96 protein-coding genes and 12 pseudogenes (1 of these 108 running past the window's edge) are annotated in these 115,343 nt (G+C 56.1%); 49 read left to right on the top strand and 59 right to left on the bottom strand.

Going from position 1 to position 115,343, the window contains the following annotated elements; translation table 11 throughout:
• From V6582_RS27200 to trbI, 8 genes and pseudogenes are all read left to right on the top strand, one after another.
• Positions 1-2,466: pseudogene (locus tag V6582_RS27200) on the top strand (conjugal transfer protein TrbE) (it extends 2 nt beyond the left edge of the window).
• Positions 2,467-2,482: 16 nt separating this feature from the next.
• Positions 2,483-3,247 (top strand): P-type conjugative transfer protein TrbJ, encoded by a 765-nt coding sequence (trbJ, locus tag V6582_RS27195; RefSeq protein ID WP_233741847.1) that lies wholly within the window; start codon positions 2,483-2,485, stop codon positions 3,245-3,247.
• Positions 3,244-3,462, top strand: coding sequence for an entry exclusion protein TrbK (trbK, locus tag V6582_RS27190; RefSeq protein ID WP_070149682.1), 219 nt, complete (start codon positions 3,244-3,246; stop codon positions 3,460-3,462). The genes trbJ and trbK overlap by 4 nt, the downstream gene beginning before the upstream one ends.
• Positions 3,456-4,649, top strand: a complete 1,194-nt coding sequence (trbL, locus tag V6582_RS27185) for a P-type conjugative transfer protein TrbL (protein ID WP_156634826.1) — start codon at positions 3,456-3,458, stop codon at positions 4,647-4,649. The genes trbK and trbL overlap by 7 nt, the downstream gene beginning before the upstream one ends.
• A 14-nt stretch (positions 4,650-4,663) precedes the next feature.
• On the top strand, positions 4,664-5,326 hold the full coding sequence (locus tag V6582_RS27180) for a conjugal transfer protein TrbF (protein ID WP_070149684.1): 663 nt from the start codon (positions 4,664-4,666) through the stop codon (positions 5,324-5,326).
• A gap of 17 nt (positions 5,327-5,343) precedes the next feature.
• The gene (trbG, locus tag V6582_RS27175) at positions 5,344-6,198 is read left to right on the top strand and encodes a P-type conjugative transfer protein TrbG (protein ID WP_070149691.1); all 855 of its coding nucleotides are present in this window, start codon (positions 5,344-5,346) and stop codon (positions 6,196-6,198) included.
• Positions 6,198-6,674, top strand: a complete 477-nt coding sequence (gene trbH / locus V6582_RS27170; RefSeq protein ID WP_070149685.1) for a conjugal transfer protein TrbH — start codon at positions 6,198-6,200, stop codon at positions 6,672-6,674. Before trbG ends, trbH begins: the two co-directional genes overlap by 1 nt.
• 12 nt (positions 6,675-6,686) lie before the next feature.
• The gene (gene trbI, locus V6582_RS27165; RefSeq protein ID WP_070149686.1) at positions 6,687-7,994 is read left to right on the top strand and encodes an IncP-type conjugal transfer protein TrbI; all 1,308 of its coding nucleotides are present in this window, start codon (positions 6,687-6,689) and stop codon (positions 7,992-7,994) included.
• 125 nt (positions 7,995-8,119) lie between these two features.
• On the opposite strand, the gene V6582_RS27160 is transcribed toward trbI, so the two are convergent.
• The 11 genes from V6582_RS27160 to V6582_RS27110 all read right to left on the bottom strand — a co-directional run bounded on the left by V6582_RS27160 (position 8,120) and on the right by V6582_RS27110 (position 23,184).
• Complete coding sequence (locus V6582_RS27160) at positions 8,120-9,979, bottom strand: LysR family transcriptional regulator (protein ID WP_070149687.1); 1,860 nt, start codon at positions 9,977-9,979, stop codon at positions 8,120-8,122.
• Between the two features lie 172 nt (positions 9,980-10,151).
• Complete coding sequence (locus V6582_RS27155) at positions 10,152-11,489, bottom strand: MmgE/PrpD family protein (protein WP_156543684.1); 1,338 nt, start codon at positions 11,487-11,489, stop codon at positions 10,152-10,154.
• Positions 11,490-11,627: 138 nt separating this feature from the next.
• Positions 11,628-12,413, bottom strand: coding sequence for an amino acid ABC transporter ATP-binding protein (locus V6582_RS27150; RefSeq protein WP_070149698.1), 786 nt, complete (start codon positions 12,411-12,413; stop codon positions 11,628-11,630).
• A gap of 1 nt (position 12,414) precedes the next feature.
• Positions 12,415-13,182: an amino acid ABC transporter permease gene (locus V6582_RS27145; RefSeq protein WP_070149699.1), complete on the bottom strand. Its 768-nt coding sequence runs from the start codon at positions 13,180-13,182 to the stop codon at positions 12,415-12,417.
• Positions 13,183-13,249: 67 nt separating this feature from the next.
• Positions 13,250-13,972: an amino acid ABC transporter permease gene (locus V6582_RS27140; RefSeq protein WP_070149700.1), complete on the bottom strand. Its 723-nt coding sequence runs from the start codon at positions 13,970-13,972 to the stop codon at positions 13,250-13,252.
• A 138-nt stretch (positions 13,973-14,110) separates the two neighbouring features.
• Entirely contained in the window at positions 14,111-15,010 is a 900-nt protein-coding gene (locus V6582_RS27135) for an ABC transporter substrate-binding protein (protein ID WP_070149701.1), read from the bottom strand.
• A 171-nt stretch (positions 15,011-15,181) separates the two neighbouring features.
• A complete protein-coding gene (locus V6582_RS27130) occupies positions 15,182-17,143 on the bottom strand; it encodes a hydantoinase B/oxoprolinase family protein (protein WP_070149702.1) in 1,962 nt (653 codons plus the stop codon).
• A gap of 3 nt (positions 17,144-17,146) precedes the next feature.
• Positions 17,147-19,204 carry a hydantoinase/oxoprolinase family protein gene (locus V6582_RS27125; protein ID WP_070149703.1) on the bottom strand — a complete coding sequence of 686 codons (2,058 nt, stop codon included), beginning with the start codon at positions 19,202-19,204 and terminating at the stop codon, positions 17,147-17,149.
• Between the two features lie 341 nt (positions 19,205-19,545).
• Positions 19,546-20,295 carry a histidine utilization repressor gene (gene hutC, locus V6582_RS27120; protein WP_070149704.1) on the bottom strand — a complete coding sequence of 250 codons (750 nt, stop codon included), beginning with the start codon at positions 20,293-20,295 and terminating at the stop codon, positions 19,546-19,548.
• A 228-nt stretch (positions 20,296-20,523) separates the two neighbouring features.
• Complete coding sequence (gene hutH, locus V6582_RS27115) at positions 20,524-22,053, bottom strand: histidine ammonia-lyase (protein WP_070149705.1); 1,530 nt, start codon at positions 22,051-22,053, stop codon at positions 20,524-20,526.
• Positions 22,054-22,221: 168 nt separating this feature from the next.
• Positions 22,222-23,184: a DUF3830 family protein gene (locus tag V6582_RS27110; protein WP_070149706.1), complete on the bottom strand. Its 963-nt coding sequence runs from the start codon at positions 23,182-23,184 to the stop codon at positions 22,222-22,224.
• Between the two features lie 404 nt (positions 23,185-23,588).
• On the opposite strand from V6582_RS27110, the gene V6582_RS27105 reads away from it, so the two are divergent.
• The 6 genes from V6582_RS27105 to V6582_RS27080 all read left to right on the top strand — a co-directional run bounded on the left by V6582_RS27105 (position 23,589) and on the right by V6582_RS27080 (position 28,855).
• Positions 23,589-24,536, top strand: a complete 948-nt coding sequence (locus V6582_RS27105; protein ID WP_349509010.1) for a hypothetical protein — start codon at positions 23,589-23,591, stop codon at positions 24,534-24,536.
• Between the two features lie 141 nt (positions 24,537-24,677).
• The gene (locus V6582_RS27100) at positions 24,678-24,863 is read left to right on the top strand and encodes a hypothetical protein (RefSeq protein ID WP_070149707.1); all 186 of its coding nucleotides are present in this window, start codon (positions 24,678-24,680) and stop codon (positions 24,861-24,863) included.
• Positions 24,864-25,046: 183 nt separating this feature from the next.
• The gene (locus V6582_RS27095) at positions 25,047-26,069 is read left to right on the top strand and encodes an ABC transporter substrate-binding protein (protein ID WP_070149708.1); all 1,023 of its coding nucleotides are present in this window, start codon (positions 25,047-25,049) and stop codon (positions 26,067-26,069) included.
• Positions 26,069-27,151 carry an ABC transporter ATP-binding protein gene (locus tag V6582_RS27090; RefSeq protein ID WP_070149709.1) on the top strand — a complete coding sequence of 361 codons (1,083 nt, stop codon included), beginning with the start codon at positions 26,069-26,071 and terminating at the stop codon, positions 27,149-27,151. The genes V6582_RS27095 and V6582_RS27090 overlap by 1 nt, the downstream gene beginning before the upstream one ends.
• Positions 27,129-28,031: an ABC transporter permease gene (locus tag V6582_RS27085; protein WP_070149710.1), complete on the top strand. Its 903-nt coding sequence runs from the start codon at positions 27,129-27,131 to the stop codon at positions 28,029-28,031. The genes V6582_RS27090 and V6582_RS27085 overlap by 23 nt, the downstream gene beginning before the upstream one ends.
• Positions 28,028-28,855, top strand: a complete 828-nt coding sequence (locus tag V6582_RS27080) for an ABC transporter permease (RefSeq protein ID WP_070149711.1) — start codon at positions 28,028-28,030, stop codon at positions 28,853-28,855. Before V6582_RS27085 ends, V6582_RS27080 begins: the two co-directional genes overlap by 4 nt.
• A gap of 143 nt (positions 28,856-28,998) precedes the next feature.
• Here the strand turns inward: V6582_RS27080 and V6582_RS27075 are convergent, their stop codons facing one another.
• On the bottom strand, positions 28,999-30,360 hold the full coding sequence (locus tag V6582_RS27075; RefSeq protein WP_156634867.1) for a formimidoylglutamate deiminase: 1,362 nt from the start codon (positions 30,358-30,360) through the stop codon (positions 28,999-29,001).
• A 121-nt stretch (positions 30,361-30,481) separates the two neighbouring features.
• Between V6582_RS27075 and hutI the strand changes: the two genes are divergently transcribed.
• From hutI to V6582_RS27055, 4 genes and pseudogenes are all read left to right on the top strand, one after another.
• Complete coding sequence (hutI, locus tag V6582_RS27070) at positions 30,482-31,729, top strand: imidazolonepropionase (RefSeq protein ID WP_060718521.1); 1,248 nt, start codon at positions 30,482-30,484, stop codon at positions 31,727-31,729.
• A 73-nt stretch (positions 31,730-31,802) separates the two neighbouring features.
• Positions 31,803-32,615, top strand: coding sequence for an N-formylglutamate deformylase (hutG, locus tag V6582_RS27065; RefSeq protein WP_060718520.1), 813 nt, complete (start codon positions 31,803-31,805; stop codon positions 32,613-32,615).
• 7 nt (positions 32,616-32,622) lie between these two features.
• Positions 32,623-34,309 (top strand): annotated as a pseudogene (hutU, locus tag V6582_RS27060) (urocanate hydratase).
• A gap of 57 nt (positions 34,310-34,366) precedes the next feature.
• On the top strand, positions 34,367-35,110 hold the full coding sequence (locus tag V6582_RS27055) for a HutD/Ves family protein (RefSeq protein ID WP_060718519.1): 744 nt from the start codon (positions 34,367-34,369) through the stop codon (positions 35,108-35,110).
• 106 nt (positions 35,111-35,216) lie between these two features.
• Here the strand turns inward: V6582_RS27055 and V6582_RS27050 are convergent, their stop codons facing one another.
• Positions 35,217-35,666, bottom strand: coding sequence for a hypothetical protein (locus tag V6582_RS27050; RefSeq protein ID WP_060718518.1), 450 nt, complete (start codon positions 35,664-35,666; stop codon positions 35,217-35,219).
• A 145-nt stretch (positions 35,667-35,811) separates the two neighbouring features.
• Between V6582_RS27050 and V6582_RS27045 the strand changes: the two genes are divergently transcribed.
• Positions 35,812-36,846, top strand: coding sequence for a hypothetical protein (locus V6582_RS27045; protein WP_233741845.1), 1,035 nt, complete (start codon positions 35,812-35,814; stop codon positions 36,844-36,846).
• A 572-nt stretch (positions 36,847-37,418) separates the two neighbouring features.
• Here V6582_RS27045 and V6582_RS27040 read toward each other — a convergent pair.
• On the bottom strand, positions 37,419-37,913 hold the full coding sequence (locus V6582_RS27040) for a RolB family protein (RefSeq protein WP_234614366.1): 495 nt from the start codon (positions 37,911-37,913) through the stop codon (positions 37,419-37,421).
• Positions 37,914-38,134: 221 nt separating this feature from the next.
• Here V6582_RS27040 and tnpA point away from each other — a divergent pair, with 221 nt between their 5' ends.
• The 5 genes from tnpA (at position 38,135) to V6582_RS27015 (ending at position 44,007) form a co-directional block, all read left to right on the top strand.
• A complete protein-coding gene (gene tnpA / locus V6582_RS27035) occupies positions 38,135-38,587 on the top strand; it encodes an IS66-like element accessory protein TnpA (RefSeq protein WP_060718545.1) in 453 nt (150 codons plus the stop codon).
• Positions 38,584-38,937, top strand: coding sequence for an IS66 family insertion sequence element accessory protein TnpB (tnpB, locus tag V6582_RS27030; RefSeq protein WP_010975401.1), 354 nt, complete (start codon positions 38,584-38,586; stop codon positions 38,935-38,937). Before tnpA ends, tnpB begins: the two co-directional genes overlap by 4 nt.
• 62 nt (positions 38,938-38,999) lie before the next feature.
• Entirely contained in the window at positions 39,000-40,688 is a 1,689-nt protein-coding gene (gene tnpC / locus V6582_RS27025; RefSeq protein WP_060718544.1) for an IS66 family transposase, read from the top strand.
• A gap of 687 nt (positions 40,689-41,375) precedes the next feature.
• A complete protein-coding gene (gene ocs / locus V6582_RS27020; RefSeq protein ID WP_060718528.1) occupies positions 41,376-42,452 on the top strand; it encodes a lysopine/octopine dehydrogenase in 1,077 nt (358 codons plus the stop codon).
• A 931-nt stretch (positions 42,453-43,383) separates the two neighbouring features.
• A complete protein-coding gene (locus tag V6582_RS27015) occupies positions 43,384-44,007 on the top strand; it encodes a RolB family protein (RefSeq protein WP_032488313.1) in 624 nt (207 codons plus the stop codon).
• 677 nt (positions 44,008-44,684) lie between these two features.
• Here the strand turns inward: V6582_RS27015 and ipt are convergent.
• Positions 44,685-44,897, bottom strand: a pseudogene (ipt, locus tag V6582_RS27010) (adenylate dimethylallyltransferase Ipt); the annotation flags it as partial.
• 752 nt (positions 44,898-45,649) lie between these two features.
• Between ipt and V6582_RS27005 the strand changes: the two are divergent.
• The 3 genes from V6582_RS27005 (at position 45,650) to V6582_RS26995 (ending at position 48,569) form a co-directional block, all read left to right on the top strand.
• Entirely contained in the window at positions 45,650-46,741 is a 1,092-nt protein-coding gene (locus tag V6582_RS27005) for an IS5 family transposase (RefSeq protein WP_349508847.1), read from the top strand.
• Positions 46,742-46,934: 193 nt separating this feature from the next.
• Positions 46,935-47,960, top strand: coding sequence for an IS110 family transposase (locus V6582_RS27000; protein WP_070149668.1), 1,026 nt, complete (start codon positions 46,935-46,937; stop codon positions 47,958-47,960).
• A gap of 375 nt (positions 47,961-48,335) precedes the next feature.
• Complete coding sequence (locus V6582_RS26995) at positions 48,336-48,569, top strand: transposase (RefSeq protein ID WP_071202246.1); 234 nt, start codon at positions 48,336-48,338, stop codon at positions 48,567-48,569.
• 532 nt (positions 48,570-49,101) lie between these two features.
• Here V6582_RS26995 and V6582_RS26990 read toward each other — a convergent pair.
• Positions 49,102-50,224 (bottom strand): annotated as a pseudogene (locus V6582_RS26990) (IS110 family transposase).
• A gap of 55 nt (positions 50,225-50,279) precedes the next feature.
• Here V6582_RS26990 and V6582_RS26985 point away from each other — a divergent pair.
• Together V6582_RS26985 and V6582_RS26980 are read left to right on the top strand one after the other, a co-directional pair.
• Positions 50,280-50,516: pseudogene (locus V6582_RS26985) on the top strand (transposase domain-containing protein); the annotation flags it as partial.
• Positions 50,516-50,821 carry a hypothetical protein gene (locus V6582_RS26980; protein ID WP_070147012.1) on the top strand — a complete coding sequence of 102 codons (306 nt, stop codon included), beginning with the start codon at positions 50,516-50,518 and terminating at the stop codon, positions 50,819-50,821. The pseudogene V6582_RS26985 and the gene V6582_RS26980, both read left to right, overlap by 1 nt.
• A 314-nt stretch (positions 50,822-51,135) precedes the next feature.
• Here V6582_RS26980 and V6582_RS26975 read toward each other — a convergent pair whose 3' ends face one another.
• Complete coding sequence (locus V6582_RS26975) at positions 51,136-52,161, bottom strand: IS110 family transposase (protein ID WP_070149668.1); 1,026 nt, start codon at positions 52,159-52,161, stop codon at positions 51,136-51,138.
• A 200-nt stretch (positions 52,162-52,361) separates the two neighbouring features.
• On the opposite strand from V6582_RS26975, the pseudogene V6582_RS26970 reads away from it, so the two are divergent.
• Together V6582_RS26970 and V6582_RS26965 are read left to right on the top strand one after the other, a co-directional pair.
• Positions 52,362-52,538, top strand: a pseudogene (locus V6582_RS26970) (IS110 family transposase); the annotation flags it as partial.
• A 365-nt stretch (positions 52,539-52,903) separates the two neighbouring features.
• On the top strand, positions 52,904-53,185 hold the full coding sequence (locus V6582_RS26965) for a hypothetical protein (protein WP_060716591.1): 282 nt from the start codon (positions 52,904-52,906) through the stop codon (positions 53,183-53,185).
• Here the strand turns inward: V6582_RS26965 and V6582_RS26960 are convergent.
• From V6582_RS26960 to virD1, 8 genes are all read right to left on the bottom strand, one after another.
• Complete coding sequence (locus V6582_RS26960; protein ID WP_060716590.1) at positions 53,182-54,999, bottom strand: hypothetical protein; 1,818 nt, start codon at positions 54,997-54,999, stop codon at positions 53,182-53,184. The genes V6582_RS26965 and V6582_RS26960 overlap by 4 nt on opposite strands.
• 67 nt (positions 55,000-55,066) lie before the next feature.
• On the bottom strand, positions 55,067-56,668 hold the full coding sequence (locus tag V6582_RS26955) for a VirE2 family protein (RefSeq protein WP_060716589.1): 1,602 nt from the start codon (positions 56,666-56,668) through the stop codon (positions 55,067-55,069).
• 13 nt (positions 56,669-56,681) lie between these two features.
• The gene (locus tag V6582_RS26950; RefSeq protein WP_060716588.1) at positions 56,682-56,870 is read right to left on the bottom strand and encodes a hypothetical protein; all 189 of its coding nucleotides are present in this window, start codon (positions 56,868-56,870) and stop codon (positions 56,682-56,684) included.
• 422 nt (positions 56,871-57,292) lie between these two features.
• Positions 57,293-59,806 (bottom strand): virA/G regulated protein, encoded by a 2,514-nt coding sequence (locus V6582_RS26945; RefSeq protein WP_070149665.1) that lies wholly within the window; start codon positions 59,804-59,806, stop codon positions 57,293-57,295.
• A 102-nt stretch (positions 59,807-59,908) separates the two neighbouring features.
• Positions 59,909-61,909, bottom strand: coding sequence for a type IV secretion system ATPase VirD4 (gene virD4 / locus V6582_RS26940; RefSeq protein ID WP_060716586.1), 2,001 nt, complete (start codon positions 61,907-61,909; stop codon positions 59,909-59,911).
• 60 nt (positions 61,910-61,969) lie between these two features.
• Positions 61,970-64,348 (bottom strand): hypothetical protein, encoded by a 2,379-nt coding sequence (locus tag V6582_RS26935; protein WP_060716585.1) that lies wholly within the window; start codon positions 64,346-64,348, stop codon positions 61,970-61,972.
• Between the two features lie 325 nt (positions 64,349-64,673).
• Complete coding sequence (locus tag V6582_RS26930; RefSeq protein ID WP_081341754.1) at positions 64,674-65,936, bottom strand: relaxase/mobilization nuclease domain-containing protein; 1,263 nt, start codon at positions 65,934-65,936, stop codon at positions 64,674-64,676.
• Between the two features lie 27 nt (positions 65,937-65,963).
• A complete protein-coding gene (gene virD1, locus V6582_RS26925; protein WP_060716583.1) occupies positions 65,964-66,413 on the bottom strand; it encodes a T-DNA border endonuclease subunit VirD1 in 450 nt (149 codons plus the stop codon).
• A gap of 261 nt (positions 66,414-66,674) precedes the next feature.
• Here virD1 and V6582_RS26920 point away from each other — a divergent pair.
• Both V6582_RS26920 and V6582_RS26915 read left to right on the top strand, forming a co-directional pair.
• Positions 66,675-67,371: pseudogene (locus V6582_RS26920) on the top strand (conjugal transfer ATPase VirC1).
• 2 nt (positions 67,372-67,373) lie between these two features.
• Positions 67,374-67,976, top strand: a complete 603-nt coding sequence (locus V6582_RS26915) for a conjugal transfer protein VirC2 (protein WP_070149663.1) — start codon at positions 67,374-67,376, stop codon at positions 67,974-67,976.
• A gap of 132 nt (positions 67,977-68,108) precedes the next feature.
• Here V6582_RS26915 and V6582_RS26910 read toward each other — a convergent pair whose 3' ends face one another.
• The 15 genes and pseudogenes from V6582_RS26910 to V6582_RS26840 all read right to left on the bottom strand — a co-directional run bounded on the left by V6582_RS26910 (position 68,109) and on the right by V6582_RS26840 (position 83,877).
• Entirely contained in the window at positions 68,109-68,849 is a 741-nt protein-coding gene (locus tag V6582_RS26910) for a response regulator (RefSeq protein WP_409049998.1), read from the bottom strand.
• A gap of 208 nt (positions 68,850-69,057) precedes the next feature.
• The gene (virB11, locus tag V6582_RS26905; protein ID WP_060716580.1) at positions 69,058-70,092 is read right to left on the bottom strand and encodes a P-type DNA transfer ATPase VirB11; all 1,035 of its coding nucleotides are present in this window, start codon (positions 70,090-70,092) and stop codon (positions 69,058-69,060) included.
• 33 nt (positions 70,093-70,125) lie between these two features.
• Positions 70,126-71,249: pseudogene (virB10, locus tag V6582_RS26900) on the bottom strand (type IV secretion system protein VirB10).
• Positions 71,246-72,127 (bottom strand): P-type conjugative transfer protein VirB9, encoded by an 882-nt coding sequence (gene virB9 / locus V6582_RS26895; protein WP_070149662.1) that lies wholly within the window; start codon positions 72,125-72,127, stop codon positions 71,246-71,248. Before virB9 ends, virB10 begins: the two are co-directional and overlap by 4 nt.
• Positions 72,124-72,837, bottom strand: a complete 714-nt coding sequence (locus V6582_RS26890) for a type IV secretion system protein VirB8 (protein ID WP_060716577.1) — start codon at positions 72,835-72,837, stop codon at positions 72,124-72,126. Before V6582_RS26890 ends, virB9 begins: the two co-directional genes overlap by 4 nt.
• The gene (locus V6582_RS26885; RefSeq protein WP_081088913.1) at positions 72,824-72,991 is read right to left on the bottom strand and encodes a type IV secretion system lipoprotein VirB7; all 168 of its coding nucleotides are present in this window, start codon (positions 72,989-72,991) and stop codon (positions 72,824-72,826) included. Before V6582_RS26885 ends, V6582_RS26890 begins: the two co-directional genes overlap by 14 nt.
• A 27-nt stretch (positions 72,992-73,018) precedes the next feature.
• Positions 73,019-73,906 (bottom strand): type IV secretion system protein, encoded by an 888-nt coding sequence (locus tag V6582_RS26880; protein ID WP_060716576.1) that lies wholly within the window; start codon positions 73,904-73,906, stop codon positions 73,019-73,021.
• A gap of 74 nt (positions 73,907-73,980) precedes the next feature.
• Entirely contained in the window at positions 73,981-74,649 is a 669-nt protein-coding gene (virB5, locus tag V6582_RS26875; protein WP_060716607.1) for a pilin minor subunit VirB5, read from the bottom strand.
• Positions 74,650-74,665: 16 nt separating this feature from the next.
• A complete protein-coding gene (locus V6582_RS26870; protein WP_060716575.1) occupies positions 74,666-77,035 on the bottom strand; it encodes a VirB4 family type IV secretion/conjugal transfer ATPase in 2,370 nt (789 codons plus the stop codon).
• Positions 77,035-77,361, bottom strand: a complete 327-nt coding sequence (locus V6582_RS26865; RefSeq protein WP_060716574.1) for a type IV secretion system protein VirB3 — start codon at positions 77,359-77,361, stop codon at positions 77,035-77,037. The genes V6582_RS26870 and V6582_RS26865 overlap by 1 nt, the downstream gene beginning before the upstream one ends.
• Positions 77,358-77,723, bottom strand: coding sequence for a pilin major subunit VirB2 (gene virB2, locus V6582_RS26860; RefSeq protein WP_060716573.1), 366 nt, complete (start codon positions 77,721-77,723; stop codon positions 77,358-77,360). Before virB2 ends, V6582_RS26865 begins: the two co-directional genes overlap by 4 nt.
• A 24-nt stretch (positions 77,724-77,747) precedes the next feature.
• Complete coding sequence (locus V6582_RS26855) at positions 77,748-78,455, bottom strand: type IV secretion system lytic transglycosylase VirB1 (protein WP_060716572.1); 708 nt, start codon at positions 78,453-78,455, stop codon at positions 77,748-77,750.
• 603 nt (positions 78,456-79,058) lie between these two features.
• Entirely contained in the window at positions 79,059-81,569 is a 2,511-nt protein-coding gene (locus tag V6582_RS26850) for a two-component system VirA-like sensor kinase (RefSeq protein WP_060716571.1), read from the bottom strand.
• A 239-nt stretch (positions 81,570-81,808) separates the two neighbouring features.
• On the bottom strand, positions 81,809-83,065 hold the full coding sequence (locus V6582_RS26845) for a cytochrome P450 (RefSeq protein ID WP_060716570.1): 1,257 nt from the start codon (positions 83,063-83,065) through the stop codon (positions 81,809-81,811).
• On the bottom strand, positions 83,062-83,877 hold the full coding sequence (locus tag V6582_RS26840) for an aminotransferase class I/II-fold pyridoxal phosphate-dependent enzyme (RefSeq protein WP_197433943.1): 816 nt from the start codon (positions 83,875-83,877) through the stop codon (positions 83,062-83,064). Before V6582_RS26840 ends, V6582_RS26845 begins: the two co-directional genes overlap by 4 nt.
• A 495-nt stretch (positions 83,878-84,372) precedes the next feature.
• Between V6582_RS26840 and V6582_RS26835 the strand changes: the two genes are divergently transcribed.
• The 3 genes and pseudogenes from V6582_RS26835 to V6582_RS26825 all read left to right on the top strand — a co-directional run.
• On the top strand, positions 84,373-86,271 hold the full coding sequence (locus V6582_RS26835) for a potassium transporter Kup (RefSeq protein WP_060716569.1): 1,899 nt from the start codon (positions 84,373-84,375) through the stop codon (positions 86,269-86,271).
• Between the two features lie 550 nt (positions 86,272-86,821).
• Positions 86,822-87,412, top strand: coding sequence for an AcvB/VirJ family lysyl-phosphatidylglycerol hydrolase (locus tag V6582_RS26830; protein ID WP_197434487.1), 591 nt, complete (start codon positions 86,822-86,824; stop codon positions 87,410-87,412).
• 449 nt (positions 87,413-87,861) lie between these two features.
• Positions 87,862-88,182, top strand: a pseudogene (locus V6582_RS26825) (transcriptional regulator TraR); the annotation flags it as partial.
• 135 nt (positions 88,183-88,317) lie between these two features.
• Here V6582_RS26825 and V6582_RS26820 read toward each other — a convergent pair.
• The 5 genes and pseudogenes from V6582_RS26820 to V6582_RS26800 all read right to left on the bottom strand — a co-directional run.
• Positions 88,318-88,467 (bottom strand): annotated as a pseudogene (locus V6582_RS26820) (hypothetical protein); the annotation flags it as partial.
• 433 nt (positions 88,468-88,900) lie between these two features.
• Complete coding sequence (gene tsaA, locus V6582_RS26815) at positions 88,901-89,392, bottom strand: tRNA (N6-threonylcarbamoyladenosine(37)-N6)-methyltransferase TrmO (RefSeq protein WP_081088910.1); 492 nt, start codon at positions 89,390-89,392, stop codon at positions 88,901-88,903.
• Between the two features lie 399 nt (positions 89,393-89,791).
• Positions 89,792-90,424: an HAD family hydrolase gene (locus V6582_RS26810; protein WP_060716566.1), complete on the bottom strand. Its 633-nt coding sequence runs from the start codon at positions 90,422-90,424 to the stop codon at positions 89,792-89,794.
• Positions 90,425-92,240: 1,816 nt separating this feature from the next.
• Entirely contained in the window at positions 92,241-92,849 is a 609-nt protein-coding gene (locus tag V6582_RS26805; protein ID WP_032489116.1) for a hypothetical protein, read from the bottom strand.
• A gap of 843 nt (positions 92,850-93,692) precedes the next feature.
• Positions 93,693-94,001 carry a transcriptional repressor TraM gene (locus V6582_RS26800; RefSeq protein WP_060716563.1) on the bottom strand — a complete coding sequence of 103 codons (309 nt, stop codon included), beginning with the start codon at positions 93,999-94,001 and terminating at the stop codon, positions 93,693-93,695.
• A 558-nt stretch (positions 94,002-94,559) separates the two neighbouring features.
• Here V6582_RS26800 and V6582_RS26795 point away from each other — a divergent pair.
• Positions 94,560-94,814: an antitoxin gene (locus tag V6582_RS26795; RefSeq protein WP_060716562.1), complete on the top strand. Its 255-nt coding sequence runs from the start codon at positions 94,560-94,562 to the stop codon at positions 94,812-94,814.
• Positions 94,811-95,134: a type II toxin-antitoxin system RelE/ParE family toxin gene (locus V6582_RS26790; RefSeq protein WP_070150045.1), complete on the top strand. Its 324-nt coding sequence runs from the start codon at positions 94,811-94,813 to the stop codon at positions 95,132-95,134. Before V6582_RS26795 ends, V6582_RS26790 begins: the two co-directional genes overlap by 4 nt.
• A gap of 15 nt (positions 95,135-95,149) precedes the next feature.
• Here the strand turns inward: V6582_RS26790 and V6582_RS26785 are convergent, their stop codons facing one another.
• Genes V6582_RS26785 through traA form a run of 4 tightly spaced genes read right to left on the bottom strand, consistent with a single transcriptional unit; the run spans position 95,150 to position 100,811 of the window.
• Entirely contained in the window at positions 95,150-95,782 is a 633-nt protein-coding gene (locus V6582_RS26785) for a TraH family protein (protein WP_070150044.1), read from the bottom strand.
• Between the two features lie 13 nt (positions 95,783-95,795).
• Entirely contained in the window at positions 95,796-96,965 is a 1,170-nt protein-coding gene (locus tag V6582_RS26780; RefSeq protein WP_070150048.1) for a conjugal transfer protein TraB, read from the bottom strand.
• Between the two features lie 16 nt (positions 96,966-96,981).
• On the bottom strand, positions 96,982-97,512 hold the full coding sequence (gene traF / locus V6582_RS26775) for a conjugative transfer signal peptidase TraF (protein ID WP_070150043.1): 531 nt from the start codon (positions 97,510-97,512) through the stop codon (positions 96,982-96,984).
• Positions 97,509-100,811 carry a Ti-type conjugative transfer relaxase TraA gene (traA, locus tag V6582_RS26770; RefSeq protein ID WP_337737928.1) on the bottom strand — a complete coding sequence of 1,101 codons (3,303 nt, stop codon included), beginning with the start codon at positions 100,809-100,811 and terminating at the stop codon, positions 97,509-97,511. Before traA ends, traF begins: the two co-directional genes overlap by 4 nt.
• 256 nt (positions 100,812-101,067) lie before the next feature.
• On the opposite strand from traA, the gene traC reads away from it, so the two are divergent.
• The 6 genes from traC (at position 101,068) to V6582_RS26740 (ending at position 104,715) form a co-directional block, all read left to right on the top strand.
• The gene (gene traC, locus V6582_RS26765) at positions 101,068-101,364 is read left to right on the top strand and encodes a conjugal transfer protein TraC (RefSeq protein WP_060716558.1); all 297 of its coding nucleotides are present in this window, start codon (positions 101,068-101,070) and stop codon (positions 101,362-101,364) included.
• Complete coding sequence (gene traD, locus V6582_RS26760) at positions 101,339-101,584, top strand: type IV conjugative transfer system coupling protein TraD (protein WP_114386963.1); 246 nt, start codon at positions 101,339-101,341, stop codon at positions 101,582-101,584. The genes traC and traD overlap by 26 nt, the downstream gene beginning before the upstream one ends.
• Positions 101,571-103,541, top strand: coding sequence for a Ti-type conjugative transfer system protein TraG (traG, locus tag V6582_RS26755; RefSeq protein WP_070150042.1), 1,971 nt, complete (start codon positions 101,571-101,573; stop codon positions 103,539-103,541). Before traD ends, traG begins: the two co-directional genes overlap by 14 nt.
• Positions 103,538-103,990: a thermonuclease family protein gene (locus V6582_RS26750; protein ID WP_070150041.1), complete on the top strand. Its 453-nt coding sequence runs from the start codon at positions 103,538-103,540 to the stop codon at positions 103,988-103,990. Before traG ends, V6582_RS26750 begins: the two co-directional genes overlap by 4 nt.
• A 96-nt stretch (positions 103,991-104,086) precedes the next feature.
• Entirely contained in the window at positions 104,087-104,353 is a 267-nt protein-coding gene (locus tag V6582_RS26745) for a WGR domain-containing protein (protein ID WP_070150040.1), read from the top strand.
• 83 nt (positions 104,354-104,436) lie between these two features.
• On the top strand, positions 104,437-104,715 hold the full coding sequence (locus tag V6582_RS26740) for an HU family DNA-binding protein (protein ID WP_070150039.1): 279 nt from the start codon (positions 104,437-104,439) through the stop codon (positions 104,713-104,715).
• A gap of 45 nt (positions 104,716-104,760) precedes the next feature.
• Here V6582_RS26740 and V6582_RS26735 read toward each other — a convergent pair whose 3' ends face one another.
• Entirely contained in the window at positions 104,761-105,069 is a 309-nt protein-coding gene (locus tag V6582_RS26735) for a DUF736 domain-containing protein (protein WP_156543429.1), read from the bottom strand.
• Between V6582_RS26735 and V6582_RS26730 the strand changes: the two genes are divergently transcribed.
• Complete coding sequence (locus V6582_RS26730; protein WP_156543428.1) at positions 105,059-105,478, top strand: hypothetical protein; 420 nt, start codon at positions 105,059-105,061, stop codon at positions 105,476-105,478. The genes V6582_RS26735 and V6582_RS26730 overlap by 11 nt on opposite strands.
• Positions 105,479-105,712: 234 nt before the next feature.
• On the opposite strand, the gene V6582_RS26725 is transcribed toward V6582_RS26730, so the two are convergent.
• Positions 105,713-106,273: a pyridoxamine 5'-phosphate oxidase family protein gene (locus V6582_RS26725; RefSeq protein ID WP_070150046.1), complete on the bottom strand. Its 561-nt coding sequence runs from the start codon at positions 106,271-106,273 to the stop codon at positions 105,713-105,715.
• 416 nt (positions 106,274-106,689) lie between these two features.
• Entirely contained in the window at positions 106,690-107,274 is a 585-nt protein-coding gene (locus V6582_RS26720; RefSeq protein ID WP_349508972.1) for a hypothetical protein, read from the bottom strand.
• Positions 107,275-107,294: 20 nt separating this feature from the next.
• Between V6582_RS26720 and V6582_RS26715 the strand changes: the two genes are divergently transcribed.
• Positions 107,295-107,597 (top strand): hypothetical protein, encoded by a 303-nt coding sequence (locus V6582_RS26715; protein ID WP_143051701.1) that lies wholly within the window; start codon positions 107,295-107,297, stop codon positions 107,595-107,597.
• Between the two features lie 309 nt (positions 107,598-107,906).
• On the opposite strand, the gene V6582_RS26710 is transcribed toward V6582_RS26715, so the two are convergent.
• Positions 107,907-108,557, bottom strand: a complete 651-nt coding sequence (locus V6582_RS26710) for a DUF7007 domain-containing protein (protein WP_070150034.1) — start codon at positions 108,555-108,557, stop codon at positions 107,907-107,909.
• 82 nt (positions 108,558-108,639) lie between these two features.
• Positions 108,640-110,355: a ParB/RepB/Spo0J family partition protein gene (locus V6582_RS26705; protein WP_156634935.1), complete on the bottom strand. Its 1,716-nt coding sequence runs from the start codon at positions 110,353-110,355 to the stop codon at positions 108,640-108,642.
• A 388-nt stretch (positions 110,356-110,743) separates the two neighbouring features.
• Here V6582_RS26705 and V6582_RS26700 point away from each other — a divergent pair, with 388 nt between their 5' ends.
• On the top strand, positions 110,744-111,115 hold the full coding sequence (locus V6582_RS26700; protein WP_070150050.1) for a type II toxin-antitoxin system RelE/ParE family toxin: 372 nt from the start codon (positions 110,744-110,746) through the stop codon (positions 111,113-111,115).
• A 4-nt stretch (positions 111,116-111,119) separates the two neighbouring features.
• The gene (locus tag V6582_RS26695) at positions 111,120-111,497 is read left to right on the top strand and encodes an XRE family transcriptional regulator (protein ID WP_197434538.1); all 378 of its coding nucleotides are present in this window, start codon (positions 111,120-111,122) and stop codon (positions 111,495-111,497) included.
• 203 nt (positions 111,498-111,700) lie between these two features.
• Here the strand turns inward: V6582_RS26695 and V6582_RS26690 are convergent, their stop codons facing one another.
• The 4 genes and pseudogenes from V6582_RS26690 to V6582_RS26675 all read right to left on the bottom strand — a co-directional run bounded on the left by V6582_RS26690 (position 111,701) and on the right by V6582_RS26675 (position 114,775).
• Entirely contained in the window at positions 111,701-111,952 is a 252-nt protein-coding gene (locus tag V6582_RS26690) for a hypothetical protein (RefSeq protein ID WP_156634942.1), read from the bottom strand.
• Positions 111,951-113,042 (bottom strand): annotated as a pseudogene (locus tag V6582_RS26685) (N-6 DNA methylase); the annotation flags it as partial. The gene V6582_RS26690 and the pseudogene V6582_RS26685, both read right to left, overlap by 2 nt.
• Before the next feature lie 98 nt (positions 113,043-113,140).
• The gene (locus tag V6582_RS26680; protein WP_156543424.1) at positions 113,141-113,746 is read right to left on the bottom strand and encodes a DUF1419 domain-containing protein; all 606 of its coding nucleotides are present in this window, start codon (positions 113,744-113,746) and stop codon (positions 113,141-113,143) included.
• 130 nt (positions 113,747-113,876) lie between these two features.
• Positions 113,877-114,775: pseudogene (locus tag V6582_RS26675) on the bottom strand (DUF3991 and toprim domain-containing protein).
• On the opposite strand from V6582_RS26675, the gene V6582_RS26670 reads away from it, so the two are divergent.
• On the top strand, positions 114,665-115,027 hold the full coding sequence (locus tag V6582_RS26670) for a hypothetical protein (protein ID WP_349508982.1): 363 nt from the start codon (positions 114,665-114,667) through the stop codon (positions 115,025-115,027). The pseudogene V6582_RS26675 and the gene V6582_RS26670 overlap by 111 nt on opposite strands.
• On the opposite strand, the gene V6582_RS26665 is transcribed toward V6582_RS26670, so the two are convergent.
• Positions 114,987-115,166, bottom strand: a complete 180-nt coding sequence (locus V6582_RS26665) for a hypothetical protein (RefSeq protein WP_156587883.1) — start codon at positions 115,164-115,166, stop codon at positions 114,987-114,989. The genes V6582_RS26670 and V6582_RS26665 overlap by 41 nt on opposite strands.
• Between the last annotated feature and the right edge of the window lie 177 nt (positions 115,167-115,343).

Below are 115,343 nucleotides of genomic sequence, written 5' to 3'. Positions count from 1 at the left end.
GGTCGCACTGAAGCCCTTCCGACATTCCGGCCCATCATTCGCCGATCTGGTTCCCTATGCAGGTCTCGTAGACAACGGCGTAATCCTGCTGAAGGACGGCTCGCTGATGGCCGGCTGGTATTTTGCCGGCCCGGACAGCGAAAGCTCGACAGACGTCGAGCGAAACGAGGTCAGCCGGCAGATCAATATGATCCTGTCGCGGCTGGGGTCCGGCTGGATGATACAGGTCGAGGCCCTGCGGGTTCCGACGATCGACTATCCGGAAGAGGACGCTTGCCATTTCCGTGACCCGGTCACGCGCGCGATCGATACCGAGCGCAGGTCTCATTTCGCGCGGGAGAGCGGGCATTTCGAGAGCCGGCACGCGCTAATCCTAACCTGGCGGGCGCCAGAGCCCCGGCGCTCCGGCATGGCGCGCTACGTCTATTCTGACACCGCCAGCCGTTCGGCTACCTATGCCGACACGGCGCTTGAGAGCTTCCGGACCTCGATCCGCGAGGTCGAACAGTACCTCGCCAATGTCGTCTCCATCCGCCGCATGACAACGCGGGAAACCGAAGAACGCGGGGGCTTCAGGGTCGCCCGCTATGACGAGTTGTTCCAGTTCATCCGCTTCTGCATTACCGGCGAGAACCACCCCGTCCGGCTCCCGGATATCCCGATGTACCTCGACTGGCTTGTCACGGCTGAACTTCAGCATGGCCTGACGCCGACGGTCGAGAACCGCTTTCTCGGTGTCGTCGCCATTGACGGCCTAGCCGCGGAGAGCTGGCCGGGGATCCTGAACAGTCTCGACCTGATGCCGCTCACCTATCGGTGGTCCTCGCGCTTCGTCTTTCTCGACGAGCAGGAGGCACGACAGAAACTCGAGCGCACCCGCAAGAAATGGCAGCAGAAGGTCAGGCCGTTTTTCGATCAGCTTTTCCAGACCCAGAGCCGCTCGGTCGACCAGGACGCGATGATGATGGTGGCCGAGACCGAGGACGCAATCGCTCAAGCCGCGTCGCAACTCGTCGCCTATGGCTATTACACGCCGGTTATCGTTCTGTTTGACGACCAGCAACCGCGCCTCCAGGAAAAGTGCGAGGCGATCCGTCGTCTCATCCAGGCAGAAGGGTTCGGCGCCCGGATCGAGACCCTGAACGCGACCGATGCGTATCTGGGCAGCCTGCCGGGCGTCTCCTACGCCAACATCCGCGAGCCGCTCGTCAACACCCGCAATCTCGCCGACCTCATTCCGCTGAACTCGGTCTGGTCCGGAAGCCCCGTCGCACCGTGCCCGTTCTATCCGCCGGGATCGCCGCCGCTCATGCAGGTCGCCAGCGGCTCGACGCCGTTCCGCCTGAACCTGCATGTCGATGATGTCGGGCATGTGCTGGTCTTCGGCCCGACCGGTTCGGGCAAATCAACGCTGCTGGCGCTGATTGCCGCGCAGTTTCGGCGCTATGCGGATGCGCAGATCTTTTCCTTCGACAAGGGGCGGTCGATGTTGCCGCTGACACTCGCCATCGGCGGCGATCACTACGAAATCGGCGGGGACGGAGCCGGAGAAGGGGACGGGGCCTCGCCCCGGCTGGCATTCTGCCCGCTCGCCGAACTCTCGACGGACAGGGATCGCGCCTGGGCTACCGAATGGATCGAGACGCTCGTCGCCCTGCAAGGCGTCACGGTTACACCCGACTATCGCAACGCCATCTCCAGGCAGTTGGCCCTGATGGCGGAATCGCGCGGCCGATCGCTCTCGGACTTCGTCTCGGGCGTGCAGATGCGCGAGATCAAGGATGCGCTGCACCACTACACCGTCGACGGCCCGATGGGTCAGCTGCTTGACGCCGAAGAGGACGGACTGGCGCTCGGCGCCTTCCAGTGCTTCGAGGTCGAGGAGCTGATGAACCTGGGCGAGCGAAATCTCGTGCCCGTCCTGCTCTATATGTTCCGGCGTGTCGAGAAGCGGCTGACGGGGCGCCGAGCCTCATCATTCTCGACGAGGCCTGGCTGATGCTCGGTCACCCGACCTTCCGCGACAAGATCAGGGAATGGCTGAAAGTGCTGCGCAAGGCCAACTGCGCCGTGGTGCTTGCGACCCAGTCGATCTCCGATGCTGAGCGCTCCGGCATCATCGACGTGCTCAAGGAAAGTTGCCCAACCAAGATATGCCTGCCCAACGGTGCGGCCCGCGAGCCGGGGACGCGCGAGTTCTACGAGCGCATCGGCTTCAACGAGCGGCAGATCGAGATCGTCGCGACGGCCTTGCCGAAGCGCGAATATTACGTTGCCTCGCCGGAAGGCCGCAGGCTCTTCGACATGTCGCTCGGTCCTGTGGCGCTCTCCTTCGTCGGCGCGTCCGGCAAGGAGGATCTGAAGCGCATCCGTGCCCTTCATTCCGAATACGGGGCAGATTGGCCCGAACACTGGCTCCAGCAAAGGGGGATCGCCCATGCCGAAACACTTTTCCCGGCCGCTTGAAACGGCGCGCGCCGCTATGATCACGGCCATCATGATCCCGTTCGCTCTTCCGCTTCCGGCATATGCGGGCGGTGTCACCGGGCAGGCCACAGAGTGGACGCAGCTCGCCAACAATGCGGAACTCATCAGTCTCGTCGGCAAGTCGGCCGAGCAGGTGAACAATCAGATCACCCAGATCAGCCAGCTTGCCGAGCAGATCCAGAACCAGATCAACATCTACAAAAACCTGCTGCAGAATACCGCCCAGCTTCCGGATCATATCTGGGGCCAGATCGAGAACGACCTCAACAAGCTCCAGAACATCGTCGCGCAAGGGCAGGGTGTCGCGTTTTCGATGGGCAACATCGACGACGTCCTGAAGCAGCGCTTCCGGAGTTTTGCCGACATGAAGAGCAACCTGCCGGACGGCGCGAGCTTTTCGTCGACCTATCAGAACTGGTCCGACACCAATCGCGACACGATCGCCGGCACACTGAAGGCGGCTAACCTCACGGCCGAGCAGTTTTCCAGCGAGGAATCCACCATGTCCTCGCTGCGCTCGATGTCGGAGAGCGCCGACGGCCAGATGAAGGCCCTGCAGGTGGGGCACCAGATCGCCACCCAGCAGGTGGCGCAGATGCAGAAGCTGCGTGGGTTGGTGTCGCAGCAGACCACGATGATGGGAACATGGTTTCAGTCGGAACAGGCGAGACAAGACCTCGCCCAGGCCCGACGCGAAAAATTCTTCAACGCGCCGACCAATGACATTCGCGGCGGCCAGGCGATGGAGCCGCGCTGGTGAGCCCGCGCATCCTCATCGTCCTCGCCGTCGCGGGTGTGGTCGCCTTTGGAGGCGGCGTGATTGTCTGGGTGGTGGTTCAACCGGATGCTGCGACTGAAACACCGGCCGGGACGTCCGGTTCTGGCGCAGCGCAACGCGAGCACCGGGAGCGCTTCTTCGGCGGCGACCCGGATCGCGACGTGCGTGGCGGGCAGGAAATGAAGCCGCGATGGTAGTCGTCTGCCCGTCCCGCAAGCTCGAAACCGCTCTCATCGTCATCGCGATCCTGACTCTTGCGACAGCGCCGGCGCTTGCCCAACAGGGTTCCGTCCTCACCACGCTGGAGAACCAGGTCGTCACCGCCGCCAAGGGATGGGAGACGACAATCATGAACGCGGCACGGTCCCTGTTCTGGATCCTCGCGGGGATCGAGATCGGTATTGCTGCCGTGTGGCTGGCTATCAATGCGGCAAGCCTCGACGCGTGGTTCGCCGAGCTCGTGCGTCGGATCATGTTCATCGGTCTCTTCGCCTTCATCCTTGATCGCGGCCCGGCGCTCGCGAAGGCGGTGGTGGACAGCCTGTTCCAGATCGGCGCCGGCGGGGGCTCCGCTTCGCCGGCCAACATTTTCGATGCCGGTATCCGCGTAGCCTCCAAAATGTCGGAACAGGCGAAGTTCGGGCTTTGGGAGGATAACGCACTGGCGATCGCCGCCGTCTTTGCAATGATCGTGGTCGTCGTCGCCTTTTCGCTCGTCGCAGCGATCTTCGTCGCCGTCATGGTCGAAATGTATGTAGGACTGCTGGCCGGCATGATCATGCTCGGTTTGGGTGGCAGCTCCTATACCAAGGATTTCGCGGTCCGTTACCTCGTCTACGCCTTCTCCGTCGGCATGAAGCTGATGGCACTGGTCATGATCGCCAAGATCGGTTCCGACATCCTGATCGGGCTGGCCGAAGCGCCGACGGCGACCTCCGACCAGTTCATCACCACAATCGGCATCGCCGGCTCCGTCGTCGTGTTCATCATCGCCATGTATGTCCCGCCGATCATCCAGGGCGTCGTCCAGGGAGCATCGGTCTCGGGCGGCATGGAGGCGATCCGGCATGGCGGGCAGGCGGCTTCGTTCGCGGCTGGCGCCGCCTTCCTCACGGCAGGCGCTGCCAGCAAAGGTTTTCAGGCGGCGAGCGCCGCAAGGGCAGGGGGAGCGTCACTTGGCTCTGCCGCCATGCGCGGCATGGAAGCTGGCATCGGCGGCGCGAGCAGCGCAGTCGGTTCGGCAGCAAGGGAAAAAGCAATCGGATCGCCCGGCGCCTATGCCGGCTCACTGCTCGGTCTTGCAAACGCCAAGCTCGACCAGACCCCGCAAACCGGCAGGCCTTCGACGCCTCCTCCGCCTCCACCCGTCAACGAAAACAAGTAAGAGGCTGACCGCACATGGCCGGACGCACCCCGCCCGACAATCCCTATATCGCTGCGAGAACGGAATGGAACGAGCGCTACGGCTCCTATGTCAAGGCGGCCGCGGCCTGGCGTCTGGTCGGCGTCACCGGGATGACCATGGCGGTGGTCGGCTTCAGCTACGCTCTTTACCAGAGCACGCAGGTCAAGCTGGTGCCCTATATCGTGGAGGTCGACAAGCTCGGCACGGCGTCAAGCGCCGGTTTCCCGCAGCAGATCGAATATGCCGATCCGCGCGTGGTGCGCGCCACGCTTGGCAGTTTCGTTTCGAACTTCCGGTCGGTGTCGCCGGATGCGGTCGTGCAGAAACAATATATCGACCGCACCTATGCACTGCTTCGGACCTCGGATCCTGCGACAGAAAAGGTCAACGCCTGGTTTCGCTCCTCCTCTCCATTCGAGAAAGCAAAGAACGCAACGGTTGCCGTCGAGGTCAACAACATCGTCGCGCTGTCGAACCAGAGCTACCAGATCGACTGGACCGAATCCGAGCGAGACCGCCGCGGCAAGGAGACAGCCACGCGCCGGTTCCGCGGGATTGCTACCGTCACACTGACGCCACCGCAGGACGAGGGCGTCATCCGGCTTAACCCAATCGGACTCTATCTCCGGGATCTCGACTGGACCGCGCAGCTTTGAAAGGCATGGCCCCGAACATGAACATTCGACTGAGACGTTTTTCGGCCAGGCTGACTGCCGCCGCGATCGTTGCGGCAATCGTGCCGTTTTCGGCTTCCGTTTCCTCCCGCGCGCTCGCAGCCGATGGCGTCACCGCCAATGAAGCGAAGGGGATGGGGATTTCCACCCAGTGGCGCGGATCACGCGGACTTGTCACGAAAGGACCGGACGGAAAGGTGATCTTTCTCTACGGCGAGGTGCAGCCCTCCGTGGTTTGCTCGCCCTTGCAGGTCTGCGATATCGAGCTCCAGGGCGGCGAGGTGGTTCGCGACGTGCTGGTCGGAGACACCGTGAGATGGAAAGTGGAGCCGGCGACGTCAGGTGCTGCGGGCGGGCAGGCGATCCACCTGATCGTCAAGCCATCGGAGTCGAACCTCGTCACCTCGATGGTCGTGACGACCTCGCGCCGCACCTATCATATCCAGCTCAAGTCGCATGCAAACCAATACATGGCCCGCGTCGGCTTCGAATATCCGGAAGACGTTTCCACCAAGCTCGCCGACATCAACGCGCGAATGGAGGCGAGCACCATTCCGGGCGCCGGCGTTCCGGCCGAGCAGTTGAATTTCTCCTATTCCGTCTCCGGCAATGCCGGCTGGCGACCGACGCGCGTCTATAGCGATGGGGAAAAGACTTACGTCCAGTTCCCGCGCTCGATCTCCGGCCGGGATGCGCCGGTGCTGTTTGTCGTCTCCGGTGGGCAGAACCGCATCGTCAACTACCGGATGAAGGGCGACATGATGGTGGTCGACTATCACGTCGATCGCGCGGTTCTTGTTTCCGGCGTCGGCTGGAAACAGGAAAAGGTGACGATCCGGCGGGGAGGGCGGTGATGCGAAGCTTGCCCTCCCGCCCACGCCCTTTGCGCCCCCTCCGCAGCCTAGCGGCAACCTGCGCCCTAGCCCTCCTCCTTTCCGGATGCCAGTCGCTCGGAACGGATGCATTGACCTCCAGCAACGCGCCGACTGAGATCTCCAACCCGGCCGCGAGCGCCATCGCCGGCGACATGGTGAGCAGGCTCGCCGAGCAGATCGGCCCCCGAACCGCGACTGTCTCGCTGAAGCAGGACAGCTCGCCCTTCGGGCAAGCACTGGAAGCGGCTCTGAGAGGTTGGGGTTATGCGGTAGTGACCGACCAGAAGACGGATGGTGCCGCGCGCACCGTGCCGCTTGCCTATGTCGTCATTCCCTTTGAGGGCCAGGTGCTCGCGCGGCTGTCGACCAATAGTGTCGAGCTCGGCCGCGCCTTTACCGTCACAACAACGGGGGCGCAGCCGGCGAGCGCGCTCTCGGTCATGAAGCGCGGTTAGGGGAGGGCGGTCATGGTTCAATCGCTCAAGCTCGGCGGCGCCAAGAACGAGGAGACGGGCTCCGGTATGCGCCGGATCAACCGTCTGCCGATCATCGTCGTGGTCGTGCTGGTCGTCGCCTTCCTCGCCGTCATCTTCTTCGGTCTGACGTCGCGCGGGCTTTATTTCCGCGACGCCGGACCGGACACAAGCTCCGGCAATCCGGCGTCAACCTTCGCCGATCAGATCAAGCGCGGCGTTTCGGACGGCATCATCGGCGAGCCGCAGCAGGTGACGACGCTGCAGCCGACGCCGGTCGAGACGCAGGAAGAGAAGCGCTCCGTCAATCCGTTCACCCCGCAGCACGGTCAAAGGGAAGAGGCACGGCCGGAACAGCAACTGGAATCTGAACAAGCCTGGCGCGCCCGTTTGCAGCGCGAGCAGGAAGAGCAATATCTTCGTGAGCGGCAGCGCCAGAGAATGGCCCGGCTGCAGGCCAATGATGCCGCCTATGACTCACCGATCGCTGTCGACCGCGGCAAGTTCGACAGGCAGGGAGCAAATACAAATGACACCGCCGCGACGACGAACGGGGTTTCCACGGCAACGACACCTGGCGCATCCGACCTCTACGCCGCAGCTCTTCGCGCGGGTCTCGGTGGACAGAACGGTGATCCGAACGGCCAGAAATCCAAGGAGGATTTCTTCAATGCAGACCTCAAGGAACTCGGCTACCTTCCCAACCGTGTTGTCCCCCAACAGTCGCTCTACGAACTCAAGCGTGGCTCTGTTATCCCCGCGACATTGATCACAGGGATCAATTCCGACCTTCCCGGCCGGATCACCGCCCAGGTCAGCCAGCACGTCTTTGACTCAGCAACAGGACATCGGCTTTTAATGCCGCAGGGGACGAAGCTGTTTGGCCGCTATGACAGCAAGGTCTCGTTCGGTCAAAGCCGTGTGCTCGTCGTCTGGACCGATATTATCTTTCCGAACGGCTCGACCCTCCAGATCGGTGGCATGGCTGGGACGGACGCTGAAGGTTATGGCGGCTTCAAGGACAAGGTGAACAACCACTACCTCAAGACCTTCGGTTCAGCCGCGCTGATAGCGTTGATCGGCACGGGGATCGATATGGCGGTGCCGCAGAGTTCGACGCTGGCGACCCAGGGCACCGCCTCGGATGCGGCGCGGCGCAACTTCGCAGAAACCTTCGGCCGCGTCGCAGATCGAACCATCCAGAGAAACATGGACGTGCAGCCGACACTCGAGATCCGGCCCGGCTACAAGTTCAACGTCCTGGTCGATCAGGACATTGTTTTCCCGGGGACGTATCGATGAGACACGCACTGTTCTCGAGAACTCTCCTGTGTCCGTGACTAAAGCTCGACGTGCCGGCCTGTCAGCATATTATGTTTCCGCGGCGGATGGATCTGCGCCAGTCTAGCCTTCTTGGCGCGCTGCATTCAGAGTGTACTGGCAAATGCATCTTTAATATGCGCAACCAGCCGACGTTCGGTTTCGCTGAGTGGATTGTCAGTGGAAAAAATCGCCCAAAGACGTCTTCTAGGGACGATATGATCGAGCGGAAAGGCTACAACCAAGTCTTCCTCGAGTTCCTTACGCACGACAGAGGCGGGTAATATAGTCCCAAATGGCGAGCGCCGTATGACCGAAACAATCAACGGGATCGAGCCAAGTCGCATAACCGGTTCGAGTTGCACCGTCGCCTTGGCAAGTGCCGTGATCAAAGTTTGATGCATCGTCACTTGTGCCGGCGCTAGGATGAGCGGAATTCCTCGCAGCTCGTCGGCAGACACGCGTTTGGCCTGGGGACAAAACCCCACTTTCTTGTTCACGATCAACGAAATGTCTTCGCTGGCACCGATGGGGAGACTCCCGACTTGAAGATCAACTCTCCCTACAACAGCTATATTGAGTTGCCCGTTTCGTACTCCTCCATGTAGAGCGTCACGCGGACCTTCAACGACTTCAATCCGGCAATCTGGAAACTCACGGTGAAACACGCTCAAAGCCTCGGCCATGCATTCAGACGTGCGCGAGTCGCTACTCCAGCTCGGTGGTAGGCCAATGCGGATAGACTGTCGGAACTCCGCGGCGACCTTGCTGCTCTTAGCTAGAGCGTCATTGAAGCTTTGCTCAATCCCAAGGCAGATAGGATGAAGCTTCAGGCCGGAACCCGTTGCGGCAGACCCCCCGCGACCTTTGACAATCAACGGAGTTTCCAGGGCCGTTTCAAGGAGCGCGATCTGCGTTGGGACCATCGGAGCTGTCAGGCCAACAGCGCGAGCAGCGGCAGCCATACTGCCAGTTTTCACGACGAGGTTGAACGTTGATATCTGTTTCAGTGTCGCCGCTGGACTGAAGGGTTGGGAGCCGCCGCTGGACAAATCGGCTGTTGAAAGAGCCCGCTGCAACTCTGCCAGGAATGTTTGCATAACGGGGTCCATTCCCGACTCTCGCGCATGGATGGCGCATGGTGGGCCATCAGGCACGGTGTACATTCGTGGTGCAATAGCTGCAACGCGAGCAGGTATAAGCGGACGCGGTAATAGAAGGTCGTGACTGGATAAGAGGAGCGCCATGCCGAAGTAGTCTTGAAGGCTAACAGCAGCTGTCGTCACTTTATGTGACAACCGGGGCCAATTAGGGTGTCGCGCAATGTCGTCGCTCAATGTTCCCGGAAGTTCGAGAACAATCATGTCTCTGAGCGCGTCCTTATCGATCTGCGGATCGACTGCCCCTTCGCCTACTGCCATCCATGTGTCCACAGACATTACGGAAGGTTCGTTTGAACCGTTGCTTCCTTTGGCACAGCGGACTGACAACTCCAGTATTGACGTGGAGTTCGAAATCATTGGCTGCTGATCGGCGTTTGATTCGAATGACGATTGACGCGATAGAATAAGATCCAAGAAGCAATCCTGCTGGATGGAATGCACGCGACGGATCGCGTCTTGGACCGCACGCGCCATATATGTTCCTGTGTATGCTTCGTCCAGACGGATGATAACGCTTCGAATAGTTTCTTCGGCGCCCGAGCGAACGCGCTGTCGCAGAAATTCCTCCGCCAGCAAAAGGCGAACACTACGATTATACAGCCAAACAGCTGAGGGTAGCGGCCACATGTTCCGACCGTGGCGAGCGAAGAGTTTCAACCCAAGCCGCGTTTCGAGCCCGTGCAGTCGCGCGCTGAAGGCAGAGGTTGTGAGTCCAATCGCATCTGCCGCTTGCGACATGCTGACACTATCGCAGGCGATGACAAAAGCTGCCAGATGTGAGAGGTCTATTTTTGGCGTGGTCATCCTGGCCTAGCTCCTCACGCTCTGGACGCATTGACTGTTAATGTACGTCCCCTCGCTAATTCTGAAACGCCTGACGATGCCCGCCCGCTGGAGCGCTACTACGGAAGGTGCGGATTCACTTAGCCAAAACCCTATTGTCGAAACGGCACTTCCAGCAAGAGTTGTTGAAAAATCATGGCCGCAAGAGATCGACAAATTGGGACCGTTTACCCATTTCTTGCAGTCCCGCAAAAAGCGCTTCAGGATGCACTGGCCTAGCTTTCCTGGCGCGCGCCAAGCCGTCCCGGAGCTTTCCGATGACATCGTCCCAGGTTGGCGGATCTTCCGGGGCTCCGCGGGGAATTTTCCGGTGTGTGGTAAAGCGCCTCCCATCTTTAAGAACCACTTCCACCCCTCCAGACTCTTTCTCGTCGGAAGGAACTACCATACGCACTTTAGGTACAAGCATCGCGACCTCGTCGCGAGAGATCGCAGTAGTCTCGAAATCTCCGAGTGTCACTTTGCCGTGGCTTAGTGCCACGGCCACGGTGTAGTTCATACTGAACTTTGCCTCGATGCCGGTTTTCGGGTTCGGAAAGCGCAGATAGTGCGTACACTCCTCCCGCACCGTACACGTTATTTGTTCAATGGTTTTTGGATCGGGAGCATGTAGTTGTCGGAGATCAATCGCCCCGTCGATCGCCCGATGAGTGCAACTGCAGCAGGGATAAAGCTTCACTGCGAGGCCAGGCGCAACTAAATCCCAGACTTTACCAAGTTCGGTCACATCGATTTCGGAGAGTGATCGGTCGGTAAACGTGTCCAGAAAACCGGCTTCGGTTTCGAGAATGTCGGCACCGCTCGTGAAACCCTCGCTGGCGAGCGCCGAAGCCATATAGCCGGCCTGCGCGGCACGACCACAATGAAGGCTCTTCGTCATCGTTCCCGTATTGCCTAAAATGCCCCCCGCAAACGAGCAGGCTATCGCGAGCGCTCGCTCCGTTTGGGCGAAGTCCAGCCCCCGGAGGTTGGCCGTCGCTGCGGTTGCGCCGAGGGTCCCGAGCGTCGATATCGTGTGCCAACCGCGGCGTGTGTGCCCAGCCCCAATAGCACTTCCGAGCTTGCATGCCACCTCGATGCCGACTGCATATGCGCGAACAACGTCTGCGCCAGTTGCTCCCACCATATACGCCGTCGGTATGAGTGCGCTGACAATGGGCGCACTTGGGTGTCCGTTCATTGTGTGCTCGCTGGTGTCATCGAAATCGTCGGCATGCGCGCACACGCCGATGAGCATCGCCGCGATTGCCGGGTCATTCCAGCGACCCAGACCAGGAACGATTATCTTTGCGGTTTCGTCTGGTCGAGCGCAAATCCTCATCAGCAGCGCTGCGGCTTGTGAAGCCGAGCCAGCGAAAATGCATGCCAGAGTGTCGGCGATGTGGAGCATCGCTTTTTCGGAAACCGGTGGTGGCAACTTCCGTGTGTTCGAGATAAACCCTGCTAGCTGGGCAGTTGCGGAAATGGCCATGCGGTTCGCTCCATTGCATTTGGTTCGTGCGTCGGCAAATTTTGCGTGGTCGCCGGGAGCCTTGGATGTTGTTCCGCGGTCTTCTGCCTTGTGACAATGACGGCGTGACCACAACGGCGTTCACCACTTCCAGCGAGTTCAGGTAATACGCTCCAGGAAAGAAGCTGTGCGCGCGCTCTTAGGGTGAGAGAAAATCTGATCCGGCGGCCCTTTTTCAATGATTGAGCCCTTGTCCATGACAACGACACGGTCCGCAACTTCGCGCGCGAAACCCATCTCGTGCGTCACAACGATCATGGTCATGCCCTTCTCTGCGAGTTCTTTCATGACGGCAAGCACCTCACCAACCATCTCCGGATCGAGCGCACTGGTTGGCTCATCGAATAGGACGATCTCTGGCTTCATGGCGAGGACACGGGCAATCGCCACGCGTTGCTGCTGCCCACCCGACAGCTGAGCCGGATACTGATCACGCTTGTCTGCCAATCCAACACGATCGAGCAGAGCAAGAGCGTGTTCGGTCGCTTCACGCTTTGTCTGCTTCAGCACGTGTACGGGTGCTTCGATGATATTTTGAAGTGCTGTGAGATGGGGGAAAAGATTGAACCGCTGAAAGACCATTCCCACATTACGACGGATGGAAGCCTTCTCTTTCTCGCTCAACTCCATCTTCTTGCCGCCGACCAATTTGGAGCTCACTAGGGCACCATTCAAGAAGATTTCTCCGCTCTGGATGGCTTCGAGATGATTTATGCATCTGATGAGCGTCGTCTTCCCCGATCCCGAAGGTCCGATAACAACAACCGTTTCTTTTGGGTTTACAGTCAGCGAAACGTGTTCAAATACCATCAAATTGCCAAACGATTTGCTGACGTTGCGGAGCTCTACGGCTGGTGGAGCGGCACTAAGTTTTCGTTCGGCCATATCAGTTTTCCATTTCGAATAATGTTGCGGATCTAATATCGGTCGTCTGCGCCGCTGTGCGGGGACTCCAAGAGAGCTTCCGTTCGACCCATTGCTGGAACAATGTCCAGAGACCAGTAAGAAGCAGATAATAGATCGAGATCACGGCATAGGGTTCAAACGTCTTGAAGGTGACTGCGCGCAGACTGTCTGCGAAGTGCACCAATTCCGGCACTGCGATGATGCTCAAGAAAGCGGTGGTCTTGAACATTATATTGCATTGGTTGCCCAGAGGGGGAACGATAATGCGGATTGCTTGGGGAAGAATTATCCGGCGCATGGCAAGTGCTGGGGACATTCCCAGTGCCTGGGCTGCCTCGCTTTGTCCTCGATCAATTGAACTTATCCCCGCACGGGTTATCTCACTCATATAGGCGGCCTCGTGCAGGCTAAATGCTGCAATACCCGCCAATATGGCCCCGCTAATCGAAAAGAGCGGCGTGTTCAATGTCGATGGGAAAAGATCAAAGCCTGCCAAGGCAGGCAGCCCGTAGTAGATTAAGAACATCTGTACAAGCACCGGCGTTCCACGGAAAAACCACACGTAGACCCCGTTGAACCCTCTAAGGGTTCTGTTTCGGCTGATCCCAAGCAGCGCTAACGCCAGACCGACGACAATCCCAACGATCATTGACACGAAAGTCACCGAGACGGTAATCCAAACCGCATAGAGCAACGAGCGCGGAGGGGTCAGAATGAGCTCAAGGAAATACTGTGAGTCGAAATTCACTTGTGCCCTCCCACAGTAAACGTGTCGGCAACGGCGAGTGTTCTTTCAGGTGATGGGGATGTGTACTTCATATCGACATAAACCCCTTCGAATAACGCCTCTCCAGGTCTCTTTGAACAAAGCCCCAAGCCGTCGTGAGCGCGAGGTAATAGACGGAGACGCCGAGGTAAACCTCAAACGTCTTGTAAGTCACTGAATTGACGGCATCCGCAATGAACATCATCTCGGGAACCGCGATCAGGTACAAAAGAGAAGTTGCTTTGAACATTCCGTTGACCTGATTGCCCAACGGCGGAAGCATAGTTCGGACTGCTTGAGGCAGAATGATGCGCTTCATCAGCAGGGCTGGTGGCATTCCAACCGCCTTGCCGGCATCCCGCTGCCCGTCGTCAACCGCCGCAATTGATGCTCGCGCGATTTCGCTGATATAAGCGGCTTCATGTAAGACGAACGCGACGACACCGGCGACAATCGCTCCTTTGACTGAGAAGAGGCCAAATACCTGCACAGTCTGGGGAAAAAGATCCAAGTTGATGAGATAGGGAAGGCCAAAGTAGATTAGGATGACCTGCACCAGAAGAGGCGTACCGCGAAAAACGAAGATGTAAGTGGCATTGAACCAGCGGAGAGGTCGAAATCGGGACAAGCCGCACAGCGAAAGTGGCAGCCCCAAAAACATGCCGAATGCCATCGACACAGCCGTTGTGGAAATAGTGGTCAGCAATCCGAGTAGCAACGCCGGTCGCGGATTGAAGACAAAACTGAGGAAAAATGACACATCGAACTGCATTTCGATAGCGTTCCCGTTATTGTGGCGGGCTCGTTGGGTGGTCCCGCATTTCAGCGCTTCGGAGCCTGCGCTTCAGAATAAACGCGCGGGCCCCGAGTCACGCCGTGAACTACGATCGTTTTAAAGAACCCTTTACCGTCACGGGCAGGGCGCTTCGGCACCGCAGAAGTCCACCAGACCTTTCATGCCCCAAGCCTCCGCTGACTTCTCGATGAAGCCGTTCTTATAGAGCGCGGCATAGGCCTTTTGTACTGCGTCACGCATTTGAGGGTCGTCCTTTCGCATCACTATACCGATGGTCAGCGGATCGATAGGCATGCCGCCGACTTCGAACTTGTCCCCTGCGATGCTGACAAAATACCCGATCGACATCGCATCGCCGATGAAGGCATCGACACGACCGAGTTCAAGTTGACGGGCTCCTGTCGTGTACTGGGGATAGGACTGGATCTCGATCGGCTTCTTGCCCTCAGCGACAGCCTTCTCACTCGCGGCCTTCAAAAGGCGTTCTGTCGTGCTGGAGACGAGGACCGCGGCGCGACGACCGGAGAGGTCTCCGAAGGTTTTGAGGGCGAGCGGGTTGCCCTTTGGCACCATCAGTCCGAGCCGCATCGTCATGTACTCGACGAAGTTATACTTTTCGATGCGGGCGGGAGTTTTGGCGCTGTTTGCCATTACCGCGTCGCACTTTCCCGTTTCGAGCGCTGCGAAGATACTGGCGAACGGATAGTTCACCACTTCACTTTTGATCCCCATCACAGGACCGATTGCGGACATGACATCGACGTTGAAGCCTTTTGGGGTCGCGCCATCCTCAGCCAGGAACGCACCGGGCGGATTTCCCAATTCCGTGCACAGGACGATCTTCCCGGCCTTGGCGAGCTTTTCCGACGGTTCAACGCTCTTCGCGAGCTCAGTTGGAACCTTGACCTCGTAAGCCTTGCCTTCTCCTGCCTCTTCAGCCCAGGCCGATGTCGTTATGTTCGCCCCGACGATGAGCGATAGGGTTAGCAACAATGCAGCTGAATGGATATTCATGGTATTCCCCTTTTCTTTTGGTGAGCTCTAAATCGACTTGTTCGAAACTTTCCCATTTTCGAACGTCGGTCAGCTTTCATTTGTAGTTTTCTGTAGTTCTATTCTTCCCTTCTATGTCATGGTCGCCTCCATCAAGCAGGCGCAGCCGCGCTGGGCTGCGCTCAACGCTGTCTACATTTGCATTCGCCTGTTTTCGTCGGCTAGCGCTTCGGGGATGGTCTCTATCGTCGCCTTCTCATTCTTATCGAGGAAGCGCGAGACAGTATTCCGCACCAGGATTGGCCTTACCGAGGCGTCGTATGCAAAGCTTCCGACCGCCAGTGCCGCACGAACGTCGACTGGCCAGATCGCGTCGAAGTGGCGCCGTGTTTCGCAAAACGAGAAACGCCCATCAGGCGAGGATGAGGCAAGCCGAGCTGCATTTGTAGCGAGTTCGTCGACCGAGAAATCGTCGCGAACGACAACCCCATAAGCTGTTTTGGCCCATTCGATCGAAACCAGACCGCGCTTCACGTCACTGGCGACCAACTTGGGATCCCTTTGCGAAGCAGGGCCAAATCCGCCGCCAGCGGGAGTGATTAGGCGGACGATATCACCGCGCTTAAAGTGCAGAACGTCGATCTTGCCGATATCACGCGCATCGTCGGTATCAGGATTCATGATCACTCGCGCGAGCGATCCAGCTTGCCCGCCCTCCATGCCCCACGGCGCGATTTTGAGGCGGTCCATTCCTCGAACGGTCATGACCGCCTCGACATCGGTGTTCTCAAGGTCAAGAACGACGGCTGCTCCACTACGCCAGCGGCCAGGCGCCTGGCTGTCCGGCAAGAGACCGTAGCGCCGCACACGCATAATCGTTTCGACTTCGATGGTCTCGGCCGGCACGGTCAAGAGCGAACCGGATCGGTTGTCGATGCCGTCGATGCCGTCCTGCCCCAGCCGCCCGCCGCCGCCGCCACAAATCGGATTGATAACGCTGACGCGCTTGCCGCCATGCAAGCGGTCGCGGCCAGTCACGACGATGATGCCGGACATGCCCGGCCCTGCGGCCGTCAAACCACCGGGAATTGCCGCATTGAGGCAACCGAGAACAACATCGTAGACGCGCGTCGACGCCGTGACACGCGATCCGCCGGCTGCGGGGAAGTTAGCATTAATGATGGTGCCACGAGGCGCGACAATCTTGACGGGCCGAAGGAGGCCACGGTTTCTAGGTGCGTCCGGGGCCTTCGTCAGGATGTAGTAGATTAGTGATTGCAATGTGTAAGGATGGGTTGTGGTACCTGTCACATAATTGAAGGCTGCCAGAACCTGCGGATCCGTACCCGTGAAATCGAAGAGCAGGTTGCTCCCATCAACGGTCATCTGAGCATGGATATTGATGAATTCATCCGATCGCATGCCTTCGATGTAATCAGCGAATTCGTAAGTCCCATCCGGGATGGCAGAGATCACTTCGCGGGCACGGGTCTCCGAGAGCGCGAGGGTCGCGTCCATTCCCTTCAGGACCTCGTCGGTCGAATAGCGGTCGCACAACTGGCCCAGCCGGACATCCATGCTTTTCAATGCCGAGAGCATCGCCTGGATATCACCCCAGAGTTCGCTGGAGATGCGACTATTGTCCAGGAGGATGTTCTTCACAGATTCATTGAGGACACCTTCCCGATAGAGTAGGACCGGGCGAAGTCGCAGCCCCTCCTGAAAGACCTCGGTCAGGGTCGGAGCAATGCTCCCCGGCACAGCACCGCCAATATCGGACGCATGTACGAACGCCCATGCCAATGCGATCAATTGGCCGTCCCGGAAGATCGGTCGGACAAGCGACACATCCATCATGTGAGTAACCATGCCGTCACTGGAGAACGGATCATTTGTGATAATGCAATCACCGGGCTTGAGCGAAGAGAGTGGAATATCCCCAAGCCCGCCCTTCACCGACAGACCTATGAACGCGCTGACGCCGGTATTGATCGGGTAGGCAAATGCTTCTCCATCCGCATTGGCGAGCGCGCATTGAAAGTCCTGGACGAGCTTCACGAAGGTCGTGTGCGCCGTGCGCTGCAGCGTCGACGACGCTTCTTCGACAATTGCGTTGAAGCGATTTGCCATGATGGCGGTTTGAACGGGATCCATGTTTTAGCCCCTTCGATCCAGAGAAATAGCACCGGAGCTGATTGCTTCGGCCGTGTAGGCAGGCGGGACAAGGATCGTTGAGTCATCCTCTTCGATGATGCATGGCCCCTCGACCCTGCTTCCTCTTTCGAGGTCACTGCGGGCATAGATCGGAGTATTTGGATAAAGCCGCCCGGCGATACGGAGGTCTCGCCTCGCGATGGCGGAGACCTCGCCCCTCCTGGAGCTCCCCTCGATATTCACCTGCGAGGGAGAGGGCAGGCTTCCGCGGATGCGAACGCGCAACTCTACAAATTCGACGGCAGCATTTCGGTCGCAATGGGCATAAAGCCTGTTGTGCTCGTCATGGAAGCGATCGGAAATCGTTGCCAGATCCGGGAAGCTGCCATCGGCTTTGGTCGGGACGACGACCGGAACCTGGAATGACTGCCCTTTATATCGTAGTTCCGCCCAAAATTCGTGATCGATCGACGTCAGGCGATCGAGTTCCACCTGCTGCTTGAGCCAGTCGACCGTCTCCGATGCGAGGTGCCTGAATGCGTCAGAGAGCGATTCATGCGTTATCGTCGTGCCTTGAATGACGTTGACGACATCGTGGGTGAGGGTCGTGACCACGCCGCCACAGGCGCAGAAAACCGAAGGCGCGGCAGGCACGATGACCGAATTTATTCCAACCTCGTCCGCAAGCAGTGGTCCATGCAGAGCTCCGTTTCCGCCGAATGTCACAAGCGTCACGTTCTGCGGGTCGAGTCCGTGCGCAGCGAGATAGGGCAGAATCCTGCTGACCATCGTCGAGGTTGTCACGGAAAGGCAGGCATCGGCAGCTTCCGCAGTCGTCACGCTGAGCCGGCCGGCAATACTGTCATATGCTGTCGCAGCGCGGATCACATCCAGCGGCATGGCGCCGCCAAGGAAATTGCCGGCATTGAGATAGCCGCACAGAAGATAAGCGTCGGTCACTGTTGGGCGGACGCCACCCCTCCCGAAGGCTGCCGGGCCAGGATAGGCGCCAGCGCTTTCAGGGCCGATCCGCATCGCGGGTCCCTCGAGATGGACCAGGGAGCCGCCGCCGGCGCCAATCGCTTCAATCTCGGTTACGGGCAAGGTAATGGGAAAGTCGCCTACTGCTCCCTGCGAGGTGACCGTCGGGTTGCCCTGACGGACCAGCGACACATCTGTGCTCGTGCCGCCCATATCAAAGGTGAGCAAGTATTCATGCTTGCTGAGCGAAGAGACAGTCTGTGCGGCGGTCACCCCGGACGCCGGCCCCGACAACAGCGTGTGAACCGGAAACTTCGCCGCGTCCGCAAGCCCAAGCGCACCACCATTGGAACGCGTCACAAACAGCCGGACAGATGAAAGCCTGTTAGTGACGTAGCGCTCAATCTCCTGCAGATATGCCTGGACGCGGGGTTTGACATAGGCGTTTAAAGTTGCATTGACAGCACGCTCGTATTCCCCGATGCGCGGCCAGATTTCACTCGAAATACAGACGTCCATTTCCGGGTCGATCTCATTGATCAAGCCACGGATCTCGCGCTCGTGCTTAGGATTTCGAAAGCTGTGAAGAAAAACGACGGCGATTGCTTTGACACCGGTGGCCTTAACGCCAGCCACTGCCCGGCGAACTGCTTCGGCGTCGATCGGTGTGAGCACCTCGCCATCGGCATTGAGACGTTCCGGGATCTCGAAAACGAGGTCCCGAGCTACAAGCGGAATTGCGCGGGAGGAGAATAAATCTACGGGATTCTTGAGACGTAGGCGCTGGAGCTCAAGGATGTCGCGGAAACCCTCCGTCACGAAAAGCGCGATGGGTTCTGCGGATCGTTCGATCACCGTATTTGTGCTAACCGTCGTACCGTGCATGACAACGACTTCGTCATCATCCGAAATTCGCAGCTGGTCGAGAAGCGGCTCAAACCCGTCCTTGAACCCTTCCGCAAAGTGCGGAGGCGTAGAGGGTACCTTCAGACGAGTAATTCCCTGGGAGCTGTCAGAACGCCAACCGACAAAGTCGGTGAACGTTCCGCCGATATCCACTCCTATGCGGACGAGAGCCATCAAACACTTCCTATCTTGACCTTTGCAACGGCAACAAACGACCGTCCCCGGGCGAAGCGCTCGGGCGAATTAGTTTGTTGCAATCGGCTTTGATGAAGATGATGTTACGTCGGAATGGCTGCGCGTTTATAGTGGGGTTTCATTGAATTGAGCGAATAGTTTCTTCGAAACACTTAGGCTGAATCGCCGCCTGTTTCGTGGTGCGTAAGAGATTCTGGGGTCTGCCCCCTTTTGGGGAACGCTTTTAGTCGCGTGGTAGGCGCGGCGAAGCCGCCGGAAAACCTCGGCAGCTTCGCTAACCCACACCAAACGAAATATTGCCGATCGGCCGACGATGCGCTTTAGGAAACGGCCGGTTGCGCTGACGGCTTGAAGCGCACCACGAAGCGGTGGCGGTCTCCAGGATAAATAAGACGGACGAAGGTAATCAGCACTCCATCCTGCCAGGTCCGGCGAGCGATGGAGATGCAAGCTGTACGTTCAACCACTTGCAGTCGGCGAGCAAGTATGGCGTCGGCCGACACCGCTCGTATCGAGTGTTCTCCGTCTGTGAACGGAACGTTGTGAAGGAGCCAGCTACCGGGCGGTTCGTCTTTGAACTGAAGCCTCTCCACCTGCGGAACCGCGTCGAGATTGATTTGGCGGGTTTCCATGGTGAACGGGAGATTGTCAGCGTAGTGCATGACCTCAAGGGTCAAAAGACGAGTCCCCACAGGAACGCCGACATGACGCGCATCAAGAGGGTCGGTCGCTTTTCGGATGCTCCGATCCGTGATCTCGAACGTGTAGGTCCGGTCAATCGCCATGACCTCGGCCCGGATGTCCTGAATGTGCATCAACGGCTCTTCGATCCGCGGCGGAGCTACGAAGGACCCGGATCGACGTTTCCGGGTAATCATTCCCGAAGCAGCCAGGCTCGATAGAGCCTTATTCACCGTCATACGAGAGCAGTTATAGATGTCGACCAACTCCCGTTCCGGAGGGATCCGGGCACCCGGTCCCCACTCACCCGTGGCAATCTTGTTCTCGATGTCGCGCTGGATCTCCGAGTATCGCGACGAGGCATGCTTTTCTGTTGCAAGATCATCCATGGGCAAGCGACGCTGCCTTGGAAGTATTGGAATTGCTCACGACCGTACCTCTTTCACCATCCGTAAAAACCGTATCAATGGTCTATAACATATGGTTGATTAACCGTACACCAAACGAAGGCCACCTCGCGATTGCTGAGGCCCATGGAAAGAGGGTTTTCGACCGAAATATGAAAATTTGTGGCGGCTAGACTTACAAAGCCGCCACCCGGGTATTGTCACCGGCGATCAGAGAACCGGCAGCAGCCCTTCGGTCAATGGAGCAATCAAGCGACCGCTCGCGACAAGTTCGGTTGCGCGCTTGAGATCGTCAGCCATGTAGCGGTCATCTTCGAGCTTGGGTATTACGGCGCGGATTCCCTTGCGGACCGTATCAAGCGCCGGGCTCGAGGAAAGAGGAGCCCTGAGATCAATGCCCTGAGCGGCGCTGATAGCTTCGATCCCCACGATAGAGAACAGGTTTTCGGTCATCTGAAGGAGACGCCTGGCACCATGGCAAGCCATGGACACGTGGTCCTCCTGGTTTGCAGAAGTCGGCGTTGAGTCAACCGAAGCAGGATGCGACATCTGCTTGTTTTCCGACATGAGAGCAGCAGAGGTCACCTCGGCGATCATGAAGCCGGAGTTCAGACCTGGTCTGGGTGTCAGAAATGCGGGGAGACCGTAGCTAAGAACCGGATCCACCAGCAGGGCGATACGTCGCTGTGCGATTGCACCGATCTCGCAGATGGCGATGGCAATCTGATCTGCGGCAAAGGCTACGGGCTCGGCGTGGAAGTTGCCGCCAGAGACGATCGTTCCATCGGAGAGCACGAGGGGATTGTCGGTGGCAGCGTTCGCCTCGATCATCAAAGTGTTGGCAGCCTGACGCAGGAGGTCCAGGCAGGCTCCTGCCACCTGTGGCTGGCATCGCAGGCAGTACGGGTCCTGAACCCGCTCATCGCCTTCTTCATGACTTGCGCGGATTTCGGAGCCATCCATGAGCGAGCGCAGCGCCTGTGCAGCGTCGATCTGACCCTGATGGCCGCGAAGAGTGTGGATCTCCGGGTGGAAAGGCGCGGTCGATCCCATCGCGGCGTCGGTTGAGAGCGCACCGGATACCAGCGACGATACCAGTGCCCTGTGAGCCCGAAAGAGGCCAACAAGTGCGAGGGCGGTTGAGGTTTGAGTACCGTTGATCATCGCCAGGCCTTCCTTGGCCTTCAGCGTAATCGGGGTGATACCAGCTTTGGCCAATGCTTGCTTTGCCGACATGACTTCGCCATCGAACTTGGCGTCGCCCTCACCGATCACAGCCGCCGTCATGTGAGCGAGTGGCGCGAGGTCGCCCGATGCGCCCACAGATCCCTTTTCGGGAATGATCGGAAGGACATTCTTCTCGAGCATGGCGGCGAGCACGTGAATGACTTGCGGCCTGACGCCCGAAGCGCCCCGTCCTAGCGAAATCAGCTTCAACGTCATGATGAGGCGTACGATGCCGTCGGCGAGTGGAGCGCCGACACCGCAGCAATGAGAAAGGATCAGATTCCGTTGCAAGGTTTCGACGTCGTCGGCGGGAATGCGCACGCTCGCCAGCTTTCCGAAGCCGGTATTGATCCCGTAATGCGCCTCATCTCCTCCCGCAATCTCGGCCACCCTGTCGGCGGATGCCTGTACCCTTTTCAGGGAGTCCGCATCCAGCTTTGGGATCAATGCGTTCTCGTAGACGGCTGCCAATGTTTCGAGCGTTACTTTTCCTGGGACGAGCGTGTTGGGCATATTCAAACCTTTAGGATGAGGGAGGGGCAGACATATTCGCGTTGTGGCCCCATATTTGTATATACCATACCAAATCTGCCTCTGTGTAAAGCTCCATCCCAAAAAATGGAGCGGGCGACCACGTCGAAATGGGCCGCCCGGAGGAATGGATATATTCTATGAGATTGATTAGTTTGGCTTAATCTGGTTGAATCGACCGGGAAATTCCTGACCGTTCACTGCGCGCCCATAAAACATCCCAAGGTACCAGGGGAAGTAATGATATGACCAGGCGCATAGCCGATTGCCATACATAATGAAGGTTCGCAGCAGCGTGCGGAGCTCTTCCTTGTCGTCAGTCTCACGGATGGCGGCACGCAGCTTGTTGGAGAAGTCGAGCAGCGTGTTCAGTCCGGAGTAGCCAAGATATTCCGAATAGGCAGGATCAAACGCCTCGACCACCGCCACAAAATCCTCATGCGAGAGTGTGTCGATCAGCTTCAGAAGTGGATACGCAGTGTACATGATGTAGTCGCGGAGCATGCCGTTGGCGAAGTCCCACGCGGTGAAATACTGACCATACGTTCCAGTGTCACCAATCTCACCCGTCCGTATGCGACGCAAGTCCTCCGGTTCGTCCGTCTGGATCCTTTTGGCTTCCGCATAAAATACCGCAGCAGCGCCCTTCAGATTTGCAAACCTGCCTTCGCCTTTGAACGCCTGTGACACGTCGTGCGGCCTCACCTCCACGAAGATCTTTTCCTTTGCGAAAAACAGGTTGTTCCAGATCGCCTTGCCGACGACTGGCAGCAGATGATGATATTCCTCCAGGACCTTTCCGAGGACGGGCTGAGCGAGCGGCTCAAGTCCCTTGCCGTACTGGATCGAAAACTTGTTGCCGGTGGCTTGGGAGTATCTCAGGTCACCGATTGCGCAATCGACAATGCGTCGGCGCAGCCGAACTGGTGCCGTGCTGATCGTTGGCGTCCACGCATAAAGTGACTCTCCCGACACGACCGGATGCGCCTGCATGACCTTGAATGGCAGGTCCTGCCAAAACTCCTCGCAGAGTTCGGGATTTTCCTCGTCTGCGAGCTCGGCCACCACGACGATGTCGAGCTCTGGCCACGCGATATCAACCAATCTTCCCATTTCGCTTCCCCTTTTGGAATTTTTTCAGGTCAAACCGAAAGCCATAACCTGAATAGGTATAGACCATACTTGTTTAATCGCCGATCTCAAGCCGAAATGATGATGAAAATAGTCGTTCGCGCAGATTTATGCTATACAAAATGCTATATTTGTCTACTCATCCCTCATTTTTGACCGTTTATGGAAAATATTTCTCCCCAAGCAGTAACCGAGAGGACATCGACCTAGAGCGTCCGGCGGGGCTTCATGGCACTTATGTTCGCCGTACGTTCCTATTTCGGGAAGCGAATAGCCTCATCGTCCAAACCAGAATGGATAAATGGTCTATACAAAACGGCATTATTGGATATGCTTATCCCCCGTGCGGCCTCGTAGCCGCACGATCAACGATAGGGATCTGCGAAATGTCGTATAATAGCTTGAGTGACGTCGTTAAGGCGGTGAAGGAGGCGACCCGTGCTTATGAAAGCACCGAGCCGAAGGAACTTCACGATATCCGCACCGGGACCTTCGCGGTCGGCACAAACAACCAGTACTTCACCAACCTGGACTTCGTGAACGGCATGCTTCGCGACCAGTCGATGTACACATGGTACCCCCTCCTGCTCACGTTCCAGGACGAGCGCTTCACCCTCGAGCAGTGCTGCGCACTGGCTCATCGCTTTGATTACGCATACAGCAACTACCTGCGTTATAGCGGCCTACAGGAAATGGGCGCCTTCGCCGAAGCGATCACGAAGCACCTGCCGACAACTTCCAGCCGCGAGGAAGCGGTTGAGGCGGTCAAGGCGTTCCTCGGATATCTCAACCGACTGGCTGCCTGGTCCTTCCACTATTTCCCCTGGAGCATCGGCAAGCATCTCACCTACGAGACCCCCGAAGGTTCTATCGCGGCACTGGCCGATCTCTCGCGGCGCGTTAAGATCAACGAAGGCCAGAAGGTACGCCTCACATGGCAGCCACTCGGCATAAGCGTCATTGCCTATCTTGCTACGAAGGAAAACCCGGAACTCTGCAATGACCTCATCGAGGCTTTGCCGTTCACCGTCGTTCAGGACCACGCTGTTGTCAGCGGTGAATCCATGTACGCCTGGGCTCCCGTGGTCAGCACTTCGCCGGTTCATGTGAAGGAACGTCAGTGTGACGCTCCGGTCGGCCGTATCCGCTATTCGCAGGGCACCGGCAACAAGGTCATCGTGCAATACGGCGAAGTAACCGAAGACATCGCAACGCCGGTGCTCGGTGAGATCCTGCCGCAATACGCCGAAGACCTCGCCAAAGTTGGCCAGGCCGTCCTAGAAAGCAACTTTGGCGACAAAACGCCCATCATGTTGACGGTTGAACTCGCGTAAATGCGTTCAACCGTGCGGCCCCCGATAGCGGGGCCGCCTTACGTTTAGGCCTGCATAAAAATTGGCTTGATTGGCCATGCCAATCTGTTAATATGTATAGACCAAACCGCAGCAAAAAATGCGGAAAGAGGAGAACAGGAAATGGCATTCTGGTTCGAATTCGAAATGATCAATGATGTTCCGAACAAGACGCTGAGGACCGGACTAATTGCCGGCGATCCGCGGGCGTCCGGGCATGTATCGAGTTTGACAATCCACTCGATCTGGAATGGTCTCGAAAGACTTTTGAGCTTCAGGGCTCATGCAGGACTTGCCCGACCACGCTGATTATCGCCCGTCGCCGGCAACAGACGCCTCGAGCGAGCCGCTCGTTTGCGAGTTGACGCGCCCCAGGAGGGGCCAGTCATGAAATCCGAACTCAACTGAGTGTCTGCGCGCGGCAAAGATTCCGGCGCGGAGCGGTTTGTCTCGTCTTAGAGCGGGTCGAACTTCAACCAAAGGGGAACTGATATGAAATGGCATTTTGGTAGAGCCATCGCCAGTGGCATGTTGATGGTTGCAGCCTGCGCGTTGAGCTCGGCAGCTCTCGCGCAACAGAAAGAGCTTATCCTTAGCGGCTTCGGCGGCGCCTATGACGAGGCGATGGCCGCGAGTGTCAAGTCCTTCGAGCAGGAAAACGGGGTGAAGGTAGCGATCGTTGCCGGTTCCGGCGCCAGCAACATCGCACGAGTCCGCAACAAGGAAGTGGATGTGATCGTTTCCGATCCGGTCTTCGCCCTCAGGATGGAGGCTGAGAAGGCGTTTGCGCCGCTCGACCCGAAGCTGGTTCCCAACCTCGAAAACATCTATCCGAAGGCAATCTACTCCGATGCGGTCGTTGCTGCGAATTTCGGAGCATATGTCATCGCGTACAATCCCGCCGAAGTTAAGGCCCCAGAATCCTGGTACGATCTCGCAAAGCCGGAATATAAGGGCAGGATCGCGCTGCGTGGATTCCGCCCCGAAAATATCGACCTGATCACCCTCTTCGCAAAGCTGGCCGGCGGCAGTGAGCGCAATCCGGATGCCGGCTTCGCTGAAATGGCGAAAATTGCTCAGAACATCGATGTCTGGGTCGATTCCCATGCCAACCATCTTGAGCTGTACCGCAATGACCAGATTTCCATGAGCATGTGGACCGATGGTCGAATTGCTTGGGCGCGTGACACTGAAGGCCTGAAGATCCAGGGTGCTATCCCGAAAGAAGGCTTCTTCGCGCTCTCATCGACACTCAGTGTCGTTGCTGGACGCCCGAACGCGGATCTCGCCCAGAAGCTGGTGAACGTACTGCTGAGCCCTGAAGCCGGTGTCATCATGGCGCAGAAGCTTGGTTACTTCCCAACAAACAAAGAAGCCAAGCTGCCGCAGGATGTTCAGGCTAAGATTATGATCACGCCGGACAACGTCAATGACCTTCAAAGTGCGGACTGGAAGTACATTGTGTCCGTCTATGATCAATGGCAGCAGCGCTGGGAACGGGAAATTCAACGCTAATGGCTGAAAATTTTGACATTGAGCTTTCGCATTGCCGCAAGGCTTACGGCGACGTCATCGTTCTCGATGACGTTTCTCTCCAGGTCAAGAACGGTGAGTTCATCACCGTTCTTGGTCCCAGCGGCTGCGGCAAGACGACAACGCTGCGCATGATCGGTGGGTTCATCATCCCCGATAGCGGTCGCGTGTCGATCAGAGGCAGAGAAGTAACCCATCTGCCTCCATACAAACGCAACATCGGCGTGGTTTTCCAGAATTACGCCCTGTGGCCCCATATGACGGTCGCGGAGATACTTTCGTTTGGTCTTCGCATCCGCAAACTACCCAGAGAAGAAATTGTTCGTCGTGTAGATCGGGCGCTTGGCATGGTGCAATTGACCGGGTTGAAGGATCGCTATCCGCGCGAATTGAGCGGAGGCCAACAGCAGCGCGTCGCAATGGCGCGCGCCCTTGCCATTGATCCGGAGGTCATCATTCTCGATGAGCCGTTATCCAATCTGGATAGGCGGCTGCGTGAAGAACTCCGCATTGAACTGAAGCGGCTGCAACGGTCTCTTGGCGTGACGATGCTATTCGTCACCCACGACCAGGAAGAAGCGCTCTCGATGTCCGATCAGGTCGTCGTCATGCAATCCGGCAAAATTCAGCAGATAGCAGACCCACGGACCGTATACGAACGACCAGCGAACCGTTTCGTCGCGGGCTTCCTTGGAAGCGCCAATTTCATGAACGGCGAACTGGTGCAGAATACTCAGGAGAGCAAAGCCGAGATCAAGCTTGGCAATGGTGCGATCGTGACCGCGCATGCGCCTGCGGCAAAGCCGACAGGCGAGAAGGTTACCGTCATCGTTCGACCCGAGTGGCTTGTGCTTGAGCGGCAGGGAACCGATCTGACTGCAAACCAGCTCGAAGGCACCGTCAGTGACGTGGTCTATGAGGGATCGGCGATCCGTTACGGTATCCATCTCACGCACAACCCCGAGGCGCCGATCTTCCTTCAGGAGCGATCGAACGCCGATATTTTGAACCCCGGAGATAAGGTCAGGATCAATGTCACCAATGCCGTCATTGCCGCAGACTGACGATCAGGGCGGCCTGCGGGGGCGGGTAGTTGCCTGGGCCGCGCGTGCACCGCTATTCGTGCCGTTCATCTTCGTCATCCTGTTCTTTTTTGTCCCCATGGGCTGGCTTGTCGGAACAAGCATGTCCACGCATGAGGTTGGCAGTGCGCCTGTATTTACCGGCACACTCGAGCATTATGCGCGGTTCTGGACAGATCCCTTCTATCTGGAAACAGCGCTTTGGACGACCGTGAGGCTGTCGGTTGTCTCCACGGTCTTTGCTTTGCTTATCGGCTATGTGCTTGCCTACTATATCGCTGAACTCCCCCCGCATCGCAGAGGTCTTCTTACCAGCATGGTGGTCGTCTCGCTTTCGGTAAACATTGTCATTCGGATTTTCGGCTTGAATGTGCTTCTGATGAGCGGCGGACTTGTCGACAGCGCCCTGACCTTTATCGGCATGCCAAAGGTTCGCATTATGTATACCGAGCTTGGCGTCTTGATCGGCTTGATCCAGATTGCCGTGCCTTACGTTGTTTTGCCCCTTATCGGCGTAATCGCCGCGATCGACCCGGCGCTCAAAGAGGCGGCAGAGAGCGTCGGTGCGAACAAGTACAGGACTTTTTGGGCCGTGACATTTCCGCTCTCGCTGCCGGGAGTGGTTGCGGGCACCCTGATTGCTTTCACGCTAAACGCTGCAGCATTCGCCATCCCGTCCCTGATGGGGGGTGGTCGAGTGAGAATGATGGGGATGATGGCCTACGAACAGGCAACCGTGCAGGGCAATTTTCCCTTCGCCGCCGCGATCGGGATTAGCCTGACAATCCTGAGCATTCTGATTACCGCAATCTATCTGTTCGCCATCAATCGAACATTCCGAACGGCGAGGAGAGCAGCATGAGCACCATCTTAATAGCTCCAGGCAGGAAATTGCGGTTACCGCTTCCTTCGGCACTGGGAATTGGCGCATTTTGTGCATTTGTCTTTGTTATCGCCCCGCTTATCGTGGTCGCGGGCGCAGCCTTGAACGCGGAAGCGATGTTTTTCCCACCGCGACAGTTGACCTTGCACTGGATGACTGCGGCGCTGACCGACGGCAGCTTCGTTAATGGTGCGCTCATCAGTTTTGTCGTCGCATCGGTGGCAGCTTCTGTCTCGACGCTCTTTGCCCTTCCCGTCGCGTTGCAATTGCGAAAAGCCCCGCCGACGGTGGCGAAAATCCTGACCTTGTCGTTCATGGGACCGTTGCTGGTGCCCTCGGTGATCTTCGCCTTGTCCCTTTATTCCGTGATGATCTACGTGTTCGGTGTGACGAATCTGTTCATCCTCATGATTGGCCACGTGATAATCACCATGCCGTATCCGGTTCGTACCATCACGGCGGTTACCGAGCATCTTGATCCTGCGCTGGAGGATGCAGCCAGCAGCGTCGGGGCAAATCCATGGCGGACTTTCGTTTCGGTGACACTGCCCTTGATCAAACCCGGAGTCATTGCCGGCTTCCTGTTTGCGTTCATAACGTCATGGAACGACTTTTCGATCTCCGTGTTTCTCACGCCGCGCGAATTACAGCCGTTGCCCATCAAGATCTACGAATATCTCTTGTACCAATATAGACCGCTGATTGCTGCCGTCTCCACCTGGTCGGTCATTGGCTCGGCAATTGTCGTTCTGATCATCGACCGCCTTGTAGGCCTGAATGTCTTTACCGGCCGGCGCAACTAGATCGACGGATCAACATAACAGACAAAAGGGGCGCTCGACGCCCCTTTTGCAGTTGATGCTGCCAAGGGGTTATGTTCTGGACGCTGGCCAAATATCCTCGCAGCGTTACCGGAAGTGTTTCCGGCGCTCGCACTTGCAGCCCGCTATCGACGAAGCAACTTATGCATCGTGGCGAGGAAGCGGCGATTGATTTCGTCGCGAGCGACATGGTGTCCCGCAACGACTTGTCTGCGGCCGCGAGCCCAGACGCTGTCGATCGTCACCTCGTCGGCAAATATCCAGTGGTCCAGAATTTCATCTCTCTCAAGGAAGGGGACGGCACTGACATCGAGCGACAGCAGATCCGCAGAGTTGCCGGACTCGATGCCAATTTCCGATCCCAAAGCCACAGCGCCACCGCGGCGTGCTGACTCAAGAAGGTGACGGCCTGTGAATTCGTTCGGCGCCGCCAGTACGTTTCTCATCTGACGTCCCAGCCTCTGCGAATATTCGAGTTGCCGCAATTCACCGGCGAGGGAGATCAGGATGTTCGAGTCCGATCCGATACCGATCCTGCCTCCCTCCTCAACGAATGCATGGCCGGGAAATATGCCATCCCCGAGATTGGCCTCGGTTATCGGGCAAAGACCCGCAACCGCACCACTACGCGCAACTCTACACGTTTCGGTTTCGGTCATATGGGTCGCATGAATGAGGCACCAGCGCTGGTCGACCGGCGCATTGTCCAGCAACCATTCGACCGGGCGGGCGGAGGACCAGGCGAGACAATCTGTGACCTCCTTCATTTGCTCGGCAATGTGAATGTGGATCGGCCCTCTGGCCCACCTTTCAGTGATCTGAAGCAACTCTTGCGGCGTGACGGCTCTCAGGCTGTGGGGCGCCACGCCGAGTTCGGCGCCAGCAATTTTCCCGACTAGCGATTGGCACTCGCTCATCAGTTGGTCGTAACTGTCGAGCGAGTTGATGAACCGCCGTTGCCCCTCGACCGGAGCAAGGCCACCAAACCCCGAGTGAGCGTAAAAGACCGGCAGTAATGTCAGACTTATTCCTGTGGCGCTGGCCGCCGCGATAATGCGTTCCGCCATCTCGGCAATATTTGAGTAGTGGCTGCCATCTGGGCTGTGATGCAGGTAGTGAAACTCACCGACACGGCTGTAGCCAGCTTCAAGCATCTCCATGTATAGCTGCGAAGCGACGGCCTCGACATCATCGGGGCTCATTGTCAAAGCGAACCGGTACATCACATTTCGCCAGCTCCAAAAGCTGTCATCGGTTGGTCCGCGTGTTTCGGCCAAGCCTGCCATGGCGCGCTGAAAGGCATGGCTATGAAGATTGCCCATCGCGGGCAAGATGAGGTTGTGGCGCTCGTCGGCCGGCGTTGCCGCCGTACCTGTTTCGACGGACGCGATAAAGCCGCCCTCGATCCGCAGCAGAACGTTCTTATGCCAACCGGTGGGCAAAAGGGCGCTCTTCGCAAATAGTGTGGTTCGATCCAACTCTCCCATAATCTCTTCTCCGAGCTTGATGCGATCGCCAAAACGATCAACTTGGTTCTTGCAATTTACGCCATTGGTATATACAAAATACAGATAAGGAAAGACAAATCCAATTGATGGGGGGATCGCGATGTCTGAGGCAAAACCCACATCCGATGAGGAGATCGTCATCTGGAGGAATGCGCGACTGGCAACCGTCGCGGAGGGAACGGATGGCCTTGGCGTCATCGACGGTGGCGTAGTCATCGTCAAAGGCGAGCAGATTTCTTATGTCGGCACAGACAATGATCTCCCCTCCTCCCTGACAAAGGGAGCGATCGAGGTTGATTTGGGAGGTCGGTGGGTAACGCCCGCCCTGATCGACTGCCATACACATCTGGTTTTCGGCGGCGACAGGGCGTTGGAATTCGAGATGAGGCTTTCGGGCGCAACCTATGAAGAGATTGCGAGAGCCGGCGGCGGCATTGTCTCCTCTGTCAAGGCGACTAACGCGCTTTCGGAGGACGAATTGGTTCTTCAGGCACTTCCCCGATTGGACGCTCTCCTCTCCGAAGGAGTCGGCACCGTGGAGATCAAGTCGGGCTACGGCCTTAATGTCGCAACGGAATTGAAGATGCTTCGAGCTGCGAGGCGGCTCGCGGCGTTACGCCCTGTGCGGATCGTAACGAGCTATCTGGCAGCGCACGCGACGCCGGAAGCTTATCGTGGTAACAACGGTGGGTACATCGAAGATGTTGTTATTCCTGGCCTCGAGGCAGCCAGACGAGAAGGGCTGATTGATGCTGTCGACGGTTTCTGTGAGGGTATTGCCTTTTCTCCTGACGAAATGTCTCGGGTTTTCGACGCTGCCAAAAGGCATGGATTGCCTATCAAATTGCATGCCGAGCAGTTGAGCAATCTCGGTGGAGCAAAACTCGCGGCTTCTCGCGGGGCGCTTTCGGCAGACCATCTAGAATATCTCGATGAACATGGCGCCAGGGCTTTGGCTGCGTCTGGGACCGTTGCCGTCCTCCTGCCCGGAGCTTTCTACACCCTGCGGGAAAAGCGGCTACCACCGGTTCAGGCGCTGAGGGACGCAGGTGCCAGCATCGCCATCGCGACAGATTGCAATCCAGGAACCTCGCCTCTGACGTCCATGCTGCTGGCCATGAACATGTCGGCCACGCTTTTCGGATTGAGTGTCGACGAATGCGTTGCTGGGGCGACCCGGGAAGCTGCGCGTGCACTCGGCTTGGTCACGACCACAGGCACGCTTGAAGTTGGTAAATCCGCCGATTTCGCTGTGTGGAATATCGGGCGACCGGCCGAACTCGTTTATCGCATCGGGTTCAATCCGCTGCATGCCCGAATATTCAAAGGCCGCAGATTGCGGCCCTGAAATCAAAAACCATGACTACTCGTGCGTCGCGATCAGCACCCCACGAGTCGTCTTTTGCAATAGAGAGCAATCGATGAGCGTTTTTGAAGTCCAACAAGGTACTTCCCCCATCATTCTTGGTATGCCGCATACCGGAACTGATGTTCCAGGTGATATATGGCACAAACTGAACGACAATGGTCGACGGCTTGCTGACACCGATTGGCATATACATAATCTGTACGATGGCTTGCTGGAAAACGCTACTGTCGTTCGAGCAACCTTCCATCGCTACGTCATCGACGCTAATCGCGATCCGGCTGGGACGTCCTTATACCCAGGCCAGAATACGACCGGACTCGTTCCGACGACAGATTTCGACGGCAATCCTATCTGGACTATCGGCGCCGAGCCTAGCGCCGAGGATGTGGCCGCACGTGTCGCCAGCTTCCACGAACCTTATCACGCCGCTCTGCTGGCGGAGATAAAACGGATCAAGGCGATCCATGGTATCGCCATCATCTATGACTGCCACTCAATCCGATCACATATCCCCTTTCTGTTCGAAGGCAGGCTTCCGGATTTCAACATCGGTACTGACGGAGGTGTGACCTGCGATCCGCGGATCGAAGAGGCCACAGTGGACGTCGTTGCGTCGGCCAAAGGCTTTAGTGGCAACCTCAACGGCCGCTTCAAGGGCGGGTGGACGACGCGCCACTATGGCAGGCCGGAGACGGGCGTGCATGCGATCCAGATGGAGCTTGCCCAGTCGACGCATCTCCAGACCGAAGCGGCGCCCTTCGCCTACGACCCGGCGAAGGCAGAACGCCTTCGTGTCCATCTGAATGAAATACTGACGCGCCTGGAGCGCGTTGCAGCTGATCTCAAGAACGAAGCGAGGAGCTAAAAACTAGATGACCAACCCACGCCATAACATCCGCGAAATCCGCGCGCCGCGCGGCCCGGAGCTCAACGCCAAGAGCTGGATGACCGAAGCGCCGCTCAGGATGCTGATGAACAATCTTGATCCGGATGTCGCGGAAAACCCAAACGAACTGGTCGTCTATGGCGGCATCGGCCGCGCCGCCCGCACCTGGGAGGATTTCGACCGTATCGCCGCGACGTTGAAGACGCTCACCGAGGAAGAGACGCTGCTGGTGCAGTCCGGCAAGCCGGTCGGCGTGTTCCGCACCCACAAGGATGCGCCGCGCGTGCTCATCGCCAATTCCAACCTCGTGCCGCATTGGGCGACCTGGGATCACTTCAACGAGCTGGATAAGAAGGGTCTCGCCATGTACGGCCAGATGACCGCCGGTTCGTGGATCTATATCGGCACGCAGGGCATTGTGCAGGGCACTTATGAAACCTTCGTAGAAGCTGGCCGTCAGCATTATAACGGCAGCCTCAAGGGCAAGTGGATCCTGACCGGCGGGCTCGGCGGCATGGGCGGCGCGCAGCCGCTGGCGGCCGTCATGGCCGGCGCCTGCTGCCTTGCCGTCGAAAGCGACGAGACCCGCATCGATTTCCGCCTGCGCACCCGCTATGTCGACGAGAAGGCGACGACGCTCGACGAAGCGCTCGCGATGATCGACCGCTGGACCAAGGCCGGAGAAGCGAAGTCGGTGGGCCTGCTCGGCAATGCCGCCGAAATCTTCCCGGAACTGGTCAAGCGCATGAAGGCCGGGCGGCCCACGCCCCGACATCGTCACCGACCAGACCTCCGCGCATGATCCGCTCAACGGCTATCTGCCGCTCGGCTGGACAGTCGCCGAAGCCAAGGCGAAGCGCGAGAGCGATCCGAAGGCTGTGGAAGCCGCAGCTCGCGCCTCGATGAAGGTGCATGTCGAAGCCATGGTCGCCTTCTGGGACGCCGGCGTGCCGACGCTCGACTATGGCAACAATATCCGCCAGGTTGCCAAGGACGAGGGCCTGGAAAATGCCTTCGCCTTCCCCGGCTTCGTGCCGGCCTATATCCTACCGCTGTTCTGCCGCGGCATCGGCCCCTTCCGCTGGGCGGCACTGTCGGGCGATCCGGAGGATATCTACAAGACCGACGCCAAGGTGAAGGAACTCACCCCCGGCAACACCCATCTGCACAACTGGCTGGACATGGCGCGCGAGCGCATCGCCTTCCAGGGCCTGCCGGCGCGCATTTGCTGGGTCGGCCTTGGCGACCGCGAACGTCTCGGCCTTGCCTTCAACGAAATGGTCAAGAACGGCGAGCTGAAGGCTCCCGTCGTCATCGGCCGCGACCACCTCGATTCCGGCTCCGTCGCCTCGCCGAACCGCGAGACGGAAGCGATGAAGGACGGATCGGACGCCGTTTCCGACTGGCCGCTCTTGAACGCGCTGCTCAACACCGCGTCCGGCGCCACCTGGGTGTCGCTGCATCACGGCGGCGGTGTCGGCATGGGCTTCTCGCAGCACTCCGGCATGGTTATTTGCGCCGACGGCACCGACGACGCGGCACGCCGCATCGAGCGCGTGCTGTGGAACGACCCGGCGACAGGCGTTATGCGCCACGCCGATGCGGGCTACGACATCGCCATCGATTGCGCCAAGGAGAAGGGGTTGCGGTTGCCTGGGATTCTTGGAAATTGAAGGCCGCCAGCGGGGAGGTCGCCAACCCCGGCCCTCCGCGAAGCCAGGAGATGCAGCATGCAAATTGTCCGAAAGAGCGACTTTTGTTCCATGCCATGGAAGAATGGCGGCGGTGAGACGCTGGAGGTTGCCGTCCATCCTTCAGAAGCCTCAGTAAACGATTTCGATTGGCGTGTCAGCATCGCTAAAGTGGCGTCTGATGGCCCCTTCTCTATTTTTCCGGAGATCGAGCGGACACTCAGCGTGCTTGATGGTGACGGTATCGAGTTTGCATCCAAAACGGGATCAACTAGAACACTACAACGCGGCAGTGAACCGTTTTCTTTTCCTGCGGATCAACCAATTGATGCTCGCCTTTTGAATGGGCCGATCACTGACCTGAATGTAATGAGCAGAAGAGGGCGCTTTACGCACCGAGTGCAACGCCGCGTCATCGACAATACTGTTTCGATCCCGGCATGCGTAGGCGCCACTTTGATCATTGGCAACTCATCGTGGGTTGTCCTTCAACCAAAGGCCGAAATGCAACCTTTCGATCTCGTCATATTGACAGGCAGCGAAATTAAAGTGCGGCCGCATAATCGGTTCGCGGTTATTTTCGTTGTCGACTTCATCCCTGTTACGAATGACTCACGACGGGGTCCCGGTAGGGGCGATGGCGCAACCATCGTCGTCCCTACCGGGATCACTCACGGCGCTCTCACGAAAAGAGCTCCACAAAGCCGATCAATGATGAAACAGGCGTCCCCTCATGCGCCATCAGGCAATGGGTTGAAGATAACGCAGCATGATAACACGTAAAAAAGCGGGCAAATCGGTCGGGCTCTCCAAGCGGATCGCTTGTCTTCTAAACATCCGGAAAGCGGGCCTCTCACTGCCAACTACGGGCCGGTCGGCATCAAGGCGGTCATCGCAGCTTGCCTTGCCGCGAAGACAACGGAAAGCTGCTCTTCAATGTGGCATAAGGCAAGCAATTCCCGACCATCGTCCGCTCTGGAACGAACAGGGCAGCATGGGGAGCGATCTCCTCGCCCGGCTTTCCTGGATACAGGAGCCTGAAGCGTCTTATTCTGAGCGATAACGCAACAACAATTCGGATTTGAAGATCGGATGACTTCGTTTCTACGACCCTGAAGAATATCGCGCACTCCACCTCCGTGATCAAATAGCTCACGTCTAATCGTAATTTACCAACGCCATCGTCCATCTTATTTGAACTTTTGAACTTTTGAACTTTTGAACTTTTGAACTTTTGAACTTTTGAACTTTTGAACTTTTGAACTTTTGAAGTTGACTCTATAATATATCCTGTCAACGCCGTACTTGTGGATTTTTCGTGGACTAATAACTGAGTCATTTCCTTTCACCGCTATATTTGACGAATATAGAAACTTTCCATCTCCTCAAATAAATAATTTTTTCACGCCGGTCCCATCCAACGTCCACACCACATCGATCTCTACTAAAGGAGCAACCTCCGCTTTTCCTTGAGCTCGCAATTATTGAACGAAGCAACAAGTCCCCAATCACCTCTTCCCAAATTGAAATTTGGCCGGCTCCATTTTTCCGTCAACTTTATGGCCAATGTACCATATGCGAATCTCTCTGCGGTTTTAACCGCCATAAAGGGGAAAACGACGGCTATCGAGAGCACCGAGCCGAAGGAACTTCACGATATCCGCACCGGGACCTTCGCGGTCGGCACAAACAACCAGTACTTCACCAACCTGGACTTCGTGAACGGCATGCTTCGCGACCAGTCGATGTACACATGGTACCCCCTCCTGCTCACGTTCCAGGACGAGCGCTTCACCCTCGAGCAGTGCTGCGCACTGGTTCATCGCTTTGATTACGCATACAGCAACTACCTGCGTTATAGCGGCCTACAGGAAATGGGCGCCTTCGCCGAAGCGATCACGAAGCACCTGCCGACAACTTCCAGCCGCGAGGAAGCGGTTGAGGCGGTCAAGGCGTTCCTCGGATATCTCAACCGACTGGCTGCCTGGTCCTTCCACTATTTCCCCTGGAGCATCGGCAAGCATCTCACCTACGAGACCCCCGAAGGTTCTATCGCGGCACTGGCCGATCTCTCGCGGCGCGTTAAGATCAACGAAGGCCAGAAGGTACGCCTCACATGGCAGCCACTCGGCATAAGCGTCATTGCCTATCTTGCTACGAAGGAAAACCCGGAACTCTGCAATGACCTCATCGAGGCTTTGCCGTTCACCGTCGTTCAGGACCACGCTGTTGTCAGCGGTGAATCCATGTACGCCTGGGCTCCCGTGGTCAGCACTTCGCCGGTTCATGTGAAGGAACGTCAGTGTGACGCTCCGGTCGGCCGTATCCGCTATTCGCAGGGCACCGGCAACAAGGTCATCGTGCAATACGGCGAAGTAACCGAAGACATCGCAACGCCGGTGCTCGGTGAGATCCTGCCGCAATACGCCGAAGACCTCGCCAAAGTTGGCCAGGCCGTCCTAGAAAGCACCTTCGAGACAAAAGCCGTTATCACCTTCACAGCAGAAATTCTCGAATAGAAGCGGAACCCAGCCCTGATAAAATTGCAATACTGTATTCTAATATCCGGATACTATGATTTTCCGTCCACCTTTACATTTTCTGTATTTTTGCTTTATTTAATAAAACGACGCCCGTGATTATTGTCGAATAATTTCGTCCTTCGATGCATACAGACATCGCCCATAACTTTTAGTTGCGTGGTTGTTAATGGTTACCTTGCAATAAATTTCAGTCTTCAGTAATAAGAAAAATCGCAATTTGACACCTATTAGAATAATGATTTCGACGGCTATCGATGGGCATTTAAACAGGCCATGATATCAAGTGTTAAATTACTAAAATATTTTGGATATTTTGCGGTTTCTTTCGTCGGGGGGAAATTCCATATTTTGTGACAAACACCTCGCAAATCAGGCAACGCAATAATAAAATGACAATCCATTGGAACTTAGGGCATAGAAGTACTTTTTATCTATTTTTTACAAAAAAGCGTTGATAGGACTATTAATACATCACGACATCCAGATTAATTTGAAACAAACACCGTTTTCATTACAGAATTATTAAAGTAGAAAATTCGAACTAGCCATCAGTCATCTGGATCCGGAGGATCAAGAGCAGCCTCAGGAAGAAAAGATGAGCGACCCACAGCAATTAGATCGTAGGGTAGCAGCTCACCAGCGTGCTGAACGTTCCTTTTCCACACCGCCTTGGTAACGCCAGGTCCGTCCTGGATGGCCCCGACCTCCTCAAACTCGTTGCTGGCCTGTATCATCAAAAAGTATGAGCAAGACAGTTCATTTGCAGCGTAGTTAATCACACCGTCGCCGCAGAAAGCCTGCAACTGTTCTCTCACTTGCCGGTAGGTATAACTCTCAGAGTGCGGCTCCAGTGCTGTAGCAAGCACTCCATCGCCCGCGTTTGGAACAAGAACGTTCTTCTCTCGGCATTTTTTGTAATTCTCTTCATCTAGGTAAACATAGAGAAAATCTCCTTTAGGATCTACGATTTCGCCAGACGGAGCACGCAGGGCGGCTTGGAACTGCCGCCGATAAGCTTTTCCTATCTTACGAAGATCACCCACTAGTTTATTATCTTCGCCATGAGTAAAGCCTGGAACAAACCAACCCCTTCGAGCCATTTGCATTTGGCGATACGGGAGCCAATCGGCACAAGTAAACCTATAACAAACCAATCGAAAATTTGCCGCAACTTTGTAAGCGCGGTCTCCGCCCCATTGGATTGGGTGTATTTTGAGGCTTGCTGCGTATGCGAGAAGGTTTCCAGTTTTATCTGGAGATTTGCATGGCAGATGATGGATTTGTTGGTCGCTACGAAGTTGTCGAGCCGCGCCGCGGTAACCGGCGTTGGCCGGATGATGTGAAGGCGCGGATCGTGGCGGAAAGCTTTGAGCCTGGTGTTCGTGTTGTGGATGTCGCGCGCCGTCACGGCGTTATAGCAAACCAGCTTTCCGATTGGCGACGTCAAGTGCGTGACGGCATTCTGGTGCTGCCGTTTGCGGCGGCAACGACGCCGTCGGAGCACGATGGTGTCGAGCCGTCATTTGTTCCTCTGGCAATCGCTGCGGAGCCGCCTGAGCCTGTCAATCGTTTGCCGCTGCCGAAGCTGGCCTCCGACGGGCCGAGTGTGCAGGTTTTGACGTTGGAGATTGGCTCAGACGTTGTGATGCGGGTTCCTAATAATGTGCCCGTTGAACGGGTCGCCGCTCTGGTTCACGCTGTGCGAGGAGCGTCATGATCGTCGCGGGCCAACGACTGCCGATCCTGATCGCAACCCGTCCGGTTGACTTCCGCTGTGGGCATCAGGCGCTGGCTTTGATGGTGCAGACCGAGTTGAAGCTGGACCCGCATTCCGGGGTGACGGTGATCTTCCGGTCGAAGCGCGGGGATCGTCTGAAGATCCTGGTGTGGGATGGCACAGGAATGGTGCTAACTTACAAAATTCTTGAACATGGAAGCTTTGCCTGGCCCAAGGTTCAGGATGGGACGATGCGTCTTTCCAGGGGTCAATATGAGGCTTTGTTCGAAGGTCTTGACTGGCGGCGGGTGATGGCGCAACGGGTGACCGCGCCGTCGGCGGCAGGATGATTGTTCGGCCGTCTTTCTATTGTTTTATTTGGATTTTTTGAGCTGCTTTGCTATAAAGCGGCATGTCGCAACCTATTGATCTCAGCCTGTTTCCGGACCTTCCGCCAGAGGTAGTCAAAGCCTTTGCGGCGATGCAGTTCGAACTGTCGGTCGAGCGTGCGGCACGCCAGCATGAGCAGGCGGTCGTTGCCGAAAAGGACGCGTTCATCACTGAGCTGAAGGAACTGATCGAGAAGCTTGAGGGGCAGGTTCACGACTACAGGCGCACGAAGTTCGGGCCAAAATCGGAAAAGCTCGATCCGGCGCAGATGGAACTGGCACTGGAAGACCTTGAAACGGCGATTGCCGAAACACAGGCGCGGATCGCCGCCGTCGAGAAGAAGATCGAAGCCAGCGCAGATGATCCCGAAAAGGCTGGCAATTCTGGAGAGGTTGGCGATCCGGACAAGGCCGTTTCTCGCAAGGAGCGCAAGGCCCGTGCACTGCCCGAACACCTGCCGCGGGTCGAGCGCGTGATCGAGCCCGATAGCATCGTTTGTCCCTGCGGTTGCGGCAACATGGTCCGGATCGGCGAGGACCGGACGGAACGGCTCGACCGGATCCCGGCGCGCTACGAGGTGATCGTCACGATCCGCCCGAAATACGCATGCCCCAAGGGTCGAACCGGCGTCGTCCAGGCCAGAGCGCCGGCGCATCTTCTGGAAGGGAGCTGGCCGACGGAGGCCCTTCTGGCGGAGATTGCCGTCTCCAAGCATTCCGAACACATGCCCCTCAACCGTCAGGCCGAGGTCATGGCGCGACACGGCGTGCCAATCGACCGCACGGTGCTGGCCGATTGGATGGGGCGCACGGGTAGCGAAATCGCACCGGTGGTCGACCACATGGCCAAACGGCTGCTGTGGGAAAGCACGCGCCTCTATGTCGACGAAACGACCGCCCCGGTGCTGGATCCTGGGCGAGGCAAGACAAAGACCGGCTATCTCTGGGCCGTGCTGCGTGACGACCGCGGCTGGAATGGTTCTGCTCCGTCAGGTGTGGTGTTCCATTATCGGCCCGGGCGTAAAGGAGAATATGCCGCTGAGATCCTTGACGGGTTCAACGGCACAATCCAAGTGGATGCCTACGGCGGTTACTCTCATCTCGCTACGTCCGATCGTATCGGCGGCGCTCCGCTGAAGTTGGCTTTCTGTTGGGCACACGGGCGCAGAAAGCTGATCAAGGCCACGCCAAAGAGCGGATCGCCCATCGTCGACGAGGCGTTGGTGCGGATCGCCGCGCTCTACAAGATCGAAGACAGTATCCGAGGCTCAGACCCCGAACATCGCCGGGCAGTTCGACAGGACCTGTCCCTCCCGCTGGTGGAGGAGTTCTTCACCTGGCTGGCAGCCCAGGCCGCGCGCGTCTCACGCAAATCTGACCTCGGAAAAGCCCTGGCCTATATGCTGACGCGACAGGACGGATTCCGGCTGTTCCTGGACGATGGCCATGTCGATATCGACTCCAACCTGGTGGAAAACGCGATCCGCCGCCCGGCCATGAACCGCCGCAATGCGCTCTTTGCGGGGCACGATGAAGGGGGCCGCAATTGGGCTCGGTTTGCCAGTCTTATCGGCACTTGCAAAATGAACGGCGTTGAACCTTACGCCTATCTTTGCGACCTCTTCACCCGCCTCGCAAACGGCCACCTCGTGAAAGACATCGATGCCCTGATGCCTTGGGCCTATGCCACCCGCATCAAGGCCTCACAATGAGCTCGTCAGATACTCATCGGTGAGCTCACATCCGGCCCCCAGGCAAAACTATCAAGCCGCTGCAACTGAAAAATCAATGGGGCGTGGACGCCGCATACAATTTATCGACAATCCATTCGAGCGTGGGGGATGCGGATGAAAGTTCAGTGGCACGTCACACTTGGAATCGCTTCTACAAAACTCACAGAAACAATCAAACAAACATACACAGCGATTTATTCACACGAACCCGAATTACAACGGTATATATCCTGTCAGCCAGCACCAAAACATCAAAAAATAGTCCGTAATGCCATGAAACTTAAGCCTTCGCAATTGAGGTCTACGAGCCTAATTCGCCCTCAGCCGAACCATATCACTCTCGGGTGCGACGCACCCATAGTACGTTGAGGTGGAAATTAATGATCCGTATTGAGACCTACACGCCTACACCTGACTGTATGCTCAAAGGTCCACCAAAAACGTAAGCGCTTACGTATATGGTCCACAAGAAAAGGCAATTTGCAGATATAAACATCCAACGTCGCTTTCATGGATCGTTTTTCCAAATTTCGACAACCCATCCACATCGATGATGGGCAGAGAAGTCATGGGATTGTCGTAAGTCAATACTTGTCCATTCATTAATCTATTTAAAGGTGCGGGCTAAGTGATGATCACCAAACGGTTCAATTTAGAATCTACCAAATGGCTAAAGTGGCAATTTTGGGTGCCGGGAACTTAGCTCTCACTCTTGCAGGTGATCTCGCCCGGAGGCTCGGCCAGACACCCTCGATCTGGGCGCCAATCTCTAACAGGAGCAGCTTCAATGATGTGAGGTGCCTTGGCTCCTTGGAGCTAGTAGGGCCGGACTACGGAGGCGACTTCCAGCCGCGATTGGAGGATGATCTTGGAACCGCGATTTCGGGCGCGGCGTTCATTTTTCTTACGGTTCCAACCCTAGGCCAGCAAGGGATTCTGCGCGAGTTGGCGAAGTTCAATCTGAGCAACTCAGTGCTCGTGGCCTTGCCCGGTAGCGCAACGTCTCTGGCTTGCAAGCAAACTCTAGTTCCAACTTTCGCGCCGATCGCAGTCATCGAATCAACAACGTCTCCTTATGCATGCCGCCGTGTCAAGGCACGTGTGCTAATGCTCGGTGTGAAGGCAACGTTCGAAGTTGCGACAACTCAGCCTTTGAGCGAGGAGGTTAAGGGGCGCTTCGAGGTTCTCTTTCCAAATCCGCCTCAGTGGTATCAACATCCCGCGTCGATATTTTTTTCAAATACCAACCCTGTTGCTCATCCTGCTGGAATTCTAGCTGCAAGAGATTCCATCGAGCAAGGGATATTGCCGGTCCCAAAATTCTACCGGCAGTTTGTCCCACAAGCCATCACGCGTGTTATCGCAATAGACGAGGAACGTCTTTCGATTGTTGATGCGCTTGGACTCGAGTCCGAGACGGATTTCTCATATTCCAAAAAATGGTATGGTGGGCATGCCTGCAACGCAAGAGAATTCTATGAGACCTACGAAGGCTATGCTGAAATCGAAACTCCCAAGACCATGAACCATCGCTACCTTACTGAGGATGTGAAGCACATTCTGGTGCTCTGGGTTGAGATAGCTGAAGCGATCGGTGTGCAAGTTCCAGAAATGAAATCTGTAGTGCAGGAGGCAAGCGACGTGCTGAACGAGAACCTTCTTCGCACTGGTAGGGGGCTATCGTCCCTCAACCTAGGAGGCGCAAACGCGAATGCCATCGTCAGGGCTCTCAACGGGGTTTGAATCAAAACTCCGAGCTGCTTTAATGTAATATGCGAGACGCCTATGAGCGCACGATCTATGCTTTCACTTCTGTTGTGTACGTTTGAATAAACCTGAGCATGTATTTAGTGTAGCTCAGATCCTTACCGCTTGTTTCGGTTCATGCTAATGTATAATTCACCCCGTACCTCTTACGCAAATTAAGTATAATGTTCATCAATCGTATTTTTATTAACAGATAATCTTTGGTCAATTTATTGATTAGATATTAATAATTATATATACAATATTAACATCAAATAAATATATGGGTTTTAATATGTTAATAACGAATATTTATGTATGGCGCTACAATAACAAACCATTACGTTTTATTCTTACAAAATCCAAGCTTATAAACCAGCAGAACAGGTCAAACCTAAGAGACTGATTACAAAAATCTTATTCAAATGTCAAAAAGTGCCCCAGGGGGCTAGTATCTACCACACACCGAACAGCGAACCAACCACGCTCACTGAAGGGAACTCCAGTTCCCCGCCGGCGCGCATGGGTGAGATACCCCTGAAGTTGAGCAACATTGGCCGTTCGCTCTATCGAAAGTTACGGGCAACATTCAACCCGGTCCAGCGCGATGGCGGGGTAACCGATTTGCTGCCCCGAGAATTATGCAGCAGTTTTTCGGTGCGGGCCCACAAATGTGGTGCAGGTCAAAGCTTGACAAGTGACGACAAATAGTTAGGCGGGCCTAGAGGGACTTTTGCGACAGCGTGTCGTGGCTCAGCTGAAAATTCAAACACACTAATTAATGCTGTCAAATCCGCTGTGTATTCACATGGCATCAAATGGTCACCAATGACGTCATGGGCTTCCTTTTCTCCAGTATAAAACAAATGGCTCAGGCCTATCTGCGGCAGATATTTTGAAGTAAATACAAAGCTATCACTCTCTTAAGATGACGGTAGCCAATTGGCAGGTTCGAGATTTCACACGCATCCTGAACGCCGGCGAGCTCCAGGGCCGCTTGGAACAGGCGCGAACCGATTTCGGCGCTTTACTGGCCGAAATTGTTTACTTCCACCCTCCGGGGGCTACGCCTGAGGAGGGTGATGATGAGTACATCCTCACTGGTCAAGGGCTGGTTTATGTTTACCTTAGTGAACAAACTGCTCGCCAATGCGCCTTAAATCGGCTCCTACCGTCCAACTCCTCCAACTTTGGAACAGTGGTAACTGCAATACCGCCATGGTTGATGGATACACAAACGCTGAATCTCACTCTTCAGGAGCGGTGCGATCAAGGTGGGATCGTCAACTACTATCATGGCTCGCGTACGAATGAGTTCTTTTTAGCGATCATGCTGAGCAACTGCTTTGTTCGGTTTGGAACCGACGAGATCAACGGTGCAAGCTACGGATTCTATGCCCGGCGCGGAAATTACACCGAGGAAGGAGAAGATGACGACAATGAGATTGGCGATGAAGGCGAAGCTGGTGGAGCCGAAATAAGAGATTACCAGTTCGGAGACCTTGTCAATTATCCAATCGTTGCCCTAGGGTCAAGCCGTCTTTCGGCATAGTTCGCGTCGGCAGCAGCTAGTAAAGTCGGATAATCTATGAGAGCGGCCCATGGATCTTTGTTATTTTCACGTTTCCAATATCATCTAGTAACGAAATAAAAAAATTCCTTCTCGTCTAAAATTAGAGAACTTTTTCGGCAAACGCCATCACCCAACATGGGTGTTGCTCACAGTGCTCGAAGCTAGATTAGGAGCAAGCTACACGGCATTCTATTTCAAACCGCACCAATCGATTCTACGCTGCATTGTTTTGATAAACAACTTAACGATATTAATCTTGAACAAGAAAGAGGTATATATCTACGCTTACCAGCTAAAATTGAATATATTATGAGAGTTTCAAGTGCCAAACCAATAATTTAGAAAATAATACTAAATTTAAAAGTTTTAACAGATATTTGCTGAAATAATAATGAATTTTACAAGAACATCTTGTATCGCACAACTAAAATTACATAGATTTCGAAACACGACAACTTAAAACTACACAGAACTATCTGACTCCACGTCATCAAGAGCAGCTACCACAGACAGTAAAGGGCAATTAGCGAAGCGTAAAATATAAAGACACGATGAATTATCTCAAACACGCCCCCCTACCACAACAGGATAAACTTAATAACGATTGAGAACATCTTATTCAAATGAAGACAAGTGTGACGCAAGGCTGGTGTAAACTAGTACGCTCCGAATGGTGGGCCTTCAAATCCTTCGAAAGCTGCCGCGCTCACCGGCGGGAATTCGTGTTCCTGCCGACGCGCATGGATGAGATACTCCTGAGCGATCCCATGAATCAACTTACCCTCCATATCTGCGTCAAGCTGCAATAGCATATCGGGCGTGATCCGATTCTGGCTAGCAAACAACATGGCATATCGATATCCATCGATCGATGTCTTGTTGGCTTTCGACTCTGATCAAGCTGCAGTGAGACTCGCGCACTACGTCAAGGAGGATACAATGATCAAAGCTAAACGCCCTCACCTAAAGTTCGCTGCGGTCACCAGATGCTACGACTTCGCGGCCTTACTGAATTCCGGCGAGAGGGCTGAGTTCTCAATCGACATTAACACAGGCAGGGCTCGACCTCATGAGACAGACGAGCGGAAACACATACGTTGGAGAAAAGGAACACCAGGAAATTCTGCAACGATTGCGGACTGGGTAATCTCAGATCGATCTGAAGATGAAATGGCTATCTGGGAATGGCGAAATCAGGGCATCGATCGTGAAGTTTCTCATCTAAGCCCCCATCTGGATGTCGATGTAGGAACGTCGGAATAAAAATATCGAAACCAGAATAATTTGTTTATTAGGTTTAGCAAATCAATGTGTTTTTTCGAAATGTATCTGTTTATTTCCCAATGTAATGAAACTGTGCTTCACATATATTTCCACTTTACACTAAATAGATAGAATTGTTTTAATTATATTCAAATTTTATCATCATATTCATTGGCGATCCGTCTATAATTCTCGAGACTGGATACATTTACAATTCAATATATCCTGCCGCCGCCGCGTCGCTGTGAGCGATGGGGTGGACGCTCCCACTCAACGGCATCTGGACACCTCTAAAAACCTCCCCATTTTCCGCGTTTCATGATTCAATCCGGCCAGTGTGATTTTCTGGGAGCGGATGATGCGTGGGCAACCGGGCTTTTGGGATTTGGATGATCGTTACGAACGGCTGAGTGCCGTCGGCGATCCGCTGGAGAAGCTCAACAGCATCATTCCATGGGCGATATTTGAAAAACCTTTAGCGAAGGCGCTGAAGCGGTCCGACGGATCGAAGGGTGGACGTCCACCATTTCCGTCGGTTCTGATGTTTAAAATCCTGGTGCTGCAAGCGCTTTATAATCTCTCCGACGACCAAGCAGAGTTTGTTATCCAGGACCGGCTGTCGTTTATGCGTTTCCTTGGCCTTTCCCTTTCGCAGAAGGTGCCGGATGCCAAGACGATCTGGCTGTTCCGAGAGAGTTTGGTGCGTGCAGGTGCCATTGATAATCTGTTTGCCCGTTTCGACAAGCATCTCTCACGTTCCGGATATCTGGCCAAAGGCGGGCAGATCGTTGACGCCACGATCATCCAGGCTCCCAAGCAACATAACAGCCAGGACGAGAAAGACGCGATCAAGGCCGGCGAAATCCCTGAGGACTGGAAGGATAAACCCGCCAGGCTGGCCCAGAAGGACCGCGACGCGCGATGGACAGTGAAGTATTCCAAGGCGAAACGGCCAACGGAGACGCCGACGTCGACGACGACTGGCCAGCACGATATTGCCATTCCAATGTTTGGTTACAAAAACCATGCAGGCATCGACCGAGCCCATGGCTTTATCCGGGGATGGACGGTGACGAGTGCGAGCGCCCATGACGGAGCCCAGCTTCGAAACGTAGTGACCAAAGACAATACCGCGTCGACGGTCTGGGCCGATACGGCCTATCGCTCCAAGACCAACGAGGAATGGTTGCAGGACAATGGCCTAAAGTCCGACATCCATCAGAAGAAGCCAAAGGGCAAACCCATGCCGGAGGCGATGTCGCGCGCCAACGGCCGTCGTTCGAAGGTCCGCTCCGCCATCGAACATGTCTTTGCGCGGCAGAAGGACAAGATGAAGCTCTTCGTGCGCACCATCGGAATCAGCCGAGCGAGGGTGAAGATCGGCATGGCCAATATCACCTACAACATGCTTCGCTATGTCTGGCTGACTGGAAAACCACGGACCGCATAACGCGCAGCTGGCCGGAAGGCCGAAATGCATGCCGCAGATGCGGCAATCATCACAAAAAATGGGCGATCATCCGCGCGAGTTCATCGCGGAAATACATCCACGGCACCATCTTGCCAACTGCGACCGGTAAATCGAGGTGTCCATCTTCGTGCCAGAATGGTTGTGTTGGAAACCATTACAAAGGAGAGCGTCCATGGAAAAGGTTAGCATAATCGGCTTGGATTTGGCCAAAAGCATAATTCAAATCCATGCGGCCAGCGTAGACGGCTCGGTGCTTTTTCGGCGGAAGATTTCGAGCAAGAAGTTGCTTTCCTTCCTATCGGAGGTCGATCCTTGCGTTGTGGCGATGGAAGCATGTGCCGGAAGCCACCATTGGGGCCGCGAGATTGCCAAACTTGGGCATCGAGTGAAGCTGATTGCGCCCATTTACGTCAAGCCGTTCGTCAAGCGCCAGAAGAACGATGCAGCCGATGCGGAAGCTATCTGCGAGGCGGCTATGCGACCAACTATGCGTTTCGTCGCAGTCAAAAGTGAGGAGAAGCAGGCTGCGGCGACGGTATTCAAAGTACGTGACCTTCTCGTGCGGCAAAAGACCCAGATTATCAATGCGCTGCGTGGTCTAATGGCAGAGTTTGGAATTACCGTTCCACAAGGGCCCTCACATGTCGGAGTTCTGATCAATCACGTTGAAGATGATAGCTCAAGCTTGACGGAGGCAGCACGCGCACCCTGTTTGGCACTGGTTTTGACGCTGCGGGCACTCATTGATAAGGTTCGGGAACTTGATCTGGAGATTGGTCGGAGGGCTCGGCATGATGATGTTGCCAAGCGGCTCATGAGCATTCCCGGAATTGGCCCTGTCATCGCAACGGCGCTCGAAGCCTTAGCGCCGCCAGTTGAGACATTTACACGAGGTCGAGATTTCTCCGCGTGGATGGGTTTGACACCGCGGCAGCATTCGTCTGGCGGCAAGCCACGGCTCGGCAAGACCTCGAAGATGGGGCAGCGAGATCTTCGACGACTGTTGATCATAGGGGCATCAGCCGTTGTTCGCTGGGCGTCAAGGCGCGGGGCGGTTGAAGGGTCCTGGTTGTCGCGCATGATCGGCAAAAAGCCGCCGATGCTGATCACCGTTGCACTCGCCAACCGTATGGGGCGTATTGCCTGGGCGCTTATGACAAACGGAGGCCGCTACGAGGAAAAGAGGATCGCAGCATAAGATCAGCTCTGGCGGAGAGGATTTCTAATCCGCCATTGCGAGTGTAGGCAGGTCGAACGAAGGATATGGACAAACGGTCAAGAGACGGGATTAGGAAAACCAGTTCTGCCGGACGGCACCTCGAGTGCGCGTGAGCGTGTTGGACCTGATCTGCGAACTCCCATATGGGCCCGCGACGTACTACGGTCGCAACGAGAGGCCGGACACACGTCAGCACCCGAACAACGTTCAAGACTGAGTGAAGATTTTGCTTGCATTCGAGGGAGCGTCCACACACGTCCGGTGAGCGGATTTTGCTGATCGGGCAAATCAGGCGATGTTCTGGCATTCGAACCAGCATTAGTGCTGACATTAATACCAGAACAAAGAGGTTTCATGGCTCGCATGGAGATCATGTCCGGTACCGAGCGCAGGCGGCGCTGGTCGGACGAGGCGAAGCTGAGGATACTGGCGGAAGCTGATGAACCCGGTGCTCGCATTGGTGAGGTGGCGCGCCGGCATGACGTTCATCCTGGCCAGATCCGCTTGTGGCGGAGGTCGTTCATCCGAAAAGACTTGCCTGAGTCCATGATCCTTGAGTACCCGCTCAAGGTCCGTCAGCGCTTGTAGCGATACCTGCGGCTCTCCCAGCTTCATCGCGGCACAGATCGCGCGGTCGAGCATCCACCGCTCCACGGCCGTCGTCACTCCAGGTTCGTGCTCAACAACGACGACTGCCGATCCGCGGCGATGTTCGCCGTAGTAACGGCGGACATGCCGACCGTAAAACGCATGCCAGCGGTAATGGATCTCGACTTCTGCCCCGATATGGGGATATGGGCAGAATGTTCGGTAGATGTGCCTCGGCAGAAAAAACTCTTATGACCATTATCAAGGCTTGAGACGCACTTTAAAACACCGCCTGCAAAGCAGGCAGCACATAGCACGGTGTCACGGTCGGGATGGGTCAGAGCGCCAGGAATACTCGACGGTTGCTCAAACTCTTGTCCTGGGATTGGCTACCCAATGGTGACGATGCGTCGGAAGGCTGCCTCGATCTGGCTGCGGACATAGGACAAACCCGTCCAAATTTTTGCCCGAGGATTCCTTCTCCGCTCCCGACGCTCTGACCATTCCCGATCGCTGATGATGGGATAGCTGCTCAAGCAGCAGATGACATTGTCTCGCTTTCAGTTTTGCGAGCGACATCCCATAGGAAGCCGACAAGCTCACGAGCGACTGCGGTGATGGCCACGTTGCTCTTTTTACCTGATCCGACCAATTTGCGGTATCGAGCGCTCAGTCGCACTTGGGCTTTCCAAGCGATGTCATTAATGGCCTGGGGGACGTCAGGGCGTCGCTTATGCATCCAGTTCCCAATCTTGGCCTGAACGCGATAGGACCAGGCAGCTTCGAAGAGCAAGGCGCGAAGGGCCGAGTTGCCGGTCTTCGTTATGCCGCGTGGCCGAACGGACCCGCCGCTTGAGTGCTCTCCAGGGACCAATCCAAGGTATGCCATGAGCTTCCTGGGACTGTCGAAGCGAGAAAATATTCCAACCTCAGCCACCAGTGTTGCGGCAATTACCAAGCCTATGCCTTTGAATGCCTGCAGGTTCATCACTGTACGTGCCAGGGACCATGTTTGAGAAATGACAGCGATCTGGTCCTCCAACTCCTTTTTGCGGGCCTCTGCCTGTTCCAATCGATTTAGATAGCTTTGAAACGCGATCTGCTGCGCATGATGTTGGAAATGTCGGTTACGTAGCCAGGTTCGATGCCTCGAAGTCCATGACTTGGCTGAATATCGGAGGTCGTGCTTCAACAAAAACAGTTGGATCAATGTTCGTGCTTTCCGCGCATCGTGAGAGGCGACAGACCGGGCTCGAACTAGATCACGCATCGCCTCGTGCACGACATCAGGAACCCAAACGAAGGTCAGCTTCTCCGGCGCGCAACAGCCTTGCAAGCATCACAGCGTCGCGTGTGTCGTTCTTCTGCCGATTGCCCGGTCGGACAGGGGTATGGCTTGGCGCAACTACCCGGCAGACAAACCCCAACGCCTCAATTTGCCGAAAGACGTTGTAACCACACGGCCCTGCCTCATAAACGAACTCTACCCGTCCGTGCTTGCTCGAAAGTTTCTTTACAAGTTTGCAGATCGCGTCTGGCTCATTCGCAATTGCCCCGAATAGACGGACCTCGCCAGAACGGCCAGCGTCCGCGATGGCAACGGAGATCGAGTCTTTGTGGACGTCCAACCCAATATATGCATCGTAGTCAGTCATGACGAATCCATCCTCCAATCGGCCGAAATGGCACCAGCCTATGCCGCGCTCAACGAACAACATCGCAAGGAGGAATGGTCATAGCATCTGGTTATTCGCAGGCTCGGACAAGGGCGGTGAGCGCATCGCCAACATCCTGACCATCATCGAAACGGTCAAACTGCACGGCCATAATCCGGAGCTCTACCTGACAGATGTCCTGACCCGGATCCAGGATCACCCCAAAGACCGATTTGAAGATCTGCTGCCCTGGAACTGGATGCCAGCAAAAGCTCGATGCGAGGCCGCCTGATGGCTCGCTCGAGGTTCATCTATACGCTCAGCCAAGTCGCCGGCATGATCGGCGAAAACCTCGAACTGATCGAAGAAGTAACCGCAAACCCGGACAACATCTCCGAGGGCGAACTGGTTTACGTCAGCGATGGCAGTGAAGATGGCCCGAAGGGTCTGACCGGGAATGGCATCGAAGAACTTCAAAGCCTACTTGCCGACATCAGGACGTGGGACGGCGGTATCCGCGAGTTCCTCATCGACACACAGTGCGATCCTGAAATAATCGACCGCGTCATGGCCGATGAAATGAAACGCGGCTCGTAGCTTCCATCTCTCACACCCGAAAACGCTTTCGCCGGACGTGTGTGGACGCTCCCTCGAATGCAAGCAAAATCTTCACTCAGTCTTGAACGTTGTTCGGGTGCTGACGTGTGTCCGGCCTCTCGTTGCGACCGTAGTACGTCGCGGGCCCATATGGGAGTTCGCAGATCAGGTCCAACACGCTCACGCGCACTCGAGGTGCCGTCCGGCAGAACTGGTTTTCCTAATCCCGTCTCTTGACCGTTTGTCCATATCCTTCGTTCGACCTGCCTACACTCGCAATGGCGGATTAGAAATCCTCTCCGCCAGAGCTGATCTTATGCTGCGATCCTCTTTTCCTCGTAGCGGCCTCCGTTTGTCATAAGCGCCCAGGCAATACGCCCCATACGGTTGGCGAGTGCAACGGTGATCAGCATCGGCGGCTTTTTGCCGATCATGCGCGACAACCAGGACCCTTCAACCGCCCCGCGCCTTGACGCCCAGCGAACAACGGCTGATGCCCCTATGATCAACAGTCGTCGAAGATCTCGCTGCCCCATCTTCGAGGTCTTGCCGAGCCGTGGCTTGCCGCCAGACGAATGCTGCCGCGGTGTCAAACCCATCCACGCGGAGAAATCTCGACCTCGTGTAAATGTCTCAACTGGCGGCGCTAAGGCTTCGAGCGCCGTTGCGATGACAGGGCCAATTCCGGGAATGCTCATGAGCCGCTTGGCAACATCATCATGCCGAGCCCTCCGACCAATCTCCAGATCAAGTTCCCGAACCTTATCAATGAGTGCCCGCAGCGTCAAAACCAGTGCCAAACAGGGTGCGCGTGCTGCCTCCGTCAAGCTTGAGCTATCATCTTCAACGTGATTGATCAGAACTCCGACATGTGAGGGCCCTTGTGGAACGGTAATTCCAAACTCTGCCATTAGACCACGCAGCGCATTGATAATCTGGGTCTTTTGCCGCACGAGAAGGTCACGTACTTTGAATACCGTCGCCGCAGCCTGCTTCTCCTCACTTTTGACTGCGACGAAACGCATAGTTGGTCGCATAGCCGCCTCGCAGATAGCTTCCGCATCGGCTGCATCGTTCTTCTGGCGCTTGACGAACGGCTTGACGTAAATGGGCGCAATCAGCTTCACTCGATGCCCAAGTTTGGCAATCTCGCGGCCCCAATGGTGGCTTCCGGCACATGCTTCCATCGCCACAACGCAAGGATCGACCTCCGATAGGAAGGAAAGCAACTTCTTGCTCGAAATCTTCCGCCGAAAAAGCACCGAGCCGTCTACGCTGGCCGCATGGATTTGAATTATGCTTTTGGCCAAATCCAAGCCGATTATGCTAACCTTTTCCATGGACGCTCTCCTTTGTAATGGTTTCCAACACAACCATTCTGGCACGAAGATGCCGTTGAGTGGGAGCGTCCACCCCATCGCTCACGCGTCGCTTGCGTCCGGTGAAGCTTCCTTGCAGATCCCGAGGCAATCTGCCCCGGAAGGCGAAGACTGCTCCCGCCGTCACAGGTACGACGCCGTGAACGGTACAAAGTCGACGCATAAGACATCAGCCGCAATCGGCGCTCGCCGTATGGTTCAAGCAGCGAATGGCGCAAACGGGCGGCCGACATAAGCAGCCAGCGATTGTCGCTCTTGCCCGCAAGCTACTCGTTGCCCTATGGAAATATATCACCGCAGGCGTGGTCATCGAGGGGGCTATCGTGCAGCCTGCCTGATCGTCCACCGTTCAAATTCCGCCATCCTCCAGGATGTGATCAGTCCTGGAAGACCCCAGGTGGGGCGAGCCGATCCACTGTTTGGCATTCAAAACGCCGATATTTATGTATGGTATCGTCCACCTGAACCCTGTCCGTCGAAAGCAGGATGTTGGTGCTGCTGCTCATCACAGCGACCGTATATAAGCTGGATCCGGCTAGCTCAAAAGCCGCGTCACGCAAGGGTTCACATCTGGAGCAGTCTATCGGAGAAGCCAAGATGCCTCCCTAATCAACACCCTGATTGACAAACCTCATATAAACAGTGGAAAGGCCAGCTCCTTGAGGGGGCGACATGCGTTTTCCGCGATAGACCCGGCAGCGGAATGCAAAAAAACAATTTTGACTCCCCATCTGCGATTAGAAAGACCCATCTGTTCAGTGTAATGGTGGACGCCGAGTTGATGGGCACCGGTGTTGACCCGGTGAACCCGGACGAAATCAACCTGCTCTACTACATGCCGCTCTTCAGCTTGGTCGCATGGAAGAACCGCGTACGGATCATGGTGGCGACCAAGGCCCTTATCGCATCAAGCCTGGCAAGGCGGTCTCAGCCCGCAGCTCCGCTGGCGGAAGGCTCGAGCTGCTTGGTATGTGAATCCGTCTAGAGTGAAAAACCTCGTGACGCCGAGCGTTCTCGACTCCGCGAATTTTCAGGAGTGTTGAGCTCCCGCGGTTCGACCGTCTGCGAAGAAACAGGTAGCGGTATACCAAGCAACTCATTCAGCAACGCTTCCTGTTCCGAGCCTGTCAGGTGGTCGACTCGCGAGGGAGATGCTGGTCTAAATTCTGAAAGGCGCGACAATTCCGGTTCGCCGAATAATGCTTGTGGATCGATGGAGGCGTTAGTCAAGCGATCACGTCCCACATGCCCCTCCGAAGGTTCATGGACCAAGCTCTCCGCCACAGAGCTTTCTGGCAAGGATGTACCAGGGTTATCGTACCCAAGCCCGTCGCCATTATGTGCTGGCAGAGTCGGGACTGGCACACTCTGCAGGAGGTTCAACAGCTCCTGGTGTCCTTGATCTAACGCATGACTGTTCGGCACTAACGGCACCGACTGGCCCTGAGAATCCACCTTTTTTGCCGGTTCTCGCACACCGGATAACACGTGTGACGATGCCTCGAGTTTGCCCTGCCCCTCTATTCCCTCCAACTGAAGAGGAGCCGGAACCTTTGATTCCGGATAAGTTGGCGAGAACTGATGTTCCACAGGCTCCGACAGGCTTGTTCCCGCTTGCACTCCGGTTTGATTGTGGTGCGGGAGAATGTGCAACGCTCGGCTATCGTCCAAAGTCACCACTCTCGCTTGACGATCTGGAGTCGGGAATTTGGAAGCAGCCTCGCGCTCCTGCCAAGCCTGCTTATGACGGACGGACTCTGACGCGCGCAGTGTCTGGGCGTCGTGTTCTTGCTCATTTAGCCCCCGCAGCCTCCGTTGAACTGTCACGCCAAGTATTTTTTTCGAAACTTTAATCACCTGATCGCTCAGGTATTCGGCTTCATTTTTATAAAGCTTGCCGAAAGTATGTTTAGTGCCTTTCAGTTCCCCTGTGGCGTCGTCGTAGATCGCCGATCTCTTATTGAACAGCCGCCGGTGACTTAAGATATCTCGGCCCAGTTCATTACCTTCCTTGTCCAGGAGAGATCTATAAGATTTGCTGAAAGTGCCCCCAAGTTTCCGAATCTTTGTATATGAGGTATTGTGATCTTCCGATTTTGTTGAATTCTTGGAAAAACCAAGTCCTTTGCGAGCGATAAGTTCAAGATTACCTTTGTCGTCCCGCTCAAATGTTTCCCGTTTGGAACCTACTTGTCGGGTTAGTTTGCGATAAAGTCTGTTCTCTCGTCCACTGCGGTAAGGCGCAGTCATCTCTTCGGACGTGGCCTGAAACAGCCGCCGGTTGAGCCTGCCTCGGTTGACATACCGTGTACGGATCAGGGTGTCGTTTTCGTCCCGCTCCCATTTTTCCTCAAAACGTCCGTCTCTATGTTTTACATGCTTTGTACGAAGAGTGCCGTCCTCACCGTATTGATGCCTGGTAACACTTGCCCACGTCTTCCTTTCGTGAAGACTCAAATAAAACGCTCCTGTCTCCAGGTTACGCTTCAAAACTTTCATGTTTTTTCTTAGTAGGCCGTGCTCGCGCGTCAATTCTCTTGCGTTGTCAACTCGCAGCCTTTTATTTCCGAGAAGTTTATAGCTGATTTCACCCCGAAAGCTGGCGCCCAACTTGTCGACGAGCCGAATATCCGCAGCGTATTTTTGCTTCTTCTGCGGAGCTTCGAACCGCCCGCGCCGCTTCATTGCCTTCTCTTCCGTAAGCACCGCGTTGCGCATTTGCTCAACCAGGCGCTGAGTAGCGCGGCGCATGTCGATTGTAGGGGATTTCGCGACCGTTTTCTTTGTGATGTTGACCATGACTAAGCTCTTTCAATCAGATGCTTGTGACGTGACAAGTCTCATTGCCGGCGCGGCAGTAGCAAAGTCACAGGCTGTTTTCAGTTTGGCCCCGCGGCCGACTTTCGTAGCTCCGACGGCTATCAATGATCGGTCGGGAAGTGGGCTCTGGGCGGACAAAATCACGTGAATACTTATCGGCGGGACCGCCAAGCAGTTGGGCAGCGTCCTCTGGCAGCTTCATCATAAGGCGCTTATATTCCGCAGCGCTCGTATAGGTGCCGGTCCGCTGGCTTTTTTCATTGCGATCCGCAATGAGCACATCTTTATCCGTCAGCTGCTGCACTTTGTCCGGAGAGAGGTCTCGAATGTCGCGTAGATCCGCGCCATTCGAAGCAATCACCGCTGCCTGCTCGGTAAACCGTTCAAACTTGACGGTGTTCGCATGGCTTTGTCGGCCCATCGAAAGGGGCAATCCGACTCGGCCCATCAACTGCGTGAAGTGTTCGGGATCGGAATATTCCAGTCTGGGAGGTGTCATATAACGGTTTCCGTCGCGAGCAAGGACTTGAACGCGATCCCATAATTCTCCCTTTTTCAACGCTAGCGCCCAGGGGGAATTGGGTGCGTTGTGCATCAGGAAACCAACACTAACCAAGCGATCGCGAGTCATCCCGCCGCTCCCGTCTGGCTGCCGTCCCATATTGACCGTCGCGAGCGGCAATTGTTTGTTGTGGGCTCGATTCTCTCCTGCAAACTCGGCAAAGCGTACATCCGCGCTGCCTTTTTCCCATGCTTCCAAGTATTTGGAATCATGCATAATACCTGACTTCGACCTAAGCTTGATCTCGGTGTCGTTGCCATATTGGGCCTTTATGGTGCGTTGGAATTCATCGAAGGGTTTATTCGCATAGTTGTCACCTGCGAACCTGTAGACGAAATGGATATCGTTTTGCGGAGTCTTGATCAGAATGTCAGGGAGCAGCGATCCTGCCTGGAATTCGTGTTCATAGCGCTTTTGAACTTCTCTGCGGCCATATTTCTCTGTTTGTATATACCGATCTTCTGGCTTCAATCTGTAGTTTTGATCAAGCTTTATATTTTTATCTGTCTGATAAAAAATATTGGTACCCGTGATACCCATCTCGGCATGAGCGCGATTCCACACTTCCAGCTTGTGTTGAAAACGCGATTTTGTATCGAGTTCCTGCGGAGCGGCAATCCTTTCAAATGCGAGCGGCGGCGGAAAGTAGTTGCCTGCTCCGTCCCTGTAGAGACGGCAGCTCGCATTAAATTCCGCCTTGGTCGGTAGATGTTCGAGGTTACCTTTAGTGACACCGGCGACCGCGTCACCTCCGGTTTGTCGGACAAGAATATACTCATCTGGCCGCCGGTCGTGACCCGGCAATGCCATGTTTGCAAACAAGCTGGATAAATCATTGTGTGTGTCAGCTTGCGTAAGGTGGGAGCTCGTCTCATGCAGACGGGACTCGAGGCTTTCAGTCTGAGCGGAGCTGCTGCCGTGGTCGCCAAACTCGTGGGTTTCTTGGCTACTCACCATCTCGAAATCGTTGGTCGTGTCGGAATTGACTATCTTCTGCCGCTTGGTGGAACCGTCATTGGCAGTTTCGATGCTGTGCACGCCCACTACGACGCTGTTTTCATCACTGCCTTCACTGTTCGGATTCATTATCGAACTCCTTTCAGTCAGCCAGGTCTTCGTTGGGAAGCGGGCACTGATGAACAAAATTCTCCAGCTCGATCATGTCGAGGTCCAACTGTGTGAAACCGCTTGGTTCGTGATTATCGGTCTTTTTCTGTTGGATTTCTCGATGTGTCTCGGGCGACGAGGAATTGCTGCTATTGCTGGGATTGAGTTTGACTATCGCCATTTTTGTTCTCCTGCAGGGCAGAGCCCGGCTCCTGTTGATTGCTGCTCCAGTCAATCACGGTCATTCGTGAACGGTTGCTCTACGTGGCGGTGCCGATTAACTCAGCGACACGGGGCGCGAGTCGTCCGATGGCCAGTCGTGACAGCCTGTTGATCTCTCCGGATTCCTGTGCCAGCAGGTCTTTCCTGCAGCATAATTCAGAGTCCGGATGGAAATCGACAACATGTCGAAACTACCATCCGGGACCAAATTGTTGAACGGGTTTATCGTTTCATCTGTAACCCTCGTTCAGCTTTGCGCGATCTGGTAGTTCTCATGCGAAAAGGGCAAACGGCCAAGCACAGATATCTTCGACGCGATTTTCCGGAGAGGATCGGCACGCGGTGGCCTGCAGATATCGGTTGGTCATTCCTGTACCACCGTCAGCGCTGAAAGAGGCTTCGTCGGCCTCGCTCGCGCGGATCATACTCCCGCCGTTCGTCTGGCAACTCAGCCGTATTATAGTGTTCCGCGCTTTGCGACTGAGCTTTCAAAGGCGCCGCCCCTATCAAACTGGCGGTTCGGTCCAACGCGGAGACGAGTTCCTTTCTCTTTTGCCGTACACTGAGCGAGCTGGTCTCAAGTTTCATCTTGAAATCGTACAGGGCCAGGAACTCTCCATAGACTTCACGTTCACGATCGCGCGTTGGCCATTGTCCGGTCAGTGCAGTCTCGCGCGCGAGTACAGCTTCTGTCTGCCCACGAGGCCCAAGATGAAGCACTGGCGGCTCTTGCTCTTTGCTGGGAGGTGACAGCAGGGGATCACGGCTTACCGTATAATTGTAGCTGGTTGTTGCGACACGAATTGGCATAGTAACGCTGTCGGACGATACGCTTTGCAGGCCATCCTTGGCGAGTTGGTGTGCGTAACCCAGTTGATTCAACTGATATCCGTTTGAAGCCGCTGCACCTTCAGCAGACGCGACAGGGTCTGACAAGGTTGCTCGTTGATCTGAGCGATAACTGGAATCATCTGTCCATCCACGCCCAACTAGCCCGCTTCGCCTCCATCCAGTTCCAACATGCTGCCGATGAAGCTCTTTACATTCAAGATAGGCAGGCATTGGCCTTTCGAGACGACGGCCTTCTTTCGTTCTGCGTAAAACTTCGTGGACCACCTTAAAGCCAAAAATGTGCTCCGACTCGAATTGTCCAGTCTCGGTAGCGAGCCGCGCCCGTTCGTTCCTACGACTTCCGTATGTGCCGATATTATCGCCTCTCGGGCAACTGGATCGGACTGGCGGAACAACTTGTCCGCCTTCGTCGGACGCTGTTCCTTTCGTACCGGGATTCAGCCCTTGGAGAGCCCCGTTTCCAGTCAAGTGGCTTTTGAAGCCGAGCCTCTTTATCTTGCCTCCGCCATTGAGAGCATGGCCACTGGCAATTGTGTTCTCCCGACACGCGTTCAGTCCAGAAAGTTCAACATGAGCTGCGCTCCGCATCTCCGACCGTAGGCACGTCCCGGGCCCTGTCTGACACGTTTCTTTTGAAGTTTTTTCACATCTGTGGGCCGGTCGATTGAGATCAAGCTTACCCAAAGTGCGCTTGGCCTCACTTGGGGAAGTCGATCGCGAAGGCGAGTTGAGCTCCTCGACTTCCTCAAATGGGTCATGTTCATCGCGAATCCAAGCCGAAGGGTCAAGTTCCAACAAACGCGCGTTCACCACCAAATTCTGCCACCGCGGTTGAGCAGGCTGCCTCCACCTTGCGTATGCCCGGAGTTCCGCGTTTCCCAGCGCAATCCCGTCATAAAAGAAAGCTGAGTTGGTTTCTTCTCCAGGCGCCAAACTTGAGATCGAGGAATCCTGTACCGCAGCGAGGCGGGCATCCAGGATTAGATCTTCCCATGAGGGTCGTTCGGGCTTGTCCCAGTTCTCGTACACGTCACGCTCGGGCGCTCCGAGTGTCACTCCATCATACACAAAGGATGCACGAGCGTCCTGCGCACCGTCAATTGGGGAGCCCAACATGCCCTCCAATTCGTCAGGTGGAAGTTCCTTTCCTGCTTCAAGACTTTCGTTCTCACACGAGGTCCGATCAGACTGGTTTAATTCAGCAACGCGTGCGTTCACGACGAGATCTTCCCATCCGGGCTGCGCGGGCTCCAGCCACCTTTCATATGCCAGGCGTTCCCCCTCACCCAGCGGGATCCCTTCGTACTCAAAGACCGAAGCGCCTCCCGATTCATGGAACCAGGCGGACCTGTCAATAGCATCAAGACGCGCGTCTATTATCAGGTCTCTCCACGAAGGTGGTTCCGGTTTGCTCCAGTTGTCATATACTTCGCGCTCGGGTGAGCTGAGCCTCATCCCATCATAGTAAAATGATGCAGGGACACTCTCGTCTTGGTCTATTGAGCCTTTCCGCTTGCGCTTGGGCGCATCGGACCGGAACTCCGTGCTTCTTTCAGGGGGATCGCGCTCATGCGAAACTGAAGCAGACGGGTGTAGTTCTGCAATGCGAGCGTTCACAACGAGCTCTTGCCACCCCGGCTGTCCGGGCTCCGGCCATTCCTCGTAGACACGTCGTTCTCCTTCCCCCAGAGGAACACCCTCATAGACAAAAACCGACGAGGTCGTTTGTCTGCCATCGAAATTCCAAGCGGAACTGTCGATATCATTAAGACGGGCACTCAGCACGAGGTCTTTCCACGTCGGTCGGCCCGTTTCATTCCAGGCCTCGTATGCCGACCGCTCTGCAGCGCCCAGTCTCATTCCATCGTAAAAGAAAGATGCAGATGATTCTTCCCAGCGATCCGTTTGACTGCCAGATGAGGAGCCAGCACAACGGTTCCTGAACTCCTTGGGACGAAGGACAGGGTTAACTCCGGAGTGAACGTCGGGCGAGGATCTAGCCGACGCGGTGAGCCCAATTTTTGAATTTCCCGGCGGGTTCATGGCGATGTTTCATCAATCTGCAAACTTCGTTGGTCATGAATTCACGAACTGGCATCTAACGGCGCTCACAAGGCTCGATCGGAAATGTCGTCACAACGCATTTCAAGTGTCAGGCGCAATTTCACCGCGTCGCTGGAGCGAAATGATCTGCTCGAGGAGCTCGCGTTGCGCCAATAGTGCTGGAGCTATTTCCGGAGGCATCTCGGACACAGGTTCGGCGGCGGCGGAACCGCTGCACTCGCCAATGTCACCAACTTCGTTTGACCCAGGGTAAACCTCCATCCCAATTGCGACACTATCCTCTCCATCAACCATGGTTTTACTCAGGGAAGTATCGGCTTCTCCATAGTCTGTCGGTTCGATCTGCACCGCCTCTAGCATAGTGGTGCCAGTTGCTCGTTGACTGAGATTGTCGCCAAAGAGATTCGTGTCTTCCGGGAGCATCAAAGATGCGGGCTCGGGAAGGGAACCCGCTTGGCTTTCGAAAATCCGCTTCAACATGAAATCGGAATAATATCGCACCTTCCGGAGTTTGAGAGGAGGCTGGCCCTTGATAAGGACTATTTCGTAGTTGTCGTCGAGCAGGCGGACTTGTTCGGGTCGCAAAAGAGGAGCACCCTGATCGGAGATCTGGATGTTATGATCAAACATGCGAGCTTGGCTGTATGACGTTGAGCGAGCCTGGAACGTGTATTCGCCGATAGCTTTAGAAATGTAGGTTGGTGTCTCGTCGTCAGCCGTAGCCATGAATACCTGCACGCCCGTATTGCTGAGGAAATTTTGCTTGCCGGCCTCATCATAAGTTCCGGTCAAGGCCGACAGACTCTGTATAATAAACATGAAGCGGCCCTTATAACCGGCAATCGTGGTGATTGCCGTTTCCACCGCTTCCAGCTTGCCCAAATGCTTGAACTCGTCGAGGAGAAACAGGACCTCATGCCGTTCATCCTTAACAGGCAGCGTTCGCTGAAGGATTGACACAACCTGCTGAAAGAGGAGGCGCATCAACGGCGCTACGACCTCAAGATCATTTGGGCTGACACAAAGATAAATGCAGGTCCTCTTCCGACGTAGGTCGTAAACGGAAAAATCGGATTGACTTGTCGCTGCTTTGACCAGCGGATCGGCCCAAAGATTGAGCCCGCCGTCGCCGAGCACCGATGTATAGGATGTCAGAATTTTGGTGTCATTTCCTGCCATGTTGTCGAATATGCGCTGAGCCTCTTTGTTTTGGGTTTCCTCCGCGAGTTTAGCAAAAAGCTTGTATTTCTCGCCCGGCTGAGCAAATAGGTCGTAAACGGAACCGATTGTGGGTGTGCCGCGCTCAATGCAGCTCAGGATGCCTGCAACGAAAAGATCCCTTGCGCCGTCAATGAAACCTTCTGCTCCCTTGCCCTTGGCTGTGATAAGATTGGCGGCGAGGCGGCGCGTTTCGGTAAAGCGCCGCTCGGGTGGCAACGCGGCGATATCCAGTACAGGATTGTAGCAGTGCGTTCGCCGCTCTGGATCTAACGGTGAGAACTTGAAAACCGCGTCGCCGCTCGATTTACGCGCTCGCGACGTGAGTTCAAAAAGCTCACCCTTCACATCCAAAGCAATCACCGAGCCCTGAAAGGTTAGCAATGTCGGAATAACGACGCCAACGCCCTTACCGGCGCGGGTTGGCGCGACAATAAGGCTGTGAGGTTGGTCTCCATTGGTTAGATAGCTTCCGAACCAGCGCGGCCCACATATCTTTCCGAAGATGGGGCCCTTGATGCGACTGTATCGCTGGAGGTAGCCGGCGTATCGCATTTCGCCAACCCCGGCCCAGCGAGCAGTTCCGTGATGCTCGGGATCGCGCATCGATAGGAATAGTTGGCACAGCAGTATGAACGCGGAGGTGGCAAATATAATCGCCAATCCGTGATAGAAGATGGGGCTTGCGTATCCCAAATAAGGTGGTGCCTCGTACAAGAACGCGAAAACGCTGAACGTCATCATCGCTTCGCCAGTAAAGCCATGGCGGAATGTTGCATAGAGACTTGCCGCGCAAAACCCAGCGACCAGTGAACATACTATGCTTATAGCTAGGCGTATTGGCGTGTACTTGCCTGAATTCATCACGTGACCACGCTTCGATCCCCTATCGGAAAGGGCAACTTGTTGTGCGGATAGCTGAAACTACCGCCCATAGTCTTCACGCATACGGGATTCCCTCGTATCAAGCGGCGCGTCGCGGCTGTGTCCGCTGCGACCCACGGATTGCGCCCCGGTGCGATCGGTAGGTTGCGCGCGATTTGCGCCGGGCATGATGTCGCGGACATTTTTTACGCTTGAAGTTTCAGGGTTATCGGCGTGGTCGAAGACATGAGCGGGATGTATGAACTTGGCAAAAAGGTCTTCGGCGCCATCCGCCGCTCTGGAATTATACGTCGCCGGCGTCATGTAAGCGTTGTCTGGTGATTTGAGCCAAACATTCTCCGTGCCATACGTGTTCGTCACAGTGGCAAGTTTTTCCAGCCTGAGGAGCTTTGGCCAAAACGCAAAGAAGGTTCCACCACGATGCTGAACCATCACCTCCGGATTGTGCACACCTGCCTGTAGCGGGAACTCATAGTCATGATCGCTGACTCGTGGTCCAGCAGGTGTATTATAGTGATATTGCCTATCGGTCTTCAGCCTGCTGAAAGTGTTCTCGGAAAGACCGAGCGCCTTCATTCGTTCGAGATACTTTTGGGGACCGAGATGCAAAAGAAGCTGATTTCGGGGCATATAAGATGTTTGTGCGCCATCCACTTTTTTGACCAGGATCACACTGTTGTCCAAGTCCTCCGCAATGGGCCACTTCCCTTTTCTTTCAAATATTTGTCGGCATGTCTCAAAGAGCACGACATGCTCCCACGGATGGGGCCACGGGGGAACTGGCTCGTTCCCGATCAGCAGGTTATCACCAATATGTTCAGCATCAAAAATCGTATGGGTTGACGGGTGCCGCGGCTGGTAAGCTTGGGACGTGCTGAGGTCTGGCCGAACCTCATCTCCTAACGCGACCTTTTGTTTCCCCTTTTCAAAAGCTATGTTAACACGCGATGCTTCGCTGATATGCGAGGGCTCTACGGTGCTCAAGCCAGGAAGGTCCTTGCGGATCGCTTGTGATGATCCAGGCGCGCGTTCGATGCTCGTTTCCGGGGCAATAGTGGGCGAACCCACTTTCTCGAAAGCCTCATTCAAGCTGACCCCATGGAAATCGCCTGTAACATCCCGCGCGGAGCGAGGTCTCTTGGAATGCGTTTCAGATAGTGCGTCGATTCTAGCCAGTTCCTCGTCGGTCAAATCGGGGAAGTCATCGGATTTTGCTTCTGGTGGGCTAAATTCAAGCCGAGAACCCTCCCGATGGACCGCAGGGCTTGCACGCAGCTCGTCGGCACCCGCAGCAAAATCCACTCGCGAGAGAACATTATCCGGCATGACCGGATGAATATTGGGTGCAACATCCCGTTTCGAAGTGGTGCGAGGTTCAGATAGTGCGTCGATTCTCGCCAGTTCCTCATCGGTCAAATCGGGGAAGTCATCGAACTTTCCTTCTGGTGGGTTCAACTCGAGCCGAGAACCCTCCCGATGGACCGCAGGGATTGCACGCAGCTCGTCGGCACCCACAGCAAAATCCACTCGCGAGAGAACATTATCCGGCATGACCGCATGAATATCGGATGCAGAATTCCCCTTCGAAGTGGTGCGAGTTTCAGATAGTGCGTCGATTCTAGCCAGTTCCTCGTCGGTCAAATCGGGGAAGTCATCGAAGCGCTCTTGCCGCGGCCTCACAGCTTGAACCGAACTTTCATGGATCGATCCTGAAACTGTTTGGCCATCGAGCTCGTTCCGCTCGTCGGAATCGTCAGTGTTAACGTCTTCGAGGATTTGGGTGCTTGCAATGCTGGGGGACCCTGCGTCAGTGCTTGAATCCCCAGCGGCTATGTTAGCAGGAAAACTCTGAGTACTGTGTCCATAAGGCGAAGCACTATCGTCAAACTCATGAAGGTCATCTAACCCCGGCCATGAGGAAAGTTGTGGAGTCGACGGAACGCTGTTAGCCGCCCCCTCATTATCCCTGTCGTCTTCGATCGCGTATGGCGCAGCGTCGAATGTTTCTTCAGGTTGCCCCTCTCCTGCAATGACGGTGTCCAGACTTGAAACCAACGTGGTTGTGTCAACAGGAAGCGTCGAAATTTCATGTTGAGGTTCCGAATAACTCTCTTCAATCTCCTCGAGATCATCCAGCCCCATCACAGACGCGTGCGACCCTTGCGACCTGGGCGCCGTAGTCGCGCCTTCCTCCACAGTCAGAGGTCTTGCAATCATATTGATCTCGTTTTCTGAGGGGGCGCGCTGCTTCGCAACGGATTCACTATCGTCACCAGACTGCTCATCTTCGCGTGATCGCTTTGTTCCTCCTTTGCGAAAACGTGACGATGGAGTCGCTTCGCGGCGGCCTTCGGCGGCGTATTCCTGTTCAGTCTCACGCAAGTATTGCCTTGTCGCACGAAGATACCGTTCGCTCATCGGTAAATCTGCAGGTCCGCCCGCGGGAGCCTCGGTTGATCTCAGTGGGATTCCGGCATGGGTATTCCGGACATGGGCTGCTGGCCCCTGATTTGCGGTTGAAGTACCCGGAAGGTCGGGTAGGCCGCCAGAAATTGGTGATCGTGAGAAACCAGTTGTTGTCATGGGGTCCGTGCCGTCTTGTCGGACAGCGGTCGATCGTGGTGTGAGCGGGACTGGTACAGTTCTGGCTCCTGGGCTATTCGAAGTCACGGGAGCGGAGCTGCTGAAGTCTCGACGGAACTCTTCGTCTGCCATAATTTAGTTCCTTTCCACCTTCGATGTCTCATCCATCCTGGCTGCGCCCATCTCTTGCACGCTTGCGAACGCTCGGTTCGGCGTCATCATCGCGTGGACGCTTAGAATTTGGTTCTCCCTGCCGCGGCCGATCGGCTGGAGGCGGCAACAGGTCTGCTGCGCTGTTGGTCTGTCCAGGGGCCCGCAGAGGAGTTGATTCAACAGGCTCTATCGGCGATGTATCCGGATCGTCCCGGTCCTCCCCTACGCCGGTGTGGGCCCTCCCCGCCTCAAGATTGTTCACCCTAATGCGCTTTGCGCCGCTCTGCTCTTCCTCGTCACGGCGAGACCGTTTTGGATGAAGCCGTTGCCGATCGTCACGTTTGCTTGTTGTGCGCGTGACGGGTTCTATTGCCAGGCGGCGAGGACCAGAACGCCCCTCAAGGTTCCGCCCGGTGTCTCCGGCGACACTGGGAGAGCCGTTCTTCAAATTGTGATCGCGCCCATCGGCTTCAGAGCTGCGCGGTTGAGCATCGTAGCCAGACGCCGACTGCAGACGCCCGTTTCGTGCCGAGCCTTCTGGCATATTTGGGAGTGGCTCACCGTGCGAAGAATCGAAAGATCGTTTCAGTTCCCGGTGAGTTCCTCCCGGCGACCACGATTCGACATCAAAATCCTCGAAACGAACTTGTTCGGGCTGTTCGCGCTCGATACGGCGATATTCTGCATACGTGATTGGCCGCTCGGTAATGCCACGTTCTGCTCGCGAGGTTGCGTCAAGAACAATGCCGTGGCGAAGCGATATCTCTGCCATCCTGACACGCAATGCGTCGTAATTGAGGTGGGGGTGGCGTCGGGATATTTTCAGCCATTCCCGCCCAAAAAGCTCCCGTCGGTTGACCACGACATGCAGATGCGGATGATCGCGATCTGTATGAAAGCTTGTAAGATAGTTGTAGCGGCCGCCACCATTGCCTGACCCAAACATGTCGGCCGCCCATTCGCGGCTTGCTGCATGAGCCGACGTAGGATCCGTACCTGGGGGGAAGCTTACGATAATGTGCGTGGTTAAGTCCTGTTGCCTTTGCTCGTCCGGCAGGCTCTCGTCATAATTTCCGGTCTCCAGAACCCAGCTCCGAGCAAACCTGGTAATATGATCAGGCGGTAGCGGAATATCGAGGTGCCGGGCTGAGAGCCGGAGCTCCAACTTGCCCTTCCTGGAGAGATATTCCCACTGATTAATAACCTGCTGAATGGTTTTAGTTCCGCCCCTAGGCACAATTCGAATGACAACCTGAGCTGGAGCGGCCATCCCGCACCCTCCTAAGCAGGCGCAACATCAATGCTGCGGAGCATCTTTAAGCATTGAGCACCCATCTATCCGTCGTCGTGATACGGATAAGATGGAACGGAGCAAGCCATCGAGATCAGCGAAAGCCATACCGAAAGCGATGCGTTCATCTCGCAGAGCCTCCAAATCCATTTCCGGACGTTCGGCATAGGCGGAAAGCAGCGCCGAGATATTGTTTGAAAGCGTTCCTATTGAATGAAGTATTGCCTCCATTTTCTGACGGGTCTCGGCTTCAATTTCGAGGAAGCCGCCAATGCGGCGTACCGCGACTCGTATGGCCATACTGTCGGAGAGCCCGAGCAACCGTGCCTGGCTGGAAAAACTCTCGTACTCGGCCAATCGCAAACGCGCGCTCACGACTTTGAAGCTCTCAATCTTCACACTTTCATACGAGGCGGTGGCGACGCCATTCGAGGTGGGCGTGCTGTTTTGCGACATAGCTTCCTCCACTGAAGGATGGAAAGATCTAGTTTTTTCGCGGAACCACCGCGTTGGCAAAGTCAATAACTAGTGCTCAAAACGATCGCAATCAAGAATAAAAGAGGAATACTGCATAGTCTATCGTTACATCTGCAATTTATATGAAACGAATCTGAAATATAAAATCGCGTGAACCAGCATACCTTTCATGCTATTCGTGCGAATACATGAACCAACAGAAATACAATTTGTCATCACCCGCGATACGGCAGGAATCACATGAAACTACTTACATTTTGCTCATTCAAGGGAGGCGCTGGCAAAACGACTGCGCTTATGGGTCTCTGTGCCGCCTTTGCAAACAGCGGTCGACGAGTGGCTCTATTGGACGCGGACGAGAACCGACCACTCAGGCGATGGAAGGAAAATGCTATACGAAGCAACACTTGGGATCCTCTCTGTGAAGTTTATAGCGCAGAGGAAATGTCGCTTCTCGAAGCGGGATATGAGGAGGCCGAGCGCCAGGGTTTCGACTATGCGCTAGCGGATACACATGGTGGTTCGAGCGAACTCAACAATACGATTATCGCTAGCTCAGACATGCTTTTGATCCCGACTATGTTAACGCCGCTTGATGTTGATGAAGCACTTTCAACTTATCGCTATGTGATCGAGACTCTTGTTGAGCGAGAACCTGACGATTCCAACGGCCGTGTTACGCCAGCGCATGCCGGTCGGCCGCCTCACCGCCTCGCAACGGGCAATGTCAGACATGCTAGAGAACCTCCCCGTCGTTCAGTCGCCCATGCACGAGAGAGATGCATTCGCGGCGATGAAAGAACGGGGCATGTTGCATCTAACGCTGCTGAATACGAAAACCGATCCAACGATGCGCCTCATCGAGCGGAACCTCAGGATCGCAATGGATGAACTCGTCGTCCTTTCACACTTGATCGGCGATGCCTTGGAGACCTGAAAATGGGAATTCGCAAACCCGTTTTGTCGGTAGAGAAGGCTAGGCAGCTTGCTGTTGCTCGAACCGAGACAGTACGGCCTCTCCTGCCGATAGCAGCCCCCAACTTGGCCGTTTCGCAGTTTTCCACCGATATCGATCTGGCGCCGCGTCAAAGTCGGCCAGCCGCAACCAGACATGATCATCCCGATCAGCATCCAACGCCTACGGTCGATGCCCTTAGCGCGCCTGCAGGTTCCGAGAAGGTACAAGTGTTTCTTTCGGCCCGTCCGCCTGCGCCAGATGTATCGGCGGTTTATGACAACCTTATCCGTCAATACAGCCCTTGCAAATCGCTGCAAATGATCTTGCGCCGAGCGCTCAGCGATTTCGAGATAATGCTGGCCGATGGATCGTTTCGTGCCGCGCCGAAAAGCTATCCGGTCCGTGATATCACCCCTGAAAAGTCCATCCTTGTTCAGACCTCCCGTATGTTCCCGGTGTCGCTGCTCCAAGTCGCTCGCAGTCATTTTGATCCCGTGGGACTAGAGACCGCGCGGGCCTTCGGACAGAAGCTCGCCACTGCGGCGCTGGCATCCTTCTTTGCTGGCGAAAAGACCCGCCGTTGACCTCTTAAGAATGACGCGACAGGCCGCCCGAAGGCGGATCGTTTGCAGGTGTGGCCAGGAAAGTTTGTCCCTGGCAGTCGGATCAACCAAGCGAATTGTGACACACTACGATAACGCGAAAATTCGGGTCCGTCAGGCGGCGATTACCCCGCCGTAAGAGATATTCACATCCGCGTCAAAAAAATAGCCGGCACCCCGCGCTGTTTTGATCAACTTTGGGTTTGTCGAATCCCGCTCAAGTTTCCGGCGCAGCCTCAATATGAGAACATCAATGCTCCTGTCATATACTTCCTCCTCACGCACGCGACACGCGATGAGAAGCTGCTCACGGGACAGGACATCACCTGGCTTTTCAAGGAAAGCGACGAGAAGATTGAACTCCCCTGCGGTAAGTTTCACCTCGCTACCCTGTGTGGACATCAAACGGCGTTGCCTGAGACTAAGTGTCCAGTCAGCGAAACAAAACAAGCGCCGGTCTTTGGTTCGCACCACATTGGGTCGCACGCGCAACGCAACACGGAGGCGCGCCAGGAACTCGCGTGTTCCAAAAGGTTTTGCGATAAAATCGGTTGCCCCCAGTTCGAGCGCAACAACTTTGTCTGCCTCCTCAAGGCGATCGCCGCTGATGATTATAATCGGAACATCGGATTTTGTGGCCAGACTGCGGACGATCTCAAGTCCGTCTTCACGCCCTAAATTGAGATCGACGACGACCACGTCGACCGTCTCAGACGACATTACGCGGTTGAATTGTTGACTGTCTGATACGGCAGTGACCTTCAACGCGTGGACCGTAAGACACTCAGTGATAAGATGGCGCATGGCGGCATCGTCATCGATGACAAGAACGTGTTTCAACAGTTTACCTTTCAATTCCCGATTCTGTGGAACTCACAGTATCTAGACAAGCAAAGGCTGTACGCATCGTACCGCTCGTCAATTTTCTCTCGCTATACGGATACTTCGGCAAATTTTCGGCTAAACCGCGCATGACAATGCTAACGGCTTGTTTCAGTTTGATGACAAAGGTTGCTCCGACTTGACGCTGCAAAAGGCGGAGCCAGGATTTTGGCATGGATATCTAGTGCTGGTTTAGAAGATCTCCTATCGTTTCGCCGCGCCGGCGGGCATCGGCCGCGAGCCATATTTCGCCAACTTCGTAGACATCGCAGTAGGCGCGGAACGGGACGATGACATCAATTGCCGTTGCGAGCATGTCGATTAGCGTGCGATCTTCCAAGCTGGCCCCCTGGGCGCTGCTCTTCACCAGCGAAAACAGCTTTTTGAAGCCTTGGACGGGATTTGCCCCATGTATGGTTGAAATCGACCCGGGATGTCCTGAGACGACTTCACTCAGGTAGGCCCACGCGGCATCGTCACGCATCTCACCCAGCAGTATTCGATCAGGCCGCATCCGAAGACTTGCCTGGAGCAGTTGTTCCGCAGTCACAGCACCCAGTCCGACCCCATTCTTGGAGTAGAGCAGCCTGACATGATTCTCATGGGGAATGACGAGTTCGAGCGTATCTTCAATGGTGATCAGCCTTTCTTGCGGCGGAATAGCACTGATCAAGGTCTTGCTCATTGTTGTCTTGCCACTTCCAGTGGGACCGCAAAGCAACATTGTCAACTTACCGACGACGCATGCACGCAAGAATGATTCCAGATCGCCGCTGTCGTAGTGTCGAAGAATATCTTCGTCTTGTCGATCTTGGCACGTTTTCCGCATCCGCCACTTGTTCCACTGGCGAGCATCGTAACGAGACGAGACTTCGCCCAGTCCCGAAACGCGAATGCTTGGCCGTCGAATCGTCAAGCTCACCGTGTCCGATGGGACCGTTGGCGGCAAACAAATTTGTATTCGTTCGCCGCCGGGGAGTTCAGCGGCGCAAAGAGGATTGCGCGGGCCGACATCTTGTTTGCGCGATGCGCCCGCTAAAATGGCGATATCTTCGAGATCATCATAAGAGAGGGGTAAAGAGAACTTAGTGAAAACCCCTGCCTGGCGTACAAATGCTTCCCCAGGCCGATTTATCGCCACTTCTTCAGTCTTCGGATCATCGAGCCATTTCAAGACGGGATTGAGAAGGAAGCGCAATTGCGGATTTACTGCCATGTGTGCATCTCCGATGCTTTGGCTATCTGAGAATTAACGCCGATGCCAACTCTTCGCCAATCCACCAGTTATGTGAAGCTGGTAGATGTCTGAGAAATCCAGGTCCCGTGCTACGAAGATGGAGACGGTATCACCCTGATTCTTCTTCAAGGTTGGGGGAATGTTTATGGTCGCCCTCAGGGCTGTGTCGGCCGCTTGTTCACCGTTATTTTGAAAACTGTTGAAGCTGGTCCCGCCATCCGAACTGCCAGCGTAATGACTTGCCGCTTGCACGGCGCCCTGGACGACGCTCAGGAGCATAGCCCCACCGAAACGCTTCCAGAAGTGGTTGTCGACCGTGCCTGGCAGTCCGGATCGGCCAAGTTCGTCAGCACCCGGAGAAAAAGAGAAACGACGGCGTGAGCCGGCGTCTCGGCGCGATTCCAGAGAACAAAAACACGGGCATCTCCCTGTTGCAGCCCATGCTGGATTTCGCCCACCACGGTCGTGCCGCGATCCAGGAGCACAACATTGCCGGTTGCTCCGCGTATGTCCCCGGGCAGCACACATTTTACATAGCCTGCCAGGTTTGTATCAATGGCTGTTTGCAGTATGCAGGGAATGATCGTCCCTTGCGTAACTGTGAAATCGGGGTGCGGCAAAAGCGCAGCACGGCTGGGTTCCAACACGGTGGGGTTCATGCGGATTGAAAGATCGTTTTCAGCAGACGCCTCAGACTCCGGTAATGAGCTGGATTTCCTATTATCCTCCCCGTCGCTGTGAATATCGGCGTTCCGCGTAGGTTTGTCACTCTGATCACTTCCGCTATAGGCAAAGATTGGTGTTTCTTCCGGCCGCACTTCGTTGTGTTCTCGCTGATGTTGATCGGGCGGAGAGGTTGCCTCAGTGGTTGGCTGGGAAGCCGTAGGGTTTGAGGGGATGTCAATCGGCGCCGGCCGAAAAGGCTTGGTGTTGGCGTCGATCATTGTGTCTGGGGGAGAGGGCTCGGTCTTTTTCTTTGGACGCGCACCAAGCCAAATCAGACCCAACGACAGTACGAGAACCAGACCGGCAACAACAAGCTTCTGCGATCCCGAAAGACGTCGGCGATGAGGATCGGAGACCAGAGATGCCGATGCATCTATAGCTGCTCCAGGTTGAGAGTTGACTTCATTCATCGCCTCGCCCCCTTCAGCACGCGCATTACATCGGGTCTGACCGTACCAGTCCCAGTCTTTCGTCCGATGGCGTCATATGCTTTATTCCAGATGCACAGCACGGTATGACCGTCCCGCAGACGCCACTCCCGGGCGACCGAGGCGACCTCCACGTAGTCTCCTTTAACTGAGTAGTTGGCAGTGGCTTCCTTCCCATCTGGATTGACGACGTAGATCGAAGGTACACGCACGTTTCCGGGAAAGCGGAATGTCGTGGTAGATCCGTTGTCGAAGACCTCGAGCGGCCCCAGCGAACGGTTTCCTTGGGCAACATAGTTCCAATTTTTTGCACCCGGGACGCCGGTTGCTGTCGGCTGATCCAACAAGTCCTGTGCTCGATGCTGGTATTGTGTTTGCGCTCTTAGCCTGCCCGCCAGCTCTCTCTGTTCTGTCTCTTTTCGGCGAGCAGCGGTAGCATCGGCGGGATAAGTGAATTGCACGCTGTAGTAGAGATCGGGCGTCTCTTTATCGAGACGAGACATCGTCTTTGTCGTGAGGCTGAAAACATAGCGCCGCATTCCTGCGTCGCTTGCAGTCAGCACTATGACGGGCTGTGGCTGGAGGACCTTGCTTGCCTTGAAGAACAGATAATTGCCGCGGGGCAGAGCCGCGAGGTCCTTGCTGTTGGAAACGGCGACGGCTGTCACGGTCTCGTTGGCACCGAATGTTACGACCACGGTGGCCCCAACAGCGGTTGAAAGGTGCACAACCTGATCAGGGTTGTAGGCGAGATAGCGCATTCGTGGATCTTGGGTGCCGACCGCTGGCGTGTCTTCCGCCTTCGCCCCGCTCGTAACAAAAAGCACACAGGCCAGTGCCAAAAACAGAAGCTTGGTCATTGCTGGCTCCGCGTCGCGTTCGAAACCGTATCTTCCGAGGTTTGATAGGAGGTGACAATTAAACCGCCTGGATTGGTCAGCCTCAGTCGGCTTGGCAAGTTCGTCAGTTTTTCATAGCGGACTGTTGCGGTCCAGGTGGTTACTATGGGAGTCTGCCCGTCTATGAGGAGGGCGCGTTTGTAACGGATCTGCTGCACACCCGGCATGATCTCATTTGAGCCGATATGGTCGACTTCCAGCTTTCCGCGCTTGCCGATTATGGTTTGGGGCGAGCTTGGATTGGGATAGTTGAAGAATTGCTGATAATCTTGGCGCACAGTTGGAGCACTGAAGTCCGAGACCAGATCATAGGCATATTGGGCTGTATCCGCCGTATAGCCTTCGCGCAGACGGACATACTCCCACAAAGATGCATTAATAACTGCTTGCTCCTGCGTTGCAGGCAAGCGCGAAATAGACACTTCACTGTCAATCGTACCGTCAGGGCGTACCCACAGATAGACTGGCACAAGTTTGTTCAGTGGGACCATCGTGGCGATAGCGAAAGCCTGCGCCACATTTCCCACGACCGCGACAATTGCCATAGCGCCCAAGGCTCTGGAAATTCGCCGAGCTGATTTGGCACGCGCAGATTGAAACGCTTGTACTTGCTTATAGTGGTCCGCCAATGCTTCCCGCTCTACCAGCAGGGCATGTTCAGGGTCCTTCATTTGCTCCTCCCGCGTTTCCAGGCTGAAGGTCCGGCTGAGCAGGCTGCCATCGCCCGACGTTCAGCGGGAATATGGGCCCCTTGGGGCTCGCCAACTGGTCATGTGATTGACAAGACGCCAGGCCGAGGATCAGAAAGAGCAGACAATATCTCATAGGATTCCTCCATTCATGGGGCTTAAGCTAACGGCGGACTACCCGGGCGAAATGGCGATTTAGGCTACCTGCAGCTTGCGTCGCACCGCTCCAGTAGCTACCTCCAATATTTCCAGCGATTGCCGGAAGTGCGACGATCAGAGCATCTCCCGTCAGGAAGAACATATCGATCTCGTAAAGGCCGATTATCTTGGCGGCGGTCGTGCCGGCAGAAGTGACCACTCCCAACATTACTGCGAGCGCGGTCGCTTCCGTCAGAATCACAATAGTCGCCACTATGTTCAGTAGAAGAAGAAGTATCCCGTAGGTGACAAGTTGGCCGATCCATTTCGCTGCCATATCTCTGGTGCGATCGAAGAGATAGCCCACCAGGAACAATGGGCCGATCGCCAGCAGCACCTTGGTGAGAATTCCGACTGCATCGTAAATTCCAAACGCCGTCCAAAGCGTTCCGTAGAAGATCCATTGTGCGCCTTGAAAGGCGAGGATATCTTGGTCGTTCATCGGCCCGATCTCAGAAGCAATCTTCTGGAAGGCTACCTGTGTTAGCGAGAACATCGTGTCGAGTTGGGCGGGGATGGTCTCCAAAGGAAGACCACTGACACTGAACCGCCGAATGAAGTTTGGAATCGTATCCTCGAAAACCGAGGCGATGTAATCATGATAGTCTGCTTGCCCAACGACAAGGGCACCGACGATCGATACCATGATAACCCGAGTAATGCCGCTGCGTGCCTCCATCTCTCCACGCATTACAAGGATGCCCTGGACTATGATCCACAGTGTCACGCAAGCCACGAGAGGTGCGCTCACTGCCCGTTGAATATCCCCAAGCAAAGTGTCCAGTCCGACTGTAAAGGCGAGATCGAAAATCGTGTGTATCGCCGTGAAAGGCGCTGGAATGCTAAAATTCATTTGCCCTTACCTGGATTCAGCCTTAGATTTCTGTAGGAAAGGTCGGCTCTGCTTCTGGACGAGGAGCAAGGGGCTCAATGAAGCGAAGCCGCGCCAAACATGAGCGCAGTTGCCTGGTGTTCCTTTCGTTGGGCCACCGCCTCTTCAGCTTCGTGCAGGCCTGCCTGTGCTGTGGTCATCGTCAACAGGCTGGTTGCCTGAATGTTTTGGATAATTGCATCGTGGATCTGTTTGAGAAGCAACCCGTTGGTGACAGTTGCCTGCATAATGTTGCGTGAACGGGAGAGCTGGGTCGCTGTCTCAGAATTTGCCGTAAGGCGCTTGTCCATTGCATCCAAATTATCAGCAGCGACACCGGCAGCATTTGCAGCGCCCGCAATCTGTTCGCGCAGGAGACTTCCTTCAGCGTCGTTACCCACGACTGCCCGGTCGGCATCCAAGGTGATCGCACGCGCCGTTGTCGAAGCGGGCATCTGGGGCGAAAACATTTCCCTGTCGAGTTGATTGGGAGAAGGATATTGGTTCTTCTGATCGAGCGCGGACAACAGGCCGGTGACGCCAAACGACGATGTCAACATTGTCACCATCGTGATCAACTGTTCGAGGTTCGCCGCGGTATTGATGGCCGTTGTCAGCGTTTCGGCCTCCGTCGGAGGATCACTGACAACAAACTGTGCTCTGGCGGTCCCCGACAGAAGCAGGCATATGAATAGTGCGTTTATTGCAAGCTTCGTGGTTTTCATGACTTCGATCTCCAGATCAATCCTGTGCTTCATGGTAGCGCGTCATGAATTTTTCGAGCCAGGCAGAGGGATCCCCTCCATAGGTCTCGCGCAACTGTTCCGCCAAACGCACCGTATTGGCCCGCCCGGACAGCACAGCAACGTATTCGGGCATGTCGCGAAGATCAAATTCGCAAACGACACTTCCGCTCTCGCGCTTAAGCAGGAACTTGCGACTGCCGACTGCCATGTCCTCGCGGATAGCTTGAAATTCTCGCTCTGTGCACTTCAACCCGTCTATATAGGCGGACCGGTCGGCCGTGGGTGATGGATAGAAGATCTTTGTCATGCACTGTGCGACGAGGCTGGCGCCCAACGGGGAATCAAGCACGTGCTCAGGTTGCTGTGTCGCGAGAATTAGCATTCCGTTATTCTTACGAACAGTCAGCAGGAACTTGTCGACGACTGCTGCGAATTTCGAGTTCAGCAGGTAGGCGCGAAACTCGTCGCAGCTCATAACGAACCGCCGGCCATCAACCATGGCGCCTATTCGATGCAAAAGGTATGCCGCGGCTGGCGCGCATACCTCCTCATATTCAAGGAGGTGAGTCATATCGAAGCCCGTAATCGAAGGATCTAGCTTCACTTCATCAGACTCGCCGTCAAACGCCCAGCCAAGCGCATTCCCCCGGCACCACCGCTGCAATCTGGCTCCTGCACCTTCAGACGGCCCGTGCAACAAGAATTCTCGTAGGCCCACAAGCGACCGCATGTTCGGCTCAAACGATAACTGCCGTTGGATACCGCGCTCTAACCGGCGATTTTCTTCCGGTGAAATTCCGCCCCTGCCGTCGCTCTCAATCAGCGCCACGATCCACTCGCGGAGGAAATCGCGCGCCGATGCTGTATTCTCCAGGCCGCGCAAAGGTGCAAGGCCGCTTGGCACACCTCTAGGCAGCGTGAGATAAGTCCCTCCGGTAGCGCGCACCAGCAGTTCACCGCCACGATCCTTATCGAAGAAGACGAGCGTGCCACTGCGATTGGCTATGCTCTGCTCGAGCATCGCCAGGATAAAGGTCATAAGTGTCGTTTTTCCTCGACCGATAGGCCCGAATATTGCCGTCATGCCAACGTCGTTCTCATGCGGAATATAGTCGAAGGGAGTCCCGCCGTTCGTCCGGAAGCGTGCAACGGCACCACCCCAATGGCCTGAAGTCCTCCCGCCTGGGAAATTTTCGAAGGAGACCAGTCCTGCGAAGTTGCGCGAGGTGATAGCCCCAGGACGCGTACGCCATCTGCTGTTTCCTGGAAGCTGAGACCAGTACGCAGCCTCTATTCCAATGCTCTCCTGGACAATAACCGCTCCTACATCCGCCAGGCTTGTTCGGGCGCTCGCCCCATGGTCAGCAAGAGTATGGAGATGGTCGGCATAGACGCAAAGACTGAGATGATGCGAACCCATCACGAATTCGCTACTTGCCAATGAGTCCTCTGCTTGCGCGAGTTCGCCAATCTGGGTGACTGCTTTGTCACCGGAGCTGGTCATTTGGTTTGACTTAAGACTGAGCTTGGCGTGAGCCTGCGCGCGAGTGAGAAAAGAGAAACTCTGGCTCAAAACCAGCGGAAAATTTGAGGACAGTAGCGTGTTGAGCATACCAGGCCGCGTCTTCGCGGGATATTCACGGAATGAGAAAATTGATCCGACGTAGTGATCTTTCGGCGTTCGAATCTCTAAGGCACGTTTGCCGCAAATGACTCGATCAGTATAGATGGAGGCGCCAAGCGAACCGCTAACGACGGGGACCGCTGAAAAGCGACAAGTCATTATCAGCCGGAGGGCCTCACCAATCTCCGTGAAAAGCACCTCGTTTTTTTCTCGGATACCAAGGCGGCGGAGACCATAGGCATCAAGCGCGCCAGCGACAACATTCCAAAGGTCCTCCAGATGCCGGATCTGATGTGCAAGATCGCCAGCGTTCTTCCCATACAGCCTGGTGAACCTACTTCCCACTTTGCCGAGAGCAGTGCGAGGATATACCATGAGTGTGAGAAAGTAGTCGTTCCGAAAAAGCTTGCCGGCGAGAACACGTTGCTCGAACGTTTCGCTTAGGTTCGAAGCGAAGCCGCTTCGAAAATGCCTTGGGGGCGGTGCCTGCACATCGTTATGACGGACAAGATGGGCATACACCGAGACGTTGTCGTCGGCGATATTGCGAAAGAGCGTGTTGAAGGCACGGCAGCGCGCATTTCGGACTTCAACCTCCTCCAGTTCGAAGGGCACACCACTGATATGTGCCATGGTCAAGATGGAGCCGTCCTCCAAAAGGACGACATGGTCGCTGAGGTGTCCAATGTAAGGCAGGTAGATTTCACCAGATCGCTCGGTCGCTCCATTTGTTCCGAACATCACGCCATTCCTCTTCCTCGCGGCGGCACTCTGATTGGGTTGGGACTGACACTCGCCCCGCCCCACGTATGGCTGTCAACACTTCTCCCCGCCGTCTGGAGAAACAGAAAGACCACACTTGCGGCGTTGTAGTCGCGCTCTACGACGAGCCGGGCTCCAAGCCACAGCGGCAAGAGAACGATTTCGTAGAGCGGATTCTGGACAATAACGATAAGAAAGCCAGCCAACATCATGAACAATCCAGCCAGCGTAAGCGGCACGCCAAAGAACAATGCAGGTCTCGTCGCCGCTAAATAGAGTGTGGCTTCTTCGAGACGGTCCTTCATCCGCCGCCCCCGGTGAGCGTTTGGCCGAGAAAGCTGGCTCCAAACATAATAACGATCCCGCCGACGACGCCAGCTACGAGACCAAGAGAAGCTCGACCGAACATCCATGATATGCCGATGGCTACGATGCCAAGAACTGCGAGCGATTGACCAAACGGACCAAGAATAAAGGTGCAGATATTGTTGACCATGGTGGCGGGATCGGTTCCGCCCGCCGCTTGTGCAGCGGCTGGCTCAGAGAAAAGCAAACTCCAGCCGATCGCGCCGCTGAGGCTCGGCAGGTAAGTAACCGCCAGGCGCACAACCAACTCCCTGAGGCAACGCAACGTCGAACGCACGCGGTATTTTTCAAAGCATGCCATGAGGGTACATCTCCATTACTCAATTCAAAAAACTTGATCGTCTTCCGGAGTTCTGTGTTCATTCGGCTCCTGCGGCTCTGGCGAACCAGATGAACCGCCTGCCCCACCTGCTGAGCGGGTGTTGTCGTAAGAACGCCAGACATTCCACGGTTCTTCTGGGCTCTGCTCATCATGATCTTGATTTTTCGCCGACTGAGCCAGTGGAGGCACGAGTTGCTGAGCCGCCAACTCGACCCTTCGCACATATCCGTTCGTGAAGCCGCGCTTGAGATTGCCGGTATTGTACGCCGAGATTGCTCGCCGAAGCGCGAGCTGTTCTTCTTGCGCCGTGTTCCCGCCCGTAAAGTGCCGTACAAGCAGTCGCGCCGCGGCTGATAGAGACGCACAGGGCTCGAATGCATTGCTAGACGTCAAACCCAGCATCGCGAAATTGCTCGAGTTCACCTGCATAAGGCCGACATCGATTGAATGCCCTGCTACGAGACGATCTTCCACACTTCGCCTGGCATCCGCCTGATCAGTCCAGTGAAGAGTTTCATCGGTAGTATTGTCATGAAGCACGAGTGGATCGGATCGGCTTTCGACTTTGGCAATCGCTGCAAGCGTAGATGGAGCAACCGAAGGGGCGCATTCGCGAGCAAGCTGACTGAAATCGGCCGGAGAGAGCGGCGCGGCCTCGCTTGGCTGGACCATTAGAAAAATGATCCCGAAAGATCCTGCCGCCTTCAGCATTCTATATCTCCTACGTCTCGCACTGATCTTCGCTGCAGTCTCAAGATGACGTGACCGCTAACGATCGCGACTATGGGAAGGATCTGTTACTCTTGGGTTTTAATGTTTTCGTTATTGATTTCATTTGAAGCAAATGACGTCGTTGATGGATGCTTGTTTGGTTGGCCGAGCTGAGTACGAGCCAATTTCACCTAAAAGAGACGGTCGGGCGGATTGTTTGCGTGGGGCAGGTATTGCTGTCGAATCGTGCCTTCTTTGGTTCCGCTGCGGAGAAGCACATTTCTCTTTGTTTTGAGTTTTAACCGACGTTGACCGAGAAACGTCACAAATCTCGCGGGGCTGTCACGGCGGTGCAGTCAAAACAGATCATATAAATGCGCATACGGGATCATTCGAGTAATCACGACCAGCAGATTGATCGAGTCGGCCTATTCAACAATGCTGTCCCCTGAGTGTCTCAGCAACGCCATTGGAGGCATCTCGCTGCCGTAGCGCAGGAGATCTCGGGTCATCCGGAATCCCACCCAGTTCGTGCGTCATTGAAAGCTTTATTGCGTTGCATCTCTACCCGAATTATGCCGACCCCATCCTTAATCTGTCCATTTATTCCGTTCTGATATTCGCGCGAACCACATAGGCGAGAGCCTTGGATGACACCGGTTTTTGCAAAAAGTGGTTAGATGCCTCGCCGTCCGCCGAAATTGAAACGTTTTTTTGATGCTGCCCGATCATGATGATCGGCACTTTTTCTAGTGTCGCGACCCAGGAGCCTACACGTTCTCCATCGAGAAACGATGAATGATCAATCAGAACAATATCTGCCTCTTTGCCTGCCAAAACCCAGTCAGTCAGCCCTTTGAACGTGTTAAAGCCGACTGGCTCATAACCGAGCGCCGCGATCGTTTCCTCATACCTTTCAAGCGTCACCGGATCGGGTTCAACCACAGCGACAATCTCTCCGCTACCGAGCGGTATTTTTTCAGGTCCAAAAAAACTCTCTGAATTCACTGGCTTCTTCGCCGAAGTTGGCAGATAAATGTCGAAGCGCGTACCTCTGCCAACAGTTGAGATCACATCGACAAAACCCGCCATTGCGCTGACGTGGCCGTGCACGGTGGAGAGCCCCAGCCCAGTGCCGCCGCATTGCGCGCGCGTGGTAAAAAAAGGCTCAAAAATATGTGGCAATGCGGCTTCGCCTATGCCTCCACCGTTATCCTCAACTGAAAGAAGGATGTAATCGCCAGCGGGTATCGTGCCGTTCGCAAGTACCTTATGCTTCCATACAAACGATCTATAGACGCTGACCTCGATACGCCCGGAGCCTATACAAGCCTCTGCGGCGTTCTTACACAGGTTCATCAGTATCTGCTCAATTTCGAGCGGATTTCCTTCGACAATCATCTGAGCGCTTTGAATATTGAAATCGACCTCCACCTCTGAAGGCAGCGCAACACGTAACGAAGGTGCAATCTCCCTCACCAACGCCGACAGGTTGAACGGCCTTGCTGTCCGTTCACGTCGCCGGCTAAGCGCAAGAATCTGATCAATAATCAGTCTCGCTCGATTGCTTTCAGCATTGATGCGATCGATGTAGTGTCGAGCGTAAGTGCGGCGGTGTAGAATGTTTTGTGCCATTTCGGCGTAGCCGAGAATTACCCCAAGAATGTTGTTGAATTCGTGCGCTATGCCTCCTGCAAGTGTCCCAACGGCTTCAAGCCGTTCCGCATGTTTCAAACGACGCTCAAGAATGTCTCGCTGGGTTTGCTTGCACCGAATGACCACATAATGGCTGACACAGCCAGCGGCAAGTTCCATAAGTTGAACTTCACTTGACGCTGGCTGCACGGGGTCTCGATCGAACCTAAGGCCGAAAACAGCAACTAGTCGATCGGACACCTTGAACGCAACCAACGCCCACCGGCCAGGGGCGTCTTCATTAAAGCAACTTGCCTTTCGGGCAGGATAGTCTCGAAAGATCGATCCGTGCTCGTCGGCCTGGACCAGAGAAACAATTTTCCGGATCCGCCGCTCGTTCCAGCTCGGCGGAGGCGCGCTTGCGGAAAACGTCTCGGCAATTTCGTTTTCAGTAACGTTCACTAACCCTAGCACACACTGGTTAGCTTCAAAAAAATTCTCAATAGTTCCCAGTGCGGCTTCCGCTGAGGATTTCAGTGACTGCTTTGTTTCTGTAGAATCTTCGAAGCAAACCCCAATTTTCTTGATAACTTCTTCAAAATCCAGGCGTCTCGCCAACCTGTCGGTTCGTCGACGCAATTTGTGAACCAGAATTACTATCCCAAAGCAGAAGAATACTGAAACAGCACCGAGAAACGTTCGTACCCGTTGCTCAACCACTCTGGCCAAGCTGTCAGCTTCCAGGTATGCCCGCTGCAACTTCTTCGTATTCTCGAACGTTCCAGAGGCCTGAACCAGCTTTACAGTTTCATTCAACCTCGGCAGTACGCCTAGGATAACCCTTCCATTACGGACGACCTCCTGAATAGCGACCTTATCCGCGTTCGTCGACATCTGAAGCTGGTCTAGACTTTGAGTGATCTGTAGTGCGAGCTCGGTGTTTGGTCGAAACGAAAACTGCAGCATTAAATAGCCCAGCTCAGGCACCTTCGCTGCGTTCAAATCTCGGCTATCCGAGGTTCTCAGAAGCGAGCTTATTGACTGATTAAAGGTCGCCAATGAATCCTCGAACACCACATTTTGCGCCCCGAACGATGCAACCGCCGCGTCGGTCGTGTTTATCGAGGACTTCAGTCGCGCAAGCAGTTCGGAGAGTTCCCCTACATCTTCAAGACGCGCCTTCTTAAAAAGCTGCTGTAGATTTGCGATGCTCGAGCGCACTCGCCCCAGAGGAACGATAAGAGGACGGTAATTCCGAAGAAGGCCGGCGTGAGCACGCAACACGTTCCGCTGGAGCAGCGCACAATCGACGTCGATTGACTGCAACTCAGTTAGAATCGCTTCACTGCTTTTTTCATTTTTCCAGGGTCCAATGGCCAGAACCGCAAAAGATATAGCCGCAACTACCAATGCTAAAACGTACCAGGAATTGATAGCGAGCAGAACCTTCCGGGAAGGTAACAAACGATCCCAAGTCATTTAGTTACCTCTCTTTGCAACAGCCGACCCGATTATGCGGATGTCGAGGGATTAGCGTCACCCGATGATCTCACCCCGGAATTACTTATCATTCTTACATCCGTGATACGAATTGCCGCACGGAAGAAAATTCCAGCCAAACAAGCAGAAACCAAGCTGTCCATGCGAGACTATAGGCGGCGGCGCTTAGATGCTGTCTTCCTCACCTCCACGACGATCGGCGCCACGAGGCCCCGGTTTCAATTCTCCCCCCTGATGCAAACTCTCATTTCCGCAATTCGACGCACCCCTCCATGACCATGTAACGTCGGCCACGCCCCTTCGATAGAGAGAGCGGGAGCATGTCTGAGTATTGTTGCAAGTCCCTCCTGCAACTCTAAACGAGCCAGCGCTTCGCCAAGACATCGATGTGCACCCGCACCAAAAACCATATGCCAGCGCATCTGCTTGCGGTGGATATCAAAAAGTTCAGGGTGTAGGTAGTGTTTCTCGTCTCGTAGCGCAGACATCGTGCAAAGCGCGAGAAGACTACCTTTTGGTAGCAGGAACCCATTAAGGTCAATATCTGCGAGTGCGATCCTTGGGTAAGATCCGACTGGTGGCTCGAAACGCAATCCCTCCTCGACGGCAGCGGGCACAAGAGTCTCATCCTTCAATAGGGCTTCCCATGCCTGTCGGTGTCGCAAAAGCAAGCCGATCAATGCAGTAATGCCGGTTTTGGTTGTGTCACTTCCAGCCAAGATAATCAGCATCAGTTGCACGACCCCTTCATCGGATGAGAGATCTTCTGCTTCTCGCGTGGCATTTATGAACGATGAAAGGAAATCATCGCGCGGATCGTTTCGACGATCATCAATCACCGCCTGCACATAGTTTTTAAACTCTGCTGCTGAAGCCTCCATGTCTGAAAAATCTGCGTCTCGCCATGAAGGGCTCAGGCAGCGGGAAACCCGATAGACAAGCTGTGTAAAATAAGGAACGTCGCCTGGCGGAAGACCTAGCACGCTTGCTATAGCAGCGGCTGGGAGCTTAGAAGCATATTCTTCGACGAAGTTGAAGGAACCAACCTCTTTCAAATCTTGAAAAAGGATCTCGGTCAGTTGCCTTATTTTCGGACGCAGGTTTTCAATCATGCGAAATGCGAAAGTCCGGGTAAAAGGAGAGCGACGCCTGCTGTGGGTTTTATCATTTGAGAAAAGCATGCTGAAGCGAACGAAGTCGAAAACTGCTCCTTCTTTGACGCCACGATTGAGCATCAACTCCGTCTCTATCTGACGGGTGCGCGGATCGCTGCTCAAGCCAAATACATCGTCAGCCCTCAAAACAAGATATACGCCGTCCTGCCTACGAAGGAAGGGGCGCTTTGGCCGCCACTCGGTGAAAATAGCGTGGCCACAGCGATCCAAGTCTGAGACACTAACATTGTCCGGGTCGAGGAAGGCAGCTCTGATTGATCCGGCTTCTTCCGACGCTTCTTGAGGGACTTCGACACTCATAGCAACCTCCAGATGATATAGTCTTTGGCAAAATTCGAGCAGAAGCGCTGGATGCGGCGACAGGCCTGCTCGAGAGGATCTTTAGTCGCAGAAGCCTTGGAGGCGCCGTTCATCGTCAGCGTGGAGTTGTAAAGCTTGGGCTCGTCTTCGACGGGCGTGATGAACTTGAAGTCGCCATAGGTTAGTGCTCGTACATGTCGTCGGTCAGAATCCAAACATGCCGGATGCCTGACGAGCACTTGGGTCAGTGCCTTCATCTCGTCATGAGCATAGGCGGCACCCGTCGTGTTGGAAGGCAAGTGAAAGATGAACCACTTGGTCTTCGGCGTGATCGCCTTTTCGAGATCGGCGGCTTGGATCTTGAAGTTGTTCTCGTGCGTGACCGAAACGAAAGCCAGCATACCGGCGCAAAGCGTCACCATCTTCGGATAGGAAACCCAGTAAGACGCCGAGATGGCGACTTCCTCGCCGAGGTTCGGCGTCGCCATGAAGGCGTCGAACAGGAAGTGGTTGCCGCCGGTGACAACAATCACCTGCCTCCAGGAATATTCGAAGCCGTGCTCGCGCTTGAACTTGGCGGCGATCGCCTTGCGCAGCCCAGGACTGCTGGAAACCGGTGTATACTTCGTCTCGCCGAGGTTGATCGCGTCGATGGCTGCCTTTTTGATGTTGTCGGCTGTATCTAAATCTGGCCCGCCGATCTTAAGGCGGACGAAGTCCCTATGCTCAACTTTAAGCTCACGAAATCTCTGCGACATGACGTTGGTGGCAGAAGGCTTTACGCTGGAGAGAGCATCGGCTCGTACGAACATGGCGGTCAATCCAAGCATTTCAAAAGGAAGCCTTCAGCCGTCTTCTATCTTAAACGTACTGCGGACTTCAATTGACTGGTGGTCGCTTGTTACAAACGAAACCAAATTTCGCTCCCTCGGCAAAATGCATGATCTTTGTCGATCGAAGGCGTATTGGCTGGCGGGTCGAGCGTGCTGCTTTGTCTTCGATCAAGATTGTCAAATAAGGAATATCTGGCTATTGCCGAGAATCTGCCGCTTTAGGATTCCGAAGAGCCCCCTCAAGTCAGCAATTCGGCCGACACATCTGCTACTTCTTATGCATTACAGATGAAGTTCGATTCAACTTTCCTTGTATTTTGACTTTGTGAGATAAGGCCTCAACGAACGCTCGCATCAGCGAGGAAAACAGCGCCGCGTCAATGATCGCCCGCCTCTACGAACGCCTTTTTTGCGTTAGGCGATCTAAACAATGTGGGAAAAAGAGGCTGGCTCTAAGGAGCCTGTTGCAACTTCATGTCCGAAGAGAGCCATCTGAACGAACGCCACATGACGCCGCGAAAGCGGTTCTGTCTTGCGCTGGGTTCTGTCGGTGTCGTCTACGGCGATATCGGCACCAGCCCGCTCTATGCCTTTCGCGAAGCGCTGAAGCCGGTGGTCCATGACGGCGCCACCCGTTTCGAGATCATCAGCCTGATCTCGCTGATGATTTGGGCGCTGACGATCATCGTCACCATCAAATATGTGCTCTTCCTGCTGCGCGCGGACAACGACGGCGAGGGCGGCACGCTGTCGCTACTTGCCCTGCTGATGAAGACCGCCAACGGCCATACCGCCATCCTGATGCTGCTCGGCCTGATCGGTGCCTCCCTCTTCCTCGGGGATGCGATGATCACCCCGGCTCTATCCGTGTTGTCGGCCGTCGAGGGTCTGAAGCTCGTCGCACCCCGCCTCGCGGGCTATATCGTGCCGATCTCGGTGGTGATCCTGGCGCTGCTCTTCGTCGTGCAATCACGTGGCACCGGCGCCGTCGCGAAGTTCTTCGGCCCGATCACCGCCATCTGGTTCCTCGTCACGGCCGCTGCCGGCATTTCTCATATCTCGGACGACTACGGCATTCTGGCCGCCTTCAATCCCTATTATGCCGTCAGCTTCCTGCTGCATGAGGGCTTCGATGGCGTCGTCGTGCTCGGCGCCGTGTTCCTGACGGTGACGGGCGCGGAAGCGCTCTATGCCGATCTTGGCCATTTCGGCCGTCGTCCGATTCAGTGGGCCTGGTTCCTGCTGGTTTTCCCGTCGCTGACGCTGAATTATCTCGGGCAGGGCGCGCTCGTTCTCGGCAATCCGGGGACGATGTCCGACCCCTTCTATCTGATGTATCCGAAATGGGCGCTGCTGCCTGTCGTCATCCTGGCGACCGCCGCGACGATCATCGCCAGCCAGGCTGTCATCACCGGCGCCTTCTCGATGGTGCGCCAGGGCATCAACCTCGGCTTCCTGCCGCGCATGGAAATCCTGTTCACCTCGGAAACCAATGCCGGGCAGATCTTCGTGCCTTCGGTCAATGCCGTGCTGTTCATCGGCGTCATCTTCCTGGTTCTGAGTTTCAAGACATCGGACGCACTGGCGACCGCCTACGGCATCTCCGTCACCGGCGCCATGGTCGTCACCTCGATCATGGCCTTCGAATTCGTCCGCGCCCGCTGGAACTGGTCGCTCCCGGTTGCGGTGATCGCGCTCGTGCCACTGGTAGTGCTCGAAATGATCTTCCTCGGCGCCAACCTTTTGAAGATCCACGACGGCGGCTATATCCCGATCATGATCGCCACCGCCTTTACCGTCGTCATGTGGACCTGGCGTCGCGGCACGGCGATCCTGATGGAAAAGACCCGCCACGCCGATATTCCGCTTGCCTCCTTCCTTAGCTCGATCGAGCGCAAGGGTGAACATTCGCCGGCCCAGGTTACGGGCACCGCGATCTTCCTGACCGGCGATCCGGAGTCCGCCCCCGCCGCCTTGCTGCACAATCTCAAGCACAACCACGTGCTTCACGACCGCAACGTCATCCTGACGATCCGCACGATCAGCAAACCGCGTGTACCGAGCCACGCCCGTTACAAGATAGAACAGATTTCCGAGCGTTTCTCTCGCGTCGAACTGCTCTTCGGCTTCATGGAACCGCATAATGTGTCTCAAGCCCTGGCGACGTTGCGCAAGGCCGGATTGAAGTTCGACATCATGTCGACCTCCTTCTATCTCGGTCGCCGTAAGCTCCTGCCGGATGCCAAGTCGGGTATGCCCTACTGGCAGGACCGACTTTACATCGTACTTGCAAATGCTGCCGCAATGCCGTCAGATTATTTCAGCCTGCCAGCCAACCGCGTGGTCGAACTGGGATCGCAAGTCATTGTTTGAGATCTGCCCCAGTTATGCCGATGTGGACGCCAAGGAGAGTTGAGTATTTTTCGGCGTCCGCCCGCATGGCTTTTGAGGTGGGGCAAAGGCCAGAGGCGCGATGAGGACTTTGGAGCAGACATGCTTCGGAAGCAATTCGGCGTTCTGGCGGAGAGCCCGCGCCAAAACATTGATATAGACGGAAATTTTCATTCGTCCCCAGCCAGCCAGAGGCTTCACCTTGTTGATCACCAAAGATTTGGCAGTGGCGCCGTCCTTTGATGAGCCACCTGGCCGCGAGTTTAATCCATCGCTGGTAAGATTATCTGCCTCTGTTTCATCTGTAACAACTCACAACACAGCCGACATCAACTTGAAACAGCAGTTGGAAATTATCCATATCCGACACGCAGGTTAACAACTGACGCAGGGTCTCGACATGGTAATAAAGTTGTTATTGGTATTCGCGTTAACACTTATTCCCGGAGTAAATTCCGCATACGCAAACCAACGCGTCAACCATGTCATGTGGTCGAATAGAGGCGCAAATCGACTAGGGATTCCTCTTCGCGTGTTTAGCGCCAATCCAACCAAGAACACGGTCGCGATCTTTTACTCTGGCGATGCTGGATGGCAGAATATCGACGAAGAGATTGCTAACTATCTGCAGACGGAAGGGATTCCCGTCGTTGGCGTCAATTCACTCCGTTATTTTTGGTCCGAACGGTCTCCAAGCGGAACTGCGGCAGATCTTGGACATTTAATTGATGTCTACACCAAGCTTTTCGGCGTGCAGAATGTTTTACTTGTAGGATATTCCTTCGGCGCTGACGTCATGCCAGCAAGCTTCAATCGGCTTACCCACGAGCAAAGAATGCAGGTTAAGCAAATCTCCCTCCTGGCATTGTCACATCAGGTCGACTATGTCGTTTCACTCAGGGGCTGGCTTCAACTCGAAACCGAAGGTAAAGGCGGCAATCCTCTGAATGACCTCACATCGATTGACCCAACAATCGTCCAATGCATGTACGGGCGCGATGACCGCAATAATGCTTGCCCATCGCTCCGGCAGACCGGCGCCGAAGTTATTGGCTTTAGTGGGGGCATCATTTTGATAATGATTTCAATGGATTGTCTAAGCGCATCGTCTCAGGCCTCGTGACACGCCTAAGACATTAATAACGTTTAGAGTGCTTAGCTTCGCCCTTATTTAATGGTTTTTCCAATTCGGCAGTATTTTGATTCACTCATGGCGGGAGAAATTGGCATGAATGATTTGTTTTGTTGACCCCTTCACACTTCAGCCAGATCCAGCTGTTTTTGCCGATTGCTCGCGGCGTCGAGCGCGTGGATGGTCTGAGGGTGAGAGGTTGCATGGGCACGTTCACATCGCCCCTCCCCCCAACAGAAATTTGAGCGGTTCCGAACGCCGCTCGATGTTCATTTGATGAAGGAGATCATCGCTCCAGGGAGCAGTCGAGGTCGCCACCGCGAAATGTGCAGAAGCGAGCTTTTCTGCTCATGGGTGTCCGCGCCGACGGAGGCAGCGCTGGTCATGCCATGGTGCGGGACCTACGCCATGAGTCCGCATCTGGCCGAGCGGTCGCGGGCATACTGGCATCGGAGAAGCCCGCGATCGATCTCGATCGTGAGATCGATGCAGTTGCAGTAGCGGCGACCATTGGACAGATCCATGCCCGTATTTCATCCCTTCGCACCACGCCCAGTGCGGAAGGTGCCGTATGGCTCGATCCGAAGGATAGCGACCTATCTGAGATGGATTGCCTTGGGCAAGACGATGGAAGAAATCGCTGACGTGGAAGGCGCCAAATACAACAGCGTCCGCGTCAAGCTTCGCGAAACCATGAAGCGCTTCGACGTCTGCCCAACGCGCATCTTACCGCGCTGGCAATCCGACGAAAACTCATTTGAGGGTTAAAGCAAATCCGGCAGTTAACGCATCAATCGTGCTGTGACGGGGCGAACCCAATACGCGTAGGTTGTCCAGTTACTTCTCGACAAGGTGCGTCCGCGGGACGTCACATAGAAGGAGGGGCCGTGGCCGCACTCGCGCGGCAGATGTTCAGAAAATGGTTTGCGTGATGGGCGTTTGCGCTCGAACGCTTTGAGGGCTGAGGATTTGGCTGCACTTTCAGCCGCAAGTTCGTCTTCATTCGGGTCTGCCGCGAGTTGCAGTTCCATCTGCTCAAGGGGCCGTAGAGTTCACGGCGAACGTTGTCGATCCCCAGCATCCCCTTAACCGCCTAACAGCACAGTTCCGATCGAAAACGAACAATTTGAGCACACTTTGGAAGGAAACGCCGCTCCGGTACTTTCAGCAAAACGTTTATATCGCATTAATTGCTCAGTGGGCTCTTAAGTCCAGTCTTAACAGCTCAAACTCACGGGATAAATGGAATGTCGCGACTACTCGCCTCGGAGAAATCCTGGAGCCCATGCCGCAAGTTCATCAATTCGATTGAACGCGTTTGCAGCAGCAGCCACTTCTGCAATGATGGTGGAATTGGCAAAAGGTGTGCTTCCGTCGCTGCGCTGCTCGTCCGAAACCTCGCGAAAACCTAGTTCACCGTAAATGCCTATCTCGACCCGCGGCTTTCTCTGCGGAACGAAGGGTGGTGCATCATGCCAGTCAGGCGGCCGGAACCGAGGGACTTTTCCTCACTGGGGCTAGCGGCTTTGATAACGAGCGATCCGGTTTGATATCCAACAGCGGTGTTTCATCCAGGCAGTCAAGGCCACGTACGGCAATCGAGTTTCCAGATACTCGTTCCACCTTCACGATCGACGTTCCGATCGGATTGGGCCTCACAGGTGATCGCAGAGAGAAAGCGCCGTGAATCTCTCCATCGTCAGCGGGACTTAGTAGGACAATATCGCGCGGTGACTCGTGCAGCCAATAAAGAACTTCAAGCTTCGCATACACCTCGACACCCTTCAGCGCCAAGGCCCAAGGTTCCGAAATCTCAAGCGTGCATAGTGGCCCCGATTCACTGCCCTGCCGAGGAGTGTCAGCTCGACTTTTCCAGGGGGTCCGGATCTTTCCAACAAAGAAAAGCGATGCGTCACCGTCTTCGGGTAGCGCGACCGCAACTTCATTTGTTCGCAATCTGGTTGAGTGCATAACAGCTCCTGCCAAGTTTAGTGAGCCAACAGATTTCGCTTCGCTCCCAAATCTTGTAAGAGGTGAGTTAACCGGTCATTTCAGGTTCGCCGTATTTCATTTCAATTGTAATATGCTTCTGCCGACGCAGGCTGCGCGGCTTTGCGGTACTCAAACCGCCCCGCTCACCAATGATGACCCCAGATAATCCCGTCTAGCGCAATCGAACGGATGCCGTGACTGCCGTTCCAAGGCGATCACTCCGTTGGCTTAAAAGATGCGCGGTACCGCCGATGAGGGGGACGTTGAACGACTGCTGGCAAATCTGACGACATCTGCTTTCAGCCCGAAGCCCCGACATGTGAAGTAATTTCAATGTAAATATAACAGCATTAGCACTGCAAGAGTTGTTCTTCTTCTCTATAGAGGTTTCAAGTCTATTAAATCCTCAATATCTTCGAGAATGTGAGTGGGATTGCTGCAGGCCAAAGCCTCTCTCTTGGCATAACCCCACGTAACTCCCGCGGAGGCAATGTTTTGACTCGTCGCTGCCTCAATATCACGAACCTCATCTCCGACAAGAAGGACTTCATTCCGGGACTTTTTGCACCGGCGAAGTATCTTATTGATCCTTTTGCCCTTCCCAAATACCGGCGAGCTACCCTCTATATAAGCAAAGTATCTCTCCAATGGCCCGAGCACGCGCTGAATATTTTCAATGCTGTTCGAACTTAAGATTGCAAGCTCCACCCCTTGATCTTGGAGGAGAAATAAGACCTTTTCTGTCCTAGGGAACATATCGAACGTTGCTTCGCGAGCCAGTTTACGCAAATCTCTCACGATCAGAGGAACGCGCCATACCGGTACTCTCAGCCATTTCAAAACCTGGCAAACTGAAAGGCCACGCAGATATTCAATCTGAGTGTCGCTGGGCGTTACAAATCGGTGTCGTTCGGACATTTCCCTCAGAGCGCTTATCATCCAGGCGCTGCTGTCGGCCAATGTACCATCAAAATCAAATATTATTAGCCTATAAGCGTCACTTTTAGCCATACATACTTTCCATATTTGTATATACGCACAATTGTCATTATATATATCATGTTAATACGATATCTATATTTAGATAATGCTGTATCAATACAGGTTTACAAAACACATCTCTTCAGTATACCGATTTTGTAACAATATATTCAGGGATATTCGAATTGTCCCTGTTGGCCGCGATCTCGCTTCAGGACTATCATTCCCTGAATGCTGGTTAAACAGAAACTGTGTTTCAGCAGTAACGCCCGCGATCGGTTTGCTGCTGGGGGATACTGGGGAGCGACGTCGTTCGTTATACAACGCTACCGAATTCAATCACATGGCTAAGAAGTATCTGGTGATCCACGCACACCACCTCGTGACGGCGAGCTAAGTTAAAGACAGAATTTGCAGCAGCTCGACCATGAAATCGAGCACGCCATCTTTCGCCCTCCCATGCGAACTCGAGGCGACACGGGAGATCGATACCTTCACGAACGTCTGGAACACCGGCGATCTATGTCGCCTTGCTTTTTGTTTCTGCCGGAACCTGCCACAAAAACTTCAGTGTTTCAGTTGAAACCCGGTTTTTTCCAACATGGATTGCTAGGACAGCTCAATGCACCAATATGCCGTCCCAGAAAGAGGGCCAAGCATTGATGTGTAGATTTCTTGAATCAGCAAAAAACATGTTGATGAGACCGTGGCGCGTGTCGGTTAGACGGGAAAAGCCGTCGAATTCATCTTCGTGCACAATTGTCTATATCTGTGAGTCAGAGCTGCAGGTAAGAGATTGCGTGCAATTATGCATTGATCGGAAAGTCGACTATTTGATAGTCGACGAATTTAGCCACCATCGTTTTGATAGACATTCTGTTGTTGTCCGCAAGTATCGCGAGCTTTGCCTTGAGGTCGAATTTGCTGACTGTCTTGTTATTGTCCGTGACTTTTATGACAATGGAGTTGGCGTCCGAGGCGGCTGATTAGATGCATCTACAGATTGCGTTCGGTACAGCAGAGATCGATCATCATATAGAGCGAAGTCTCCGCCGTCTCAGCTCTTGCGCTGGTACGATGGCCACGAGAACCGGCGGAAGTCAAATATGCCCGTCATCAGGTCCGCCACCGCCAGTGCGCATCTCGCACGGAATGTAGGGCAAAGTCGAACATATATGCGATCGATATAAGCCTCTCATCCTGTTTGATTCGCGCACCGCCGGCCATTTTCATCTCCAACATTACTCCATCATGACGGTGCTTCTCGCATGGAAATACCAGGCGAGCGCTTCAGATTGTTCGGATGGCTGGGATGTTCGGCCAACCTGTTGCTGCTGTCATGGGCACCGGAGACGGCAATGCAGTTCATGCAGGCCTCGTCTTCTACCAAGGCAGCGACAGGGTTAGCGTTGTGTTTTGACCCTCCTCGCCTAATTCGCCTGCGATTACGGACCTGGCAAATCGCCGGCGGGCATGGCGGTGAATTTCCTCTATCTCGTCGCTCCCTGGCAACGCTGTTTGGCTTCGCTTCTCTCAGCGATAGTCCATCCATCTACACCATCCTCGGCGGCGCGATGGCAGTGCTAGGGACAATCATCGTCGCCCATTGGGAAAGATTTCATAACGGGCTCCACAAAATTACACATTGCCTTGGCCACGCCGGAAGAGCGGGCGCCGCATTGTCTGTGGCTCCATCTCCCCGTGATTTACTCAGACGCACGAAAGGTCGCGAGCACCAAGTCGCAAAACCTGGCCCCCATCAGATCAGGCCGCGTGTACCCAACCCGCCAGTCTTAAGAAGAGTGCGAGCAGGTCCTTCTAGGCGCGCGTCGAAGAGCGCATATAGTCATAGACCGCGCGTTCCTCGAGGCCTTTCCACCGACATCAATTCCGCTCGCGCATTGTCGTGGGCCTCTTTGATCGATCTGGCGATAGGCCGAACTTTTGCCATCACCTCGGTAGCGGAGATCTCATTAAACATAATGGGTTCCGCAACATTGAAGACCAAATCAGGAATATTCTCAATTTTACGGTTCAGGTCGTTCCCTGACAAACTCTCTCCTGGTTGGCCGTCGTGATGGGTATACGCTACGCCTAAGACTGGGCGAATTGCGACTTCATTTTGCATTTGCAATAGTTGCGCTTCACTTAGTTGTTCTCCATCCGGCAGTGTTGCTGCCTGCCGCACGGCATGACACAACAGTTTCGCCTGTGGCGCCAGGATCTTAAGGCGTGACGAGAATTTTTCTAAAGGTTCCGTTCGAACCACGTCCCTTGTCGAGCGATGGGATTTGCTAAAATTAGCTATATTCTCCGCGGACTCAACTGGATTGTCAGTCGCTAGACGTTTGGCAACTTCCGTCAGCACAAGGTCTGGCAGATCAAGCAATTCTGTTTTGTGGGGTACCTGTGCATCGTCGTTCCCAGATGCATCATGCAAACTCGAATTTCTCATGATATCGCTCCTTTGTTCATCAAAGGATAATATGCTACTCGGGTGGAGACGATTAAGAATTTTTCTGTTTCATTTGTAGTTTTACGGCACAATTGATCAGCTTCGGCATCATCAAAGCGTTGGTCTGGCCATCTTCCGACGCAGCTAAGAAAAAGATTACTGTTTTTGAATACTGAAGAGAAAAACTTATAAATTTAAGAGCAATCTGCGGTAGTCTGTCCGCTCTCTTTCTCCTGCGGTCAGTACTGAACAAACTGTTTGAAGATTAAGACATCAAGTTGTCGTCAACTGTCGTTTCTGTCATTCGCGCTTAGAGCCTTCAACGTTTAAGCAGACCTCCCCGTCGTCCCAGTCAGCACCGATGACACCTAGCAAAATGCCTTGTTGGTAGCGGCCACCGATAGGCAAACCAGCGAGGAGCGCTGGAAGGGTCGCTGTCAATCGGCCCTTTGATTGCGACTTAGTCAAGTCTGTTCTGTCCGTGCCGGGGTCATGGCCCTTTACTTTTACGAGAGTTCGGATGCCGCCCGTGAGGCAGTTTACCGGTTTAAGCGCGAGGCGGCCGAGTATCCTGAACATGTGTGGAAACCGGTTATCTCGTGAAAATTCAGATCCGCGCAATTTCGCCGAACGTGGCGCTTGTGTTACTAAATGAAGACATCTCGACGCTCATCAAAAGCTTCGAAATCATTGAAATGATCGACGACACAGAATAAGCTTGCTCCCGCCGGGGAGCACAATGGGCAACGCCACCACTAGATCGCGCAGCTTAAGCACGGAAACCAAACTATACAGCCATATCCGCCATCACACGATGATGTCGGCGCCTGACTTTTACCGCTGTCAGTTAACGACGACCTTGGGAATGAAGCCAAGAATACTGATCAGCGTGTTCAGGGCGCTCATCTGCGCATGCATTTCGATGCTCGCTTCAATGTATCGAATATGCTGTGGGCCGCCAGCTTCTTTTCCGGTTTTGTAAGTCTCCGGGAGAGCCTGGAAGAGTTCATCGGCTTTTTCCACCAACTGCCGGTGTGTCCGGATAGCATCGATCGTGATTGCTTCCAGGTCCGCCGGAGGTAGTCCACGCGTCAGCCCGATCAATGGGCGGAGCTCGACCCTATTCGTCACGATTGCATCTTCCAGTTCCATTCCTGACCTAACCCTGGTTAGTCTGCGGTACGCCCCCGCAAACGTTGAACCCTTTGAACCCTTGCCCGGGGGTTAGAATCCGAGATGAATCGGCCCTGCGACCTTTAGCCGGAGCCTGGACATACGTCACAGGCCCCCGGACACAAGGTCAGAGGGTTCCTGGCGCCATTCCGGTCAGCGCCAACCGTTCATCTGCGGATTCTAAGCCGCAACGCAGCACGTACTGCGTGCCCTCTTATAAGAAACATTCCAGAATGACGCCAGTGTCGATCGAAATCACCGCGGTGCAAATCTTCACATCCTGTCCTCGGCCAAAGATATTCAACACCATACAACGCCATCATGGGACAAACTTGTTCCAGCTTTACGACAAGTGGTGGAAATTCCTTCTCATGTGAGGCTGGCATCGCCTGCAGTTTGGCGAAACACACTATGTGGCCGGACCCAGCCGTAATGTACGCACTTTTCCGCTGCATGCGCCTCCCGAGAACAGCCCAATTGGCCAGATGCCAACATTTGTGCTAATGTGGGTTTGTAACTATCTCTGGAGTTTGTTGTATGAGCCGACTGACAATCGATATTACCGACCAGCAGCATCAAAATCTGAAGGCGACTGCCGCTTTACAGGGAAAGACGATCAAGCAATATGCGCTCGAACGCCTGTTTCCCGGGGACGCGGATGGTGAAGTGGCATGGCAGCAGTTGAAATCGCTGCTGAGCGATCGCATCGGTGAAAGTCTGGCGGGAAAAGTGTCCACCCGTAGCGTAAGCGAGGTTCTTGACGAGGAACTGGCTAAGGATAGCCGCGGTTGACCACAACCTATGTTCTGGCGAATGGCGCGGAAACCGACCTGCGCGAAATCATTCGCTACACGCGCAAACAATGGAGCGATGCGCAGGTTCGCCGCTACATTACCAGGCTGGAGCAAGGTTTTTCCCGGCTCGCCTCGGGGCAGCCACCTTTCAGAGACGTGGGCGAGCTTTATCCGACGCTACGCATGGCCCATTGCGAGCACCACTATGTCTTCTGCCTGCCGCGCGACAACGAGCCCGCGCTGATTGTCGGCATTTTCCATGAGCGCATGGACCTGATGACGAGGTTGAGCGAAAGGCTGGGTGTGACCAACACGTAAGGTCCCGGCCCAGTCCTACGGTTTGCGAGCGCCGATCCCCGACAGATCGATGCGAATGCCGGCACTGTTCGGATCGGACGGAGCATCGTCCTTTTTCGCACGTTCGGCGTTGCCACTGGCCGGAGCCTCATCGATGATCGGTTCAATTTCGCCCCTTTCCACAGATTCTGGATCGACGAGTTTCATCTTACCGGGATCCTCCGCCCGAAACACTGCCATCCCCTCAAAGTATCCTGTCTGCCAGGCGATGATCGCATCATCTAACACTTGCGGCAGGACATCCTTGGCCGTTGGATTTCCATACGATTTGGTCACGATCCGATAGACCTTGGCGAAGAGTGCCGTGCCCATACGCATGTTCTCGCAAGCATCGACCAGGTCCGGCTTCATCTGGCCCGCCTCCACAATGCCGAGCCCGGCGGGATATTGTGTGATCCCGACGCGAACGGTATTGCGACCGAGGTTGTCTCGGATCAGAGCCAACGCCTCCTCCGCCGTCTTCGGCCCGGCCACCAGTACGACGCGGTTTCCAGAGCGAACTGTGACTGCGAGCGGGTCCGGTGCCCCTGCCCGCTCGATGAACTGTTCGACGATCGCCGGCTTCAGGCCGGGATCGCTGCATTCCTTGATGAGGGCGGCATCGACCATCGCGAATATCTCCTTATGTGTTGAACGCCGTGACGACGGGCAGTCCGAAGAGTTTTGCCCAGGCGGTCACGCTCGCGTTCTGAATGGCGACGATCGAGGTTCCCTCGGTCCACCATCCGTTGCCCGGGGCAATGATTGCGCTGGGGGAATGCAGCATCGACTGCAGGACCGGCCAGAGGAGGAGCTGCTCGTAGCAGATCAGCGCGGCGAGCTTCTGGCCGTCGCTTTGCACAACTGGATTGCCGAAGAGGTTGGCGCGAGCTCCACCGCCCTGCCCGGTCCATGCCCGCCATGGCTGCCACATGGACACCGGGACCGGCATGCGTTCGCGGTAGAGAATTCGTGCTTCGTCAGCCGAACCCGCCACCATGACATTGTCGTAGCCGCCCGGATCGATGACGGCCGCGCCGGCTATTACAGTGAGCTCCGAGCCTCGCAAGCCTTGGCTCCAGAGCTTTGCCACGGTCGGTGTCCAGAAACCGAGTGCACTTTCGGGAAGAACGATGAACCGGGTTTTCACTGATGCCGCCGCGCGCACCGTTGCGATCAGGTCACGGTGATAGTCAAGCGAACCGTCTCGTCCGAGTTTCTCACCCTGTTCGAGGTCGACGCCCTTCCATCCCTCGGGTATATCAGGTGATGTCCACGTAGCGGCGGACCAGAGCCAGAATCCTCCCAGGACGATGGCGGCAGCCGGCCAATATCGCGATGTCATCATCGCGAGGCCGGCTGTCATCGCGACCAGCCCCCACCATCCCCATCCCGAAAAGAGCACGCCGGTTGCCGTCAGTGGATGTGCCCAGCCGGTGATGCCGAGGGGCGGCAATCCCATCAGCATCGCCGCCGCCAGATAGCGCGCCGCCATTGCCATTCCCGTTCGACCTGCTCCCGGAGACTTCCCTTCCGGTTGCCCTTTCCAGAGTGCCGCATGCACACCGGCAAAGGAGAGCGAAGCGGCCACCCAAAGCAGAAGGCCGGGCCAGAGATCGGCGGCATAGAAGTTGGCGACGCCCTGCGGCAGCCCTCGCGAGGCAGCGAGAAAATATCCCGCCGACACGAGCACCGCCGTTAGCCGCGACGGTGACATCGCCCATAGCGCCGGAAACAACACAGCAACAGGAAGGGCCAGCACATTGCCGCTCCAGGCAATCCATCCGCAGGCGATAGATACGGCGATAAGCAGGCAAGATCGCCACCAGCTATGGGTCGAAGGTGAGGACCGGCCGCGCCAGGCCGAGAAGGCCCGTATCGGGAACCGGCCCGAAGTACCGAGAGTCATAGGAGCTCGCAAAGGATGAGTGAAGAAACAGATTTTTTGGCGGCACGATGCCGCCCGTGTACGGCGTGAGCGCCCTGCCCTCGCCATCGCTCGTTCGAACGATCGATGAAGGAAGAGGCCTTCCGTCGACCGTGACATTCGCTCCAATTTCGACATGCTGTCCGGGAAGTGCCGCCACTGTCTTGATCAGCGGCGCAAAGCCACTGGGGCAGAGGCCTCGGCGAAGATAACCGCGGCGCAGCGCCTCCTCGAATGACGCTGTCGCCGGTGGGCAGATGAACACGAGATTGCCGGCCTCGACGGGGCGCTGCAGGGCGACGATACGCCAAAGCCCAAGCGGCTCGCTCGGCGTCAGGTTCAACCGATAGCCGCCCATTGATGCGATAGCCGTCAGACCGGCGATCACTCCGCCCGCGCCGGCCAGGAACAGGAATATTCCGCGGCGCGTCATTGCTTCATCACCGGAGACTGGCGCTGCGTCAGGCGCAGCTCCTCTGCCTGCTTCAGCGTCTGTGTCGTGCGCTCGTGAGCAGCAATCTGCTGCGCTGTCCGCATCACCGGCCAGGCTTCCTTCAGCTGTTCCTTTTGCGCCGGCTGCATCCCGTTGGAGAGTTTGTCGAAGAGCGTACCAGACGGTTGACGCGCGGCATTGGTGAGCAGCGTGCGTTCGCCAAAGCGTTCGGTGACGGCCTTGTTGAAGCCGTCGATCTCCAGCTTGGTCTCGCGATTGCTCAGCGCATATCCAAGAGCTGCCGGCAGATCGTTGCGGTCGATCGCGTCGCGCACACGCTCAAGCACGACGCACGCTGCGGGTGACAGTGCTGGAATGTCGATCGATACGCGCTGGCGCAGAGCCTGTTCATCGGCTTGCAGCCGCTGCGAGGCAGTTTCGCGCATCCGCAGATACTGCTCGAGATCGCGCTTCAGGGCGCGCACGTTGAGCTCGGCGATGCGGCGTGCTTCGCGATCAACCTTGCTGGCCAGAATTCCGGTCTTACCCTTCAGCGCCCCAATCGATGTCGGCTCCGCCTCCAGCTTCTGCAAGGCCTGACGAGCGCTGTCCTTGTCGGCCAGCACGGTGTCGAAGTTCATTGCCCGGAATGCGGTTTCGGGATCGGCGAAGACATAGCGGAAACGGGCCGAGACCTCCTCCCATTGCTGCTTCAGGGCAAGATCGGCGCCGAGTTTGTCGCCCACTGTGTCGGCAACAGAACCGGAGAATGTCTTGATGCCTGCGACCATGGGCGCGGCCTCCTTCATCGTTTGGGTTTTTAAGGGGTGGTGCAGACCGAGACGCTCGGCAAAGTCTGCAAGGCGCTGGCCAAGCTCGACCAATTTGGTCTTCTGGCGCAGCGTCCAGTCAAGTTGGTCGCGGACAAGTGTGCGGGCCACCTGGACGATGTTGAGGCCGCGACTTTCAGCGAACCGCAGCGCCTGCCGGTAAAGCGTGCCGCGCTCGTAATCGAGCGTGGTCTCTTTGGCGTTCCTGCGGGAGAGAACTTTGCTGAGCCCGCCGTTGAAGGCGAAGGATCGCGTCCCGTAATAGAGCTGCAAATCCTCGCGATGGCGGGTCATCGCCACATAGGTCAAATGCCGGTCCAGCGAGAGGCTTGCCAGCACCTTTACGCGGTCGACGGTAGCGCCTTGGCTTTTATGGATCGTGGTGGCGTAACCATGATCGAGATTGCTGTAGAAGCGTTGCTCGACGATGACCTGCCGGCGCTGATCACCCTCTCCGATGACAGCAACGATCCTGCTCGGTGCGGCCTCAGTGACATGAGCGATCATGCCGTTCTTGACGCCGAGCGAGGTCTCGTTCTTCAGGAAGACGATCTGGTCGCCCACGTCGAACTGGCGAATGCCGTCAGCCGTTTTAAAGACATGGCCCTCACCGACAATGCCGCGTTCAACGAGTTTTTCGCGGGCCATAATGTTCAGCATGCGAACGTCGCGGCGCAGATGCGCGAGGATCAGCGTTGTCTTCGTCTGATCGTAATCGTGGTTCCAGTCACCGATCAGCCGCTCGACCGCCTCGGCCTTGAGGCGCGTTCCCGTGATCCTGACATTGGCCTCGTAAGCGGTCAGCGCCTTTTCCACGTTGCCTCGCGCCAGATCGAGTGACGCTTTGCGCATCCAGTCCTCGCGCTGGCGATAGATTGTCTCGAGTTCGGCATAACCGATGCGGTCAACGATGGCGCGGAAGGCAGCCCCTGCCTCGATCGGCTGGAGCTGTTCGGGATCGCCGACCAGAACGATCTTGGCGCCTGCCCTGACGACGGCATCGACAAAGCCGGCCATCTGTTTTGAGGCGACCATGCCGGCCTCGTCCATGACGAAGACGGTCTTGTCATCGAGAACGTCACGGCCCCGATTCCAGCGCAGCTCCCATGATGCCAGCGTGCGGCTTTCGATGCCGGCTTCCTTCTCCAGGCCCTCGGCCGCCTTGCCGGCAAGCGCCCCACCGACAACCCGGTATCCGGCCAGTTCCCACGCCTCGCGGGCAGCCTTCATCATCGTGGTCTTGCCAGCACCGGCGCGTCCAACCACGGCCGCGATCCGGGCGGGACCGGCGATCCGCTCGATCGCCGCTTTCTGCTCTTCCGAGAGCCGCTCATGTCGCCGGAACGTTGCGTCCAGAGCAGCATCGGAGACAGCTTGACCATCCCGGTTCGACAGCCACAACGCCTGCCGCACCATCGTTGCTTCCAGCCGGATCATCGCCCGGGTCGAATAACGGGCGGGCACCTTTTCTCCGGTCGCGAACTCGATCGTGTCCCGCTGCAAACGCAAGACTTGCCGGTTCAGGATGATGCGTAACATCAGTTGCTGGAAGACACCCGGGCCATCGACATAGCGGTGCAGAACCTTGGCGACATCGCGTTCATCGAAAACGCTTTTCTCGCGGGTGATCAGATCAAGCACGATGGCTGGGTTGTTCAGAATGCGGCGGGTGTTTTCCAACCTGCGCTGTTCGTTCAGCTCGATCCGTTCGAGCTCTGGCCGAACACCCTGTTCTTTCGCCTTGCGCTCGATGGCTTTCGCCCCGACGCCAAGATGGATCGTCGGTTCGAGGTCGATACCCTGCTTCTCGTAGGAACGGCCGTCGATACGGAGATCGATGCCGCCGAGCGCCAGGTGATGGTTCAGCCGCTCGAACCATCCATCGCGTAAGGAATTGAAGTCGTCGGTCGAACCCGCCCAGAGCTCATAGAGGATTTTCCCGGACTTCGTGCGGACCGGCTGGCCGTCCTCGCCATTGACCGCCACCTTCTTCGATCCGAACCCCTCCTCGGTTAGCGGGCGCAATGTGGTCATCAGGTGGATATGCGGGTTGCCGGGATTGTCATGGTAAACCCAGTCGGCGACCATGCCCTTCGCCTGGATATGTTTTTCCACGAAATCACGGACCAGGGCGATGTTCTGCTCGGGTGTAAGCTCCAGCGGCAGTGCAATCGTCAGGTCGCGAGCCAGCTGCGCGTCGGCACGTTTTTCGAACGCCTCAACCTTGTTCCAGAAGGCCTCCGACGCACCGGAAACGAAGCGGTCTGCGATCAGCGCCCGCACCCATTTCGGAGCATCCGCAGGAAGCACAAACTCCTCATGAAGCAGCCCCTGTTTGCGGGTGTAGTCGATGGTACGGGCCTCGCGCTCGTACTCCATCTTCGCGCAGTGCCGATAGGCCGCAGACAGCACCACGCTGCGGCCACCGCCGCGGCTGACGATACTGGCTGCAAAATGGGCGATGGCCACGGCGTAAAACACTCCTGGTTCGAACCTCGTTCGTCGGAAGCGACAACCCTACGACGGCCCCGCCAGGGCCGTGGGCAAGCACGTCGCATCAGCGACGTATAATTGCGCCCTTGGATCCGCTCCTTCGGAACGGCGGGATCATCCTCCAAAGTGTCGGCTTTGCCGACGTGCAGATCTGCACATTCCTTCGGACGTGCTTTTGGGGAAATCTTGCAACGGAACAGACGCCCAAGATTTCCAGGGAGATGCGACCGGAATGAAGAAACCATCATCGAAGATCAGGGAAGAAATCGCCAGATTGCAGGACCAGCTGAAACAGGCCGAAACACGCGAGGCCGAGCGCATCGGGCGGATTGCGCTAAAAGCTGGGCTTGGGGAAATCGACATCGAGGAGGCCGAGCTTCAGTCAGCCTTCGAGGAAGTCGCCAAACGGTTTCGTGGCGGCAAGGGCTCGGCGACCGGAAAGAGACAAGCCGGAGAGAGCCGGACCGGTACCGAGCCGTCCGCGGCGCTCGCGTCTGGCGCGGATGAAGGCGGGTCTGGCGAGGCTTGAACGGATGGCAAAGTCGATGACGTCAGAAGCACGCAAGAAGGACTCCCGCGAAAAAATCGAGCTCGGCGGGCTGATCGTCAAGGCAGGACTGCGTTACGAAAAGCGGGCGCTGCTGCTCGGGCTGTTGGTCGACGGCGGCCGCCGGTTCAAGGGCGACGAAGAAGAGCGGTCACGCTTGACCGCCATCGGCGCGGAGGCCTTTGGTCGTGACGGTGAATAGAATTCTCCTCGCCGTCATCCCGGCCACAATCATGATCGCCGCGATGATGCTCATGCCGGGGATCGAGCGATGGCTGGCGGCGTTCGGAAGGACAGCGCAGACAAAGCTGATGCTCGGGCGGATCGGTCTCGCCCTGCCCTACATCACAGCGGCTGCGATCGGCACGATCTTCCTGTTCGCGGCCAATGGCGCTGCGAACATCAGGGCGGCCGGGTGGGGCGTTGTCAGCGGCAGCGTGGCGGCGATCTTCATCGCGGCGATCCGCGAGGCGGTCCGGCTTGCCAGCATCGCCGGCAACGTTCCGGGCGGACAGTCGGTATTCGCCTACGCGGACCCGGCGACGATGCTTGGCGCGTCCGTCACATTCCTTGCCGGCGTCTTCGCGCTGCGCGTCGGTCTTCGCGGCAATGCGGCTTTTGCCAGTTCGGCGCCGCGCCGTATCCGCGGCAAACGCGCCGTGCATGGCGAGGCCGACTGGATGAAGGTGCAGGAGGCGGCAAAACTTTTCCCCGATCCCGGCGGCATCGTCGTCGGCGAACGGTACCGCGTCGATCGCGACAGCGTTGCGGCTGTGTCGTTCCGCGCCGACGATCCGTCGACCTGGGGCGCGGGAGGCAAGAGCCCGCTCCTATGCTTCGACGGCTCCTTTGGCTCCTCGCATGGCATCGTCTTCGCCGGATCCGGCGGTTTCAAGACGACGTCGGTCACGGTCCCGACCGCGCTCAAGTGGGGTGGCAGTCTCGTTGTCCTCGACCCGTCGAGCGAGGTCGCACCGATGGTATCGGAGCATCGCCGCAAGGCTGGCCGGAAGGTGATCATTCTCGATCCCTCGACGTCAGGCGTGGGCTTCAATGCGCTCGACTGGATCGGGCGACATGGCAGCACGAAAGAAGAGGACATCGTCGCCGTCGCAACGTGGATCATGACCGACAATCCCCGCTCGGCCTCTGCGCGCGACGACTTCTTTCGGGCGTCGGCCATGCAGCTTCTGACGGCTCTGATTGCCGACGTCTGGCTGTCCGGTCACACGGACGAGCAAGACCAGACGCTGCGCCGTGTGAGAGTCAATCTTTCCGAGCCGGAACCGAAGCTGCGGGCGCGTCTGACCAAGATCTACGAGCAGTCGGAATCGGACTTCGTGAAGGAGAATGTTTCGGTCTTCGTCAACATGACGCCTGAGACCTTTTCCGGGGTCTACGCCAATGCGGTGAAAGAAACCCACTGGCTATCTTATCCGAACTACGCCGCGCTCGTCTCAGGCGACAGTTTTTCGACCGACGATCTCGCCGATGGCGGAACCGACATCTTCATAGCGCTAGATCTGAAGGTACTGGAAGCCCACCCCGGACTGGCGCGTGTGGTTATCGGATCGCTGCTCAATGCCATCTACAATCGAAATGGCGATGTGGAAGGTCGCGCGCTCTTCCTGCTCGACGAAGTCGCCAGGCTTGGCTATCTACGCATCTTAGAGACCGCGCGCGACGCCGGGCGCAAATACGGCATCACGCTGACGATGATCTTCCAGTCCATCGGCCAGATGCGCGAGGCCTATGGCGGGCGGGACGCGACGAGCAAGTGGTTCGAATCCGCGTCGTGGATCTCGTTTGCCGCGATCAACGACCCTGATACTGCCGACTACATCTCGAAACGCTGCGGCGATACGACGGTCGAGGTCGACCAGACAAACCGCTCTTCAGGAATGAAGGGATCGTCGCACTCACGCTCCCGGCAGCTCAGCCGCCGGCCGCTGATCCTGCCGCATGAGGTGCTGCGCATGCGCGCCGACGAGCAGATCGTGTTCACATCGGGCAATCCGCCGCTCAGATGCGGACGGGCCATCTGGTTCCGACGCAAGGATATGAGCGCGTCCGTCGGGGAAAACCGGTTTCACAAGCAAGCCACAGACGCGGTGAACAGCTATAAGGCCGCTCCGAAGACAGACACAGAGTCGACATGACATCGAGACTTTTTACGGCAATTGCCAGCCTATCCCCCTTTGCCATTGGCGTCCTCGCATCTGTTGCCTCAGCCCAGCCTTCAAGCAGTGCACGCAGCCCGAGCCAAGCCTTCTCTATCTGCGGAAGCGGACAACGGATCACCTGCGTGGTGGATGGTGATACGTTCTGGTTTCGAGGTGAGAAGATCAGGATCGCCGACATCGACACGCCGGAGCTTAGCCCGCCGCGATGTGAGCGCGAACGCGAGCGAGGGCTTGCGGCGAAACAGCGTCTGCTTGACATCCTAAATTCGGGTCCAATCTCGCTCCAGACGACCGCCAGGGATGAAGATCGCTTCGGTCGCAAGCTCAGGATCGTCTACCGGGATCGGCGCTCGGTCGGTGATATTCTCGTCGCCGAAGGCTTGGCTCGGAAGTGGCAAGGATCGCGTCGGAGTTGGTGCGAATGAAACGGACGACGACGGATCAACGCTGTGAATCGATAATGCCCATCCGATTCAAAACTGTCATTGGACGGACGAATCCGAACGCGCGATTCTTCTGTTATGATCACCCAGCCCTACCACCTCTATGTCGAGCGTATCGCGCCGGAAAAAAACATGGCGCGGTTCTACACCCTTGCTGTTCAGCCGACATTGTTCGGCGAAGTGTCGCTTGTACGCGCCTGGGGGCGGATTGGAACGCGCGGACAGCAGATGGTGCATCTGTTTGACAACGAGAGCCAGGCCATCAACCTGTTCCTCGACGTGCTTCGCGAGAAGCGCAAACGGGGTTATCAGCCAAAACGACCTGTGGACATCCCACGGATCTGATCCTCGTCTCCATCGTCGCCGATGACAATTCGGTCATAAGCTGACACGGATTTTATCTTTGACAACAAGATGCAAGGAATTCCATGACCACCACCAATGAAATCGCCGACAAGATTGCAGCCGACAACAGCCTGACCAAGGTCCAGGCCAAGGGCATCGTCGAAGCCGTGTTCCAGGCGATCGCCGATGCAGCAGGCTCCGATGCTGAAACCTCGATCCCCGGTTTCGGGAAGTTTAAGGTGAAGGCATCGCCTGAGCGCGAGGGTCGCAATCCCGCGACCGGAGAAAAGATGACTGTGGCCGCTTCGAAGAAGCTGACCTTTGCGCCTGCCAAGGCACTCAAGGATGCACTGAACAAGTGATCCCTGACGTGGAGAGCCCCGCCTTGGCGGGCGGGGTATCCAGTCTCAGTCCCGGTTCGACCGGGACCAGATGAGGGAGAGGCCTTCCTCGCCTTCGACCTCGATCAGCGTTGCGTAGATCGGGGCCGGAAAGCTCGGATCGTCGAGCTTGACCGAGAGGTAGTCGCGGCCTTCGTTCGAGGTCTTCTTCCAGCCTGCCCCGAGTTCCGTGGCTCCCGCGAGGATGCGGTAGTCCGGGCCCTTTTCGGAAGTGCGCTCGACGGCGCGGATGGTTGCCTTGACGTTGAGGTTGAGGGTCTTGATGGTGCCCGAGAAGCCGTTTGCTGAAGCGGTGAAAGAGCCGATGGTTGCCATTGTCGTATTCCTTTCGGTTGTTCGGGCCGCTTCCATCGCGGCCTCGATGGCAGTCGATAGGACCGGGGACGATCGGCCTGCACCTGAAAGGCCGAAACGCAGTGGAGGACGGCCAGGGAGAGGCTTTCTTGATGGTCATCGCGAGGAATGGGCGCTTCAGCGCACAGGGGAAGAAAACGAGCCGGCCGTTGCGGATGCCGATCGAGCCGAGCAGCGCGAGGTGGTCTTTGGTCAGACATGCCCCATCGAGACCGCAGTGGACGTGCCAGTGGACCGGATCAAGGATTACGGCAAATGGCATCATTCTGGTGATGACCAATGGGAACGGGTGCATAGCGCCAACAGCCCGGATCGAATGGTCGGAGCCAACGACTGCATGTGGGAGGCTGCCGCGAATGGAGCATTGTAGCCCCTCGCTTAGCGGGTCGCGGCGCCAGGCCTTGATGATCAACATTACTGGGAACCGCTCTACCTTCTCGTCGGCAGATCCATCGGGTTCTCAGCGTCGTTCAAGCGGCCACGTGTCGTGTCGGCGCTGACACCCAGCGGGCAACCTACGCCGGCCACGGACGCGGCGGTTACCGCCTCCAAAGTTGATTTACTGTCCATAAGCTGGGTTTTGGCGCGAGAGCCAGTGGTTCCGCTAGCCGGGCGTTTCGAAAAGGCCGGTCGGAAAGCCGTCTAGGCTGACCTGGTTCTTTTCCCGCCAGTAGTCGTCGATCCCGTCGATGCCCTTGGCCTTGGCCCAGGCGTCCATCTGCGGGCGCTCTTCCTGGTATTCGAACAACGGCACGCCGTAGCCGCAGGATGTCTGAACCAGATCGAAGTCGAGCCTTATCATCTGCCGCGCGCCGAGCGGCGCGTTGCCGTCGAACCGCTCGTCCAGCAGGCTGGCAAACTCGTCACTGTCGCGATGGATGACGCGCCCCTTGCCGAACAGCCGCATGATTAGCGGCGGCCCGGAAACCGCACAGAACATGATGGTGAGGCGGTCGTTTATCCCCAGATGGGCAGCGGTCTCGTTGCCGCTGCCGGTGCGGTCGAGATACATCGCGGCGTTGTCGCCAAGGATACGAAACATGTCCGTGCTGCGCGGAGACATGTTGACATGACCGGTCGGCGCTGCCGATGCGGTGAAGAACATGTGCTGTGCCACGATGAAGCGATGGTGTTGCGGTTCGAGAGTCGGGAAGAATTTGGCCATGCCCGAGAATATGGCTGGCTTCATTCGCTGCCAAGACTGGAATTGCGAAAAGTTGATGACACGGGCGGCCTTGCTTTCAAGTGAACCCTGCATTTTGACAGTGTTAACTGACACACGTCACCTGAGGAGCGCCAGCACTTTGAAAGGCGCCTGAACAGTCACCTGATTGCCCAACGCATAGCTGCACTGCACAAAAATTAGGTGCAGCGTGTTGAAAATTCATGCATACAGACTTCAGCTGATGCACATGGCGGTTTCCTCCCAGTTCCGCCGCAGTAGCTGTTCCCCTCTGGAGGTCCATGACCTTCACACTTATGGGCCGCGGTTTTCCGTCGGCCCTTTTTTCTTTTTCCGAACCAGGTTGTAGGGACGGAACCAGACGCTGGTGAAACGCGGGGCCGAAGCCCCGCATCCGGCTATTCGAAGGCTGCCATCTGTGCCGTTGCGGCCTTTTGATCGACGGAGTTGGCGGGCTGCTCGACCGTGCGCTCGTAAGGCTTCCAGGTTTCGCCGGTGACATCCTCGTAGGCCGAGATGGCGCCTTCGGCTGCCATGCGGAGCACGTGGGCCTGCAGGCCCATGTCGGCTGCGAACTCGCGCTTGCGCTGGGCGCGGCTGTCGAAGCCTACTGGGCCGTCCAGGTCCTCGTCTCTGGTATCATTGGACAGTTTCGTGGTGAGATCGCGAGCTTCTGTGACCGCGCGGCTGTAGAATTGCCCGGCGCCGTAGGCGGAGCCGACAAACGATCCGACGATGCGCTGCATGTGGATCTGCATGGCCTTTTCGGCGAGGCCATCCTTCAGGGCATCGGCGCTTTTGATCAACTGGCCGCGGTGGAGGTCGCGGATCCCGTCGCTGTCGATGAGGGCAAGGCCGAAGCTCTCGGAGATGCGCAGTGCCTGGGCTGTATCGGGGCAGGCGTGCCTGACCATTTCGAGTGTGGTGGCGCGTTGGGATTTTGCCAGACGGTTTTTCTGGGTGGGGCGGTTGAGCGGTGCCATGATCGGATCCTTTATGAGCGATGTTTCAGCGAAGCCCGGGGTGCCGGTTGTCTTCCGGCTCAGCCCCTCGGGTGCGGGCAAAAGGACATGGGCACCAGCGGCCCGGCCCAAGGTCAGGCCATTGCCAGGAGGAGCGGGGAAGGTTTGCGGATGGTGCTGCCCGCCTCAGGCGGGCTGCAACAGACGCGGGCCTGCCCTGCGACGAGGCGATGATCCTGCCGCAACGCGGCGCGAAAGCGGCCTTTGACCGGGGCGCGCCCATGTCAGACCGCAGCAAAACCGAGGTGCTGTGCCGGCCGACGATCTGGTTCACGACAGCATGATGCAATCGCCATGGCGATCCCACCTTGGCAACGCCGCGTCACCCACAAGGGGCACTGACAAATCTCGGCCCCAAGCACACGCCATTGCAAGCCGGTTGCCCCGTGCCATGTCTTCCGCGCTTCGATCAACGCTTTATCGCACCCTCACTGTGGCCGGGCTTTCCTCTCATTTCCACCGCGCCTTCGTTTGTCGTGTCAGCTCAGCCCGCCGGAAGCGATAATCCCGCTGCCGTGCCCAGATCCTGCGATAGAGCCCGGTAAAGTCGATCACCTGATTTCGAGGTGTGTCGCTGTCTGTGAATGCGACAGTCATTGCCTCGTCGCCCAGGTCACGAAGCTGGACGGACCATCATAGGACTGGTGCTTCACTGGATCGATGACGAAGCCATGCCGGCCGATCGTGTAGTCGGAGCGCGGAACCAGAAACCGCCGTTCGCCGGTCTCGCCCCGGATCCCACCCAGCGTCGCGACGCACTCGACAAAGCCAGGCTGGTGATCGCAATTGAGGGCCGCGATGACGACCCAGTCGTTGCGGTGGAGACTCTCGAATTCCTGCCTGTCCCGCATGCGAGATTGACCGCCGTTCAGTATTGCTCCCGTGACGCGCTCGTAGGCATGAGGGAAATAGTCGCGAAGCGTGCGATCGGCCAAGCGCCGCTCATAGGCAGTGAACAGTTGCGGGAAGGCATGGGCGACCTTTGCCCATTCACAATCCTCCTCGTAGAATCCGTCGTCATTGCGATAGAGGGGATGGACGACGGCGTTGGCATTCTCGGCGAGATGGAAACCACCGTGACTGGCGGTCGAATGCAGAACGATATCGTCGGCATATTGCCGCGAGACCTGTGCCATGCCCCAAGGTGTCGATGCTCCTGCTTGTATTGTTGGCCGTTCCAATGCCCTTATTTCGGCTTCATGCACCGCTTTTTCCGCGGCCATGTCATCATGGATCTCTGCCATGACAAACTCCTTCTGATTGCTGGAAACAAAAACGCCGCCGGCATCAGCCAGCGGCGTCGGGTTCAGACTCGTTCGACCGATGCTATTCGGCGGCCTCGCGGAAACCCTCGTCGGCCTCTTCCTCGGCGACGGAATGGTCTACGAGGTCACCACCGGAAGGCTGCTCTGCGAGTGTATCGGGGTCGTCGTGGGCATCCTCCAGTCCGCTGTCAGCCCTGATGTAGCGTCCAACCCATGACCGCAGGTCCACAGTGGAAGGCGCGAGCAGCGCTGCTGGATGCACCAGCCGTCCGTCGGCAAAATGCTCGACCAATGCCCCACGGGTATCCTTCACCTTGATCCGACCGGGCACCCCCGCCGTTTCCGCGACGGCCTCAAGTGCTGCGCGTGACAGGCATGAGAGGAAGTCTTCGGTCGCCATGTTGGGCAGGAATTGATCGGCGCCGATCGCATCCCCGGCAATACGGGCCATCAGGCCGCTGTCGGAGCGATTGCGCCGCAGAGACAGGACTTCGATCAGCACTGAGCGCGCAGCTTGCAACAGTGTCTCGCGATCGAAGGACAGCTTGCCGTTCTCGCCGATCAACCGGGCAGCATGCGGCCCGCATTTCGCATGACCATAGGGATTGTCCGATGCACCGCTGGCGATGCTGACATTCGTACCGGTGAAGGCTAGAATGAGCAGAGCCATCAGCGTGTCGTCTTCGATCGGCGCACGGGCGAGTGCCTCGTGCAGAGCATCGGTTCGCAGATCACCGATCATGTCGAGACCCTTCTGGGTCACATCGGGCCGCTCTTTCGGTGCCTCGACCTCCTCTACGAGGGTTTCGACACCCTCGGCATCCTTGACCAGCCGGGCCTTCTTCACTTCGGGTATTCGGTAGGCAACCGACTGCACCGAGCCGTCGCGCGCGTTGATGTACCAGCCGGTCAGATCGCCCTTGCCCGGCTTGCCATAGACCTGTTGCGCCTTGGCCGGGAGCTTGGCCTGGCCGTATTCATTGGCCTCGATGACCGAACCACGCTTGGGCAGATTGTTGGCCAGCCATTCCTGCTGCGCTCCGAGAAACGCCTCGACGTCGGTGGTATAGCGGCTATCCTCGTCAGCGGGGGCAAACAGGTCCTCGACCCAGGTGATGCCGTAAGCCTGCGCTAGATCCTCGCCGAAGCTCGCATGTTTGGCCAGCATCCGGGTCGTGGTCAGCGCGCGGGCGACCTCCCACCAAGAGACTTGCGGATCCTGTTTCTTTGGCTTGTACTTTTTCCAGACCTCGGCCTGCTCGTCCTGACCGGCAGCCGCAATTGTGCGCAGCTGCTGCTCGTTCGGCATATCGCCACGCGCCATCTGGTCGAGCATCGAGGGCAGGATATTGGCCAGAAGCCTGAGTTTGCGGATCTGCCGACTGGGGAGCGCCAGCGCCATGGCGATCGACTCTTCGGTCCATCCCAGGGCCACCAGCCGCTCAATGGCTCGCCACTGGTCGACCGGGTTCAACGGTTCACGGGCGATGTTTTCCGCAAAGGACTGCATGGCGCCGAGATCGTCGGAGGGATCGGTTAGCAGCAGCGGGATTTCCATGAGATCCGCGGCAATCGCTTGGGCGGCGCGGCGGTGTCCGAAGACGATGATGTAGCTGTTGCCGCCTTCCGGATCGAGTTTGACAATCGGCGGCTGGACGACACCGATGGCCCTGATCGATGCGCACAACAGCGCGTCGGACTGGGGCGAAGATTTCGACTGACGGGACCGGTCGGGATTGTCTTTCAGGCTGCGGGGATCGGCTGTAATCAACTGCATGTGAATGACCTCTTAAGCTTCGGGCGGACGGACTGTCCTTGCCTCCTCATCTTCATTTCGAAGACACCTCCCGAACCGCAGGATGGGCCGGCGGCTGCAATTGCGCCGGAGCAGATCTGGCTTGCGGGAGAGCGAGGCACACCTGCCTTGCGAGACAAGCTGGCCCGGTCTCGGCGACCGGCGCGATTGAGGGAACCGGCAGCCGTTGGACCGGCCTTGCGAACCGGTTTCCTATCCCCTTCTTTCCCCTCTCCGTTTTACCCTCGTGTTAAATCTGCCCGATCCCGATTGGCCATTCGCACCAGGCGTTGTAGGATGTTGAGCTTGGATGCCGAACAGAATCACTCCAAAATATAACCTTGACAGCATATAACTCTGAGATCATATTATGACGAAGGAATGGGCAGTTCTGCTCCACGACGAGTTCGACCCGGAGTTTTCAGCCCTGCCGGAAGAGGTACAGGACGAAATCTTCGCGGCCTTGCCGCTCCTGAAAGCTTACGGTCCACAACTTGGTCGTCCCTACGCCGATACGCTCAAGGGATCGGCACACGCGAATATGAAGGAATTGCGGTTCAAGGCTGCAGACGGCGTCTGGCGACTGGCTTATGCGTTCGATCCCGAGCGCCGGGCAATCCTCCTGGTGGCAGGCGACAAATCGGGCGGCAGTCAGACGCGGTTCTACAAAGTGCTGATCGCAAAAGCCGATCAGCGATTGACACAGCATCTCGACGCAATGAAGGAGAAAAAGAATGGCTAGATCATTGGATGACGTCCTTCAGGGCCTTCCTGCGGAACGTCGCGAACGGCTCGAACAGCTGGGCAACGAGCGGCTCGAGGAATACCGGACACTGCAGGATCTGCGCAAGGCGCGCGACCTCACCCAGGTCCGGATGGCCGAAACGCTCGGTGTAAAACAGGAAAATATTTCGCGCCTGGAGAAGCGGAGCGATCTGCTTCTGTCCACGTTGCGCAGTTATGTCGGGGCCATGGGCGGCACCCTGGAGCTTGTCGCCCGTTTTCCGGACCGGCATCCGGTCGTCCTCTCTTCCTTGTTCGATGATGATGCCGGGCCCGTCACAAAAGAAAACCCGGCAAGATCTCGTGCCAAAAAAGCACCGCTCCGCAGCCTGACAGGCTGATAAAGAATTTGGGTCCGATGGCAAAACGTGCTCGCGTACTTGAAAACGAAAGGGCACTCGACCCTTTCGGGGAGCGCCCTTCCAACCCGGACAGCTACGCACGCGCGGCAATCGCCACTGTGAGGCAAACCATCAAAACGGGTGATGACCGGTAGATGTGTATGGTCCGACCCCGTTTCAAGTGACGGTGAATATACCGCAGTTTACGCGGCTTCCTGGCTATCCTCCTCTGGTTCATCGGCGGTTGCCGCCAGATCCCTCTCGATCTCGTCCAATTGGCTCAGCTTGAGTTCAAGCTCGGCTTGGAATGAGAAGCTTTCCCCCAGACGCGGTGTGTAGGAGGCGAGGCGACGTTTCGCATCGGCGAGCCGATTGCGATAGTTCTCGCGCTCATGTTCAAACCCGCCGAGAGCATGTTCGAGCCGGAAGATCGCGCCAATCGGCGTCGTGGTCATCCGCGAGATCGAGCCAGCTGTCGTCTCCAGCCGGCTCGTCAGCATGACGCTTCCGGAAGAAGAGGATATCGACAACGACATCCGTGCCAGCGTCAGCGCGGAAACTGCCTTCGGGCAGGCGGATTGCTCCAACAAGATCGGCCATGCCGGCGATGTGGTCGCGGGCTCGGGCATCGGCCTTGTCCATGGTGCCGGACGACGTGACAAAGGCGGCAAACCCGCCGGGCTTCAGCCGGTCGATGGACTTGGCGATGAAATAGTCATGCAGCCGGAAGCCGAGATTGCGGAAAGCCGGATCGCTCTTCACCGCTCGATCCGAGAAGGGGGGATTGCCGATCGCGAGATCGAAATGAGCGGGCAGGTTCGAGCGCGAGAAATCACCTGTGATGATTTTCGCGCGTGGCTGGAGCAGCCGGACGATACGGGCGGTGACGGGATCAAGCTCGATACCGGTGACATGGCTCACCTTGGAGAGAGCATCCGGCATCAGCGCCGGAAACATCCCCGTGCCGATACCCGGCTCCAGGATGCGTCCACCCATGAAGCCGATACGGATCAAGCCCGACCAGATGGCACGAACGATAAATTCCGGCGTGAAATGGGCATATTGGGTGCAGCGCGCCAGCGACGCGTAATCATCTGGCGCAACAGCACTTTCGAGATTGCTGCCGAGCTCCTCCCAGCCTTTGCGAAACGCCTCGTCGCCCGGACGCCGGAATATGCCGTTGGCCAGATCAGAGGCGCCGAAGCCGGTGAACTTGATCAACCTGGCCTGCTGGTCAGGTCGGGCAGGCAGGCCGTGACGTTCGATCTCGTTCGCCAGCAGGATGGCGGCGATATTGTCACGCGCACGGTCGCGCCAAGATTTTGCGAGACCGCGAGAACCCTCCAGCCGAAAATCGACCTTCTCCCGTATCTGCGGCGTGGGCTTCGGTTCTTTGCGGACCGGAGCGGCTGGTGCCGGCGTCAAGGGCCGGGGGTCGATATCGGTCGCGAAGTCTGCTGCGAAACCCGTCAAGCCGAGATCGAAACCGGATGCGAGAGCTGTATTGCCGAATAGGTCGACAGCGAAAGGATCGTCATGCGCCATTGGTAAACTCCTGTGAGTGGGCGCGCCGAGGCACACTCGCGGGAAGAAGCGGTGTTGCCAGGCTGCGGATGGTGGAGGTTTGGACGTGAAGACTGCCGTCAGGCAGCTATGGTTTCCGGCAGAAGACGGAATTGCACCGGCAGTTTGGCGGCGATCTCCTCGTCGGTCAGATCGGCAAGAAGCTTCCAGATTTTGCCCTGGGCAGAGGGATAAACGAGCACGATCTGGCGATTGCGCAGATCGGCTGGAAAGCGAGCGTCGGCATAACCACGGAAATCCGGACCGGTCGCGCTCCAGATATGATCGAGCTTTTCCTGTCGGTTCATGGCACGCACCGGACGGGATTCGCGGGTGATGATCTCGGCACACATGCGGTCGGGTGACTGGCGATCGCCCAGGTCGCAATAGCCGTGAAACCATCGGGATCGATCATCGATCGTCAGTGCAAAAAACACGCTGGTGACGCTGGCGGCCAGAAACTCCCGCATGGCGAACATGTCACTGCGGTAAAACAGCGGAGGGAGGATCTCGAACATGCGGTCGTGGTCGGCTTCGGATATCTCGAACCACTCACCGACATAACGCGTGCCGGAAATACGGTCATCGTTGAATGGTGACTGGCTGTGGCGGTTGAACAGGGCGTACATCTCATGGCGGCTGGCCACGCCTTCGAACACCTTACGGATGGTGGGAGGATTGAACATCTGCGGCTCCTTCGGGGTTGCGACTGAAGCGAAGCCTGATCGACCTCTCTGTTCAGTCCTTTGATCACCCCTCCTCAGCCGGCGCCTCGCGAGCAGCGGGTCAAGGGCCGCCGTAAGGCGGGCGGCAGCTTCACCCTTGATGCGCTGTCCGCGTATGCGGCAGCTCTCCTCTCTCCCTTCTCTCCTTCAATTCCTCATTCCAATCCTCCGATTCCGGCCTCAGCCGCGAGAAGTCACACCCGGCGCATTCCGCCATCTGGCGCAGACGATCGGCAAAGACCTCACCCTGAACATTGTTTTCGGTCGCCGCCACCAGCCATGCGCCTTCCCCGGAAGCCAGGTTTTCCAACGCGAGCGCGGTTAGCGGCGACCACCCGCCGCCGGTGCTGACATAGAGCGTGTCGGATCGTGTCTGCTCGATCGCGGCCAGGCTGAGCGCATCGATCGCCGCCTCCGTCACACAGATCCGACGGGCATCCACCTTTCCAAACCGGAAGAGCGCCTTGGCGCCGCCGGTGGAAAACCCGCGCCAGTCCGGACCGCGCTCCTCCCAGCCGATGACGGCGCCAGCCTCATCGACATGTTTCGCCCACATCGAGCCATATGGGCCTTCTCGAAGAACGTCCGCCTCGATCGCCGCGGAGATGACTTGCCATGGCAGCGCCGGCATCGCTGGAGGTAAGTCCACGTCGCCGATCCGCGCCACGGCCGTTTTCGGTGGTTCCAGCGGTCAGCGACCGCAGCCCCTGTTTGGGTTTGACGGAGAGGCTTGTCCCAGGTCGGTGCGGTGGGCTGAAACGCGACGAGATCGCTGACCACCGCCAAGGCCTCGGCAAAGCCGATCCCATGGAGATAGCTTGCGAGCGCGAAAACGTCGCCCTTGGCGTCTGAACGTGCATCGAACCAGCCCCTGTCATCATGGATGACGATGACGATGTCATCGTCGCGCCGGAATTTTACCGCCCGGCGCGTGCTCTCTTTCGTGTCTATCGCGAAGTCTTCATGCTCGAGGACGGCTGCGCAGCCCACCAGGGCGCGCAGCTGCTCGATCTCATTTTTTTCCATTTCACTTCCTTTAGCCTTCCTGACTTTTCGGACTGGCAGCGCCCAGGCCGCGAAGATGGAAGCGCGCAAGGGCGCGGTTCGCAATGTGCAGATCTGCTGGGAAAGCTCGCGGCGAAGCCTCCCTTGCGCGCGCATCAGCGCAAGCGGCACGCCTTCCCCCGAAGGGGTGATCGGCTCAATGAGCCGATCCGTAAGCAAATGGATCGTATTCGTTGATGATGGCGTCTTCGTCGCCGTCATACTCGGCGGAAATCATGACGCCGATCTCGCCATCCACCTCGAAGAGGATGACCGGGACCATCAGGGTCCGGGCAAGATCGAATGCGTGGTTTTGTGCGAGGCTGAGATCCGACATGTGAGGCTCCATCCGTTGGCGGGGCCGATCCCCGCTCGATGGCGCCCGTTCGATCCGGGCCCGGCCGCGGTCACCGCGCAGGCGTAGCCGGAGAGGTCGCAGTAGCTGCGAACCCCGTGCGGGTTTACCGTCCAAGGACGGGACTGGATTAGGGATGCCAGACAAGAGAGCTGGGTT

The organism is Agrobacterium vitis (genome assembly GCF_037039395.1).
GTDB lineage: Bacteria > Pseudomonadota > Alphaproteobacteria > Rhizobiales > Rhizobiaceae > Allorhizobium > Allorhizobium vitis_E.
This window is presented reverse-complemented; position numbering and strand designations above follow the sequence as displayed.

What these genes read in the sequence shown, in the direction of transcription:
- trbJ (WP_233741847.1), top strand. Translation starts at nt 2,483, where the DNA reads ATGATCACGGCCATCATGATCCCGTTCGCTCTTCCGCTTCCGGCATAT.
- trbL (WP_156634826.1), top strand. Translation starts at nt 3,456, where the DNA reads ATGGTAGTCGTCTGCCCGTCCCGCAAGCTCGAAACCGCTCTCATCGTC.
- V6582_RS27180 (WP_070149684.1), top strand. Translation starts at nt 4,664, where the DNA reads ATGGCCGGACGCACCCCGCCCGACAATCCCTATATCGCTGCGAGAACG.
- trbG (WP_070149691.1), top strand. Translation starts at nt 5,344, where the DNA reads ATGAACATTCGACTGAGACGTTTTTCGGCCAGGCTGACTGCCGCCGCG.
- trbH (WP_070149685.1), top strand. Translation starts at nt 6,198, where the DNA reads ATGCGAAGCTTGCCCTCCCGCCCACGCCCTTTGCGCCCCCTCCGCAGC.
- trbI (WP_070149686.1), top strand. Translation starts at nt 6,687, where the DNA reads ATGGTTCAATCGCTCAAGCTCGGCGGCGCCAAGAACGAGGAGACGGGC.
- V6582_RS27160 (WP_070149687.1), bottom strand. Translation starts at nt 9,979, where the DNA reads ATGACCACGCCAAAAATAGACCTCTCACATCTGGCAGCTTTTGTCATC.
- V6582_RS27155 (WP_156543684.1), bottom strand. Translation starts at nt 11,489, where the DNA reads ATGGCCATTTCCGCAACTGCCCAGCTAGCAGGGTTTATCTCGAACACA.
- V6582_RS27150 (WP_070149698.1), bottom strand. Translation starts at nt 12,413, where the DNA reads ATGGCCGAACGAAAACTTAGTGCCGCTCCACCAGCCGTAGAGCTCCGC.
- V6582_RS27140 (WP_070149700.1), bottom strand. Translation starts at nt 13,972, where the DNA reads ATGCAGTTCGATGTGTCATTTTTCCTCAGTTTTGTCTTCAATCCGCGA.
- V6582_RS27135 (WP_070149701.1), bottom strand. Translation starts at nt 15,010, where the DNA reads ATGAATATCCATTCAGCTGCATTGTTGCTAACCCTATCGCTCATCGTC.
- V6582_RS27130 (WP_070149702.1), bottom strand. Translation starts at nt 17,143, where the DNA reads ATGGATCCCGTTCAAACCGCCATCATGGCAAATCGCTTCAACGCAATT.
- V6582_RS27125 (WP_070149703.1), bottom strand. Translation starts at nt 19,204, where the DNA reads ATGGCTCTCGTCCGCATAGGAGTGGATATCGGCGGAACGTTCACCGAC.
- hutC (WP_070149704.1), bottom strand. Translation starts at nt 20,295, where the DNA reads ATGGATGATCTTGCAACAGAAAAGCATGCCTCGTCGCGATACTCGGAG.
- hutH (WP_070149705.1), bottom strand. Translation starts at nt 22,053, where the DNA reads ATGCCCAACACGCTCGTCCCAGGAAAAGTAACGCTCGAAACATTGGCA.
- V6582_RS27110 (WP_070149706.1), bottom strand. Translation starts at nt 23,184, where the DNA reads ATGGGAAGATTGGTTGATATCGCGTGGCCAGAGCTCGACATCGTCGTG.
- V6582_RS27105 (WP_349509010.1), top strand. Translation starts at nt 23,589, where the DNA reads ATGTCGTATAATAGCTTGAGTGACGTCGTTAAGGCGGTGAAGGAGGCG.
- V6582_RS27100 (WP_070149707.1), top strand. Translation starts at nt 24,678, where the DNA reads ATGGCATTCTGGTTCGAATTCGAAATGATCAATGATGTTCCGAACAAG.
- V6582_RS27095 (WP_070149708.1), top strand. Translation starts at nt 25,047, where the DNA reads ATGAAATGGCATTTTGGTAGAGCCATCGCCAGTGGCATGTTGATGGTT.
- V6582_RS27090 (WP_070149709.1), top strand. Translation starts at nt 26,069, where the DNA reads ATGGCTGAAAATTTTGACATTGAGCTTTCGCATTGCCGCAAGGCTTAC.
- V6582_RS27085 (WP_070149710.1), top strand. Translation starts at nt 27,129, where the DNA reads ATGCCGTCATTGCCGCAGACTGACGATCAGGGCGGCCTGCGGGGGCGG.
- V6582_RS27080 (WP_070149711.1), top strand. Translation starts at nt 28,028, where the DNA reads ATGAGCACCATCTTAATAGCTCCAGGCAGGAAATTGCGGTTACCGCTT.
- V6582_RS27075 (WP_156634867.1), bottom strand. Translation starts at nt 30,360, where the DNA reads ATGGGAGAGTTGGATCGAACCACACTATTTGCGAAGAGCGCCCTTTTG.
- hutI (WP_060718521.1), top strand. Translation starts at nt 30,482, where the DNA reads ATGTCTGAGGCAAAACCCACATCCGATGAGGAGATCGTCATCTGGAGG.
- hutG (WP_060718520.1), top strand. Translation starts at nt 31,803, where the DNA reads ATGAGCGTTTTTGAAGTCCAACAAGGTACTTCCCCCATCATTCTTGGT.
- V6582_RS27055 (WP_060718519.1), top strand. Translation starts at nt 34,367, where the DNA reads ATGCAAATTGTCCGAAAGAGCGACTTTTGTTCCATGCCATGGAAGAAT.
- V6582_RS27050 (WP_060718518.1), bottom strand. Translation starts at nt 35,666, where the DNA reads ATGACTCAGTTATTAGTCCACGAAAAATCCACAAGTACGGCGTTGACA.
- tnpA (WP_060718545.1), top strand. Translation starts at nt 38,135, where the DNA reads ATGGCAGATGATGGATTTGTTGGTCGCTACGAAGTTGTCGAGCCGCGC.
- tnpB (WP_010975401.1), top strand. Translation starts at nt 38,584, where the DNA reads ATGATCGTCGCGGGCCAACGACTGCCGATCCTGATCGCAACCCGTCCG.
- tnpC (WP_060718544.1), top strand. Translation starts at nt 39,000, where the DNA reads ATGTCGCAACCTATTGATCTCAGCCTGTTTCCGGACCTTCCGCCAGAG.
- ocs (WP_060718528.1), top strand. Translation starts at nt 41,376, where the DNA reads ATGGCTAAAGTGGCAATTTTGGGTGCCGGGAACTTAGCTCTCACTCTT.
- V6582_RS27015 (WP_032488313.1), top strand. Translation starts at nt 43,384, where the DNA reads ATGACGGTAGCCAATTGGCAGGTTCGAGATTTCACACGCATCCTGAAC.
- V6582_RS27005 (WP_349508847.1), top strand. Translation starts at nt 45,650, where the DNA reads ATGCGTGGGCAACCGGGCTTTTGGGATTTGGATGATCGTTACGAACGG.
- V6582_RS27000 (WP_070149668.1), top strand. Translation starts at nt 46,935, where the DNA reads ATGGAAAAGGTTAGCATAATCGGCTTGGATTTGGCCAAAAGCATAATT.
- V6582_RS26995 (WP_071202246.1), top strand. Translation starts at nt 48,336, where the DNA reads ATGGCTCGCATGGAGATCATGTCCGGTACCGAGCGCAGGCGGCGCTGG.
- V6582_RS26980 (WP_070147012.1), top strand. Translation starts at nt 50,516, where the DNA reads ATGGCTCGCTCGAGGTTCATCTATACGCTCAGCCAAGTCGCCGGCATG.
- V6582_RS26975 (WP_070149668.1), bottom strand. Translation starts at nt 52,161, where the DNA reads ATGGAAAAGGTTAGCATAATCGGCTTGGATTTGGCCAAAAGCATAATT.
- V6582_RS26965 (WP_060716591.1), top strand. Translation starts at nt 52,904, where the DNA reads ATGCAAAAAAACAATTTTGACTCCCCATCTGCGATTAGAAAGACCCAT.
- V6582_RS26960 (WP_060716590.1), bottom strand. Translation starts at nt 54,999, where the DNA reads ATGGTCAACATCACAAAGAAAACGGTCGCGAAATCCCCTACAATCGAC.
- V6582_RS26955 (WP_060716589.1), bottom strand. Translation starts at nt 56,668, where the DNA reads ATGAATCCGAACAGTGAAGGCAGTGATGAAAACAGCGTCGTAGTGGGC.
- V6582_RS26950 (WP_060716588.1), bottom strand. Translation starts at nt 56,870, where the DNA reads ATGGCGATAGTCAAACTCAATCCCAGCAATAGCAGCAATTCCTCGTCG.
- V6582_RS26945 (WP_070149665.1), bottom strand. Translation starts at nt 59,806, where the DNA reads ATGAACCCGCCGGGAAATTCAAAAATTGGGCTCACCGCGTCGGCTAGA.
- virD4 (WP_060716586.1), bottom strand. Translation starts at nt 61,909, where the DNA reads ATGAATTCAGGCAAGTACACGCCAATACGCCTAGCTATAAGCATAGTA.
- V6582_RS26935 (WP_060716585.1), bottom strand. Translation starts at nt 64,348, where the DNA reads ATGAGCGAACGGTATCTTCGTGCGACAAGGCAATACTTGCGTGAGACT.
- V6582_RS26930 (WP_081341754.1), bottom strand. Translation starts at nt 65,936, where the DNA reads ATGGCCGCTCCAGCTCAGGTTGTCATTCGAATTGTGCCTAGGGGCGGA.
- virD1 (WP_060716583.1), bottom strand. Translation starts at nt 66,413, where the DNA reads ATGTCGCAAAACAGCACGCCCACCTCGAATGGCGTCGCCACCGCCTCG.
- V6582_RS26915 (WP_070149663.1), top strand. Translation starts at nt 67,374, where the DNA reads ATGGGAATTCGCAAACCCGTTTTGTCGGTAGAGAAGGCTAGGCAGCTT.
- virB11 (WP_060716580.1), bottom strand. Translation starts at nt 70,092, where the DNA reads ATGGCAGTAAATCCGCAATTGCGCTTCCTTCTCAATCCCGTCTTGAAA.
- virB9 (WP_070149662.1), bottom strand. Translation starts at nt 72,127, where the DNA reads ATGACCAAGCTTCTGTTTTTGGCACTGGCCTGTGTGCTTTTTGTTACG.
- V6582_RS26890 (WP_060716577.1), bottom strand. Translation starts at nt 72,837, where the DNA reads ATGAAGGACCCTGAACATGCCCTGCTGGTAGAGCGGGAAGCATTGGCG.
- V6582_RS26885 (WP_081088913.1), bottom strand. Translation starts at nt 72,991, where the DNA reads ATGAGATATTGTCTGCTCTTTCTGATCCTCGGCCTGGCGTCTTGTCAA.
- V6582_RS26880 (WP_060716576.1), bottom strand. Translation starts at nt 73,906, where the DNA reads ATGAATTTTAGCATTCCAGCGCCTTTCACGGCGATACACACGATTTTC.
- virB5 (WP_060716607.1), bottom strand. Translation starts at nt 74,649, where the DNA reads ATGAAAACCACGAAGCTTGCAATAAACGCACTATTCATATGCCTGCTT.
- V6582_RS26870 (WP_060716575.1), bottom strand. Translation starts at nt 77,035, where the DNA reads ATGTTCGGAACAAATGGAGCGACCGAGCGATCTGGTGAAATCTACCTG.
- V6582_RS26865 (WP_060716574.1), bottom strand. Translation starts at nt 77,361, where the DNA reads ATGAAGGACCGTCTCGAAGAAGCCACACTCTATTTAGCGGCGACGAGA.
- virB2 (WP_060716573.1), bottom strand. Translation starts at nt 77,723, where the DNA reads ATGGCATGCTTTGAAAAATACCGCGTGCGTTCGACGTTGCGTTGCCTC.
- V6582_RS26855 (WP_060716572.1), bottom strand. Translation starts at nt 78,455, where the DNA reads ATGCTGAAGGCGGCAGGATCTTTCGGGATCATTTTTCTAATGGTCCAG.
- V6582_RS26850 (WP_060716571.1), bottom strand. Translation starts at nt 81,569, where the DNA reads ATGACTTGGGATCGTTTGTTACCTTCCCGGAAGGTTCTGCTCGCTATC.
- V6582_RS26845 (WP_060716570.1), bottom strand. Translation starts at nt 83,065, where the DNA reads ATGAGTGTCGAAGTCCCTCAAGAAGCGTCGGAAGAAGCCGGATCAATC.
- V6582_RS26840 (WP_197433943.1), bottom strand. Translation starts at nt 83,877, where the DNA reads ATGTTCGTACGAGCCGATGCTCTCTCCAGCGTAAAGCCTTCTGCCACC.
- V6582_RS26835 (WP_060716569.1), top strand. Translation starts at nt 84,373, where the DNA reads ATGTCCGAAGAGAGCCATCTGAACGAACGCCACATGACGCCGCGAAAG.
- tsaA (WP_081088910.1), bottom strand. Translation starts at nt 89,392, where the DNA reads ATGCACTCAACCAGATTGCGAACAAATGAAGTTGCGGTCGCGCTACCC.
- V6582_RS26810 (WP_060716566.1), bottom strand. Translation starts at nt 90,424, where the DNA reads ATGGCTAAAAGTGACGCTTATAGGCTAATAATATTTGATTTTGATGGT.
- V6582_RS26805 (WP_032489116.1), bottom strand. Translation starts at nt 92,849, where the DNA reads ATGAGAAATTCGAGTTTGCATGATGCATCTGGGAACGACGATGCACAG.
- V6582_RS26800 (WP_060716563.1), bottom strand. Translation starts at nt 94,001, where the DNA reads ATGGAACTGGAAGATGCAATCGTGACGAATAGGGTCGAGCTCCGCCCA.
- V6582_RS26795 (WP_060716562.1), top strand. Translation starts at nt 94,560, where the DNA reads ATGAGCCGACTGACAATCGATATTACCGACCAGCAGCATCAAAATCTG.
- V6582_RS26785 (WP_070150044.1), bottom strand. Translation starts at nt 95,782, where the DNA reads ATGGTCGATGCCGCCCTCATCAAGGAATGCAGCGATCCCGGCCTGAAG.
- traF (WP_070150043.1), bottom strand. Translation starts at nt 97,512, where the DNA reads ATGACGCGCCGCGGAATATTCCTGTTCCTGGCCGGCGCGGGCGGAGTG.
- traC (WP_060716558.1), top strand. Translation starts at nt 101,068, where the DNA reads ATGAAGAAACCATCATCGAAGATCAGGGAAGAAATCGCCAGATTGCAG.
- traD (WP_114386963.1), top strand. Translation starts at nt 101,339, where the DNA reads ATGAAGGCGGGTCTGGCGAGGCTTGAACGGATGGCAAAGTCGATGACG.
- V6582_RS26750 (WP_070150041.1), top strand. Translation starts at nt 103,538, where the DNA reads ATGACATCGAGACTTTTTACGGCAATTGCCAGCCTATCCCCCTTTGCC.
- V6582_RS26745 (WP_070150040.1), top strand. Translation starts at nt 104,087, where the DNA reads ATGATCACCCAGCCCTACCACCTCTATGTCGAGCGTATCGCGCCGGAA.
- V6582_RS26740 (WP_070150039.1), top strand. Translation starts at nt 104,437, where the DNA reads ATGACCACCACCAATGAAATCGCCGACAAGATTGCAGCCGACAACAGC.
- V6582_RS26730 (WP_156543428.1), top strand. Translation starts at nt 105,059, where the DNA reads ATGGTTGCCATTGTCGTATTCCTTTCGGTTGTTCGGGCCGCTTCCATC.
- V6582_RS26735 (WP_156543429.1), bottom strand. Translation starts at nt 105,069, where the DNA reads ATGGCAACCATCGGCTCTTTCACCGCTTCAGCAAACGGCTTCTCGGGC.
- V6582_RS26725 (WP_070150046.1), bottom strand. Translation starts at nt 106,273, where the DNA reads ATGGCCAAATTCTTCCCGACTCTCGAACCGCAACACCATCGCTTCATC.
- V6582_RS26720 (WP_349508972.1), bottom strand. Translation starts at nt 107,274, where the DNA reads ATGGCACCGCTCAACCGCCCCACCCAGAAAAACCGTCTGGCAAAATCC.
- V6582_RS26715 (WP_143051701.1), top strand. Translation starts at nt 107,295, where the DNA reads ATGTTTCAGCGAAGCCCGGGGTGCCGGTTGTCTTCCGGCTCAGCCCCT.
- V6582_RS26710 (WP_070150034.1), bottom strand. Translation starts at nt 108,557, where the DNA reads ATGGCAGAGATCCATGATGACATGGCCGCGGAAAAAGCGGTGCATGAA.
- V6582_RS26705 (WP_156634935.1), bottom strand. Translation starts at nt 110,355, where the DNA reads ATGCAGTTGATTACAGCCGATCCCCGCAGCCTGAAAGACAATCCCGAC.
- V6582_RS26700 (WP_070150050.1), top strand. Translation starts at nt 110,744, where the DNA reads ATGACGAAGGAATGGGCAGTTCTGCTCCACGACGAGTTCGACCCGGAG.
- V6582_RS26690 (WP_156634942.1), bottom strand. Translation starts at nt 111,952, where the DNA reads ATGACCACGACGCCGATTGGCGCGATCTTCCGGCTCGAACATGCTCTC.
- V6582_RS26680 (WP_156543424.1), bottom strand. Translation starts at nt 113,746, where the DNA reads ATGTTCAATCCTCCCACCATCCGTAAGGTGTTCGAAGGCGTGGCCAGC.
- V6582_RS26670 (WP_349508982.1), top strand. Translation starts at nt 114,665, where the DNA reads ATGGATGACGATGACGATGTCATCGTCGCGCCGGAATTTTACCGCCCG.
- V6582_RS26665 (WP_156587883.1), bottom strand. Translation starts at nt 115,166, where the DNA reads ATGTCGGATCTCAGCCTCGCACAAAACCACGCATTCGATCTTGCCCGG.